General features: G+C 52.4%; 129 protein-coding genes, 3 tRNA genes, 1 pseudogene and 1 other annotated feature (2 of these 134 only partly in view). Of the genes and pseudogenes, 101 read left to right on the top strand and 32 right to left on the bottom strand.

What is annotated here, in order from left to right; translation table 11 throughout:
* The 6 genes from GWK77_02155 to nusG form a co-directional block, all read left to right on the top strand.
* Positions 1-1,469, top strand: the 3' portion of a protein-coding gene (locus tag GWK77_02155; protein QHU92974.1) for a DUF11 domain-containing protein. Its footprint begins 67 nt before the window's first position; only the last 1,469 of its 1,536 coding nucleotides appear in the window; the start codon falls outside the window, past its left edge; it ends in the stop codon at positions 1,467-1,469.
* Between the two features lie 95 nt (positions 1,470-1,564).
* Entirely contained in the window at positions 1,565-2,158 is a 594-nt protein-coding gene (locus tag GWK77_02150; GenBank protein QHU92973.1) for an AAA family ATPase, read from the top strand.
* Between the two features lie 9 nt (positions 2,159-2,167).
* Positions 2,168-2,866, top strand: coding sequence for a DUF45 domain-containing protein (locus GWK77_02145; protein QHU92972.1), 699 nt, complete (start codon positions 2,168-2,170; stop codon positions 2,864-2,866).
* A gap of 21 nt (positions 2,867-2,887) precedes the next feature.
* A complete protein-coding gene (locus GWK77_02140) occupies positions 2,888-4,018 on the top strand; it encodes a hypothetical protein (GenBank protein ID QHU92971.1) in 1,131 nt (376 codons plus the stop codon).
* 84 nt (positions 4,019-4,102) lie between these two features.
* Positions 4,103-4,489: a preprotein translocase subunit SecE gene (gene secE, locus GWK77_02135; GenBank protein ID QHU92970.1), complete on the top strand. Its 387-nt coding sequence runs from the start codon at positions 4,103-4,105 to the stop codon at positions 4,487-4,489.
* A gap of 12 nt (positions 4,490-4,501) precedes the next feature.
* The gene (gene nusG / locus GWK77_02130) at positions 4,502-5,047 is read left to right on the top strand and encodes a transcription termination/antitermination protein NusG (protein ID QHU92969.1); all 546 of its coding nucleotides are present in this window, start codon (positions 4,502-4,504) and stop codon (positions 5,045-5,047) included.
* Between the two features lie 39 nt (positions 5,048-5,086).
* Here the strand turns inward: nusG and GWK77_02125 are convergent, their stop codons facing one another.
* On the bottom strand, positions 5,087-5,656 hold the full coding sequence (locus GWK77_02125; protein ID QHU92968.1) for a hypothetical protein: 570 nt from the start codon (positions 5,654-5,656) through the stop codon (positions 5,087-5,089).
* Positions 5,657-5,722: 66 nt separating this feature from the next.
* Between GWK77_02125 and rplK the strand changes: the two genes are divergently transcribed.
* Both rplK and GWK77_02115 read left to right on the top strand, forming a co-directional pair.
* Positions 5,723-6,148 (top strand): 50S ribosomal protein L11, encoded by a 426-nt coding sequence (rplK, locus tag GWK77_02120; GenBank protein ID QHU92967.1) that lies wholly within the window; start codon positions 5,723-5,725, stop codon positions 6,146-6,148.
* Between the two features lie 66 nt (positions 6,149-6,214).
* Complete coding sequence (locus GWK77_02115) at positions 6,215-6,775, top strand: hypothetical protein (GenBank protein QHU92966.1); 561 nt, start codon at positions 6,215-6,217, stop codon at positions 6,773-6,775.
* Positions 6,776-6,826: 51 nt separating this feature from the next.
* On the opposite strand, the gene GWK77_02110 is transcribed toward GWK77_02115, so the two are convergent.
* On the bottom strand, positions 6,827-8,116 hold the full coding sequence (locus GWK77_02110; protein ID QHU92965.1) for a phosphopyruvate hydratase: 1,290 nt from the start codon (positions 8,114-8,116) through the stop codon (positions 6,827-6,829).
* Positions 8,117-8,678: 562 nt separating this feature from the next.
* Here GWK77_02110 and GWK77_02105 point away from each other — a divergent pair.
* Positions 8,679-9,527: a hypothetical protein gene (locus GWK77_02105; protein QHU92964.1), complete on the top strand. Its 849-nt coding sequence runs from the start codon at positions 8,679-8,681 to the stop codon at positions 9,525-9,527.
* A gap of 449 nt (positions 9,528-9,976) precedes the next feature.
* Positions 9,977-10,663 carry a 50S ribosomal protein L1 gene (gene rplA, locus GWK77_02100; protein QHU93416.1) on the top strand — a complete coding sequence of 229 codons (687 nt, stop codon included), beginning with the start codon at positions 9,977-9,979 and terminating at the stop codon, positions 10,661-10,663.
* A gap of 100 nt (positions 10,664-10,763) precedes the next feature.
* On the opposite strand, the gene GWK77_02095 is transcribed toward rplA, so the two are convergent.
* Positions 10,764-11,192 (bottom strand): hypothetical protein, encoded by a 429-nt coding sequence (locus tag GWK77_02095; GenBank protein QHU92963.1) that lies wholly within the window; start codon positions 11,190-11,192, stop codon positions 10,764-10,766.
* Between the two features lie 504 nt (positions 11,193-11,696).
* Positions 11,697-11,833: a sequence feature (ribosomal protein L10 leader region), on the top strand.
* A 96-nt stretch (positions 11,834-11,929) separates the two neighbouring features.
* Here GWK77_02095 and rplJ point away from each other — a divergent pair.
* From rplJ to GWK77_01940, 31 genes are all read left to right on the top strand, one after another.
* Positions 11,930-12,454 (top strand): 50S ribosomal protein L10, encoded by a 525-nt coding sequence (gene rplJ / locus GWK77_02090; protein QHU92962.1) that lies wholly within the window; start codon positions 11,930-11,932, stop codon positions 12,452-12,454.
* A 157-nt stretch (positions 12,455-12,611) separates the two neighbouring features.
* On the top strand, positions 12,612-12,989 hold the full coding sequence (gene rplL / locus GWK77_02085) for a 50S ribosomal protein L7/L12 (GenBank protein QHU92961.1): 378 nt from the start codon (positions 12,612-12,614) through the stop codon (positions 12,987-12,989).
* Positions 12,990-13,226: 237 nt separating this feature from the next.
* Positions 13,227-13,742, top strand: coding sequence for a hypothetical protein (locus tag GWK77_02080; protein QHU92960.1), 516 nt, complete (start codon positions 13,227-13,229; stop codon positions 13,740-13,742).
* 2 nt (positions 13,743-13,744) lie between these two features.
* Positions 13,745-13,903, top strand: coding sequence for a hypothetical protein (locus GWK77_02075; protein ID QHU92959.1), 159 nt, complete (start codon positions 13,745-13,747; stop codon positions 13,901-13,903).
* On the top strand, positions 13,900-14,616 hold the full coding sequence (locus GWK77_02070) for a DUF2797 domain-containing protein (GenBank protein ID QHU92958.1): 717 nt from the start codon (positions 13,900-13,902) through the stop codon (positions 14,614-14,616). Before GWK77_02075 ends, GWK77_02070 begins: the two co-directional genes overlap by 4 nt.
* A gap of 82 nt (positions 14,617-14,698) precedes the next feature.
* The gene (gene dnaX / locus GWK77_02065) at positions 14,699-16,234 is read left to right on the top strand and encodes a DNA polymerase III subunit gamma/tau (protein QHU92957.1); all 1,536 of its coding nucleotides are present in this window, start codon (positions 14,699-14,701) and stop codon (positions 16,232-16,234) included.
* Positions 16,231-17,589 carry a replicative DNA helicase gene (gene dnaB / locus GWK77_02060; GenBank protein ID QHU92956.1) on the top strand — a complete coding sequence of 453 codons (1,359 nt, stop codon included), beginning with the start codon at positions 16,231-16,233 and terminating at the stop codon, positions 17,587-17,589. The genes dnaX and dnaB overlap by 4 nt, the downstream gene beginning before the upstream one ends.
* A gap of 22 nt (positions 17,590-17,611) precedes the next feature.
* Positions 17,612-19,072, top strand: coding sequence for a hypothetical protein (locus GWK77_02055; GenBank protein QHU92955.1), 1,461 nt, complete (start codon positions 17,612-17,614; stop codon positions 19,070-19,072).
* 40 nt (positions 19,073-19,112) lie between these two features.
* Positions 19,113-19,403, top strand: a complete 291-nt coding sequence (locus GWK77_02050) for a YbaB/EbfC family nucleoid-associated protein (GenBank protein QHU92954.1) — start codon at positions 19,113-19,115, stop codon at positions 19,401-19,403.
* Entirely contained in the window at positions 19,403-20,020 is a 618-nt protein-coding gene (recR, locus tag GWK77_02045) for a recombination protein RecR (GenBank protein QHU92953.1), read from the top strand. Before GWK77_02050 ends, recR begins: the two co-directional genes overlap by 1 nt.
* A 74-nt stretch (positions 20,021-20,094) precedes the next feature.
* Positions 20,095-21,081 carry a hypothetical protein gene (locus GWK77_02040; protein ID QHU92952.1) on the top strand — a complete coding sequence of 329 codons (987 nt, stop codon included), beginning with the start codon at positions 20,095-20,097 and terminating at the stop codon, positions 21,079-21,081.
* 61 nt (positions 21,082-21,142) lie between these two features.
* Entirely contained in the window at positions 21,143-21,526 is a 384-nt protein-coding gene (locus GWK77_02035; protein QHU92951.1) for a hypothetical protein, read from the top strand.
* 461 nt (positions 21,527-21,987) lie between these two features.
* The gene (locus GWK77_02030; GenBank protein QHU92950.1) at positions 21,988-22,197 is read left to right on the top strand and encodes a hypothetical protein; all 210 of its coding nucleotides are present in this window, start codon (positions 21,988-21,990) and stop codon (positions 22,195-22,197) included.
* Positions 22,194-22,394: a hypothetical protein gene (locus GWK77_02025; GenBank protein QHU92949.1), complete on the top strand. Its 201-nt coding sequence runs from the start codon at positions 22,194-22,196 to the stop codon at positions 22,392-22,394. The genes GWK77_02030 and GWK77_02025 overlap by 4 nt, the downstream gene beginning before the upstream one ends.
* Positions 22,395-22,464: 70 nt before the next feature.
* Positions 22,465-23,232, top strand: a complete 768-nt coding sequence (locus tag GWK77_02020) for a hypothetical protein (protein ID QHU92948.1) — start codon at positions 22,465-22,467, stop codon at positions 23,230-23,232.
* A 13-nt stretch (positions 23,233-23,245) separates the two neighbouring features.
* Positions 23,246-24,073, top strand: a complete 828-nt coding sequence (locus GWK77_02015) for an AAA family ATPase (GenBank protein ID QHU92947.1) — start codon at positions 23,246-23,248, stop codon at positions 24,071-24,073.
* 9 nt (positions 24,074-24,082) lie between these two features.
* A complete protein-coding gene (locus GWK77_02010; protein ID QHU92946.1) occupies positions 24,083-24,889 on the top strand; it encodes a hypothetical protein in 807 nt (268 codons plus the stop codon).
* Between the two features lie 2 nt (positions 24,890-24,891).
* Positions 24,892-25,347: a single-stranded DNA-binding protein gene (ssb, locus tag GWK77_02005; protein QHU92945.1), complete on the top strand. Its 456-nt coding sequence runs from the start codon at positions 24,892-24,894 to the stop codon at positions 25,345-25,347.
* 13 nt (positions 25,348-25,360) lie between these two features.
* Positions 25,361-25,687, top strand: a complete 327-nt coding sequence (locus GWK77_02000; protein ID QHU92944.1) for a hypothetical protein — start codon at positions 25,361-25,363, stop codon at positions 25,685-25,687.
* A gap of 3 nt (positions 25,688-25,690) precedes the next feature.
* Complete coding sequence (locus GWK77_01995; protein QHU92943.1) at positions 25,691-25,936, top strand: hypothetical protein; 246 nt, start codon at positions 25,691-25,693, stop codon at positions 25,934-25,936.
* A 54-nt stretch (positions 25,937-25,990) separates the two neighbouring features.
* Positions 25,991-26,227 carry a hypothetical protein gene (locus GWK77_01990; GenBank protein ID QHU92942.1) on the top strand — a complete coding sequence of 79 codons (237 nt, stop codon included), beginning with the start codon at positions 25,991-25,993 and terminating at the stop codon, positions 26,225-26,227.
* On the top strand, positions 26,215-26,868 hold the full coding sequence (locus GWK77_01985) for a hypothetical protein (protein QHU92941.1): 654 nt from the start codon (positions 26,215-26,217) through the stop codon (positions 26,866-26,868). The genes GWK77_01990 and GWK77_01985 overlap by 13 nt, the downstream gene beginning before the upstream one ends.
* 80 nt (positions 26,869-26,948) lie before the next feature.
* Positions 26,949-27,197: a hypothetical protein gene (locus GWK77_01980; GenBank protein QHU92940.1), complete on the top strand. Its 249-nt coding sequence runs from the start codon at positions 26,949-26,951 to the stop codon at positions 27,195-27,197.
* A 198-nt stretch (positions 27,198-27,395) separates the two neighbouring features.
* Positions 27,396-27,716 carry a hypothetical protein gene (locus GWK77_01975; protein QHU92939.1) on the top strand — a complete coding sequence of 107 codons (321 nt, stop codon included), beginning with the start codon at positions 27,396-27,398 and terminating at the stop codon, positions 27,714-27,716.
* 10 nt (positions 27,717-27,726) lie between these two features.
* Entirely contained in the window at positions 27,727-28,272 is a 546-nt protein-coding gene (locus GWK77_01970) for a hypothetical protein (protein QHU92938.1), read from the top strand.
* Between the two features lie 3 nt (positions 28,273-28,275).
* On the top strand, positions 28,276-29,673 hold the full coding sequence (locus GWK77_01965) for a hypothetical protein (GenBank protein ID QHU92937.1): 1,398 nt from the start codon (positions 28,276-28,278) through the stop codon (positions 29,671-29,673).
* Between the two features lie 27 nt (positions 29,674-29,700).
* Positions 29,701-29,904, top strand: a complete 204-nt coding sequence (locus GWK77_01960; GenBank protein ID QHU92936.1) for a hypothetical protein — start codon at positions 29,701-29,703, stop codon at positions 29,902-29,904.
* Positions 29,905-29,983: 79 nt separating this feature from the next.
* Positions 29,984-30,739 (top strand): phage portal protein, encoded by a 756-nt coding sequence (locus GWK77_01955; GenBank protein QHU92935.1) that lies wholly within the window; start codon positions 29,984-29,986, stop codon positions 30,737-30,739.
* Positions 30,682-31,278: a hypothetical protein gene (locus GWK77_01950; protein ID QHU92934.1), complete on the top strand. Its 597-nt coding sequence runs from the start codon at positions 30,682-30,684 to the stop codon at positions 31,276-31,278. The genes GWK77_01955 and GWK77_01950 overlap by 58 nt, the downstream gene beginning before the upstream one ends.
* A gap of 23 nt (positions 31,279-31,301) precedes the next feature.
* Positions 31,302-31,469 (top strand): hypothetical protein, encoded by a 168-nt coding sequence (locus tag GWK77_01945; GenBank protein ID QHU92933.1) that lies wholly within the window; start codon positions 31,302-31,304, stop codon positions 31,467-31,469.
* An 86-nt stretch (positions 31,470-31,555) separates the two neighbouring features.
* On the top strand, positions 31,556-31,837 hold the full coding sequence (locus tag GWK77_01940; protein QHU92932.1) for a hypothetical protein: 282 nt from the start codon (positions 31,556-31,558) through the stop codon (positions 31,835-31,837).
* Positions 31,838-32,406: 569 nt separating this feature from the next.
* Here GWK77_01940 and GWK77_01935 read toward each other — a convergent pair.
* From GWK77_01935 to GWK77_01925, 3 genes and pseudogenes are all read right to left on the bottom strand, one after another.
* Positions 32,407-33,549, bottom strand: a pseudogene (locus tag GWK77_01935) (HAD-IC family P-type ATPase).
* Positions 33,549-34,172 (bottom strand): hypothetical protein, encoded by a 624-nt coding sequence (locus GWK77_01930; protein ID QHU92931.1) that lies wholly within the window; start codon positions 34,170-34,172, stop codon positions 33,549-33,551. Before GWK77_01930 ends, GWK77_01935 begins: the two are co-directional and overlap by 1 nt.
* Positions 34,172-34,648 carry a hypothetical protein gene (locus tag GWK77_01925; protein ID QHU92930.1) on the bottom strand — a complete coding sequence of 159 codons (477 nt, stop codon included), beginning with the start codon at positions 34,646-34,648 and terminating at the stop codon, positions 34,172-34,174. Before GWK77_01925 ends, GWK77_01930 begins: the two co-directional genes overlap by 1 nt.
* A gap of 54 nt (positions 34,649-34,702) precedes the next feature.
* Between GWK77_01925 and GWK77_01920 the strand changes: the two genes are divergently transcribed.
* The 5 genes from GWK77_01920 (at position 34,703) to GWK77_01900 (ending at position 41,281) form a co-directional block, all read left to right on the top strand.
* Entirely contained in the window at positions 34,703-35,152 is a 450-nt protein-coding gene (locus GWK77_01920; GenBank protein QHU92929.1) for a UvrD-helicase domain-containing protein, read from the top strand.
* Positions 35,153-35,405: 253 nt separating this feature from the next.
* Positions 35,406-38,282, top strand: a complete 2,877-nt coding sequence (locus GWK77_01915; GenBank protein QHU92928.1) for a UvrD-helicase domain-containing protein — start codon at positions 35,406-35,408, stop codon at positions 38,280-38,282.
* Positions 38,283-38,484: 202 nt separating this feature from the next.
* Positions 38,485-38,661 (top strand): hypothetical protein, encoded by a 177-nt coding sequence (locus GWK77_01910; protein QHU92927.1) that lies wholly within the window; start codon positions 38,485-38,487, stop codon positions 38,659-38,661.
* A gap of 645 nt (positions 38,662-39,306) precedes the next feature.
* On the top strand, positions 39,307-40,218 hold the full coding sequence (locus tag GWK77_01905; protein ID QHU92926.1) for a hypothetical protein: 912 nt from the start codon (positions 39,307-39,309) through the stop codon (positions 40,216-40,218).
* Between the two features lie 4 nt (positions 40,219-40,222).
* Positions 40,223-41,281: a tRNA-dihydrouridine synthase gene (locus GWK77_01900; protein QHU92925.1), complete on the top strand. Its 1,059-nt coding sequence runs from the start codon at positions 40,223-40,225 to the stop codon at positions 41,279-41,281.
* A gap of 74 nt (positions 41,282-41,355) precedes the next feature.
* On the opposite strand, the gene atpC is transcribed toward GWK77_01900, so the two are convergent.
* The 12 genes from atpC to GWK77_01840 all read right to left on the bottom strand — a co-directional run bounded on the left by atpC (position 41,356) and on the right by GWK77_01840 (position 49,327).
* Complete coding sequence (gene atpC / locus GWK77_01895; GenBank protein ID QHU92924.1) at positions 41,356-41,781, bottom strand: ATP synthase F1 subunit epsilon; 426 nt, start codon at positions 41,779-41,781, stop codon at positions 41,356-41,358.
* A gap of 4 nt (positions 41,782-41,785) precedes the next feature.
* Positions 41,786-43,204: a F0F1 ATP synthase subunit beta gene (gene atpD / locus GWK77_01890; GenBank protein ID QHU92923.1), complete on the bottom strand. Its 1,419-nt coding sequence runs from the start codon at positions 43,202-43,204 to the stop codon at positions 41,786-41,788.
* A 51-nt stretch (positions 43,205-43,255) separates the two neighbouring features.
* Complete coding sequence (locus tag GWK77_01885; protein ID QHU92922.1) at positions 43,256-43,702, bottom strand: NUDIX domain-containing protein; 447 nt, start codon at positions 43,700-43,702, stop codon at positions 43,256-43,258.
* The gene (locus GWK77_01880; GenBank protein QHU92921.1) at positions 43,695-44,252 is read right to left on the bottom strand and encodes a hypothetical protein; all 558 of its coding nucleotides are present in this window, start codon (positions 44,250-44,252) and stop codon (positions 43,695-43,697) included. The genes GWK77_01885 and GWK77_01880 overlap by 8 nt, the downstream gene beginning before the upstream one ends.
* Complete coding sequence (atpG, locus tag GWK77_01875) at positions 44,249-45,130, bottom strand: ATP synthase F1 subunit gamma (protein ID QHU92920.1); 882 nt, start codon at positions 45,128-45,130, stop codon at positions 44,249-44,251. The genes GWK77_01880 and atpG overlap by 4 nt, the downstream gene beginning before the upstream one ends.
* Complete coding sequence (locus GWK77_01870) at positions 45,123-45,332, bottom strand: hypothetical protein (GenBank protein QHU92919.1); 210 nt, start codon at positions 45,330-45,332, stop codon at positions 45,123-45,125. Before GWK77_01870 ends, atpG begins: the two co-directional genes overlap by 8 nt.
* Complete coding sequence (locus GWK77_01865; protein QHU92918.1) at positions 45,329-46,855, bottom strand: F0F1 ATP synthase subunit alpha; 1,527 nt, start codon at positions 46,853-46,855, stop codon at positions 45,329-45,331. The genes GWK77_01870 and GWK77_01865 overlap by 4 nt, the downstream gene beginning before the upstream one ends.
* An 8-nt stretch (positions 46,856-46,863) precedes the next feature.
* Positions 46,864-47,400, bottom strand: coding sequence for a hypothetical protein (locus GWK77_01860; GenBank protein ID QHU92917.1), 537 nt, complete (start codon positions 47,398-47,400; stop codon positions 46,864-46,866).
* Between the two features lie 2 nt (positions 47,401-47,402).
* Positions 47,403-47,951: a F0F1 ATP synthase subunit B gene (gene atpF, locus GWK77_01855; protein ID QHU92916.1), complete on the bottom strand. Its 549-nt coding sequence runs from the start codon at positions 47,949-47,951 to the stop codon at positions 47,403-47,405.
* Positions 47,952-47,966: 15 nt separating this feature from the next.
* Positions 47,967-48,179 (bottom strand): H(+)-transporting ATPase, encoded by a 213-nt coding sequence (locus GWK77_01850; protein QHU92915.1) that lies wholly within the window; start codon positions 48,177-48,179, stop codon positions 47,967-47,969.
* Positions 48,180-48,212: 33 nt separating this feature from the next.
* Complete coding sequence (locus tag GWK77_01845) at positions 48,213-48,992, bottom strand: F0F1 ATP synthase subunit A (GenBank protein QHU93415.1); 780 nt, start codon at positions 48,990-48,992, stop codon at positions 48,213-48,215.
* 62 nt (positions 48,993-49,054) lie between these two features.
* Positions 49,055-49,327 carry a hypothetical protein gene (locus GWK77_01840; protein QHU92914.1) on the bottom strand — a complete coding sequence of 91 codons (273 nt, stop codon included), beginning with the start codon at positions 49,325-49,327 and terminating at the stop codon, positions 49,055-49,057.
* Between the two features lie 39 nt (positions 49,328-49,366).
* Here GWK77_01840 and GWK77_01835 point away from each other — a divergent pair, with 39 nt between their 5' ends.
* Both GWK77_01835 and GWK77_01830 read left to right on the top strand, forming a co-directional pair.
* On the top strand, positions 49,367-49,603 hold the full coding sequence (locus tag GWK77_01835; protein QHU92913.1) for a hypothetical protein: 237 nt from the start codon (positions 49,367-49,369) through the stop codon (positions 49,601-49,603).
* Positions 49,604-49,665: 62 nt separating this feature from the next.
* Positions 49,666-49,953 carry an NrdH-redoxin gene (locus tag GWK77_01830; protein QHU92912.1) on the top strand — a complete coding sequence of 96 codons (288 nt, stop codon included), beginning with the start codon at positions 49,666-49,668 and terminating at the stop codon, positions 49,951-49,953.
* A gap of 75 nt (positions 49,954-50,028) precedes the next feature.
* Here the strand turns inward: GWK77_01830 and GWK77_01825 are convergent, their stop codons facing one another.
* Entirely contained in the window at positions 50,029-51,858 is a 1,830-nt protein-coding gene (locus GWK77_01825; protein ID QHU92911.1) for an ATP-binding cassette domain-containing protein, read from the bottom strand.
* Positions 51,859-51,929: 71 nt separating this feature from the next.
* Between GWK77_01825 and GWK77_01820 the strand changes: the two genes are divergently transcribed.
* From GWK77_01820 to smpB, 3 genes are all read left to right on the top strand, one after another.
* On the top strand, positions 51,930-52,505 hold the full coding sequence (locus tag GWK77_01820; protein QHU92910.1) for a hypothetical protein: 576 nt from the start codon (positions 51,930-51,932) through the stop codon (positions 52,503-52,505).
* Positions 52,506-52,562: 57 nt separating this feature from the next.
* Positions 52,563-53,450 carry a hypothetical protein gene (locus tag GWK77_01815; GenBank protein QHU92909.1) on the top strand — a complete coding sequence of 296 codons (888 nt, stop codon included), beginning with the start codon at positions 52,563-52,565 and terminating at the stop codon, positions 53,448-53,450.
* Positions 53,451-53,549: 99 nt separating this feature from the next.
* Entirely contained in the window at positions 53,550-54,029 is a 480-nt protein-coding gene (smpB, locus tag GWK77_01810) for an SsrA-binding protein SmpB (GenBank protein QHU92908.1), read from the top strand.
* On the opposite strand, the gene GWK77_01805 is transcribed toward smpB, so the two are convergent.
* Positions 53,977-55,299 carry a glycosyltransferase gene (locus GWK77_01805; protein QHU92907.1) on the bottom strand — a complete coding sequence of 441 codons (1,323 nt, stop codon included), beginning with the start codon at positions 55,297-55,299 and terminating at the stop codon, positions 53,977-53,979. The two genes, smpB and GWK77_01805, sit on opposite strands and share 53 nt — an antisense overlap.
* Before the next feature lie 44 nt (positions 55,300-55,343).
* Here GWK77_01805 and GWK77_01800 point away from each other — a divergent pair, with 44 nt between their 5' ends.
* From GWK77_01800 to GWK77_01770, 7 genes are all read left to right on the top strand, one after another.
* Positions 55,344-56,597, top strand: a complete 1,254-nt coding sequence (locus tag GWK77_01800; protein QHU92906.1) for a glycosyltransferase — start codon at positions 55,344-55,346, stop codon at positions 56,595-56,597.
* Between the two features lie 7 nt (positions 56,598-56,604).
* Positions 56,605-57,405: an exodeoxyribonuclease III gene (gene xth / locus GWK77_01795; protein QHU92905.1), complete on the top strand. Its 801-nt coding sequence runs from the start codon at positions 56,605-56,607 to the stop codon at positions 57,403-57,405.
* A 50-nt stretch (positions 57,406-57,455) separates the two neighbouring features.
* Positions 57,456-58,283 carry a D-alanyl-D-alanine carboxypeptidase family protein gene (locus GWK77_01790; protein QHU93414.1) on the top strand — a complete coding sequence of 276 codons (828 nt, stop codon included), beginning with the start codon at positions 57,456-57,458 and terminating at the stop codon, positions 58,281-58,283.
* A complete protein-coding gene (locus GWK77_01785; protein ID QHU92904.1) occupies positions 58,284-59,102 on the top strand; it encodes a hypothetical protein in 819 nt (272 codons plus the stop codon).
* Between the two features lie 47 nt (positions 59,103-59,149).
* Positions 59,150-59,884 carry an HAD-IB family hydrolase gene (locus GWK77_01780; GenBank protein QHU92903.1) on the top strand — a complete coding sequence of 245 codons (735 nt, stop codon included), beginning with the start codon at positions 59,150-59,152 and terminating at the stop codon, positions 59,882-59,884.
* Positions 59,850-60,641: a hypothetical protein gene (locus GWK77_01775; protein ID QHU92902.1), complete on the top strand. Its 792-nt coding sequence runs from the start codon at positions 59,850-59,852 to the stop codon at positions 60,639-60,641. The genes GWK77_01780 and GWK77_01775 overlap by 35 nt, the downstream gene beginning before the upstream one ends.
* Before the next feature lie 62 nt (positions 60,642-60,703).
* Complete coding sequence (locus GWK77_01770; protein ID QHU92901.1) at positions 60,704-61,363, top strand: hypothetical protein; 660 nt, start codon at positions 60,704-60,706, stop codon at positions 61,361-61,363.
* Positions 61,364-61,447: 84 nt separating this feature from the next.
* On the opposite strand, the gene GWK77_01765 is transcribed toward GWK77_01770, so the two are convergent.
* A tRNA-Leu gene (locus tag GWK77_01765) sits at positions 61,448-61,534 on the bottom strand.
* 110 nt (positions 61,535-61,644) lie between these two features.
* Between GWK77_01765 and GWK77_01760 the strand changes: the two genes are divergently transcribed.
* A complete protein-coding gene (locus GWK77_01760) occupies positions 61,645-63,081 on the top strand; it encodes a sortase (GenBank protein QHU92900.1) in 1,437 nt (478 codons plus the stop codon).
* 41 nt (positions 63,082-63,122) lie between these two features.
* On the opposite strand, the gene GWK77_01755 is transcribed toward GWK77_01760, so the two are convergent.
* Positions 63,123-64,610 carry a PEGA domain-containing protein gene (locus GWK77_01755; protein ID QHU92899.1) on the bottom strand — a complete coding sequence of 496 codons (1,488 nt, stop codon included), beginning with the start codon at positions 64,608-64,610 and terminating at the stop codon, positions 63,123-63,125.
* 88 nt (positions 64,611-64,698) lie between these two features.
* Between GWK77_01755 and GWK77_01750 the strand changes: the two genes are divergently transcribed.
* The 7 genes from GWK77_01750 (at position 64,699) to GWK77_01720 (ending at position 71,305) form a co-directional block, all read left to right on the top strand.
* Positions 64,699-65,643: a DUF4367 domain-containing protein gene (locus tag GWK77_01750; GenBank protein ID QHU92898.1), complete on the top strand. Its 945-nt coding sequence runs from the start codon at positions 64,699-64,701 to the stop codon at positions 65,641-65,643.
* Positions 65,644-65,712: 69 nt separating this feature from the next.
* Positions 65,713-67,146: a glutamate--tRNA ligase gene (locus tag GWK77_01745; GenBank protein QHU92897.1), complete on the top strand. Its 1,434-nt coding sequence runs from the start codon at positions 65,713-65,715 to the stop codon at positions 67,144-67,146.
* Positions 67,147-67,233: 87 nt separating this feature from the next.
* Positions 67,234-68,373, top strand: coding sequence for a DUF3048 domain-containing protein (locus GWK77_01740; GenBank protein ID QHU92896.1), 1,140 nt, complete (start codon positions 67,234-67,236; stop codon positions 68,371-68,373).
* A complete protein-coding gene (locus GWK77_01735; GenBank protein ID QHU92895.1) occupies positions 68,325-69,881 on the top strand; it encodes a hypothetical protein in 1,557 nt (518 codons plus the stop codon). Before GWK77_01740 ends, GWK77_01735 begins: the two co-directional genes overlap by 49 nt.
* A 12-nt stretch (positions 69,882-69,893) precedes the next feature.
* Positions 69,894-70,268 carry a response regulator gene (locus GWK77_01730; protein ID QHU92894.1) on the top strand — a complete coding sequence of 125 codons (375 nt, stop codon included), beginning with the start codon at positions 69,894-69,896 and terminating at the stop codon, positions 70,266-70,268.
* A gap of 45 nt (positions 70,269-70,313) precedes the next feature.
* Positions 70,314-70,388: transfer RNA gene (locus GWK77_01725), tRNA-Glu, on the top strand.
* Between the two features lie 230 nt (positions 70,389-70,618).
* Positions 70,619-71,305 carry a hypothetical protein gene (locus GWK77_01720; GenBank protein ID QHU92893.1) on the top strand — a complete coding sequence of 229 codons (687 nt, stop codon included), beginning with the start codon at positions 70,619-70,621 and terminating at the stop codon, positions 71,303-71,305.
* Between the two features lie 31 nt (positions 71,306-71,336).
* Here the strand turns inward: GWK77_01720 and GWK77_01715 are convergent, their stop codons facing one another.
* Positions 71,337-71,504 (bottom strand): hypothetical protein, encoded by a 168-nt coding sequence (locus GWK77_01715; protein QHU92892.1) that lies wholly within the window; start codon positions 71,502-71,504, stop codon positions 71,337-71,339.
* Positions 71,505-71,642: 138 nt separating this feature from the next.
* Positions 71,643-73,772 carry a hypothetical protein gene (locus GWK77_01710; GenBank protein ID QHU92891.1) on the bottom strand — a complete coding sequence of 710 codons (2,130 nt, stop codon included), beginning with the start codon at positions 73,770-73,772 and terminating at the stop codon, positions 71,643-71,645.
* A 208-nt stretch (positions 73,773-73,980) separates the two neighbouring features.
* Between GWK77_01710 and GWK77_01705 the strand changes: the two genes are divergently transcribed.
* From GWK77_01705 to der, 10 genes are all read left to right on the top strand, one after another.
* The gene (locus GWK77_01705; GenBank protein QHU92890.1) at positions 73,981-74,193 is read left to right on the top strand and encodes a helix-turn-helix domain-containing protein; all 213 of its coding nucleotides are present in this window, start codon (positions 73,981-73,983) and stop codon (positions 74,191-74,193) included.
* A 118-nt stretch (positions 74,194-74,311) separates the two neighbouring features.
* Positions 74,312-74,815, top strand: coding sequence for a GNAT family N-acetyltransferase (locus GWK77_01700; protein ID QHU92889.1), 504 nt, complete (start codon positions 74,312-74,314; stop codon positions 74,813-74,815).
* Positions 74,816-74,869: 54 nt separating this feature from the next.
* Positions 74,870-75,592, top strand: a complete 723-nt coding sequence (locus GWK77_01695; protein QHU92888.1) for an ATP-binding cassette domain-containing protein — start codon at positions 74,870-74,872, stop codon at positions 75,590-75,592.
* The gene (locus GWK77_01690; protein QHU92887.1) at positions 75,589-76,848 is read left to right on the top strand and encodes an FtsX-like permease family protein; all 1,260 of its coding nucleotides are present in this window, start codon (positions 75,589-75,591) and stop codon (positions 76,846-76,848) included. Before GWK77_01695 ends, GWK77_01690 begins: the two co-directional genes overlap by 4 nt.
* Positions 76,849-76,950: 102 nt before the next feature.
* A complete protein-coding gene (locus tag GWK77_01685) occupies positions 76,951-78,924 on the top strand; it encodes a PAS domain-containing protein (protein ID QHU92886.1) in 1,974 nt (657 codons plus the stop codon).
* Between the two features lie 45 nt (positions 78,925-78,969).
* Positions 78,970-80,292 (top strand): response regulator, encoded by a 1,323-nt coding sequence (locus GWK77_01680; protein ID QHU92885.1) that lies wholly within the window; start codon positions 78,970-78,972, stop codon positions 80,290-80,292.
* A 1-nt stretch (position 80,293) separates the two neighbouring features.
* Positions 80,294-81,013 (top strand): pseudouridine synthase, encoded by a 720-nt coding sequence (locus GWK77_01675; protein ID QHU92884.1) that lies wholly within the window; start codon positions 80,294-80,296, stop codon positions 81,011-81,013.
* 169 nt (positions 81,014-81,182) lie between these two features.
* The gene (locus GWK77_01670) at positions 81,183-81,473 is read left to right on the top strand and encodes a hypothetical protein (protein QHU92883.1); all 291 of its coding nucleotides are present in this window, start codon (positions 81,183-81,185) and stop codon (positions 81,471-81,473) included.
* 158 nt (positions 81,474-81,631) lie between these two features.
* Positions 81,632-82,066 (top strand): hypothetical protein, encoded by a 435-nt coding sequence (locus GWK77_01665; GenBank protein QHU92882.1) that lies wholly within the window; start codon positions 81,632-81,634, stop codon positions 82,064-82,066.
* A gap of 48 nt (positions 82,067-82,114) precedes the next feature.
* Complete coding sequence (gene der, locus GWK77_01660; GenBank protein ID QHU92881.1) at positions 82,115-83,548, top strand: ribosome biogenesis GTPase Der; 1,434 nt, start codon at positions 82,115-82,117, stop codon at positions 83,546-83,548.
* A gap of 70 nt (positions 83,549-83,618) precedes the next feature.
* On the opposite strand, the gene GWK77_01655 is transcribed toward der, so the two are convergent.
* Together GWK77_01655 and GWK77_01650 are read right to left on the bottom strand one after the other, a co-directional pair.
* Complete coding sequence (locus GWK77_01655; protein ID QHU92880.1) at positions 83,619-83,777, bottom strand: hypothetical protein; 159 nt, start codon at positions 83,775-83,777, stop codon at positions 83,619-83,621.
* Between the two features lie 468 nt (positions 83,778-84,245).
* The gene (locus GWK77_01650) at positions 84,246-84,704 is read right to left on the bottom strand and encodes an NUDIX domain-containing protein (GenBank protein QHU92879.1); all 459 of its coding nucleotides are present in this window, start codon (positions 84,702-84,704) and stop codon (positions 84,246-84,248) included.
* Positions 84,705-84,864: 160 nt separating this feature from the next.
* Here GWK77_01650 and GWK77_01645 point away from each other — a divergent pair, with 160 nt between their 5' ends.
* Positions 84,865-86,295: a cysteine--tRNA ligase gene (locus GWK77_01645; protein QHU92878.1), complete on the top strand. Its 1,431-nt coding sequence runs from the start codon at positions 84,865-84,867 to the stop codon at positions 86,293-86,295.
* A gap of 12 nt (positions 86,296-86,307) precedes the next feature.
* On the opposite strand, the gene GWK77_01640 is transcribed toward GWK77_01645, so the two are convergent.
* From GWK77_01640 to GWK77_01630, 3 genes are read right to left on the bottom strand one after another with little or no spacing between them, the layout of a single operon-like run.
* Complete coding sequence (locus tag GWK77_01640; GenBank protein ID QHU92877.1) at positions 86,308-87,453, bottom strand: AI-2E family transporter; 1,146 nt, start codon at positions 87,451-87,453, stop codon at positions 86,308-86,310.
* 3 nt (positions 87,454-87,456) lie between these two features.
* Positions 87,457-88,689 carry an ABC transporter permease gene (locus tag GWK77_01635; GenBank protein ID QHU92876.1) on the bottom strand — a complete coding sequence of 411 codons (1,233 nt, stop codon included), beginning with the start codon at positions 88,687-88,689 and terminating at the stop codon, positions 87,457-87,459.
* Entirely contained in the window at positions 88,682-89,389 is a 708-nt protein-coding gene (locus GWK77_01630; GenBank protein QHU93413.1) for an ATP-binding cassette domain-containing protein, read from the bottom strand. Before GWK77_01630 ends, GWK77_01635 begins: the two co-directional genes overlap by 8 nt.
* A 111-nt stretch (positions 89,390-89,500) precedes the next feature.
* Here GWK77_01630 and GWK77_01625 point away from each other — a divergent pair, with 111 nt between their 5' ends.
* The 10 genes from GWK77_01625 (at position 89,501) to GWK77_01580 (ending at position 95,701) form a co-directional block, all read left to right on the top strand.
* On the top strand, positions 89,501-90,175 hold the full coding sequence (locus GWK77_01625) for a response regulator (protein QHU92875.1): 675 nt from the start codon (positions 89,501-89,503) through the stop codon (positions 90,173-90,175).
* Complete coding sequence (locus tag GWK77_01620; protein ID QHU92874.1) at positions 90,172-91,131, top strand: hypothetical protein; 960 nt, start codon at positions 90,172-90,174, stop codon at positions 91,129-91,131. The genes GWK77_01625 and GWK77_01620 overlap by 4 nt, the downstream gene beginning before the upstream one ends.
* Positions 91,132-91,244: 113 nt before the next feature.
* Positions 91,245-91,706 (top strand): hypothetical protein, encoded by a 462-nt coding sequence (locus GWK77_01615; GenBank protein QHU92873.1) that lies wholly within the window; start codon positions 91,245-91,247, stop codon positions 91,704-91,706.
* A gap of 86 nt (positions 91,707-91,792) precedes the next feature.
* On the top strand, positions 91,793-92,449 hold the full coding sequence (locus GWK77_01610; protein QHU92872.1) for a response regulator: 657 nt from the start codon (positions 91,793-91,795) through the stop codon (positions 92,447-92,449).
* On the top strand, positions 92,436-93,821 hold the full coding sequence (locus GWK77_01605) for a HAMP domain-containing protein (protein QHU92871.1): 1,386 nt from the start codon (positions 92,436-92,438) through the stop codon (positions 93,819-93,821). Before GWK77_01610 ends, GWK77_01605 begins: the two co-directional genes overlap by 14 nt.
* 9 nt (positions 93,822-93,830) lie before the next feature.
* Positions 93,831-94,406 carry a GrpB family protein gene (locus tag GWK77_01600; protein ID QHU92870.1) on the top strand — a complete coding sequence of 192 codons (576 nt, stop codon included), beginning with the start codon at positions 93,831-93,833 and terminating at the stop codon, positions 94,404-94,406.
* Positions 94,407-94,515: 109 nt separating this feature from the next.
* Positions 94,516-94,857, top strand: coding sequence for a hypothetical protein (locus tag GWK77_01595; protein QHU92869.1), 342 nt, complete (start codon positions 94,516-94,518; stop codon positions 94,855-94,857).
* Entirely contained in the window at positions 94,850-95,155 is a 306-nt protein-coding gene (locus GWK77_01590; protein QHU92868.1) for a hypothetical protein, read from the top strand. The genes GWK77_01595 and GWK77_01590 overlap by 8 nt, the downstream gene beginning before the upstream one ends.
* Positions 95,156-95,163: 8 nt before the next feature.
* Positions 95,164-95,436 carry a DUF3850 domain-containing protein gene (locus GWK77_01585; GenBank protein ID QHU92867.1) on the top strand — a complete coding sequence of 91 codons (273 nt, stop codon included), beginning with the start codon at positions 95,164-95,166 and terminating at the stop codon, positions 95,434-95,436.
* A gap of 37 nt (positions 95,437-95,473) precedes the next feature.
* Positions 95,474-95,701, top strand: coding sequence for a hypothetical protein (locus GWK77_01580; protein QHU92866.1), 228 nt, complete (start codon positions 95,474-95,476; stop codon positions 95,699-95,701).
* A gap of 231 nt (positions 95,702-95,932) precedes the next feature.
* Here the strand turns inward: GWK77_01580 and GWK77_01575 are convergent, their stop codons facing one another.
* The gene (locus GWK77_01575) at positions 95,933-96,391 is read right to left on the bottom strand and encodes an NUDIX domain-containing protein (GenBank protein ID QHU92865.1); all 459 of its coding nucleotides are present in this window, start codon (positions 96,389-96,391) and stop codon (positions 95,933-95,935) included.
* A 90-nt stretch (positions 96,392-96,481) separates the two neighbouring features.
* On the opposite strand from GWK77_01575, the gene folE reads away from it, so the two are divergent.
* From folE to GWK77_01515, 12 genes are all read left to right on the top strand, one after another.
* Entirely contained in the window at positions 96,482-97,048 is a 567-nt protein-coding gene (folE, locus tag GWK77_01570) for a GTP cyclohydrolase I FolE (GenBank protein ID QHU92864.1), read from the top strand.
* A complete protein-coding gene (locus tag GWK77_01565; protein ID QHU92863.1) occupies positions 97,041-97,781 on the top strand; it encodes a hypothetical protein in 741 nt (246 codons plus the stop codon). Before folE ends, GWK77_01565 begins: the two co-directional genes overlap by 8 nt.
* Complete coding sequence (locus GWK77_01560; GenBank protein ID QHU92862.1) at positions 97,768-98,697, top strand: DUF2797 domain-containing protein; 930 nt, start codon at positions 97,768-97,770, stop codon at positions 98,695-98,697. The genes GWK77_01565 and GWK77_01560 overlap by 14 nt, the downstream gene beginning before the upstream one ends.
* A complete protein-coding gene (locus tag GWK77_01555; protein ID QHU92861.1) occupies positions 98,697-99,299 on the top strand; it encodes a hypothetical protein in 603 nt (200 codons plus the stop codon). Before GWK77_01560 ends, GWK77_01555 begins: the two co-directional genes overlap by 1 nt.
* Complete coding sequence (locus tag GWK77_01550) at positions 99,274-100,539, top strand: glycosyltransferase (GenBank protein QHU92860.1); 1,266 nt, start codon at positions 99,274-99,276, stop codon at positions 100,537-100,539. The genes GWK77_01555 and GWK77_01550 overlap by 26 nt, the downstream gene beginning before the upstream one ends.
* 22 nt (positions 100,540-100,561) lie before the next feature.
* Positions 100,562-101,152, top strand: a complete 591-nt coding sequence (locus tag GWK77_01545; GenBank protein QHU92859.1) for a hypothetical protein — start codon at positions 100,562-100,564, stop codon at positions 101,150-101,152.
* A 184-nt stretch (positions 101,153-101,336) separates the two neighbouring features.
* The gene (locus GWK77_01540; GenBank protein QHU92858.1) at positions 101,337-102,680 is read left to right on the top strand and encodes a GNAT family N-acetyltransferase; all 1,344 of its coding nucleotides are present in this window, start codon (positions 101,337-101,339) and stop codon (positions 102,678-102,680) included.
* Positions 102,681-102,935: 255 nt separating this feature from the next.
* Positions 102,936-104,318 (top strand): FtsX-like permease family protein, encoded by a 1,383-nt coding sequence (locus GWK77_01535; protein ID QHU92857.1) that lies wholly within the window; start codon positions 102,936-102,938, stop codon positions 104,316-104,318.
* Between the two features lie 9 nt (positions 104,319-104,327).
* A complete protein-coding gene (locus tag GWK77_01530) occupies positions 104,328-105,566 on the top strand; it encodes an FtsX-like permease family protein (GenBank protein ID QHU92856.1) in 1,239 nt (412 codons plus the stop codon).
* Between the two features lie 8 nt (positions 105,567-105,574).
* A complete protein-coding gene (locus tag GWK77_01525) occupies positions 105,575-106,204 on the top strand; it encodes an ATP-binding cassette domain-containing protein (GenBank protein ID QHU92855.1) in 630 nt (209 codons plus the stop codon).
* Between the two features lie 262 nt (positions 106,205-106,466).
* On the top strand, positions 106,467-108,974 hold the full coding sequence (locus tag GWK77_01520) for an HAD-IC family P-type ATPase (GenBank protein ID QHU92854.1): 2,508 nt from the start codon (positions 106,467-106,469) through the stop codon (positions 108,972-108,974).
* Between the two features lie 18 nt (positions 108,975-108,992).
* Positions 108,993-109,973, top strand: a complete 981-nt coding sequence (locus tag GWK77_01515; GenBank protein QHU92853.1) for a DUF3644 domain-containing protein — start codon at positions 108,993-108,995, stop codon at positions 109,971-109,973.
* A gap of 165 nt (positions 109,974-110,138) precedes the next feature.
* On the opposite strand, the gene GWK77_01510 is transcribed toward GWK77_01515, so the two are convergent.
* Positions 110,139-110,213 (bottom strand) — tRNA-Gln (locus GWK77_01510).
* Positions 110,214-110,292: 79 nt separating this feature from the next.
* Here GWK77_01510 and GWK77_01505 point away from each other — a divergent pair.
* Positions 110,293-110,766: a hypothetical protein gene (locus tag GWK77_01505; GenBank protein ID QHU93412.1), complete on the top strand. Its 474-nt coding sequence runs from the start codon at positions 110,293-110,295 to the stop codon at positions 110,764-110,766.
* 19 nt (positions 110,767-110,785) lie between these two features.
* Positions 110,786-112,327 (top strand): TRAM domain-containing protein, encoded by a 1,542-nt coding sequence (locus GWK77_01500; GenBank protein ID QHU92852.1) that lies wholly within the window; start codon positions 110,786-110,788, stop codon positions 112,325-112,327.
* Between the two features lie 635 nt (positions 112,328-112,962).
* On the opposite strand, the gene GWK77_01495 is transcribed toward GWK77_01500, so the two are convergent.
* A protein-coding gene (locus GWK77_01495) for a hypothetical protein (protein ID QHU92851.1) crosses the window boundary here: on the bottom strand, positions 112,963-113,660 show its 3' portion. 271 nt of this gene lie beyond the right edge of the window; only the last 698 of its 969 coding nucleotides appear in the window; the start codon falls outside the window, past its right edge; the stop codon is at positions 112,963-112,965.

Genomic DNA, 113,660 nt, shown 5'->3' with positions numbered 1-113,660 from the left:
TTTACTACGCCAACGCAGAAACAATTGACAATACCCGCGACTGTGACAAGTACGCCGTGGTGTATTGTGGTACCATGTCGGTACAAGAGATGCGCGAACGATATTTCAACAAAGGCGTATCAACAATTTACGGTGCGTTCGGTATTTCCTACGAGATGCTGAGCGGCAACTACGTTAATGGTGCAGTCTACCGTAACGGCGAGGTTCGCCTCGATAACGGCACCGTTGTCGCCACCAATGCCCGGACAGCCATCCGTAATATTAGCGGTGGTACACCGATCTCAGGCACCAACGCCAAGGTCGTCCCAGCCAGCCGTATGGGTAGCGCACAGCGGGCGTTTATCCGGCTCGATGAGCAGGGCCGCTTTAAGTTCGCCATCATGACGCCATGTGGTAACCCAGTTGTCGCCACCAACGTTGTTGTACCACCAAAACCGAAACCACAGCCAGTGGCTACTTGTAAAGCACTTGACCAGCCAGTTATTAATCGCCAGACTAACACGGTCGCCCTAAAGGCACATGCAACAGTCGAGAACGGCGCAACTGTCAAGTCATACACCTTTAGCATCACCGATGCTTCAGGCAAGGAAGTCTTCTCACGCAGCAACACTACTTCAGCGCTGACCAGCGAGACCAGCGCTACCATCAAGGAAGCGGGCACTTACACCGCTCGCGTCAAGGTCACAACCAGCCTTGGTGATCGCACCAGCAACGACTGTGTCAAGCAGTTCACCATCCAGCCAGAAACGCCAAAGGCTAACCCTGGCATCAAAATTGAGAAAAAAGTTGATGGTGTCAAGCACAAGACCGTCCAAGTTGGCAACGAATTCCCATACCAGGTAACCGTCACCAACACCGGTAACGTTGACCTGAAGAACGCTGTTGTCACCGACGATGCTCCACAGGGTGTTACCTTCCTACGGGCATCTGAGGGCACCATCCAGAACAATACTTGGAAGACAACAATCCCTGAGCTCAAACGAGGCGCCTCAAAGACCTTTACCATCACGGCAACCATCAAAGAACAAGTTACCGGTAAAGTCGTCAACACCGCCTGCGTTGATACTCCAGAGATCCCTGGCGACAAAGACGGCTGTGACAACGCAACGGTCGATGTGCCAGAAAAAGTCGAGGCCTGCAACGTCCAGACTGGTGTCATCGAGAAAGTCGAAAAGGGCAAAGAGAACACGCCACCATACACCACTGATCTGAGTAAATGTGAAAAGATCAAGGTCTGTGACGTCACTACCAAGACAATCCGCGAAGTTACCAAGAAAGAAGCCGAAGACACTAAGCGGTTCGTCGGTATCGACAGCGAAGAGTGTAATCCAAAGCCAACCACCCCAACCCCACCAACACCAACCGCATTGCCACGAACTGGTATGACCGATATGGTACTCGGTGGTCTGGGCCTGGGCGCACTGGTTACCTCAGCCCTAGCATACGTCGCCAGCCGACGCCACCTGTAAGAGACTGACCGCTCCGAGAATCTTATTCTGAAGCGCGAGGTTTCAGGCGAGAATCCCCCTTGGATAAGGGGGATTTTTTGTGTATACTAACATATATGAAACCTTTGCAACTTTCTTCTCCTCACATCATTGCCATGGTGGGCGTGCCGGGGGCGGGCAAGTCGCAATTCGCGGCTGAGTTTTCTGAGATGTTTCATGCGCCGCATTTGGACTCTGGTATCTTAGCGGCATTATCTGATGATGAGGCGGCCGTTAATTATGCGAGCGGTGCACTACTCAAAGAACTGATGAAGACCCATCAAACCATCGTGTTTGAAGGAGCAACGGAGAAGCGAGCCTGGCGGGTTGAGCTCGCCAAGACGGCCCGCGCTGCTGGTTATAAGATTCTCTTTGTCTGGGTACAGACCGACCTAGCGACCGCCAAGATGCGCTGGCTCAAGGCCAACGATAACGACGAGGCAACATTCGACGCTAAGATCAAACAATTCTCATCGCCGCACCCCAGCGAGCCATGCGTCGTCATCAGTGGTCGTCACACTTATAACACCCAAGCGCGCACCTTGCTCAAGCGCCTGGCCGACGTTCGCCCGAATACTACAGCCGCTCCGACTCAACCGCAGGCTGCCCAGGCTGATACTCCCAAACGCCGTCCGCAACGTCCAGTGTTCAGTCGTATTCGCGTTAGCTAGGAGCTATACATGCCAACGATTACTGACGCTGAATTTGGCGAAATCACGGTGAGGCGCTCGCACTTGGCGCGTCAGGTGTCACTGAAAGTCGCGCCAAACGGGCAGCTGCGGATCAGCTTGCCGACGTACGCACCGCTGCTCGCCGCAAAAATGCTTATCAAGTCATCCCGGCCGCGTATTCGCGAACTCCTGAGCGAGCATCAACAAGGTCACTACTACACGCACGATCAATCAATTGGTAAAAGTCATCACCTGATCATCGAAACCCAGCCCGCGCTCACCGAACCCATTATCAAGCGCTCCGGCACCCGCATCCTCGTCAAGCTACCGCCCGGCACCGACATTACTACTCCAGCCATCCAGCAGCGTATTCGTGAAGTCGTCATCACAGCACTACGCAAGGAAGCCAAAAGTTACCTGCCACGGCGGCTCAAGTTTCTGGCCGAGGAACACGACTTTTCCTATCAAACCGTCAAACTGACGCACGCCTCCAGCCGTTGGGGCAGCTGCTCGTCGCGCGGCACGATTAGCCTGAACATCGCACTGATGAACCTGCCGTTTGAGTTGCTTGATTATGTGCTGATTCACGAACTAGCTCACACCCGCCAGATGAATCACTCTGACGCGTTTTGGCGAGAGGTTGCGGCCATCGACCCAGCCTACAAAACGCACCGAGCGGCACTGAAAAACCATACACCGCACGTGTAGCATGTGCTATACTAAAATCATATGAGACAAGGGATGGGCAGATGGCGCATGGGGCGCAGTCAGCAGCGCGTACGCGACGAGGTGAAGGTCGCGCCAGAGCATAGCCAGATGATGACGTTGGTAAACAGCTTGACCGACGCGGTGCTAAGTACTGACGCTCACGGCGTCATTACGATTTATAATGCGGCAATGATTGGCCTGTTAGATACCAATGCCACACTCCACGGCCACCACATTAACGAGATATTTCAATTACAGACGCTTAGCGGTACACCGATCGACGTATTTGAGGAGCTTAGTAAATCACCGTCAATCCGCACTCGTGACGACCTGATCATGCCGCTCAGCGATGGCGATCATTTGCGGCTGGAGGCGACCTTTGCGCCGATTTTGGGCGGCAGCTCCAGCACTGACGGTTATGTGCTGATTCTGCGTGACGTCACCAAGATAAAAAGCCTCGAACAGGAGCGTGATGAGTTCATCAGCGTTGTTAGTCACGAACTGCGCACACCGGTGGCCATTGCCGAGGGAGCGCTTGACAATGCTCGACTGCTCGCCGAAAAAGGCTACACCCAAAAGGTGCATGAGGCGCTGGTGGCGGCGCACGATCAAGTGATGTTCCTCGCTAAAATGATCAATGACCTTGGCACCTTATCGCGCGCTGAACGTGGGGCGGCGGACGAGACGGAGACGATTAATCTGATGGAGCTGGCTAGCACGTTACACAGTGAGTTTGCGCCGCGAGCGGCCGAGAAGGGGTTGCGGTTTGACCTTGACGTGAGTGCGCAGATTGGCGTGATCAAGGTTTCGCGGCTGTACTTGACTGAGCTACTGCAAAACTTCATCATAAACGCCATTAAATACACGCCTCGTGGCGGGGTGACGCTGCGGATGCACCGGCGTAACGGTGCCGTACAATTTGCGGTAATCGATACCGGGATAGGCATCGGCAAGACTGACCAAAAAAAGATTTTCCAGCGATTTTACCGGGCCGAGGATTATCGCACCCGCGAGACCAGCGGCACCGGACTGGGACTGTACGTTGCGAGCAAATTGGCGCACAAACTCGGCTGCACCATCTCTGTCAAAAGCCGACTCAATCACGGCTCAACGTTTAGCTTTGAGCTGGCCGATCCGCCCACGTCCGCGTGAGACCGCCCTTGCAATCACGCTTCGAACACGTTACAATAGACTTGACAGTCTGCTAAGAAGCAGACTTTTAAATTGGGAGAAACTATGGCACAAAAAAACGCAGCAGAATCAAAGACGAAGGTTCGCCGCATCACCGCGAAGGATGACGAGACGAAGCAGCCGTCACCACATAAACCAAAATCAACCGCACCCACCAAAAAAACCACCAGTAAGACCACCAAAAAAACGGTGACAGCGACCAGCTCGTTGCCAAAGCAACCAAAAACCACGTCCAAAAAATCATTGAAAAAATCAGGCGACGTTGGTTATTTCAAGGGCGCGTGGCAGGAGCTCAAGCTGGTGCGCTGGCCGACTCGCTCAGCAACCTGGAGCATGACGGCGGCAGTGCTGGTGTTTACGTTGATCTTCGTGGTGCTGATCTTGCTGCTTGACGCTGGATTCAACTGGGGCTTTAATCAAATTTTGAAATAGGAAAGGGAATTTATGTCATCAAATCGCTACGATTCAACCCGCTCGTGGTACGCCATTCACACCTACTCGGGCTACGAGGAAAAGGTTGCTGAATCCATCCGCCAGCGCATCAACGGCGTCGACATGGCCGACAAAATCTTTGACGTCATGGTGCCGAAAGAAAAGCAAATTCAGATCAAAAACGGCAAACGCAAGGTTGTCGATGCCAAGATCTTTCAGGGCTATGTGCTGGTCGAGATGAAGCTGACCGACGAGACCTGGTACATCGTCCGCAACACACCGGGCGTGACTGGCTTCGTTGGTGCCGACACCACGCCAACACCGGTGTCCGACAAAGAAATTACCAAGATCAAAAAGCGTATGGGCGTCGAAGAGCCAAAGCATCAGATTGATTTCTCGGTCGGCGAAGTGGTCTCCATCATTGACGGGCCATTCAAGGGCTTTGATGGGTCGATCGCAGAAATTGACGCTATCAAGGGCAAGATCAAGGTCATGGTCAGTATGTTTGGCCGCGATACGCCGGTCGAGCTGGACGCACTGCAGGTCAAGAAAGTCTAGCCGCCTGATCATCTGGACGCGTAGCGACACACCGTCAGGCTACCAAACATCTTTGGCCTCAACTACCTCGCTACTTTTGGCGAGGTAGTGTTGCGTAGCAAAGAGGACTAGCGCCACCGTAATTACTCCCAGCAGCACCGCCGCGATCGGCCACTGCCTAGCATCATACATCGCCATGATCAGCACTGGCACCGTACCGATGCCGCACGCCAATATCTTGCCGAACAACAGGGTCGCCAGCGTCACTTGGCTGTGACATAATCGAATGCTGCGCTTCAATAGATACGAGCCGCAGCGCCCCAGCCAATACGGCAGCATCACCACCACACCCAAAACCGCCACCGTCATTACCGACATCAGTACCAGCTGCACCACCTGAAGGAGAAACGGTACCGCACGAGGCGTCGTATCGCTCGGCGTAGTGGGCGGGGCGGGCGCCGGCTGGACTGCCTCTGGCGATACACCGAGCTGCATGAGTAGGCCACTGCGCGCCAGCCACAACAACCCAGCACCGACGATAACCGCATACGTGAAGATCAACAGGCTGTAAGCGAGCGCCCCAAACATGTTGATCAGGCGACGAACTGGCTTGATGCTGCGAGCGTTCATGCTTGTATTCTAGCACAATTTTCGTTATAATACAGTGGTTACGCACAGAAAAAGTAAGAGGAAACTATGGCAAAGAAAGTTATCGGTAATCTAAAATTACGCATCCCTGCCGGACGAGCAACCGCCGGACCACCAGTCGGTTCAACCCTCGGTCAGTGGGGGCTGAATATGATGGATTTCATCAATCCGTTCAACGACGCCACCAAAGATATGATGGGCAAGGACGTTATTGTCCACATTCAGGTGTTCGAAGACCGCACCTTTACGTGGAAGAGTCTGGGGCAACCAGTCGATGACATGATCCGCGAAAAAGCCGGCATTCAAAAGGGTTCAGGCAAGCCGCACGCCGAGAAAGTTGGCACAATCACTCGCGCACAGCTTCAGGAAATTGCTGAAGCAAAAATGGATCAGCTAAACGCCATCGACATCGAAGGCGCGATGAAAGTCGTTGCTGGTTCCGCTCGCTCAATGGGCGTAGAAGTCGCCGCCTAATTTACACCTGTTCATCCAAAATTGCTCCCTGCCGTGGGAGCAATTTTATTGTGGTATAATCATTTGGTGATCATCAAAAACTTACTTGATACTGCCGTTATCGAGGCGCTGCGAGCCGATAAACTCGTCGTGGCGCCGACTGACACTATTTATGGCCTGCTCGCTCGGGCTGATACCCCGAGGGCAGTTGATGAGCTGTACCGCGTCCGCCAGCGTGACCGCACCAAATCCTGCATCATCCTGCTTAGTAGCGCCAACGATATCCCTGGCCTCACCACCAAGCAGCGGTATATCTATGACCAGCTGTACTGCGAACGGCCGACCACTATTGCTGCCAGGGTCAGCCCCGACTTTATGCCGCACCTAGTACGTACTGACGCGACCTTGGCATTTCGTGCCGTACCACCAGACACAGCATTGTCTGAGCTGATTCAGCTAGTCGGTCCACTGCTCGCACCAAGTGCTAACCCCGCGGGGCAGCCACCAGCCGCCACAATCAACGAGGCGATCGCGTATTTTGGCGATCAGGTGGCTGTCTACGTTGACAGCGGGGAAGTGACAGGGGTAATGCCTTCACGGATCATCAAATTTACTGACGACGGGCAGCTGGTTGCCTTGCGGCAATAACTTCCACTACAGCCAACCAGGCGCCCGACGTCTTGTCTCGTAACCTATGAACTACGACTGCTTGAACGGCCGCACCAGCTCTAGCTCTGGTCGCATCTCGGCGATGCGCATCAGCTCGTTGTATTTGGCGATACGCTCTGAACGCGACATCGAGCCGGTCTTGATCTGGCCGGTACCGAGCCCGACCGCCAGATGAGCAATTGTCACGTCCTCAGTCTCACCCGAGCGGTGGCTCATCACCGTATTCCAGCCGGCCTTTTTCGCCATCATCACCGCCTGAATGGTCTCGCTCAGCGTGCCGATTTGATTTGGCTTGATCAAAATCGCGTTGCCAGCCTTTTCAGCGATCGCCCGGTCCAGCCGCATTACATTCGTCACCAACAAATCATCACCAACCAGCTGCGTCGTCGAGCCAAGCTCTGTCGTCAGCGTCTGCCAGTCGTGCCAGGCTTCCTCGTCCAGTCCATCCTCGATCGACACCACCGGATACTCAGCCCGCAGCTGCTTGTACATCTTGATCATGCCATTCACGTCGAGCGTGCGATGCTCCGTCTCCAGCCGATACTGGCCATTGCCCTCATGGAATTCGCTCGAGGCCACGTCAAGAGCAAAGGCAAAGTCCTGCTCCAACTTGTAGCCAGCCTGCTGAATTGCCCGTGCCAGCAGCTTGACCGGCTCCATATTGCCGCCGCGCACATGCGGCGCGTAGCCGCCTTCGTCGCCAACGGTCGTCGGGTAGCCCTCGGCCTTGAGCACTTTCGCCAGCGCGTGAAACACCTCGGCGCTCATCCGCATCGCGTCCTCGAACGTCGATGCGCCGACTGGGATGATCATGTATTCCTGAATATCAGTAGCACCGAGCGCGTGCTGCCCGCCGTTCATCACATTGATCATCGGCATCGGCAGGCTCATCGTGCCAGCATTCGCCAGCTGATTGACATAGACAAAAAGCTCAATACCCTTAGACTCAGCCGCCGCCTTGGCAACTGCTAGGCTGACCGCTAGGATCGCGTTCGCTCCAAGCCGCCCCTTATTCAGCGTACCGTCCAGCTGCCGCATCCGCTCATCAACCCGATGTTGCGCAAATGGATCCATGCCACGCAGCGCCCGCGCAATCTCAGTGTTGACATGCTCGACCGCCTTGAGTACACCCTTGCCACCATACGCCAAGTCGCCGTCACGCAGCTCGACCGCCTCGTGCGAACCAGTGCTGGCGCCCGACGGCACCGCCGCCCGCCCGAATGAGCCATCGCTCAGCCGAACATCGGCCTCCACCGTCGGATTGCCCCGAGAATCTAAAATTTGTCGTGCGTGAATGTCTGTGATTGTGATATTGTTCATACTCGCTATTGTAGCAGAGATAAAAGAGCAGGGGCAAGCGGGTTACGACCTTCGCCTCACTCGTACAGGCTCTATGTTTCCCTCTCTGCTACTTTGCCGAGGTAGTGCAGGGCTATCACATACCGTCACTCGTACTAAACGACCCGTCTTTGTCGGAAATTGAGCTGTTGTCGGACCGGGACACTTCTCGGCAAACTGCAGTACATAATTTCTAGATTTATCAATCTCATCAAAACGGTCCGCTGCTTGATTACGTAGATCTTTATTAAGTTCTCCTAGGACCTCAGGATCCAGATCTGCAACATCAATCTGCACGCCATCATCTCGAAAAAGTTGAATATTTGGATTATTGCTCAGCCCCTTTAGAGCTAACTCTGCAGCCTCTTGGGCAGAGCCCGCCGTCTATTCTCCACGTTCTCGCAAGCCGGTCCAGCAATCGGACAGTCCTTGCACCTACCTAAAAATTCCGCCTTACTCATAGTTACATAATTGTACCGCTACATTGCAAGTATGTCAAATTACTTGCAGAATAACGTGCTACCATCTATACTTGTGGTTAATTATGGGAGAAAGACGTTATCATTCACCAATAGCCGATGGGCTGTCTATCCTGAGCAGTCCAAGCTTTCAGCGAGGAGTTGATGAGGCTAATCATGCACTCGCCACCAAAACAGAAGTGACGAAGAGAGGAGAGCACCTCCCACCGGATAGGGATCCCGAAAACATAATCAAGCGGCACATCATCCCACACTTTCCGGACGACTACATCGGCTCACCAGTGACTATCACGAATGTTACTGAAGGCAATAGACTAGCTGTTTGTCAACTGAGAGGAAAGCTCCTGCTACCAGAGGCTAAAACATTTACAGTCAATAAGCACCCACAAACACTGGCAGCGCTGGCTATTCGTTCCTGGGAAGGTACGCATCATTTTCCGCTCTCCCAAGAGACAGTCGGCAATATTCTCCAATTTGATGTTCATCTACCAGCTGATTTGCTAGCAAATTATTTTTCGGCTCAAGCCACAAATCCCGAGATACACGAGACAATACTCGACATAGAAAATGCCGCCAAATATGCCGGCTCACCCGCTGACCGTGCTGCGATAATCGCTCGGGGCGTACAAACATTGACTCAGCAATTGGGCGAAGATTTCTATAAGAGTGGGTCGTTTTCCGGTGAAGGGTCTACATTTACAAGTGAGGGGACTAGACTTCCGTATAGTAAATTTAACGACATGAGATCCACCGGCTTTAGTGTAATTACCGACCACACCAATGATGAGCCAGCTCCGCGGGTTGCCCTTTCGCTGGACGATGACGATAGCACTATTTATGTTATCCCAGACCGTCGTTTCCTCTCGAAGTTAATGCGCCATAACAGCGGCGACACAGATGCTCTCGCAGCATAAACCATAGTTGCTTTACTGCATTATTTCAGGTATAATTTCACTATTATCAAATCAATGCTGGGAGGCAGATTCGCCCGAGATCGCGAGTCGCCGCTTGTACCACAGAAAGGATTAGTATGGCCAAGAAAGCCGAGCTGCTGGAAAAAGCAGCAGAACTAAAATTAGCAGTCAGCGAAAAGAACACTATCGCTGAGATTGAGGCGGCAATTGCCGAAGCTGAAGCAGGCACGCCTGAGAGCAGTAAGCCGCACGATACCAAAGATAAAGACGTTATCGCCGAGCGCGAAGCTGTCGTCGCCAAGGCTGGCAAGCGCAGCCAAAAAGCCCTCGACGAAGCCGAAGCTAAGGCCGAAAAGGAAGCCCGCAAAGAAGCCGGCGACACCACGCCGCAGTCCGACGACGCCGAAGCGCATGTTAAGAAAGGCCCGAAGCCGATCACGCGTCCGCGCCTGGAGCGCCGCGGCAAGAAATACCAAGAGGCTGCGAAGAAGATTGAGAAAAATAAACTGTACAGTCTTGACGAAGCGCTAAAACTGGCGACTGAGACCAGCCCGGTCAAATTCGACGCCAGCGTTGAAATCCATGTTCGCCTGGGCGTCGATCCGCGCCAAGCCGACCAGAACGTCCGCTCGACCGTAGCACTGCCACACGGCACTGGTAAAGACGTTCGCGTGGCAGTTTTCGCGCCAGAAACCGAACATGCCGCTGCTAAAAAAGCCGGCGCTGACATCATCGGCGACGAGGAGTTCCTGAAGCAGCTGGATAAGGAAGAATTGAACTTTGATATCTTAGTCGCCACGCCGCAATATATGCCGAAACTTGGCAAGTACGCTCGGCTACTCGGCCCGCGTGGTTTGATGCCAAATCCAAAATCCGGCACCGTCGCCACCGACGTCGCTAAAGCGGTGTCCGAAGCCAAGGCCGGCAAGGTCGAGTACCGCGTCGATAAGCAGGCCATCGTCCACTTGGCAGTTGGTAAAGTGTCGTTTGGCGCCGACAAACTGGCGGAAAACACCCGCGCTTTCCTCGCCAGCCTGAACACCCAAAAGCCGTCCAGCCTTAAGGGCATTTACGTCAAATCTATCGCCGTCGCCACCACTATGGGGCCGAGTGTAAAGGTTGAAACTAGTTTGTAATATTGGTTTCGCGCGCGACGCACCCAAAATAGAATAACTCCGCCCAAGAAATCTAGCGGAGTTATTTTATGCCAATATTAACCTAAACTGCTCCGCGAGCCTACTTCACCATACTTTCCAAGCTATCTGCAGTAAAACTTCTGTCGTTATCTCCGTTACCAGCAATCGTTTCCTTGGTCAAACTGTACCGACCTTTGTCGTCACGCACAGCAATCGCCGTCCCGCCAGATAGCGGATAATATTTACCATCACGCCCATGCGAAGCAAATACCAGAATGCGGTCGCCTTTTTTTAAGGCTGGCACGCCCTCTATAACATAGTTAGTCTTGTCTTCGATACCACCCATAAGAGCAATAGTTGCCGACTTAACTCTAGCGTCCCCCTTGATAACTCTTGTCAGCTCAATGACATAGTCAGTGTGCACATCTGGTGGCACATTCTCATCAGCCACGTCGCGAACTGACCGTACCGTTCCGTTGTCCATAACCACCGCTTCTGCCACCAGCGAAGTCTCTTTTGCATTGATCATTGACTCCACAGACCCGTAGACAGGATGCATAGTAGACATCTGCACTGTCCGCATTGGCGTATTTTTGCGAGTATTAACCTGATAAAATGATATTAGACATAGGACAATAGTAACAGCCAATAATAACACTGCTATCATTAAGATAGACGCTTTTTTCTTGTTCACTAAACTATCTCCATGACGATTATTTTTATTCATATTACCCTCTTTTCTAGCGTACCAATTAATTATATAGATTATTTATCTGACCTCGGTCGTACGGCATCGGCGTATTGTACCAAGGATTCGCCCTCCTTTATGATAAAACTACCATCCCATGCCTCGAGTTTATTATAGCGCTTATAGTTTTCCAAGGTTAGCCAGTCAAGCCCGTATTAAGGTGCGTTCTTTATATTGCAACAGCTTGATTATGCAATTGATAACCACGAAGCATACGGTGTCTGGGGGTAAAAATCCATTAAAATAAAGCCAACATTGTCTTGCATCCCGTTGTCATTTCTGCTACAATTCTAAGGAACATTACCAAAGACAGCGGCGATTTGTATAAAAACAGATGTAAAAATGCCGCCGAGGGATGAAACAAAACTGTTTTAATCACGTCTTTGGTAGTGCGAGAATCAAAGACGTTTTTATTTGCCCAGTTAAAACTTGGGCAGACCAGAACCAGATTCTCCATTACCGCACGTTAACAAATCGGTCGAATCACACAAATTAGCTCAATCAAAGAAAGGATTTTTATGGCAATTTCACGCGATAAAAAACAAACTTTGGTTGCTGAACTAACCGAGCTTCTCAAAGACGCCAAAGGTACGGCATTTGCGCGGTACCAGGGTCTGAGCGTGGCTGAATTGCAAGAGCTGCGCAAGGCCGCTCGCGAAGCAAACGTCGTCATCAAGGTGGTCAAAAACCGCTTGGTACGCGTAGCATTGCAGGACATTGACACCTACAAAGAGACCGGCACTGACTTATTAGCAGGCCAATTGGTTTACGCCATTAGCGCCGAAGATGAGGTCATGCCAGCCAAGGTTCTGGACACGTTTGCAAAGACGCATCCAGCACTGCAGTTGGCCGGTGGCTTCTCAGGTGAAGGCCTGAGCATCAACGAAGCTGACATCAAAGCGCTGGCAGGCTTGCCAAGCAAAGACCAGCTCATCGCCGAAGTGGTGGCACAGCTGCTCTCACCAGTCCACGACACCGTGGGCGCACTTGGCGGCAATTTGCACGGCTTACTGGACGGCATCGAAGCCAAAGCTACGGCTTAAGTTTAGCAATCAATCATCTCGAGTTATTCGGTCTTCATAAGTCTCCAGTAAAGCGTTGCAGCCCGAGCGCCCCTGAAGGCGCCCGGCGCGAAAAGAGGAGGCGTTGAAGATTGGATAACTCGAGATGATCACTAATTAATAATCTAAGGAGAATACCATGGCTGATATTAAAAAATTGGCTGATGAACTGGTCAAATTGACAGTTCTGGAAGTTAACGAATTGAAAAACCACTTGAAAGAAGAATACGGCATCGAGCCAGCTGCTGCTGCAGTGGCTGTTGCTGGTCCAGCTGCTGGTGGCGAGGCTGCCGCAGAAGACGAGAAAACTGAGTTCACCGTCACCCTAAAGGACGCGGGTGCTCAAAAAGTCGCTGTCATTAAGGCAGTCAAGGAAATCACCGGCTTGGGCCTCGGCGAGTCAAAGGCCATCGTCGACGGCGCACCAGCACCAGTCAAGGAAAAGGTGTCAAAGGACGAAGCTGAAGCTGCCAAGAAGACGCTCGAGGATGCAGGCGCTAGCGTTGAGTTAAGCTAATTTTTGCGTGAAACAACCGATTGTTTTCGTAGAGAAATGCCGCCCGGAGCTTATATCACGGGCGGTGTTTTATTGGCAAGGGTAAAAATTACCACATTTTTACCTGACTATCTGTTGTCCTTGTGGAAAGACAAGCCGTTAGCTGATGCGAATAGGCCAGCGGGACTTGCACACTCACATAATTAGTGCTATATTACTCTCACGTACTATCAAAAATAGACAAGGAATGCGAGCCATATGTCTGATTTACCGGAAAAGCAAGTGAAGCGCCTCAGGACGCTCATCCAAGAAGCAGAAACCAACTTAGCGGCAGCCAAGGAGCTGCTGATTAGCATCGTTGGTGACGATGGGCAAGTCGTTACGCCGAAAACCTCGTCGGACGATGTCGCTGGCAAGGTGATTGAGGGCGTGTTTGATGGTCAAATGATGATGGGGCCTGATGGCAAGAATTATCCAATCCCCGCGAACTATGCCTCAAAGTCCAAGCTCGTCGAGGGCGACATCTTGAAATTAACCATCGCCGAAGACGGCAGCTTTATCTACAAGCAAATCGGCCCGGTCTCGCGCAAACAAGTCATCGGCACGCTCGTCCAGCACGACGGCGTTTACTACGTCGAGGCTAACGGCCGTGAATATCGCATCCTGCTCGCCAGCGTCACGTTTTTCCGCATCGAAGTCGGCGACCAAGTTACCATCATCATCCCTGATGACAATCCGGACGCCACATGGGCAGCTGTCGAAGCGCCGCTATAAACATGCCTGATAACTTTTTGCTCGTTTATGCTAGCTTTAACACTGATAACCAGCCGTTTATCGACTGTCAAATCGGCGATGAGATTAAGCGGCGGGAATTGTTTGGGCGAAAGTTGTCGCTCGAGTTTGATTTCTCGACCAAATATTGTACCGGCGGGTGAATTTTGAGAATCATTGCGGCCAAGCGTGCCCAGAGCAGGCAATAGCGGAGACAAAATATGAGAACTGCATCAAATGCCGTGACCGAAGAGGGTTTAATCCAGCATTTTATCATGCTAACTCGGTGTTAACCCGGCAGGAAAAAATCAATCAGCAGCCGCACTTCGTCTATCTGGCATATTTCGCGCCGGGAGCCATTAAAGTCGGTATCTCGCAGGAAAAGCGCGGTATTCGGCGACTGTTGGAACAGGGGGCACGGCTGGCGTTGAAACTAGAGACGTTTACTTCGGCGTTGATCGCCCGGCAATATGAGGCGAAAATTGCCAGTCTGAGTGGCATCATGGAAACAGTGGCCGCCAGCAAAAAACTGGGGCTGATCAAACACCCACTGGACACTGCGGCAGCAGAAAAAACCTTGGCTGATGCATTGGTGCGCATTCACCACCAATTGGGGCTGGATTTCCCAAACCGAGAATTCATCACATGTGAAGATTATTTTCACACGGATGGCCGCGATCTTAGTAGTGTGATTGACATGACAGGGAACAGTACCATGGCCGGCACAGTCGTCAGTATCATCGGCCCGATCCTCATCACCGACTACGACGGGCAGCTACTGGCATACAACGTGAAAAAGTTCATCGGCTACCAAGCCCAGGCAGTTGACGGCGCCATTGACATCGCAATACCCAGCACGCAGCTGGCGCTGTTTTAATGTGTGCTCGCGAGGCGAGTCGTCTTTAAATCAACTGCCAAACAGCTTACTAATCCCGCACTTTGCGCTATAATACATAAGTATGAGTCAAGCACTGTACCGCAAATATCGCAGTCGCAGCTTGGACGAGGTGTTGGGGCAAGATCACGTGACCAACATTTTGCGCCGAGCACTGGAGCAGGGGAAAATCGCCCATGCGTATTTGCTGACGGGTCCGCGCGGTGTGGGAAAAACATCGGTGGCGCGCATTTTGGCACATGAGATTAATCAGCTGCCGTATGATGAGGAAGCCTCACACCTAGATATTATTGAGATTGACGCCGCCAGCAATAACGGCGTTGACGATATCCGCGCCCTGCGCGAAAAAGCCCAAGTCGCACCCGTTTCCGCGCCGAAAAAAATCTACATCATCGACGAAGTTCACATGCTATCCAAGCCTGCCTTTAACGCACTGTTAAAAACCTTGGAGGAGCCGCCAGCGCACGTAGTATTCATCCTGGCGACCACTGACGCTGACAAGTTGCCCGCTACCATCCTCAGCCGCGTCCAGCAATTTTTCTTTCGCCCCATCTCAGTCGACATCATGGCGCGCCAGCTGATGACTATTGCCGAGAAAGAAGGATTTACTATTGAGGTGGAGGCTGCTCGGCTGATCGCTGAGCGTTCGCGCGGCGGGTTTCGCGACGGCATTAGTATGCTCGACCAATTATCAGCATTAGCCAGCGCTGATAAACCGCTAAGCGCGTCGGACGTTGCCCAGTACCTGGGGCTGAGCGCTACTGAGACGCTGGAGAGCCTGCTGGAATTGTATCAGCAGCACGACGCGCCTGAGGCGCTGAACCTGCTGGGCGAGCTAGAGAAGACTGGCACTGATCCGGTCGTTCTGTCGCACCAACTACTGTCGCTGCTGCGAGCGCGCTTACATCAGCGGCCAGAGTTAATTACATTGGTCAAGCAGCTAATTGAGGTTGATCGCCATCCACATCCGGATTTGAAATTATTGACGATATTTATGGATGGTGCTGGAGGTGTAGTTCATAAATCGTCCGAGGCCGCACCCACGTCGACCGCTAGCTTAAAAGCCGCGATCAAACCGCCAGTAGCCACTCCAGAAGCGCCAGCAGAAAAACCGGAGCCACCAGTAGCCACTCCAGAAGCGCCAGCCCCAGCCGCTCAGCCGCCAGAAGATTCACCAAAAACCATCCCGAAACAGGAGCAAACTAACGACTCTGCGGATAAAACGGCAGCAAACGCCACCCTGGCAGGCAATCAACCGGCATCAAACAACCCACCAAGTACCGCCACAGACATCGACTGGGATAAAATCATCGCCCTCGCCAAAGAGCAGTCGTTCGCTATTGCGACGTTGTTGCAACAGTGCAGTTGGCAGCGAGATGGCAACACCTTGACCCTGTACGCCGGCAATGCCTTTACCAAAAAGAAATTGGATGATGCGAAAAATCGCCCGCTTATTGCGACAATTGTGCAACAAGTCGCCGGCACTGAACTGGATATTGCGACAATCGGACAAAAAGCCCCGCCCAAAGACGCCGAGCTTGCGAAGATTGCCGAGCTGATGGGCGGCGGCGAAGAAGTTAACCTGGAGGAATTATCATGAGCGAAAAAACCCAAACCGAAACCATAGCGGGCAAACTACCGCCGCAAAATCTGGACGCCGAAAAAAGCCTGCTCGGCGCGGTTCTCATCGACGAGGAAGTCCTGGCGGACGCTTCAGAAATCGTCAAACCGAACGACTTTTATGATAAAAACCACGGGCTGATTTTCGCCGGTATGATGCGGCTATTTGAGAAGCACAAGCCGGTTGACCTCTTGACCTTGACTGATGAGCTGAAGCGCAAGGACGAGCTGGAACTCATCGGCGGCTCGGCGTATTTGACAGAACTCACCAACTACGTGCCGACAGCAGCGCACGCGGCGGCGTACGCCGAAATGGTGGCACAAACAGCGGTGCGGCGGCGCTTGATCAAGGCCAGCAGCGGCATCACCGAACTCGGCTATGACGAATCGACGACCACCCAGGAATTATTAGAAAAAGCCGAGGCCGAACTATTCAGCGTCTCCGACCAGTCATTGAAACAGGATTTGGTCAGTCTGGAAAGTATCTTGACCGATAGTTTTGACCGCATCGAGGAGCTTCACCGCAACAAGGGCAGTCTGCGCGGCATGCGGACTGGCTACCGCGATCTAGACACTATGACGGCGGGGCTGCAAAAGTCAGATTTGATTATCCTGGCGGCGCGGCCAGCTATGGGTAAGACGACGCTGGTGACTAACTTGGCGTACAATGTGGCGACGATCGAGAAAAAGCCGGTGCTGTTTTTCAGCCTGGAGATGAGTAAGGAACAGCTGACCGACCGCATGCTGGCGGATGCGGCCGGCGTTGATAGCTGGAATATTCGTACCGGTAATCTAAGCGGCGATGATTTTGAGAAATTATCCGAGGCCATGGGCGAGATGGCAGAAGCGCCGATTTACATCGATGACACGCCGGGCCTCAGCATTCTGGAGATGCGCACCAAGGCTCGCCGCCTAGCACATGAAGGCGAGATTGGCCTGATCATCGTCGACTACCTGCAGCTGATGCAGGCCACCAACAATCACAACGGCAACCGTGTCCAGGAAGTGTCGGAAATTTCCCGCGGCCTGAAGTTGATCGCCCGCGAGCTCAACGTGCCGCTAATCGCTCTGAGTCAGCTGAGCCGTTCGGTCGAGTCGCGGACGCCGCCAATTCCACAGCTAGCCGACCTGCGCGAGTCCGGTTCCATTGAGCAGGACGCCGACATCGTCAGCTTTATTTACCGCCCAGGTTACTACGAACCGGACAATCCGGAAGTCCAAAACATCACTGATCTGATCATCGCCAAGCACCGTAACGGCCCGGTCGGCAAGATTCAGCTGTACTTCCATCCAGAGCGCCTGCGTTTTATGAGCCTTGATCGCAAGCATGACTAGAATTGTGCTATAATCAATAGCAATGAAAAAGCACAAACTTGCCGACTCGGCTGTCTATCGCTGGCGCTATTGGCTAGGCTATATGGCGCTGGTTGTGCTATTTTGTGCGGCTATCACCGCCGCTAGCTTGTATGCTCCGGGCGGCGTAACTGAAGCAGAGATCGAGGCGCTTGGCACCACGAATGCTATCTCACCGAGTCACCTCGGCTCGCTCGCCCAAACTAACTTACCATTCCACCTCTTGCAGCGCGGTCTGTTCAGTTTATTTGGCGTCACCATCTACACTATCAAGCTGCCGTCGCTCATCCTGTCGTTCATCGCCGCCGTCGCTGTGTTTTTCCTGCTGCGGCGCTGGTTCAAGCCTAATGTCACCATCCTGTCGCTCGTCATCATGACGGTCACTGGCCAGCTGATCTTCTTTGCCCAAAGCTTCACGCCGCACATTCTCTACATCACCTACGCTGCGCTCATCCTCCTCTTTGCCAGCCTAATCGTTCAGCGGGCTAAGGGCTCGGCCTTGTGGCGGCTGCTACTAGCAGCCACGGTCGGTCTGAGCCTGTTTACGCCGTATTTTTGGTATATTCATCTGACGCTGCTTCTAGTAGCGCTGATCCACCCGCACACCCGCTACGCGCTACTCGCCAAGCGCAATCGCTTCAAGTGGCTGCCAGCGATCATCGTTCTCGCGCTCACGAGCGCGCCGGCAATTTTCCTCGCCGCGACGCATCACGATCTACTCAAGTCACTGATTGGTATTCACAGCCTCAGCTGGGCGCTGGTCGATAATTTGCGGTTGCTGCTGTATCATTATTTCTGGGTTAAGCCGACCGTTATCGGTGGTCAGATCGCACCAGTGCTCGACTTTTCGGCGCTGTTTCTGATCGTGCTTGGCATTTTCAAAACCATCCAGCACCACCACACCGCGCGTTCATACATGATCGGCGTCTGGCTGCTACTAAGTTTACCGCTGCTGGTGCTGCAGCCATCAATGACCAGCATTATTATCTTGCCACTATTTATCCTGCTGGCGGTTGGCGTCGAGGCGCTGCTCAATCAATGGTATTCGCTGTTCCCACGCAATCCTTATGCCCGCATCACTGGCTTATTGATGCTGATGGCGCTCATCGGTGTGATGGTGCTCTCGGGCCTCGACCGCTTTACCAATGGGTATCGCCATTTCTCGGGCGCGGTACATGAATTTAGCACCGACTTGCCACTGCTACAAAAAGCCATCGCCGGCAGGCAAAACGTTGTTCTCGTCGCTAACCCGCACGAGGCGCCGCTCTACGAAACCGTCGCTCGTTATAGCAAGCACAAACTCACCGTCAATCAACCAACCACGGAGGGCGCTACACTCGTCATCACCCGCGCTGAACAAATGGCGCACCCGAACACTGACGGCTGGACACTCGAGCGCATCGTCACCAATAGCCACGCCGAGCGGGCCGATCGCTTTTACCTCTACAAATTGGCGAAAAAATAGCGTATAATGAAAAGGTAAATTCAAGGAGGAATTAATAATTATGGCGTTTGACCAAGTCAAGATGTTGCAGCAACTGCGCAAGGCCCAAAAACAACTCGGTAAAGAAATCATTGAAGTAGAAGCCGGCGACGGTGCGGTGATTGTCCAGATCACCGGCGAGCTAAAAATTAAGTCGATCAAGATTAATCCAAAGATGGTTGACCTCGATAATATCGAGCAGCTGGAGCACTGGATTCAGATCGCAATTCGCGACGGTCTAGCCAAAGCACAGGAAGTTGCTGCCGAGACGATGAAACCGCTGATGGGCGGGCTAGGCAACTTGCCGTTCTAATGAAACCGACGATTTTGCCGGCGGCGCTGACGACGCTAATTGATGAATTTGGCGGGCTGCCCGGTGTCGGGCCGCGAACTGCTGAGCGCTATGCCTATGCCGTACTTCGGCGTGACGCCAGGCGAGCTGAGCAGCTAGCGCGGGCGCTGGATCGGCTGCATACACGCGTCAAAACCTGTCCGGTCACGTTCGCCTTGATTGATCATGATCAAGAGGTGTCGCCGCTATATCAAGACGAGTCGCGCAATCGACGCTTGATTTGCGTGGTTGAAGAGCCGCTGGACATCGTGGCGCTGGAGCGGACGGGGCAGTATAGCGGCACCTATCACGTGCTGGGCGGCGCGATTTCGCCAATTGATGGCATCGGCCCGGAGCAGCTGCACATCCCCGAGCTCATTGCGCGGATCAAGCACGATGACGCCGAAGAACTGATCATCGCCACCAACGCGTCGGTCGAGGGTGAGTCAACCGCGCTCTTTTTGCAGCGCTACCTCCAGGAGGCCGGCCTCACCATCACCATCTCGCGCCTCGCCCGCGGCATCCCCGTCGGCGTCGACCTCGAATACGCCGACCAAATCACGCTGACGCACGCGCTGGAGGGGCGGCGGAAGCTGTAGATTGCCCGAGCCTCACAAAAGACATGCGCGGTAAGTAGTACACTACTGAAACTCCCATCTGCTATAATAAGACTATGTTTGACACCGCCGAGCAACTCATCCAACCCGCCAACAATATCGTCATCATCCAAGCCGAGAATCCTGATGGCGATAGCCTGGGTTCTAGCTTGGCGCTGGAGGAGGTGCTGAGTGATTTGGATAAAACCGTGACGCTATATTGCCCAGTCGATATCCCCAAATATCTGCGCTACATCCGCGGCTGGGACCGGGTGGTTGGCGATTTTCCAGCCCACGCCGACCTAGCCATCATCGTTGATACCAGCGCTGACATTTTGCTCAGCAAGGTCCTGGAAACGCCGGGCGTACGACACTTTTTGGAAACACACCCAGTCTTGGTCGTCGATCACCACACCGCCGAGTCAACCCTGAGCTTTGAGCACACCATGCTCTCTGACACCGTGGTGGCAACCGGGGAATTGCTCTACCAATTGTTCACCCACGCTGGCTGGACTATCAACCAGCAAGCGGCGGAGAATTTGCTAATCGCCATCATGTCTGACAGCCTGGGTCTCACCACGCCAAATACCACCGCGTCAACCTTTCACGTGGCTGGTGAATTGACCAAACTCGGCGCTTCCAACGCCGAGATCGAAGAACGGCGGCGCGAATTTATGAAAAAATCGCCGGAGATTTTGGCATACAAAGGCAAGCTAATTAAGCGAATCGAATACTTGCTCGACGGGCAGTTGGCGCTGGTACACGTGCCATTTGAAGAAATTCAAGCCTACAGCGACGCCTATAACCCCGGCGCGCTGATCGGCGACGAACTGCGGTTGGTCGAGGGCGTAGCGCTTTCCTGCGTCATTAAAACCTACCCTGACGGCAAACTGACGGCCCGCCTGCGCGGCAACTTACCGATCGCCGACACCGTGGCTGGCTACTTCGGCGGCGGCGGTCATCCGTACGCGGCTGGTTTTCGCGTGTACGAGGAATATGACGAAGTCGTGCGGGAATTGGTGACGGCGGTGGATAAGGCTTTGCGAGAAGCGGAGCAAAACTAGTCATTCCTTATGAACATGCCACAAAACTATCCACTTTTCTTGCTATAATTACGGTTACCATATGAACAATTATTCAAATATCCTCTTCCCAGAAATAATCAACAAAGCATTCCCAATTCTCGACGGCGCATCATATATTCGCCAGCTGGCGTCGCTTGTGCCACTCTGTCCCGACACGGCGTTTCATTTGTTTGACGATAAAAATGGAGGCTTTTTCGCGCTAGTAATGACAGATTATCCTGATCCGTTTTATCAGAGCGAGGAGTTGAAGCAGATTTCTGGCGAATATGAGTTTGAGTTCGCTTACCTCATCAAGCCATACGCCAACAACCAGCATATTGAAATTCGTCCGAACGACGATATCGATAACAGCTTTTTCGTTTCAGGCCCGGAGAGCTATTATCGGTATTATCTGGCGGCGACCAAGCAAAAGCTGGATCAGTGATTTTCGCATACATAGCGCGGAAAGCGGCCACCGATAGCGAATGCGAGCCATCATTGCTACCCAAATTTATTTATAATCATAACAGAGGTGAGAGAAATATTACACCACATTTTTGACAAAATCCATTGACATTTTATTCTATTAGTGATATATATAAATCACGAAATAATCTTACATGATATAAACAGCGACTACCTCTGTTAGTTAAATCTATCAACCATGAATCGACTTCGCGTCGATTCTTTTTTATTTGACGTAAAAATGAGGCTAGAAATCCTGTACGTTCAGCGTTTGTAGCTTCATTGAAACGTCAGAGCGGGTTTTTAGAGATTTGAGTAACAGCTGGTCAGAAATTAGAGACAGCGGACTACAAACCGCTTAAAACACGACAGAGACGAGATATCTAACAGTACGAGAGTGACTGCGAGCACTCTTGTACGTAAAACGAAAGGAGCTGAAAAATGGCAGCGAAAAACAAACAGATCAAAAAAATCATTAGCTGGGTAGTTGGGTTACCGGCCGCAATAATCGCAATGAGCGAGCCAACAGACTTGCGCCTGTGGTGGGTGCAGTTCGCGGCAATCGCGGTACTGGCGGTCGTGCTGTTTCTCAACGGCGTGTTCAACGAAACTATCCAAGAATTAAAATCGCGAAAGGAGATTTGGCGATGAAGATACACGTAAACGTGATGCCGTCACCAGTTCAGCTGGTGACGGTACATAAGCGCGAGCCACTCGATAGAGTTATTGACAGACTGCGCGAGTTGGACGACCACGATTTTGACAAGTCGGTAAAAGTAGCGAAGTGGCTACGGATTTTTGATAAAGGTATGAAGTGGATTGAGGGAAAGTTTTATGGACGAAAATAGTTTGTTTGAGAAGTTAGAAAACCTAATCGATCCGACATTTCTCGACCGAGCTTTGGCGGGGGAGGCGTAAGTGGCAGACGCTTACTATAGCCGACCAGAGTGGTCATATTCGTCAATGAAGTTGATTCTCGACCACGGCATCGATTATGCAGTTGCCGCTAAACGTGGAGACCTGCCAGACCTAGACAGCAAAGCTATCGACTTAGGACAGCTAGTGCATATGCTGGTGCTCGGCGGTGAAGACCAATTCGCTATCAGCCCATTTGAAAACTTCTACTCGAAAGAATCCAAGGTGTGGCGTGATGAGCAGAAAGCTGCTGGTAAACACATCATCACTTTAGGCATGTTCAAGGCTGCTGATCAGATTTTGAAAAATATCGAGAATCACCTGTTGGCGAAGCAATACATTTTTGCCAAAGGCGCCACCTTTGAGCACGAAATGTACGCTCGCACCGCCGATGGCGTAGACATGAAAGGCAAGGCTGACGTACTGATTCGCACTAATGAATCGGCGATGATAACCGACCTGAAAACTACCGCAAAGTTCGACAAGTTTTTCAAAACTGCGCAGTCAATGCACTACGATTTGCAGTCAGCGGTTTACACGCTAGTGACGGCGTCAAGCTTAGAGCTAGACCCGGCGCTAGTCAAGTTTGCCTACTGCGTGGTTGAAACCGTCGCACCATACCGCGTGCAATTCATGATTGCCGGCATCGACTTTGTCGAAGCTGGTGAACGCAAGCTGCGTACATGTGTTGACGAGATCATAAAGTTTGGCGACAGCGAGCCGAATTTCCTCATCGAGGAGGTGAGGGAACTGGGCGACTGGAGCCTGTAAAAGAAAGGAGAATATGAAAGTCTTTAATAGTTTAGATCCGACCGAAAAACCATCAATTCTGATGGTTGTCTACGGCGAGGGCGGCGTTGGTAAAACAACGTTCGCAGCCACCGCACCGCGACCGATTATCGCTGACTGCGAGAACGGTAGCAAATACTTCGGACTTCGCGGCATCGCGGCCGACGTGGCGCTGATTGAAAAATGGGACGATATGCAGGAGTTCATGCAAATTGCACTCACTGAAGACTACGACACGGTAATCATCGACCCGATTGGCGAGCTGATGGAGAAGTTGATCGCCTACATGCGAAATAGAGCCGACAGCAAACTGGTCCAGCGTGACGGCAACCCGACCATGGCCGGCTGGGGCTGGCTGAAATCGACCATGCGGAACTTCCTGAAAACCATGCGCGACAGCGGCAAGCATATTGTCATCGTGGCTCACGTTCAAGAGAAAGACGATGATGGCCGAGTTATTAAACGTCCGATGGTCGCCACAAGGCTATCTGAGGAACTGGTCAACCTGGTGGATATCGTCGGTTACATGACGACGATAAATGACACCGAGACTGGCGACACTAAGCGCCTGATCATCGTTGATCCAGCCAGCGACAAGTACGTCGCCAAAGACCGCACTGGCCGGCTAGGACGCTACATCGAGCCAGACTTCACGAAAATCGTCGATGGAGTAAGAGGCGACGCTGAGTACGCGTGGATTGCACCGGCGCCGACATTGGCAAGCCGAGAGCAGATTGAAGCGGCTGCCAAACCAACCATTCCAAGCTCACGCGTCGAGATGACTGACGCTCGCCTTGGTAAATCTGAAGCAGACAGGAAGTAAAGGAGGAATATGTCACAACTACAAGAATACGTCGATTCGCAGGTTGCTACGATATCGCCGTTCAAAATCAAATCTCAAGAGCTTTTGGAGCAAGCCAAAGCCAAAGAAATCACTGATGACGCAACCGCTAAAGAAGCAGTGGCAATCCGCAAGCTGATCACCTCGCACCGCACCGAAGTCAAGAACGCACGGTTAGCGATCACTCGCAACTTTGACAGCGTCAAATCGCAATTTATCGACGCTGAAAAAGATGTACTCGCGCCAGCTGAAGAGGCGTTGGAGAACATCAGCCAAAAGATTCTAGCCTACCAGGAGGAACAGGAGCGGCTAGCAGAAGAGGAAGCGGCACGCGTTGACGCTATCTGTGCAAAATTTGACACCAATGCTAAATCATTACGTAGCCAAAAGGCTTGCGACGAAAAGGGTACTGAACTGAAGCAAATCTTTGCTGAGTTACCTGAAGCTGATCAGAACCATGCTGAAATCAAGCTGGCATTCACTAAATCCATCAACGAGTTGTTGACACGTAAAGACGAACTGACGACCGCTGAACGTGACGAAGCTGAAGCAGCCAAGCTGGCGGCACAGCGTAAACGCGAACAGGAGATTGCTGAGGCTGAAGCGGCCAAAGCTGCTAAAGCACAGCAGCCAGCCGTCAAATCTGGTATTAAAACCAAGACAGTATTCACGGTCACCAACCCTGAATTAGTGCCACGATACCTTTGCGAGCCGAGCGACAAGCTAATCCGCGAAGCTATCGCCAATGGATTACGTGAAATCCCAGGCGTGGAGATTCGCGAAGAAAAGAGTTTCTAAATATGGCAGCAATCAACACAGTAACTCTAATCGGCCGCGTCGTCCGAGACATTGAAATTAAAACGACGAACAGCGGCAAGTCCGTAGCCTCATTCGCACTAGCGGTTGACGGCTACGGCAAAGATGCTGACGCTAGCTTTATCGATTGCGTTGCCTGGAATAAAGCAGCCGAACTACTGGCAGAGTACGCGCCGAAAGGTAAGCAAATTGGCATAACTGGCAGATTACAAACCAGAATCTGGGAGAAAGATGATATCAAACGTAAAGCGGCTGAAGTCATCATCGATCAGTTCCAGCTTTTGAGCGACGCTAAAGGTGGTAGCAATACCGCACCAGCCACAGAACGATATGCCGAGGAGGACACTAAATCAGCAAATACAACAACTAAACAAGCGGCGAAAGCTACCGAGGACGTTGACCTCGACACGCCGATTGATTTAAGCGAAATACCATTTTAAGGAAAGGAGAATCATGGCAGGAACGGAAGCGGGCGGTAAGAAAGCCGCCGCGACAATTCTCGCGAAAAACCCAAACTTCTACCGTGAAATCGGCAGAAAGGGTGGATCGAGATCAAGAGGCAGCAAAACAGGCTTTGCACTCAATCGGGAAGCAGCTCGGATTTGCGGCCGAATCAGCAAACGCCGACCTAAGCAGGATGACGAGCTAGCTGAATTTGAAAAAACCGCACCGTACGGCAGATGTAGCATGTGCAATTTGGCACTCATTAAATCTGACGCTGAGCGAAAAGACTATCCAGACATGCACGAAAACTGCATGTATGAGAGGTTTGGAGATTAACAAATGGTAAGATCTACAATTCCACATACGGTCTGGATTGACAAGCAGGCGTATAGATTGGTCAATGCTGACATTGATGGTAGACGATTCAATCTTCGGTACGAGAGCATACCTGAACTAGGCAAAAGCGAGTTTGAATTTACTATTGGATTTGAAACATTTTATTCACCCAGCGACAAAGATGTTGAGGAAGAGTTTACCAAACGTCTTGAGTTGCTTGGCGGCACGATCGAGAGGCCAAATGACTAAAAAAGCACTTCGCAAAAAGCAGCGCCGTAAGCGCAAGAAACTGGAGGCTACGTAATGTCTCTGATGAATTGCGCATTCACGGTTCGCTGGAGCGACGACAAGAATAAGCCGCACGCGAAAACCTACGCTACCGAAGCCGACGCTAAGCGAGCCAAGAAATGGTTGCTGGAGCACGGCGTTCGGAGCGTAGACATTGCGGTCAAGATAAATAATAAGTCAGCCGGCAGCTTGAAAGACGATAAGCCATCTGAGACTGAGGCTGGGCAGAAAGGATTTTGGTGGGAGAAGTGAGCAGTATCGTTTCGCTAACCAAGCAGCAGATCGCTGTATATAAAATAGCACAGAAGCCAACGCCGCAGAATAAGGTTCTGGAGAATGTCAGACTGGAGGTTGTCGAGCAGGAGAAGGGTATATACAAAGCCACGCTCATCGCTACAGACGGCTATAAGCTGATCCGCCGCGAAGTTGACGCCGAGCCTGGTGCGAAAGCCTGCTCAATGAATATCCCGCAGAGCGTTCTCGTTGCCGCTGATAAAGTCATGAAGACTGACTTTGACCGAGCGTATGTTTACGACGGCAAAATTATTGTTCGCACAAATCCGTACGGCGAAATGGTGCCGATCGATGAGAGTTTTCCGATCAAGGCTGAGATTCCATTTCAAGAGCAAACCGAGCTGCGTTTCCCGGAGACACGCCCGTTCGTCGAGCAAAAAAGTTCAGAGGCGTTTCCGGTAAAGTCGGTTGTGGTAAATCCTAAATTGCTTATCGAGGCACTACGACAGTTCAAGCAGAGCGACGGCATGATGGGTGGCGTTACGATCCATGTTGGCAAGCGTGACGAGCCGATTTTGATAAAGTCCTCGCCAGATTATGCCTGGGATGGAAACGAGATTGTGGCTGGCGTTGCACCGATAAAATCTGACGATGCATAAAATGGGGGATAAATATGATACCTAAAATCGAATATTGAAAGTAAACCAAAATACACGATTTCGTGTAGATAAGGAAGATTATGGACAGCTTACCAACAGGTGACAAAATGGAGAACTTTATTATAGCCTTTGACGTTGATGGAACTTTGATTAGTAACATCAACGAAAACATCACACAGGAGCGGCGAGTGCATGGTCAGGCTTATCCATTTGATGCAGCAAATACTCAGGTAGTAGAGTTTCTTATTCTTTGTTCCCGTATATTCAAAAACGTAAAGGTGGTTGTCTGGAGCAGCTGTTGGATGTCAAGCATTCATCCTGCCGTTTGACAAGCTGATTGTTATTCCGCCAAAAACGCAAGAACAATCGAACGATTGAGAGGTTTATGACTGAAGTGGAACGCTTGACTGCTTGATAAAACAGTCAAAGCATTTTATAGCTAGGCGCTGGTGAGATTGAGCGGTTGGGAGGCCGCGATTGCCAGCGCCTAATCTGTATATTTCATAGGTAGAGGAGGGATAACAAACATGGTCAAATGGCTAAAAATTGACAGACAAGACAAGACAAGGCGACGCCGTCAAGAGATCGGGCAGGTCGCCATTTATTATATTTCAAAACAGGCAATTATTATTGGTGACGAGCGAAAATGCAAGCCGTTGTCGCACTACATTCTCTTGCAGTCTTGGCAAGACCGAAACAAGAAACCATACCAAAATATGCTGCGCAAGTTGATGAACACGAAAGATTTGACTTTCATGCAGGCACAGCTCATCGCAAATAGTTACGGCGTGCACATCTCGGCCGTTTCCGAACAGTCCATACCAAAAGAACTACGCGTCAATCTCTAGAATTATAATCATGAAAGACGACTTCAAATCATGTCCTAAATGCGGCCGAAAATATAAGCGGCAAGACAACTATGATATTCACGTAGCCAGTTGCAATCGTACGTCACCGTCAACTCACGGCGGTGCCAGGAAGGGCAGTGGCGGAGTCAAGGGCAAAAAGACTCAAAAGGTTCTTGACCGCATGAAAGAGAAGCAGCGGATTTTAGACCGAATCACCAGAAACGCTGACAAGCTGTATGAAGCACAGTTTCGGCTGGCGACAGGCGTGCAGCTGCTGTTCGTTATAAAGACCGACCGCAAGGGCAATCGGTTACCGGCAGAGCAAGTTACCGACCCTGAGACTATTGCGGCATTTCTCGATGGTGAGCTTGATGGAGTGGACGACGAGTATTATTTCATTGCTACGCAGAAGCCTGACAACAAAGCCATCAAGGATATGTTAGACCGAGCGTTTGGCAAGCCAGTTGACCATGTCGACCTGGATGTCAACGTTCGCGAGAAGCAACCGCCAAAGATAGTATCGACCATCAAGCCGCGTAAAACGAAAGGCGAGTAGTTCATGTCGCTAGAATTGAAGCCAAAGCAGCAGAGCGTTGTCGATATTATTAACGATTGCCCCGAAGTCGATACTATTTATCTGATTGGTGCGGTAGGTACTGGCAAGACAGACATTGCGGCGAGCGTCGGCATCGATATTTGCGACACATTCGAGAAGACGTATTGGACAGTGTTTCGTAAGAATATTAGCACTGCGAAGCGGTCGGTAATTCCGTCGTATCTGACAATGCTCGACCGCAAAAACTTCAAAGAGGGTGAGGACTACACATACAACGGCCAAGATTATGAAATTAAGTTCCCAAACGGCTCAAAGATTGGCTTTGTGGAGGCGGACGAGACGAAAGACAGGAATGGGCAGAAGATTAAAGGTATCAATGCCAGTGCTAGTCATATTGACGAGGCTGACGAATTGTCTCTGACGATGTTTACCACAGCTAGATCCCGTAAGGGCCGCCGCAACACCAACGGGCAGCCGAGCATCGCTATTATCACTCTAAATCCAAATGATGTTGAGCACATTAAAGAGGTGTACATGCGTTGGAAATACGGCGGGAATGGTAAATATGAGCCGCTACCGCCAAATATTCGTGTGGTCGAGTTTGATTTGTCGGATTCATGGCAGATGCAATCAGATATTGATGCTATGATGACCAACCCGACTTGGTGGGTTGAACGGTACCTGAAAAACAACTGGGAATACCAGGACGAGAGCAAGACGATATTCCGCTCGAGCATCTTTGCCAAGGCTATCGTTAAAAGTTACGAATCAGGCCGCAAGACAACCGGGTATGACGTGGCACGTGATGGAATTGATCGTAGCGTTGCGGTAGATTGGGAAAACCTAACGCTAATTGACGGCATTATCACCAAAGACTCGAACGAGCAGATAGAGACTGGCAAACAAGCTGAGTGGCTGATTGAACATTCAGATAATTTCGCTATCGGTTACGAGAATATTGCAGTTGACGGGGTGGGTGTTGGCGTTGGTGTTATCGATGGAGGCAAAGACCGGGGTGCTGAGTTTGCGGTGTTTAAGTCTGGCTTTTCGCCTGACCCATTCCTGACATTCGGCGACGAACCAAAGAGCCGAGAGGACGCCGAACATTCACAGGAGCTGATGGCGTTTAACAATTTACGGTCGCAGGTGGCATACATGCTGGCAATGGGACTAGACAGCGGCAAGGTGAAAATCCTCGAGAGCTTTCCATTCCTCAATGAGTTTATTAAAGAGGCACAGATGCACCACCATGAGTACAAAGACAAGGTGTTCGTGTTGGAATCCAAGGAATCAATCAAGAAGCGACTAGGCAAATCGCCTGACATATTCGATTCGGTATTGATGGGCTTTTGGCTGCAGTTGCGGCATGAAGTGGTGATGGAGTGGGCTGGGATTATGTAATCCGTATATTTACAGTTAGAGGACTATATGAAATTGAAAGACTTTTTGCGCAAATTAAAGTTTCAAAAGCCAGACAGGGATACTGTCATTGAGGCGTGGATAGGACTGCTGATGTTTGTCGGCGTGCCGTTTTGTATTTGGCTATATTATGGCGGCAAGGTCGCCACAGTGGTATTTGTCGGCGTACAGCTGATATTTTGGTCGGTTTATCTATACAGGAGTAATAAGTAGATGGGAATTATCAAGACAGCTATGGACTAAGGGTGAGCGACGCGTGAGTGGCGTTGACCCCGCTTTTCAGAGATTATCAATGTTCGATCATTACCGAGCCAGCAGTTACGCGACGGCTTATCCTAATATTCGCACGATTGCCAATAAATACATGACGGTGCGGCCGTTTGCTATCAATGGCAATGGAGAACAGATTGATCATTGTATTATTGACGCGCTATACCATCCGAACAAGTCCGACAGTTCCGTGGCGTTTGCTGAAAAGATAGCTGTCTCGACATTGTCCTTGCGGAAGACCTACATTTTGGTTTGGAGCAACTACGGTGGCGTGGCAAAGCCTGGCGGTGATTTTATGGGGCAGAGCGGTAGGAATATTGCCGGCTTTACGTTCCTGGAGTTTCCGCGAGTTGCGCGAGTTGGCGGCAAGACAACATACACAGTCGGCACGCAGACGTTTACTGAAGATGAGGTGCTGGTGTTGCCTGGCGGTGTTGATCCAAACGACCTGTACGCTGGGTATTCGCCATCTGAGGCCTCGCGCCGCTGGGCGACACTCGACGACTACATTGCCGACTTCCAGGCTGGCTTTTTCGAGAACGGGGCAGTACCGGCTGGGCAGTTTATCATTACTGCACCAACTCGGCAGGCGTTTCAAGAGAGCGTGCAATGTTGCAAGACGCTCATCGCGGAGCTGGTAGTAATAACAATGTCACCTACACACACCGACCGGTTGACTCCAAGACCGGCAAGCCGTCGACCACAGCGGCCGTTGAGTGGGTGCCGTTCTCGCAACCAAACAAAGATATTGACTTCGAGAACTTATTTAAGCAAGTAGACAGGCGTATTGATACGTCGTTCGGCGTGTCGGCAATCATGAAAGGCATTGACGACACAGCTACATATGCTAATGCACAGGTGTCCAAGCAGGTGTTTGCTGAGAATGTCGTTGATCCATTACTGTTACGCAACTACACACAGCTGACGCACGAGCTGAACCGAATCACCGGCGGCATGGGCGTGGCCATTACCTACGAGTTCGCTATTCCTCAGGTTGTCGACGAGGTCAAAGTGCAGGCTGAAGCTGACGATATTCGTATCAATAGCATTCTGAAGCTGGAGGCGGCAGGCTATAGCACCGAGAGCATCATTGACGCGCTAAAGCTACCTAATAATTTCAAGCTATTGCGTAAGGGCAACTACAAACCGCCAGAAATTGAGAATGATAAGCCAGATGTTGACGAGGGCGATGAAGTGGCGGACGCACCTGATCGCCGCAAGGTTGGCAATATGGGACTCGAGGAGAAGCGAACAGCACCAGCCCAAAAGCATCAGCCGACAAGCAGCCACAGACGCTCGATGATTTCGAGCAGCTGATTTATGATGCAACGACAGAGTTTATGCAGAAACAGGTTGATCGAGCTATCGCTGAGTCTCGTCAGGTGGCTGAAAACAGTACCGAGGAAGACGACGAGCAGAACGAGTTTGCCGAGGCACTGCTACTGATCATCGTGGCGTTGATGATAGTTCAAGGTGCGATTTACTTTGAGACGGCAAGCAACTATTGATAGATAACGGCGTATCCACTGCTGGATTAACTGGCTTTGTGGTAGCGGCATCGACACAGGAAGCCTACCGAGGCTATCTACTAAATGTGGCACGCTCATACGCTGATGACACAGCCGCCTCAATCCGCCGCGTGCTTGATCATGCGGCATCTCATGGCTGGGCACAGTCTGAACTGGAGGAGAAGCTGCGAGGCATTATGAAGACCGACGAGTGGCGAGTGCAGCGAATGGCTCGCACTGAGATATCACGAGCTGATGCATTGTCGAGTGTTGAGGCGATGAAGCAAGTGCAAAACCAAACGGGAACACTGATCGAGAAAGCGATGGAAAGTGAGACTGGTAAGCCGTGTGAGTTTTGTGCACGCTAATCGATAAATGGGTGGCAGTCGATGAGCCAATTTTGAATCTGAATGAAGCAATCATTGGCAGGGACGCGGCATATTCATCAACAACTTTGCGCAGAATGACGGCTACGACGTACATCCGAACGGCATTGCCACCCGAAATACCGCGTCGTCAAGGCATATCTCAACGCCGAGCGGCGAATCATCGATGACGAGATGGCTGATTTAGATTTGCGGTGCGAGGAGTGCGGCCGCTACCTAAATATCAAGGGCGTCACGCAGATGATTGCACAGGTGCGTTGTAGTAACGCGAAGTGTAAACACGTCAACAATATCAAGATTGTCAATGCTGCTCGACAGACGATCAGGTGCGTTATGAGTTCGATAAATCGTAATCTGTAGTCTTAGAAATAAGACGAGAGCAAAACGCTCAAATTGGACGGGCAAGCAGGAGTCGAAGCATTAACTTTAACAAGGAAAAAAGCATGAAGTTTTGGAAGTGGAGCAATTCCGTTTCATCGAATAATCAAGAGCTTATACTTGACGGGCCTATCGCGAGCGATACCTGGTGGGGCGACGAAGTCACACCCGACCTATTTCGCGAAAATCGGCAGAGAGGTGAATGAATTATTGAGTAAAATAATATCAGCCACCCGCCGCGACGCCGGAGCGCCCGCATACATCGCCACGCCGAGGTCGGATTTTTTCAGCGCCAGCGCATCGTTGACGCCGTCGCCGACCATGCCAGTGAACTTGCCGGACTGCTTGAAATGAGCGATCAGCCGCTCTTTTTGCTCTGGCAGCACGCGGGCAAAAATTGTATGTTCATCAGCGGCCTTATTGAAGGCTTTGTCGCTGAGACCGCTAGCGCCGAGCCGAGGATGGCCTTGTCTGGATTATCGATGCCCGCCTGGCGCGCGATGTGCTGCACGGTGCGCGGATTGTCGCCGGAAATCACCCGAATGACCACGCCTTGCTCCTGGAGGAACTTGACCGTATCAATCACGCCGTCGCGCAGGGAATTACGCAAAATCACCGCTCCAATCGCCCGCCCAGAACCATCTGGCAAATCCTTTAATTTCGTCGTTTCATCATCAAACTCCGCCAGCATCAGCACCCTGAGGCCGCTGTCCGCCCACTCGTCCAGCTGGCGCTGGAGCATGCGTCAACCGGCGCTAGCTTGGCCACAAACTCCGGCGCCCCCATCATCAATGTCCGCACCGCGCCGTCGACCTTCGCCCGGACGCCCGCCATCTTGCGCGCCGAGGAAAGGCCATCACCTCGATGATGTCTGCGTGCTTGGGCGGCGTGATTTCCGCTAGAATCGCTTGCCCGGTAATATTGCCGCCTGGTTTCATGGGCAATGAGGCCGCCAGCTCGGCAACGTCCGAAGCAGCTTCAGATAGTTTTATCTCCGAAAATCTACGCGCTGGGCTGCCCGCGGCCGCTTGGGCTGCGGATTTTTCCGAAGTATCCGTGATCGAATTTGCCGATATCATCTCATCAAACGCCACCACCCGCTCCAGCGTCACCTCGTCGCTGGTCAGCGTGCCAGTCTTGTCCACCGCCAACAGATTGAGCAGCGCCATCGCCTCAATCGCCGCCAATTTCTGCGGCAACACCTTGGCCTGCGCCAGCCGCAGCGAGCCGAACGCCAGCAGCAGGGAACTAGCCAGCAGCAGCCCTCCGGCACACGTTACCGCCGCGAGGTAATCGTCTTGAGGATAATCACACATTATCGCCCGACAAATAATACACGGTAAAGATCAGCGCCGCCAACACAATCGCGCCGTATGTCAAGAAAGTGATCGCCGCAAATCGCCACCTGCAGCGGTGTCAATTCCGGTTTGTAGCGCTTGAGAACTTGGCTGATGGTGCCAGCTTTCGTCTGGTCGCCGACCGCCGTGACCCGCGCCGTACCTTCGCCCGCCAGCACCGTGGTTGCCGCCAGCACCGTATCACCAGCCGCTTTCTCGACCGCCGCCGACTCGCCAGTCAGCATGCTTTCATTGAGTTCCAAACCCTTCGACACCGTCACCTCTGCGTCCGCCGGCAGCTCATCACCGGCCCTGAGAATAATCTCATCGCCCACCACCAGCGAATCATACGGCACCTCCACCGCCTGGCCATCACGCAGCACCCGCGCCCTGGGCGCACTCATCAGCTCCAGCCGGTGCAGCACCCGCTTGGCACGAATTTCCTGAACGATGCCGATCAGCGAATTGACCACGATCACCACCGAAATAAACCAAGCATCGCGATACTCGCGCACATAAATCAGCGCCCCGGCCAGCAGGAAAATCGCCAGCACAATTGGCGACAGTAAATTTCTCTTGATAATATCCAGATAATCTCGCATTATATTGTTTCGCTCCTTTTGTAATGTAATCGCGCACCGACACGATAGCCGCCACGGGCGTCCGGGTCAAATTGGTATATTTCACCGCGCTTAACTTCTGATATGACGACCAGGGCTGGATTATACGGCACCAGCGTTCGATAATATATCAAGTCATCCGGCGAAGTGACATTCATCCCCGGAAAGACCGCCTGGAACTTCTCGGTCGCCACGTCGTCAAAGTAGTTCGGCTGGTGCTTTGGCGGCACGAACCGCTCTGGCCGCAAGCCCATTCGCCGCACCAACCGCTTGACATCGCCCAGCGTCATGATGGCCCGCGCTGTGATGTAAGCCAACAATTCGCCCGTCGCGTCAAGCACCACCGTCGCCTGCGCCGTGCGGCTGACATCGCTCATCGGTAGCACAACCGACTGGATTTTGACCGTCAGTCCAAACTGATTATCAATCAGCGCCGCGAGTGCCCGTTCATCGTGCATACCTACTATTTACCATTGTTACCAGCGCCTCCGCCAGCGTGCTACAATTAACTCATGGACTTTGACACGCGCTACGCCACGCTGAACGCCAATCAGCGCCAGGCGGTCGATTATATTCACGGCTCGCTCCTGGTGATCGCCGGGCCGGGCACGGGCAAGACCGAGCTGCTGAGCATGCGCACCGCCCAGATTTTGCGCCAGACCGACACGCTGCCGGACAGTATTTTGTGCCTGACATTTACCGAGAGCGGCGCCGCCAACATGCGCCAGCGCCTGCGCCAGATCATCGGCGAGGATGCGTATAAAATCGCCATTCACACCTTTCACAGCTTCGGCACGGAGATTATCAATCAGCACCGGGAATATTTTTTTCACGGCGCTGACGCTCAGCCAGCGGATGAATTGACGCAGCACCAAATCGTGACGGGGATTCTGGAGGGGCTTGATTGGCGTAATCCGCTGAGCGTTAAAAATAACAGCGAATTCGTCTACACAACGAGCTAATCCGAGTCATTTCCGAGTTCAAGCAGAGCGGCCTCACGCCGGCGGAGCTGCGGGCGATTACGGCGGATAATCAGCGGGTGATCGCCGACATTACCGCTGACATCCAGCAGGTATTTGCGAGTAAGATTTCTAAAAAACCATCGAATTATTTGCGCCGCTGGCGGAGAATATTGCCGAGAGAATTGGCGAGGGAAATTCCGACAAATCCGGCAGGGGAGACGCCGCAAAACCTTCTGAAAATGCCGCCAGCCCGGTGCCAGATAACTCTGCGACCACCGCCCAAAACTCTGCCAATCTGCCATCCTCCATCACCCCGTACGCTCAGGTCCTGGCGCTCAGTATCGCCCATACGGCCCAAGAGGCCATCGACGCCAACTCCACCAAACCACTAACTGCCTGGAAAAACAAGTGGTGCGAAAAGAACGCTGCCGGCGAGTTCGTCCTGAAGGATTTTGCCGCCAGCGAGAAATTATCCGCCGCCATTGACGTCTACGAAGCATATGGCGACGTGCTGGCCGAGCGCTCACTGTTTGACTACGACGACATGATTTTGTCGGTCATTCAAGCCTGCGAGTCCCACCCGGAACTACGCGCCAACCTCCAAGAGCAATTTCAGTTCATCATGGTCGACGAATTTCAGGACACCAATCTGGCGCAGCTGCGGCTGCTGTTCGACCTGGCTGGCGACGAGGACAATCCCAACATCATGGCGGTCGGCGACGACGACCAGGCGATTTTCAGTTTTCAGGGCGCGGATGTTGGCAATATCCAGCGCTTCCGCCAGCACTATCACGACCCGAAAATCATCGTACTGACGGACAATTACCGCTCGGCAGCTGACATCCTGACGGCGGCGCGCAGGGTGATTACCCAAGGGACGGACCGCTTAGAAAACACCATTGACGGCTTGTCAAAACAATTGACCGCGCATGCGTCTGGTAGCGGCACCCAGGTTCAGATGCAGGAATTTACCTCGGCGAGCGAGGAGCGGGCAGGGGTGGCCCGGCAAATTGCCGAGATGATCAAACGCGGCGAAGACCCAGCGCACATCACCGTCATCGCCCGCCATCACAAGGAACTGATCGAGCTGCTGCCATACCTGTACCGCCAGAACCTGATGGTCAATTACGAGCGTCACGACGATATTTTAGAGCAGGACATCATTCAGGCGCTGGACAAGCTAGCGCGGGTCGTCATGGCGATTCATCAGAATAACCTGGATACCGCTAACAGCCTACTACCAGAGGTCATCGCCCATCCGGCGTTCGGCTTTTCGGCGCTGGATATCTGGCGATTAAGCCTCCACGCTTATAAAAATCGGCAGCTGTGGCTGGAGAGCATGCTGGCGAACAGCACCTTTCAGCCGTTTGGCGAGTGGCTACTAGAGCGGGCGAAGGACGTACCGAATCTGCCGCTGGAGGAGCAGCTGGATAAGTTGCTAGGGCTAGAGATGGGTGCTGGAATTACTCCAATCGACTCAGTGCAGCGAACATCGCCTGAGCGTCCTCAGACGCCTGGCGCGAAAAGAGGAGTCGATAGGGATAGTTCCGGCGCTCACTCTGGCAGGGAACTCTTGCAATCAACCGGCGAGGAGCTTTCCTCAGAACGCCGTATAGCGACCATCGCCCGAGCGTCCTCAGACGCCTGGCGCGAAAAGAGGAGTCCTAGTGAAGGCTCTTCGCTTAATTCTCTCGCCGCCCACTACTTCTCGCCCGACAACCTCGCTCAAAATCCCGACGCCTACCTGACCACGCTCGAGAGCCTGCGCACGCTGCGCCAAAAATTACGCGACCGCACTACCGACGCGACCCCGACACTGGCGGACTTCCTGGAATTCATCGACCTGCACCGCTCGACCAAAACCCGCCTGACACACATCCGCCCCCAGGCCAGCGCCCTCGGCGGCGCCATCAACCTGATGACCGCCCACAAATCCAAAGGCCTAGAATTCCCGCACGTTTTCGTCATCGGGGCAATCGACAGCGCGTGGGGCGAGAAAGTCCGCTCGCGCTCGCGGCTGATTCGCTATCCCGCCAACCTCAAACTCCAGCCCGCCGGCACTAGCTACGACGAGCGGCTGCGGCTATTCTTCGTGGCGATGACCCGCGCCAAAACCACCCTGACCATGACCTATTCCCAGACCAACGACGCCGGCAGCGACACCATGATCGCCAGCTTCCTGACCGACCACACGCCGACGATTATCCCCGCTGCCGACACGCCCGCAGCGCAAATTACCGTGGCGCAAACCGACTGGAGCGCGCGGCTGAGCGCGCCGATTACCGCGGAGCTCAAGGATGTACTGGCGCCGACCTTAGAAACCTACAAACTTTCCATCACGCATCTCAATAATTTCCTCGACGTCTCGCGCGGCGGCCCGCAGAACTTTTTGTTGAATAATCTGCTGCGTTTTCCGTCCGCCAAAAGCCCCGCCGCCAGTTACGGCACCGCCATTCACGCTAGTCTCCAGCAGCTGCACAACCTGCTAGGCGCCGACCACCACCTGCCGACCACCGAGCGCATCCTCAACTATTTCCGCACATCGCTCGAGGCCCAGCACCTACCACCCGACGATTTCACGCTATATCTGGACAAAGGCACGGCGGCATTGACGGCGTTTCTGGACGCCAAATCGTCCGATTTTCATGACACCGAGCTGGCGGAACTCGATTTCGCTCATCAAGGCATCATCGTTGGCGGCGCGCGCCTGACCGGCAAGCTGGACGTCGCCGATATTGATAAGCATAATAAGACCATCTTTGTGACCGATTACAAGACCGGCAAGCCGTCGCACTCCTGGAAGGGCGCGTCAGATTACGAAAAAATCAAGCTCCACAAATACCGCCAGCAGCTGATGTTTTATCAACTCTTGGTGGAGTCCTCACGCGATTATAGCAATTTCAGCTTCACCGGTGCCCGCCTGCAGTTCGTCGAGCCGGATATGAAAACTGGCGATATCCTCAGCCTGGAAGACACATTCTCTGAGGAAGAATTGGCTGAATTCGCCCGGCTCATCGGCATCGTCTGGCGGAAAATCACTACCCTGGACCTACCAGATATCTCTGGGTATTCAGCAGATTATAAGGGGATGGTGCAGTTTGAGGATGATTTGTTAACAGAGGCGGCGTAGGCAATTATGCCAAGATGTATTGACATTTCTTTATTTTATTGATATAAATATACTTGCTTTTGTTCGACGGAGCTAACTTCCGGTGAGGTGTCGCGAATGACACCAAGCCCTGACCATGCTTCGCACAAAAGCATGGTTCGACAGGGGAGTTAGCTCTTTTCTACGCGCCGCAACTGCGGCAGGAAGGGGGTGAAAAACTCTCATGGCTACGTGGAATCCTGCCGACCGGAAGGCCGCCTTGGACAAGGCGGCTGCCGGGGAAAGGCTTTCGGACTTTGAAGTCCGAAAGCTCCAGGAGGCTGGTCGCCAGATCGGCTCCTGGGGAACGGCCGCCAAAAAGGCGGTCGCTAAGGACGAGAAGCAATTTGGCAAGCGCTGATCGTTTTTAGCGGTTCTCTTGGCGGTCGGGGTTTGTGCGACCCCGAAACCCGCTGGCCTCCCCGGCCAGCAACAGGGCGTCCGTCCGCCCTCGGCCTGATTCGCCGACCGGTAGTCCGGAAAAGAATCAAGGGTGTGCTGGGTCAGGAGGCTAGGTCTTAAAAACCGCCGAGCCTCGCGGGTTCGACTCCCGCCACATCCACTGAGGGGACATGCGTCGCAATAGCACGGCGGCGTATGGCAGACAAGCTAGGGCCCCAACGGGCCGGTCTGCAGCGAAAACAACGTTGTTTTCCACCCTCACTCTTCCCGGAAGGTCCCCGGGAAGAGTCCCTGGAGGCTATCTGTATAGATAACCTCCACCCCGCCACCAGGTGTATCCGGATGCATCTGGTCGGCGGGGCCCCAAGCCCAGGACTCGCGAGTTCACTCGTAGCAGCAGCCCTCCGGGCAGCTCCGAGCAGAACCGCTTGAGTCCACCACCCCGCGTCAACGATGACGCGGGGATTTCACCTTTTTGGGGGAGTGATTGTCAGACAGGGGTAGCCACTTGTACATCCCAAAGACCCTCGCCACCATACCATCAGACTACGAGAAAACATCGTGCTATTTGACAAACATCATGATGTTTTGGTAATATCACGACATGAACGCAGCGCAATTACTCCAAGAAATTCTGATGCGGACAGGCCTTACCCAAGAACAACTGGCACGTCGCTTAGATGTGCCGGTGCGTACACTCAACGCCTGGGTACACCAACACATGTCGCCGCGCGCCAAAAACCTGGCGAATATTCAGCTATTACATCAAGAGATGCTCGGGCGGGACACCATCGACGAGGCGAAGCACCTCGCTACTGAACGTGCCGCCCAGGCCAGCCGCATGACGATCCGAACACTCCTGGCGAATCAAGAATTACTTGACATCCTGACGCTCCACTTGACCTACCACACGAACACGATCGAGGGTAGCACAATGACCCTAGCAGACGTCGCAGAGGTGCTGAACGATGATAATCGCGTTCTCGCCAACAAGACAGCGCGCGAACAGATAGAGGCCCGTAACCACCGCACTGCGCTCTACTTTCTGCTGGATGCCTTACACAAAGAAGGGACGCATTTTACGTGGAGCGAAGAGCTGATCTCGCAAACGCACGTCCGGCTGATGAATACGCTGGTGTCCGACGCCGGACTCTACCGCCGGCACGGTGTGCGCATCACGGGTAGTCGTGTCACAACAGTAAACCATCTGCGGGTTGCTGAAGCGATGTCCGAGTGTATTGATGAAATGAACAAATCGCCCAAAACAGAGTCGATTGAATGGCTAGCCCGTACTCATGCGACATTTGAAAAAATCCATCCATTTAGCGATGGCAACGGTCGCACCGGGCGACTCTTGCTCTTTGTCCAGGCCCTGCAACTGGGGTTGGTGCCACCCTCGTTGCCAAAGAGCGCAAGCGAGCGTACTATACCTATCTGGAGCGAGCACAGGTTCGCGGCGAGCTGGAGGCGCTACGTCTATTTATCGCGGAAAGTATATTGTTTAGCAAAGGACTAACAACATGAACATGACATGTTGGGACAATCTGCCGCAGCCATTTTTTATCTTGGCGCCGATGGAAGCCGTCACTGACGTGGTGTTTCGCCATGTCGTGAAAAGGGCAGGCGCACCCGACGTGTTTTTCACCGAGTTTGCCAATGCCACCGGCTGGGTGCATGCTGGCGACAAAGCTATCGCCGGGCGGCTCGTCAAGACCGACGACGAGCATCCGCTGGTCGCCCAAATCTGGGGCGGCGAGCCGGGCGATATGGAGCAATTTGCTGCCCATTGCGCCAAGCTCGGCTTTGACGGTATCGACATCAATATGGGCTGCCCCGCCAAATCCGCCATCAAAAGCGGGGGAGCAGCGCTCATCCGCCGACCCGACGTGGCGGTCGCCGCCATCGCCGCCGCCAAAACTGCAGGACTGCCAGTCAGCGTCAAAACACGGCTCGGCTATTCACGCGTTGACGAGTGGAAAGAATGGCTGGGCACGCTACTGGCACAGGACCTCGCCAACCTAACCATCCACCTCCGTACCAAAAAAGAAATGAGTAAAGTCCCAGCCCATTACGAGCTCATCGACGACATCATCAAGCTACGCGACGAAATCGCCCCGCAGACGCTACTAACCATCAATGGCGACATCCGCAACCGCGCTCACGGCGAAGAGCTCGCCCGCCAGCACCCCGGCGTCAATGGCCTGATGATCGGGCGGGGAGTTTTTAGCGATCCGTTTTGCTTTAGGAGGGCAGCTAACCTATCCTCTGTCTCGGAGTACTCTTTACGGGTGGCTTCGCCAGCCCGTGGCGTTCGGCTGACGGGGCTTGACGCGCCCATCACAGCCTCCTCGACCGAGGATAGGTTAGCTGCCCATCACAAATCTGAACTAATCGCCTTATTACATTACCACCTCGACCTCTTCGACCACTACCAGCCAACCCTCGGACGCCCCTACGAAACCTTAAAACGCTTCTTCAAAATCTACATCCGCGACTTCGACGGCGCCAAGGAGCTGCGCGAGCAGTTGATGCACACCACCAGCACCGACGACGTCCGCCAATTACTGGATAATCGATAAACTGGGTGTCCGTAACCGACCGCAAGGCACATCGTAATCAAACGTGCGCCTAAAATGACACCGTAAACAATCTACTACCGCCGTCGCTTGCGCCGATGAAGATCTGCTACCTTTAGCCGTACCATGTGCCGGTCGATGAGCTGTTTGGCTTTCTCGCGTTCGACTTGGTCGCCGGCCTCGTCGCGGGCTTTGATGGCACGCTCCAGGGCCGCCTGAGTCTCCGCCTCGATGATGTCGTCGCCATGATCAGCCTCGTCCACCAGGATTTGCACCGATGAATAATCAATTTTCACCACGCCGCCGGAAATTGCGAAATACTCCAACTGATTATCAGAATCTTCTTGACGCCAGCGCACGGTGATCACGCCGTCCTTGGCCACCGTCACCAGCGGCTCGTGGCTCGGTAGCACCGAAATCTCGCCGTCAATCGTCGGAATAGTTACCGAGTAGACCGTTTCATCCAGCTTGACACCACCGAGCGTTACCAGCTTCAAATTCATCAGGCTAGTCCTTCTTTACCTCTGGTTGCTTTGCACGTTCGGCATCGCGAGCTACCTGGTCAGCCAAGGTGCCTTGTACCATGTAGAACCAGCTTTCTGGCTTGTCGTCGTATTTACCGGCCAAGATGTCGGCAGCGTCGCGGATAGTATCCTCTAACTTAACGTACACGCCTGGATTGCCAGTAAACTTCTCAGCCACGTGGAATGGCTGCGCCAGGAAGCGCTGGATACGACGAGCCCGAGCAACGATTTGTTTCTGGTCGTCTGACAATTCTTCCATACCGAGGATGGCGATGATGTCCTGTAGTTCCTTGTACTGCTGCAGCACTCGCTGAACTTCGCGCGCCACGCGGTAGTGTTCCTCACCAACGATTTCTGGATCCAACGAATTAGAGCTAGAATCCAACACATCGACAGCTGGGTAGATACCAATTTCCGTCAAGGCACGGTTCATCACGATGGTCGCATCCAGGTGGGCGAAGGTGGTCGCTGGCGCTGGGTCGGTCAAGTCGTCAGCCGGCACATACACCGCCTGAACAGAGGTGATCGAACCCTTTTTCGTTGAAGTAATACGCTCCTGCAGGGCACCCATTTCTTGCTGCAAGTTTGGCTGATAGCCCACGGCGCTTGGCAAACGACCGAGCAATGCCGACACCTCAGCACCAGCCTGGGTGTAGCGGTAAATATTGTCGATAAACAGCAGCACGTCTTTGCCTTCGTCACGAAAGGCTTCGGCCATCGCTAGACCCGAGAGCGCTACGCGCAAACGTGCTCCAGGTGGCTCGTTCATCTGACCAAACACCAGCGAAGTCTTGTCCAGCACGCCGGCTTCTTCCATTTCGTAGTACAAGTCATTTCCTTCGCGAGTACGCTCACCAACGCCGGCAAAGACCGAGTTACCAGAGTGGAACTTAGCGATGTTGTTGATCAGCTCGGTGATTAGGACGGTTTTACCGACACCAGCACCGGCGAACAGACCAGCTTTACCACCTTTGGCCAGCGGTGCGATGAGGTCGACAACCTTAATTCCAGTTTCCAAAATCTCCGTCTTGTTCGACTGCTCAGACAGATCCGGAGCAGGGCGGTGAATTGGCGCGGTTTTGCCCTTTGGCTGCGGCTTTTCATCAATCGCTTCACCGACCACATTGAACATACGCCCCTGAGTCTCGGCGCCCACTGGCACAGAAATCGGCGCACCAGTCGCCACCACGTCCGCACCACGAGCCAACCCGTCAGTCGACGACAGCGCGATCGTCCGCACGGTGTGCTCGTCCAGGTGCTGCGCTACCTCCAACACCAGCGTCTCTTTGCCATTCTTGACATGCAACGCATCATAAATTGCCGGTAATTTAACGTCGCGCGGAAACTCCACATCGACCACCACGCCAACAATTTGAATAATTTTTCCTAGTGTTTTACTCATCAATTCTTCCTCCGCACTTCCTTTTTATTAATCTCACTTTTCATATCGCGTCTATACTTCCTGATAATCCATAATTATATCCAAAGAATAACTCTTATCCGACAATGCTCGACGAGCTGGTTCTATCATATCATCAGGAAAGCGTAAGTTCAGTTTCTCTAAAGCCTCTAACGTCACGAAGTCAACCTGCTGGATTCCTTCTTCGCGCGCGACAAGAAAATCATCGGCAATGTGTCCCAGAAAAAACACAACCAGCGACATACAGGAATCGACATTCTTCAGCAGCACCGACAGAACACCGTCAATTGCAACTGTATAGCCAGATTCTTCCTTCGCTTCGCGCACCGCCGCCTCCACCAAACCTTCGCCCGGCTCGACATGTCCCGCCGGAAAATTCCACGTGCCTAATTGCCCGTAGTTATCTTTGCCCTCCTGAACAACCAATAGCTTGCCGTCTTTTACGACAACAGTACTGACGAATAGGGTTGTGTTATTCATTTGATTCTCCTTGTTTTGCAATCTCAACAATTTCACCATTACCAAGCCCCGGCATCTCGACAAACTTTTCCGGCGAAACATTATGTATATACGTTTGCAGCGCTCGGTATACGCCATTATGCGAGACGACTAACACATCCTCTGAAAGACCCGCCAACTCGTCATAAGCCTCGGCTACACGCTCACAAAAAGCCTGCCGTGTTTCGACGCCCGCCGCCGGGTCGTCCTCGAGGTGATACCACGTGCCGTGCTTCATTCCGGCAGCTTTGCCAATCCCGCGCTCGCGCCAGCGTTGATCAATCTCAACTGGCAATTCGCCAAGAGCCTCGTGGCTAATAATCTCTGCAGTCTTCTGCGCTCGCTGCAGCGGGGAACTGACAATTTTATTAATATGCAGCTCGCCAGCTGTAATGCGCTTCGTGATTTCTCGCGCCACCGCCTGCGCATCGCGTAAGCCTTTCTCGGTCAACGGAGAATCGTCTTCTGCACCAGCCGCTGTGCCATTGACATTAGCCAAGCTCTCGCCGTGCCATACAAAGTACACGCTCATTGTTCCATCGCCTCCACGCCGCCAGAAATTTCGGCCAACTCTTGGGTGATTGCACCTTGACGGGCTTTGTTCATCGCTAGCGTCAAGTCATCCACCAGATCAGACGCATTGTCGGTGGCATTCTTCATGGCCATCATCCGCATGGAGTGCTCACTAGCGCGGGCATCCAGCAGCGCCTGGAGTAGCCGCGCACCCGTCAAACGATTCGCCACGGCGTCCAGCACTTCCGGAATGCTCGGCTCGTACTTGGCATCAGAAACTGTGTTCGAGACCTCGCTCGGATCAATTAAGGCTTTAGTGCCCGCCGGCAGCAAGCGCGACAGCTCCGCCGTCTGCACCATACTATTGACAAACCGCGTGTACACCAGCGTCACCGCGTCAACCTCGCCATTCTCAAACATACTAATGGCAGTGTTCAAAATCGTATGAAAGGTCAGTCCCGACGGCTGATCTGGCAAGTCCTCGTACGTACCGATAATCTTCGTATCCTTCAGGCGCGAGGCAAACTGCGACGCCCGACGCCCAATTGTCAAGGTTAGATTCTCAATGCCGCGCTCATCGTCGCGCTTCAGCAGCTCCAGATATTTCTTCAAGACATTGGTGTTATATGCGCCAGCCAGACCCTTGTCGCTGGCGATGACGACGATCAAGCGCTTGGTAATTTTGCGGCGCCTAAACAGCGGGTGATTGTCGGTCGCACCTTGGCTGGCTAGGTAACTCAGCAATTCCTCAGCCGCCATGGTGTAGGGAGCTGATGCCTTGTCCGCCTCTTGGGCGCGGCGCATTTTGCTGGCCGCCACCAATTGCATCGCCTTGGTGATTTGCTTGGTCGAATCCACCGAGCGAATGCGATTTTTCAATGCGCGGGTATTAGGCATGCTTTTCTCCTCTGCGTTTCTTTTGCCTTCTCAGAGCCTTTAGAACATGGCGAGATACCGATTTCCACATCACCCAATAATCTTGCTCTCTAGGAATCTTTGGACGATGCGTTTCCAATTGAAAATCATGCGCGCTAACTATAGCTTCACCGTAAGAATCAGCAGCTTGCTTAAATTCAGCCGAATCTCGTCTTAATTTCACGCGCCAAATCCTTTCGCCGCTACCTGCGTTGCCTCATCAATCAGTTTCAGCTGCTCGTCAGTCGGCTTGGCGCCCTTATTCAGTTCGCGCATGGCGTCTTTGCTATTCTTCCAAAGCTGCGTCAGCAGGGCAGCTTGTGCTTCCTTGATCTTGGCGACTGGCACATTATCAAACGCACCGCTAGTCACTGCATGGATGCTGACAAATTGCTCCCAGACGCTCATCGGCTGATACTGCGGCTGCTTCAAAAGTTCAGTCAAACGTTGACCACGGTCGATTTGCGCCTTGGTCGCGTCATCCAGATCCGAGCCAAATTGAGCAAATGACGCCAATTCACGGAACTGACTCAGGCCTAGTTTCAAATTGCCGCCGACCGACTTAACCGCTTTGGTCTGGGCAGCACCGCCGACGCGGGAAACTGATAGACCAGCGGAGATAGCTGGACGAATACCTTGGTAGAACAGATCGGTCTCCAGGAAAATCTGACCGTCAGTGATGGAAATCACGTTGGTTGGAATGTACGCCGAGATGTCGCCAGCCTGCGTCTCGATGATCGGCAGGGCAGTCAGTGAACCAGCACCCAATTCGTCTGACAACTTGGCTGAACGCTCCAACAGGCGAGAGTGTAGATAGAAGACATCACCAGGATAGGCCTCACGTCCTGGTGGACGACGGAGCAACAGCGACATCTGGCGGTAGGCCACGGCGTGCTTGGTTAAATCGTCATAAATCATCAGCGCGTGGCCGCCATTGTCACGGAAATATTCACCCATGGCCGTACCAGCATATGGCGCCAGGTATAGCAGGGAGGCCGCGTCTGACGGACTGGTCGCCACCACGATGGTTTGCTCCATCACGCCTTCTTCTTTCAGGCGATCAACCAACCGGGCAATCTTTGACAATTTCTGTCCAATCGCCACGTAAACGTTGACCACGCCGGTCTTTTGCCGTGCCTGGTTGATCATGGTGTCGATGGCAATAGCCGTCTTACCAGTCTGGCGGTCGCCGATGATCAGCTCGCGCTGCCCGCGACCGATTGGGAACATGGCGTCAATTGACATGATACCGGTCATCAGCGGCTCATGCACCGACTTACGGCCCATCACGCCAACAGCTGGTCGCTCAATTAGTCCGCGCTGCTTGGTCTTGATAGCTGGTCCGCCATCTAGCGGCCGACCGAGCGGGTCAACCACGCGGCCGAGCAGCTCCTCGCCAACTGGCACATCCAGCACCGCACCCTTGCGGCGGACGCTGGCGCCAGCCTTGACTTTTTCTTCGCCGCCGAGGATCACCGCACCGATTTCATCTTCCATCAAGTTCAAGGCAAACGCCTCCACCGTGCCGCCATCAGTCTCAATTTCTAGCACTTCGCTGTAGCCAGCTTTACTGAGGCCGTGCACCCACGCCACGCCGTCACCAACGCGGATGACCACGCCAGCGTCCTCTAGTCCTTCCGTCGCCTCCAGCTGCGCGATTTTTTCCCGCAGGCTTTTGGCTAGTTCTGTCACATCAATCTTGCTCATTTTTCCTCCTAGATTTTCTTCGCCCGCAAGTCGTTTAATTTCTTGGCAATTGTCACGTCCATCATTTGAGTCGGCGTGGTAATCTTCACCCCGCCGATCAACTCGGAACGGATGATTTCGCGCAGGCGCACCTGAGCGATGCGGTCGCTCGGGACTTCCGTATCAGGAAGTTCGACATGCTGAGCGGCGTGGTCGCTACCATTTGTTTCGGGTGCGCGGGCTTCGCTCCGGGCATCCTTTCTGGACGCTCGGGCTGCAGAGCGACCCTCCACAGATGTCAGCGACTCCATACCCGAGTTAGATGATAGTATCCGTTTAATTGCATCCTTCGTCGCTGCGTCCAGCGCCCGCGCGCTTTCCACCGTCGCCACAATCGTCCCCTGCGCCGCGAGTTCTGCCTCAATATCCTGCACCAATAAATCAATCTCTCGCTCGCGCCGCTCGGCTATGATCAGCGCCGCTAGTTCATCGATCACTGCTGCATCGCCCGCCAGCAGCCGCTCGGCCGCATGCTGCGCCAACTTTCGCCGAAGCGTCCGCGCCATGACTAGGCAACCTCCTTGACCGCAGTCGCAATCAGCTTGGCGTCTGCCTTAGCATCAACCTTTTCGTGCAAAACCTTGCCAGTTGCCTCAGCCACTAACTCCAGCGTTTCGTTATGTATCGCTTTCTTGGCCTGCTCAACTTCCTTAGCAATTTCCGCCTGCGCCGCGCTGACGATAGTCTCGGACTTGGCAGTCGCCTTGGCCGCGGCCTGCTCGACGACCGAGGCCGCCTCCTCACGCGCTGCTGCCACGATATCACTGGCCTCCGCCCGAGCTTTTCGCATTAACTCGTTGGTCATTTTTTCGGCTTTATCAGCGTTGTCGCGCGCCGACTGCGCCGCCTTTTCGGCTGTGCGCATGTCTTTTTCGCGCTTGTCGAGCATCGCTGCCAGTGGCGGATACACCCACTTGCGGAGAATCACCAGCAAGATCAAGAACGCCACCGTCTGCAAGATCAGCAGCTTCCAATCAATACCGAGCGAACTGAACAGATCAGCCTTTTCGGCCGCGTGCGCTTCGGCACTCGCAAATTGTGTCAATATAGTCTCCACAATTTACCCCTCAAATTACATAACTTTGCCGACGATAGCCGCCACGAAACCGATGATCGCTAGGGCGTCGATGAACGAAATACCGAGGATCATCATGGTGCGTAGATCGTTAATTTTCTCTGGATTGCGGCCAGCCGCGTTCATCGCTGCCGCGCCGACGATACCAGCGCCGATCGCTGCCAGCGCAGCCGGAATGGCGTAGGTGAGTGCAAATGCTAATTCTTTCATATAATTTCTCCTTTATTTATAATTATTACTTACCTAGTGTCGCTCACTCTCTTGCACCAGTTTAGGACTATGGACAGGGGAGTGAACAGATTCATCATGCGACTCAGCATGGTCGCCATGTGGTACGAGACCCAGGGAAATAAAGACGGTCGAAAGCATAAAGAAAATGTACGCCTGAATACCACCGATGAACAGCTCAAACAGATAAAATGGCTGGAGCGCCGCCGGGGAAATAAACTGCGTCAAAAAGGCGATCATGATCAGCAGCACTTCGCCGGCCAACACGTTGCCAAACAAACGGAAGCTCAGCCCAAGCAGGCGCGAGAACTCCGCCACCAGCTCCAGAATGCCGACAAACGCCATAATCGGATCGCGCAGTGGATTAACAAAGTAGCGGCCCATATTACCCCTAAAGCCAAGGTATTTGAAGGCGTACACTTGTGCGGCGACAATGGTCACGATAGCCAGGCCAAACGTCATATTCAGGTCGGCCACACCACCGCGAAACAGCGGTGTACCGTGACTTCCCACGGTGATCGGCCCGACGATCGGTAGCAGCCCCAGCCAATACTGCGCCACCACGAAAAAGAATATAGTGATGCACAGCGGCGCTACTCGACGCGCCCACGTCTGGTCCGGGATGACTTGGCGAACCGTGTTATACAGCCCATCAAATGTCCAATGTACCAGCCGCGTCGCAAAATTATGCTTTTTCTTGCCCAGCACTGCCGCCCGCGTCCGAAACATCAGCCACACCAAAACGATCAGCCCCAGCGCGCCAAGCATGTGCGAATTAGTAATTGACACGCCCATAACATTCGCTACTTCATCAGCCTTGACTGAAATGTGCGGACCGGCACTGGCAAATAATTGCATCATATATTTTTACGCTCCTTTTTTCGTTTCACGCGTCCCAGCTGCTTATTTACTAGTAGATACGCGCCCAAAAAACCAACTACCACGCCAGCAAACATCAGCCACGGCTTCAAGCCAAACACACTATCCAGCCACACACCCAGCAGCGTACAGCCGATGCTCGGCACAAACATTCGCCACGTTGTGTCGCCGATCGTCCCGAGAATAACCCGAGCCGCCGCCACTTCCGTTGCTGCCGTTACGCCATTCTCAATATCTGGTCTCTCAGCCATTACTCTGTCACTATAGCAACATGCTATACTCTTGACAAGATGCCACGGCGAAATTATCCCAAAAACCAACCAAAATCGGCCCGAATGCTCGTCAAGCCGACGCTGACAACTACCGATCACGACGCCTGCCGGCGCAAGCGTCGCTTCGCCACCGAGCAGATCGCCAGGCGAGCGGCTGATACGCAGGAGCTGATGTCACCAAAACTGGAATTAGACGTGTACTATTGCCGAGGGTGTGACGGCTGGCACTTAACGAGTCGGGCGTCCCGAGACTAGATGGCATTGCCGAGATACCAATGCTTATGCTACAATAGAGAAAAGCCATAAGGAGGGAAGTTATGAGCGAAGATAACACGGCCAATCACCAAGACGCTAAAGTCACTGTCTACAGCACCAGTTGGTGCGCATTCTGCCACACCGAGATGGAGTGGTTGAAAAAACTCGGCATCGATTTTGTCGCCAAGGACATCGAGGCTGATCCAAGCGCCAAGGAAGAATTGCTCAGTAAAAACGGCGGCAATTTCCAGGGCGTGCCAGTGACCGATGTTTGCGGCGAGGTCATCCTGGGATTCGACCGGCCGAAACTACAGGATGCGCTGAAGAAGAATGGTTTGATGAGCGAGTAGAGATATCTAATTTGCGTATCAAAAACCTGCTGCCTGGAGGCTTACCGGCAGCAGGTTTTTTATTAGCATATCTCCTTATGCTGCGCCAATCTGCACGACCTCGCCGCCAATTGCTTGACGGAAATAATTGTCGTGGCTAACGTAAAGGATGGCGCCGGAATATTTCGCCAGTGCCATCTCCAGTTCCTCGATACTCGGCAGGTCAAGGTGGTTAGTCGGCTCGTCTAAAATCAGCAGCTGCGGGTCATTCGCCAGCATGGCAATGATCTGAAAGCGGGCTTTTTGGCCACCCGACAAGCGCGCCAGTGGCGTCATCCGGTCCGCTTCGGTGAACAGATAATCGGCTAGCAATTGGCGGATTTTGGTATCAGAAATCGGCAGGTCACGGCTAAGGTATAATTTCTCAATCGCCGCCTCCAAAGGATCTGCCAAATACCGCTCATCAATTTCTTGCTCGTACACACCCACCCACACCTGCGGATCGAGGAAGAGATTACCGGAGTAGAGGATAGGCGAGTGGATAGATTTATCTGGTGCGTATGACAACTCAGATTTATTCTGAGTGTATTCAAGCTGGCTCGTCAAACTCTTTTTCTGAAGGCTTTGCCTTTCCGGCAAAGGCGCGCCAAGAGCGCCAGCTGAATCAATTGGCGGCGCGCCGGCCTGAGGAAAAAGATGTTTGCGAGACGGGCGAGCCACACCACCGCTTGCCAACAGCATCCGAATCAGCGTCGTCTTGCCAGCGCCATTACGGCCGCGCAGCTCCACCGCCTCGCCCTCGCGCAGATCAATATTCACGCCCTCAAACAATATCCGCTCGCCAACCCCAACTGCTGCATCCTCAACTCGCACCAGCACATGCTGGCTACGACTAGCCGTGTCCTTCATCGATAGCCGAATATTGCGTGCCTTGAACTTGCCGTAGCGCTCAGCCGACTTATAATCAAGCCGCCCAGCCGACTGCTTATCAATCCAAAACGTCGGCTTATCCATCTCTGATAACTCCGCCAGCTCGGCCCGCGCTTCATTTTCCAGCCGCTTAAACTTTTGGATAGTGCCGGGGTTGCGCGACTTTTCTTTCAGCCGCTGATAATCCAGCACCTTTTGCCGAAGGTTGGTCATCCGCTTCTCAACTTGCTCAAAATTATTCATGCCCGCTGCCGTCGCCTGAGCATTCTGCTTGAGGTAAGCATCATAATTACCGCGGTAGCTGACCGCTTGGCCGTCTTTAAGCTCAATAATCCGATCCACCCGACCCAGCACATCGCGGTCGTGCGTGATGATCAGCATGGCCTGGCGCGGCTGCGAGCTCATCCAGTCGATGAATTGCTGCTTGGCCACATAATCCATGTGGTTGGTCGGCTCGTCAATCAGCGCCAAATGCGCCCCCGAGTGCATAATCTTCACGATCTCCACCAACCGCTTCTGACCGCCAGACAGAGAACCAAGCGGCCGCTCGCCGCACCCGCTCAGCTGAAAATTATCGAGCTCCCGCCCAATCTTCTCCTCAATCTGGTAAAACCCTTTCTGGTCAAATCGCTCCAGCGCCTGGGTGTACTCCTCAATTTTGCGCATATTATCACCCATGGTTTCAGGATATTCATCAATAATTTTCTTTAAGCTCGCATATTCCGGTAGCCCCGCTAGGATGTAGCTCGGCACCGTCTGATCGCCCAAACCATGATGCTCCTGCGCTGTACTAGCCACCGTGATGCCGCGGCGAAAAATTACCTCGCCGGTATAATCAGTGTCTGTGCCCGCCAAGATGCTAAACAGCGTCGACTTGCCAACGCCATTGCGGCCGACCACGCCAACCTTCTCGCCATCATCCACGCTAAACTTGACGTCGCGCATCAACGTCTTGTCGCCAAAACTTTTCTCGGTGATGTGAATGTCAGCTATCATGCTTGGGATATTGTAGCATATCGCGATGTGAATCATTGACTTTTCTGTAATTACATCGTATTATTTAACACATGCCAAGAACAGAAGCAGACCACGGCAAGGCCAGAATTATACCATTCAAGACCATTGCCGGAGATCGCGCTATACCACCAGTATCAGACACGGAAGTACCACCAAGTCACAATGAAGCTAATGTAGCTGCCACCGAAGACGTAATCATATCACTGACAGAAGCCTACATCCAACGATCAGAAAGTAGCAGCCTCCTTAGTTACCAGCGCCTCAACGAAAAGTTCCGCGCCGCCACCAACCAGCTCGAAAACTTCGACGAGACTGTTAATATTTGTGATATTCTCGAGAATATTGCGAATATAGCACACTTACTCGAGAAACACCCAGAGTTTAAGCCAGACCTTTCTGTATTACGACTCGTTAATACAATCGAGAGGTCTGCTAACCAATCAGTTATTATGAATCACATCGACAATTACCCCTCATTAGTACGGCTACTTGGCTGGGCTATCAGAGGCAAATGCCACCATCCAGCAGTCGGAGAACTCGGCCATAATGTCCTGGCTCTCGTATGCCAGTGTCAGCATAATGCCAAATGGGATTTCACAACCGGTGAAGCACACGAGCTCGAATGAGACAAAGTAATGGCCAAGCATTGCATTTATACTTAAACAATGTTATAGTATAAAACTATGAATAGAGAGACGACACCACAAGAAAAGCAGACACATAAAGTAGATAAAAGATACTATACAGCCAGCGGCGAGGATATTACCCATATCGCTGCACCGGCTGAAAAGTTTGTTAAAAAGTTCTGTCCAGCCGAATCGGAGACTAACAATAATGAGTTGCCCCTTTCGCCGCACACCCAAGCAGCCATACTATACACAATCAGAACGGCACTGTATGACAATAATATGCGTGGGTATAATTTCCCATGGAACACTTCAGATGGCGATATTCACGACGATCACAGCACAGCTGAAAAGATGGTAAATGAGCGCAAAAACTACCAAGAGGCCATCAAAGATATACCAGAGGAAGAACTGCAAGCGCTTAAAGAGCTTCAGGAGATGCTTGGTACAATTCTCAGTGATGGACTCGCACCAAACGCAGCGAAATACCACGTCTTAGCCGGGCTAGAAGACAAAGTGAAGACAATGGATACATTGGATGCATCAGATAAGCTCAATTGGATTAGCCAGAAAATTTTAGCCTCCGAAAAGGAAATTCCACGTCCCGTTGACGCAGAGACCGTCATTGAAATTACCCAAAAAATCCTCAACAGCAAGCTAGCTGAGCTGCGGGGTGATACAAAAGAGAGGTGTCGCTTGGAGGAAGAAGCGTCAGTAGACATGGCAGGGATTCAAACTCTCTTTGGCTTAGACAAGTCAAGGCTGCTTGATCAACTATACAAGGAGATCTTAACCCGTATTGATAGCATATATAGTGATGACGAACTAGGGGTGTCGCAAAAGCAAGTATCCCTAGAGGAGCTCGCAACCGTCATAGACGAAATGCGAGAGGATATGATGAATGCAGATGAAGAAGGAATTGCTACGCTAGCGAGGCTTGATTAGACAGGTATCCCGCTTCGGTACGTTCCAGATAAAGAGTACGACCCAGACAGATCAATCCTCTTCTAGCTAAGGCTCCATCCTACATGCTACAATAATCAAGTGACCAAGCCCACCAAGACCAAAAAACTATTCACTCACGCCGTCGTAAATCGCCAAGCGCGATTTGACTATGAGTTGGGCGAGGAGGTTGTGGCCGGGCTGGTGCTGACGGGCATGGAAGTGCGCGCTGCCAGGGAAGGGCACGTGCAGCTAAAGGGGGCGTTTGTTAGCATGCGAAATGGTGAATTGTGGCTGAATAATGCTAGTTTTTCGCTGCGGCTGAACGTTCGCGGCCAAGCCAACGCCCGCAGCATTGATACCTCGGCGCGGAAATTATTAGTCAGCAAACGCCAATTAGCACGCTTTTCTGAGGCAAAAAAGCAGGGCATGACCATCGTGCCGACCAAATTATTAACCAGCGGCAAATTTATCAAGGTGGTCATCGCCCTCGCCAAGGGCAAAAAAACCTACGACAAGCGCGAAACCATCAAGCGGCGCGATCAAGATCGCGAGACGCGGCGGCAGCTTTCTGGGCGATAACCCGGCGATATAATTTCTCTAATTTGCGGACCTGGCGGCGCTCGGTGAACGTGGCCGCTAATTTTTTGCTCTCAGCGCCAAACCTCGCTCGGCGAGCCGGCGAACGGAGCAGTGTGATGATAGCATCCGCCATACTCTTGGGCCGATTTTTCACGAATATACCGTTCACGCCGTCACGCACCACCTCGGATACTTGCGTGTCAATGATGATAATTGGTTTGCGAGCATGCGCTGCTTCGTGTAGTACCCAGCCCTGCGTATCCTTGAGTGACGGGAAGCAAAACACATCCAGCGCCTGATACGCTACGCCCAATTCCTCGCGCGGCAAAGCACCGGTAAAGATGATCCGATCAGCGTACTTGCTCTCGGCCGCCATCTCCTCGAGTTTTTTGCGGTACTCGAAATCACCAACGAACAGCAATTTGGACTTGGGGCGAGCCTTGGCGACGTACTTGTCAAAAGCCTGGATCAGAATCGGTAAGTTTTTCTCTTCGCCCAGCCGCCCGATGAAACCAAACACTTCATCAGACGCTCTGAGGCCCCATTGCGCCCGAAAGGCCTTGAGCTGAGCCGCCGACGGCCGCGGCAGGGCATTGACACCATTTGGTAGCAATGTCAAATCATACAGATGATCATCGTCCTGCCAGCCGCTGAGCTGGGCGACGCTTTTGCGACTGAGGGCGATGACAGCGTCAGCTTTGCTGTAGAGAATGCTGATGGTGCGCTCGATGATGGTCTGATTCCATTTGGTGATACTGCGCGGCCGGTATAGCTTGACCAGCTCAAATAAATCACGCCCCCTCAGTTTAATCGACAACGGCAACACCACGCCAGCCAGCGTCAAAATCCCCGGCAGTACCGCCGGATAATGCTCGGCAAATTCGTACATGTCGGTGCAGTGCTGGATAACGAGGGGGATCTGCTGCTTGTGCGCCGCACTGACGCCAACCAGCCCAATTTGTGACGGCGTAAAGATGTGCACGATGTCCAGCTCCAGCTCTTTGATGCGGCGCTGCACCACCGGCGGGAAGAACACCGACGTATCGTAATCATCAAAAAACGCACCCTTGATCGACGGAAAGCGGACGATGTGCGAATCCGGGTCTTCGTTAAGCAGCTCAGCCTGCTTGGCCGGATTTATCGACTTAGCTGGGCAGAACACATAGACATCGTGGCCCAGCGCCTCGAGCTCGCGCTTGAGCGATTCGACCACAAAAACGATGCCGTTAATCGACGGCCGATAGGTATCGGTGAATAAACCTACACGCATACAATTCTGTTATTATACCACGAAATGGTATAATGGGGTAAGTTATGAGGAGACAGCAGCGACTGCGGATCGCATTGGTGACTGACGATTTTTATCCAGCATCCGGCGGTATCGGACGATCAATCCAGACGCAAATTAGCGAATTGATCAGCCTAGGGTACGAGGTGACGCTGCTCGCGCCGCGGCATTTTTTGGAGCGACCAACTGGCTGCAAAACCGTGGTTGTACCCTCATTCTACATCCCCGGCACGCCCTCGCACATGTGCGTTCTCAAGTGCGGCCGGCGTAGCGCACGGCGTATCTGCCGCCAGCACCGCTTTGATATCATCCATAGCCAGACAGAGCGGGGCGGCCTGATGTTGGCAGCGCGCATCGCCAAAGAGCAGGGCATCCCTCACATTCACACCTTTCACGCCAATCTCGCCGGCACCCACACGTCGCAGCCGTTCGGTGCATTTTGGGGGTCAATGGCCTATCTGTTTTTGATCAATCCAATGATTTCGATGATCGCCGACAAACGGCTTGACCAGCCAGTATTCTTTGCGCCAAAAAGCCCCGACGCACCGGGAATCTTGGCACGATTTGACTGGCACACCATGGCGACCGTCGCTTCGCGCGTCGATGCCTTTACCGCACCGGCTGACTTTATGACCCAGCGAATCAGCGACTGCGCATCGTGGCTGGACGAGCGCTCACACATTGTACCGACTGGTGTTAACCCCAAGCTCAGCCACGCCATCGCCCATGCTAAGCGCCACCGCACCGACCGCACCATCCGCTTTTTGAGCGTCTGCCGCCTGGCGCCCGAAAAGCGCGTTGACGCCATCATCCGCGCCTTTATCCAGGCTGACCTGCCAAACGCCGAGCTCCACATCATCGGTGACGGCAAGCAGCTCAAGCTCCGACTGCTCGCCGAAAAGCACCAGGGCATTATCTTTCACGGGCATGTCTCGTGCGTCAAGCAGATGGCCGAGGCATTCGTCAACGCCGACGTCTTTGTCCTAGCGTCGCACGGCTTTGACACCCAAGCCATGACCATCGGCGAGGCAGTGACTGCAGGACTGCCGATTATCTACTGCGACCCGCGGCTGACCGTCGGCACGACAAAGGATAACAGCATCCTGGCGCGGGACCCGTCAGTTGAGCAGCTGGCGGCCGCGATGCGTCAGATGGCCAACGATACACGACGACGCCAGATGGCCCGCGCCTCGTCTCGCCTAGCACCCGAGCTTAGCCCAGAACACATGGCTCACAAATATCTAACAATTTACCGCGACTTGATAAAGCATACGGTATAATGGGTTTATGCGATTATTTTCTTGGAATGTTAATGGTATCCGCGCCGTCATCAACAAGGGTGAGTTTGCCCGTTTCCTGCAAACCTACGATCCAGACATTATATGCTTGCAGGAAACCAAGGCCGCCCGCGACCAGGTGGAAATTGATCTGCCGGAGTATCACGAGCATTTCTATTCAGCCGCCAAAAAGGGCTATTCCGGCACGGCGATTTTGTCGAAAATCCGGCCGCTGCACTGGCGCGACGGGCTGCCGCCGGCTATCATCGAGCGGTTCAATTTGACCGGCGATCAATACGGCAATCCGGCGGACGAAGGGCGCATCATCACCGCCGAATTCGACGATTTTTGGGTGGTGACGTGTTATACGCCAAATTCGAAAGGGGATTTAAGTCGGCTGAATTTACGCCATGATCAGTGGGATCCGGCCGTGCTGGCCTATCTGGAGGAGTTGGAGCGAGTGAAACCGGTTCTATACTGCGGCGACATGAACGTGGCGCATACAGAAATTGACCTGGCAAATCCAAAGCCTAATGTCGGCAAGCACGGTTTCACTAACGAGGAGCGAGAAGGCTTTCAGAATTACCTAGACGCTGGATTTGTCGATACCTTCCGGGCGGCTTTCCCTGACAAGACCGGGGCGTATACCTGGTGGACGCACTGGGCCAACGCCCGGGCACGCAATGTCGGCTGGCGGATCGACTATTGGCTGGCGTCGCGCGAAATCGCTGAGCGTGTCAAAAATCCTGAGATCCACGCCGAACAAATGGGCAGCGACCACTGCCCGGTAAGCATTGAGGTTGAGGTATGAAAATCACCAAACGCTCGAGTGAACGCAAGCTACTCATCAGCCTTGGGGCTATGTTGGTTGTCGCCAGTAGCGCCGTAGTGACTTATTTCACCCTCCGTCATTTCAACCCGCCGCACGTCACCACCCAGCAGCCAATTAGCAAGGAGCAACCCGCGCCAGCACCCAAAGAAAAAACTCCCGACAGCCAGAAACCTCCAGCGCCAGCTGCGCCGGGCCTTGCTCTGCCAAACGCTACGCCGATCCCCGCTCGCATTGTCAACAGTGCCGATGACGCCGATCTCTGGAAAATTGCTAACAAATCCCGAGCCTTCGCCAATCCTCGCTATCAGCCCAGCGACCTCCGCATCGTCAGTGTGCCGACATTACCCGGCCGCGGCCAGGACGAGCGTTCACTCCGCGCCGTTCTCATGCCTGAGCTCGAGAAATTAGTCGCTGCTGCCCGCGCCGCTGGCGTCACCCTTCGCGTCGGCTCAGGCTACCGCAGTTACGCCACCCAAGCCTCGCTCTTCGCTAGCTACGTCCGCCGGCACGGTGAGGCCGCAGCCAGCCGCTTTAGCTCCCGCCCCGGACACAGCGAGCACCAATCAGGCCTAGCCGTTGACTTCGCTGGCGCCGACCAAACCTGTTGGGTAGATGATTGTTTCGAGCGAACCGCCGCCGGCAAATGGCTAGCCGCTCATGCCCACGAATACGGTTTTATTCTGCGCTACCCGAAGGGTAAGGAATCGATCACCGGCTATCAATACGAGCCATGGCATTTTCGCTACGTTGGACGGGAACTCGCGGGCGCTCTATATCAGTCGGGCTTGACGATGGAGGAGGCTTGGTCGTATATTGAAAAGGCAATGATTGAACTCAAACAGCGAGGAACACAATAAATGAAGCACGGGGTGGGACGCGCAGTTGTGGCCATGGTTTTGGCAGCCTGGACGACACTGACACTACTGATGATCAATGGCGGCACGCAGCTCGTCAACCAAACGTCGGCGTCAGTCGCTAATTCGCCGCTGTATAATTTTCAGCCAGTCACCATCCGTCTTGACCGGACCAATCGCGACTTGACCTTTCCGTCGTGGAAGTATTTACAAACCGGGAAAATCTGGTCTTATGTGTCAGGCAAGCAGGGCATCGACCCAGCCTTTGAGCCGCCGCTGACTGATATTACTGATGGTACGCCGAGCTGGATAGAGGATAAGCGCGTGCAACCGATGGTTAAAGAGCCACTGGAGCAACTGCGTCAGGCTGCAACCAAAGCCAAGCTACCGGTCCTCGTCTCTAGCGCCTACCGCTCCGGCACCGCCCAAGCCAAAATCCGCACTGAAACCACCGCCAAAAACGGCGCCGCCCACACCGACGAGTATGTCGCCAAGCCTGGCCACAGCGAGCATCAGCTGGGCCTAGCGGTTGACTTAACCAGCTTTTCCGAGAAATGCAAGGCCCGCTTTAGCGACTGCGCGCTTGATCCAAAAACCGCCGGCTGGCTAGCCGCCCACGCTCACGAATACGGTTTTATTCTGCGCTATCCGAAGGGCAAGGAAAAAATCACCGGTATCGCCAGCGAAGCTTGGCACTTTCGCTATGTCGGTAAAGACCTGGCCGCGCTCATCCACGAATCAGGGCTGACCTTTGATGAAGTGTACCAAAACATGGTTAAATTACGCGACAATGCATCAGTTGCCAAGTCGTCTACCTCATGATGCAGTAAGCTATTGCGAGAAAGCCAAAAATACGAGATAATCAAGCGATGAAGCAGCAGAAATTCGCAGTTTTTGATATCGATGGTACGCTCATTCGTGGCGGGCTGTACCGGCAGCTAGTGCTCGGGCTGATTGATGCTGGCGCCATCCCCGAAGTCCACGCGTCGATCATCCAGCAGAAATTACTCAGCTGGAAGCGGCGAGAGTCAAAAGATGCCTACGACGAGTACGAACTGAGTTTGGTCAATGCCATCTCTCGTTCGCTGGCTGACATCCCGACCGCGGTGTATGACGAGGTTGCGAATAGCATCGTCACGGAAGAGCTTGACCACGTTTACACCTACACGCGGCATCGCCTGCGTGAGCTAAAGCAGGCGGGCTATTTTCTGATCGCTATCTCTGGTTCGCAGCAAGAGTTAGTCGAGCCATTTGCTAAAAAATACGGCTTTGACGCCTGGGCGTCTCAGGTGTATGAACGACAGGGCGACACGTTTACTGGCACAATTATCGCCAAAACGTATACCAACAAAGACAAAATTCTCCAAGGAATTATCGATAAATACGGATTGACCCTGACTGACAGTTATGCCTTTGGCGACAGCGAGGGCGATCGACACCTCCTGGCGATGGTTGAACATCCCGTCGTCTTTAATCCGACGGAAAAGCTGCTTGAAATTGCCAAAACCAACGGCTGGCCAATTGTCCTGGAGCGTAAAAGCGTGGTGTTTGAACTCGAGAAAGGCGAACGTGGATACCTTTTGGCGCAAGCAGGAAAAATCTAAGCCGCTGTTTCCCGACGTTGAATGGAATCGGCCAGAGCGCCGCGATCAGGCCGGGCGGCTGGGGATCGTTGGCGGTAACAAGCTCGGCTTTGCGGCGGTGGCAACCAGCTACCAGGCAGCACGTGACGCCGGGGCAGGCGAAGTACGAGTCTTGCTACCCGACACACTGCGCCGCACTGTGCCAGCGGCGATGACCGACGTCCTGTTTGCGCCGACCAATCCGTCCGGCGGCCTCAGCGGCGCAGCAGCAGGCGAATTAGCCGCACTCGGCGAGTGGGCTCATGTCATACTGCTGATCGGCGACGCCGGCAAAAATAGCGAAACGGCCGCGCTGTACGAGCAGTTTGTGCGCCAGTACCACCGGCCGATCGTACTGAGCCGCGACGCCATCGACTTGGTGCAAAACAGCTTTCCCGCCATCCTCGACAATCCCCACGTCGTCTTTGTCGCCTCATTTGCCCAAGTGCAAAAACTCTTTCGCAGCGTCTACTATCCAAAAATCCTGACATTCAGCATGCAGCTAGCGCAATTTGTCGATACCTTGCACAAATTCACCATCACCTATCCGGTCACATTAGTAGTTTTTCATGCTGATCAATTAGTCATCGCACGGGGCGGGGAAGTCATCACCCAAGCCTGGACCGAGCCAATGCAGCTTTGGCGCGGACAAACCGCCGCGCGCGCCGCCAGCTACCTCTTGTGGTCACCGGAGGCACCGTTGGCAGCCATCAGCACCAGCATTGCCACTAGCGTATAAACCGGGGCGGTTCCCACCAGCTCTTGACGATTTATAGACTACGCGGTATAACAAGGATAGTTATGTCACGAAAATGTCTCATTTACCGTCCTGTGGCTGAATTCCCCCTATCAGATCCAGATTTTTCCCAAGAAATACAGGAACGTTTTACCAGACCGAATAGCAACCCCATACAACCGACGCAGCCCGAGGAGCGTCATCTCACTATCTTAGGCGCACGAGAATACCCAAAGGTCCTACATCCATCTAGACTGCGCATTCATCTACCAGAGCAATCACAAAAGAACCTTGAGCTCAACGTAGTTGGTGCTCGTATGTTAGGAGAGTGTGCACTCACTCTGGTATTCAACGACCTCAGCCAAACTTTACCGCGGGAAGAAAGACGACGTATCAAGCAAGCATTTATAGAAGCAGGGGCTACCACTCCTCACCATAAAAAATTCAAGCCACACGTCACCATTGCCAAGATTCCCAGGGGGATTAGTAGACGACATGTGATTCGCTGGACAGAAAATATGCTACCGACAGACCCAACCGTCATCGTTGGCGGTATCACGCAGAACAATCTCTCGGGGAGAGAATTTAACGAACAGTCCCTCATCGAGTTTGATTTTAGTAATGAGGGTCATTTTCTCGATCTACAGGTTGCTGACTGTATGCTTCTGCCGCCACTAAAACAAAAGCCAGAGAAGAAAGGGTGCGGACATCATTCTCATTCTTAACATTAGCTTCTCGTAAGGTATTGCCATCAATAAAATTCCCGCTACAAAAACGGGAATAAAAATTAAACAAACTGAGGCGACCTCTGGTACCGCGGGCCGGACTTGAACCGGCACGAGCGATTGCTCACCAGATTTTGAGTCTAGCGCGTCTACCAATTCCGCCACCGCGGCACGAGAGAACGCCCCAAGTCATCCGAGGGTAATTATACCACGGCCGCTACCACATCAGCAAGAGCCCGGATACTTTATCTTTCCGGCGTTTTCCCGTATAATAAGAGGTGATGAATCCACATGACGATCAGTTTGGCAGGCGAGTGGGAGCGCCAATCTCGAGTCAACCTCGTCCACTGACGCCGCCACCACGTGATTATTCCGGCTCGCAAGCTGCTGCCGCCAATGTTATTCGTGATCAAATCAATGCTATTTACGGCGGTCGCGGCACCGAATCAACGCCACACACCACACCGGTGGTTCAGCCGCGGCCCACGGAGCAGCCACATCCAGAACCGACCGAACGTACCACTGTTACGCCGCCACCACGCACGCCAAGCCCGCACGCCCTGAACACCGCGCCACCGGCAGCACAACCGACCCAGCCGATTGCAGCGCCATCTCCCGCTCATCCCGCTCACATCACCGAGTCACCCCAGCCCCAACCAGCGAACAAATCAACGGACAAGCCCACCGTCGCGCCACCAACCACACAGCCACAGCCGGCCGCCCCGGCAAAAACTCCCACTCATCAGCCGCAAATCACCGCCGATCAGTGGAAGCAGTATCACAGCTCGTGGCAAAAATATTACCAGATGTACTACGAGCGCTATTATGCCTCGCACCTTGATCAAAAGCAACAGGAGTTTAACCGGCTGGTCCAGTCTGCTCGCAACGCTAACACCGCCGCCGCGCCGGCCATGACCGATATGCTGTCCGCCCAAAGCCCCATCAAGCGCCTCCGTGCCCAGATCCAGCAGACCGTCCGCGACAAGGCCAAAAAAGTCACCAAGTCACGCCACTTCATCCCGGCACTAGCGGGTGTATTGGTGCTGCTAGCGTTCGTCTTTTTGCAGTACAACCGCGTTCTGTTTGGCATCGCCGCTGCCTACACCACCCCGGGCAATGTTGATCCACAAAACATCATCGTCAATCCAGCAAGCAGCGCGGCTGTTGGCCCCGACCCACGGCTGATCATCCCCAAGCTCAACGTTGATGTACCAGTCATTTATGGCGTTAACGCGGCCGACCATAACGCTCAAATGAAAGCAATGGAGAAGGGCGCTGCTCACTTCGCGATCGCTGGCGCTAACGCCGTGCCTGGCCAAGTTGGTAATGCCGTCTTCTCAGCACACTCTTCTAACGATGCCTTCGCACCCGGTGACCACAAGTTTGTCTTTGCTCAAAACGAAAAGCTCGTCAAAGACGACATCATCTATATGCACTACCAGGGCAAGCGCTACACCTACGCCGTCACCAAGAAAGAAGTCGTCCTGCCGAACGAGGTCAGCCGCATCCAGATCCAGACCGACAAGCCGATCCTCACTCTGATCAGCTGCGTACCGCTCGGCACCGCTGAAAAACGCCTCTTGGTCTTTGCCGAGCAAATCAGCCCCGACCCATCTGGCGCTACCAAATCAACCGAGCCAGTCACCACGCAGTCCGGCGCTATCCCGGGTAAGCCATCGCCAACACTACTCGAGCGATTATTCGGCGCCAAAGAGTAAACGCCAAAGCATAAAGAACAATAGATTGCGATAGTTTCAAGTTAGCGCTTGATCGTCATGCGCAGCCGCGACATCGTCACCGTGCCGTTATCGGCTCGGCGGAAAGCATACAACCAGTCGCCGTCGTGCGACAGTGACGCGTCAAACCCTTCGCTGGCCTCCAGCATTGTCGACTGATTAGCGCCGTCGAACTCGCGCATCACCACCTTGCCACCCTCAACACTCCACACGTGATAATCATCCAGCCAGTCAAGCACCGTTCCTGTTGGCAGCGCCGTATCGTGCGACACCGATTGCCGCTCAATGTCATAGCTCATAAAGCCAGCCCCCGTTCGCATCAAGACGAACCGCCCGGTACCGCTCAGATCTAGTTCAGTCAGTTGCTCGCCGACGGTGATCGACTTGACGCGGCTCAGTAGCTTTGACGCCGACGAGCTCGACCCGTCCAGCGCCGCGCCCATATGCAACGTCACTGCCGAGCCAACGCCGACCACCAGCACGTCTTTATTATCATAGCGCGAGAACTTAATCATCAACGGCGTCGAAGCCTCCGCCTCAGTCTGTCGCCGCACGACCACTGGTTCAGTCCAGTCCTTGCGCCAAATGCCCGCCAGCTGCAGCTTGCTCGTACCATTTGTCCCGACGTAGGTGATATAATCCGTGCCGTACACTGAGAACGACTGCACATGACTGATCAGCGGCGCAGAAATCGTCGCCGCGTTGAGGTCCGCTCGCCGCAGTTCGCCGCTCGACTGCAGTACATATAGTTCGTTGCCACTCTCACCGAGGAAGCGCACGTCTTTTAGCTCGAGCCCGATTACTTTCGCGATGTCAACTACTGTTTTGTTCTCGCGGTCGACCTTCAGCCACTGAACTTTTTCGCCTTGGCCTTCGACCACGTAGGTGTGTTTGAGAATGGCGTAGCGATTGCCCGAATCCCACTCAACAATCTTGAATGCATGCGCCGTCGACTGACCGCCATAGCCTGCCACCACCGACGTATCCAGCGTCACCTCATTAAACTTTGGCTTATCCGAATCGCGCAAATCGCCCCAAACGATCTTTGGCGCATCGGTCGCTTGCATCACACCCAGCATGAACCGCCAATTTGGCGAAAATCGCACCGAGGCCAGCGACGAAAATTCCTTGACCGAACTCACCACCCGTTCACTCGGCACCAGCCGCGCATACGATAACCAGGTCAGCGTTCCGGCCTTGACCTCGACAACTTTGCGCCACTCGTCATAACCATCCAGCCGCATGGAAAATTGATGCTGCCCCTCAGGAAGCATGCCCTTGATATGCGTCTTGCCGAGCTCCATGCCATCGACGGACACCCGTGCGCCTTGCGGCCGCGAATCATACTGCACCAGCGCCCGCTGCTCAACCGTCTGCGTCTTGAGATCCAGCTGATAGCCAAGCGTATGAAAAATCAAAATAAACGCCAACGTACACACCGCCAGTACCATAACTGTGTAAATCAGTGTCCTGCGGGCGAGCTCTAAACTGCGCTTTTGTTTTCGATACATGATTAGAGATTATACCACATTTCGCCCCTTGCAAAAAGCATGTCCTCTTTGTACAATAAAATATAAGCATTAGGAATACGAGGGGTTCATGAACAAACAAATCATCCATAAAACCGTCCATAAAACTGCCGGCCAAAAATCAACGACGCTCAGTCGCCGTCACGTCGCCGCACCATCGCACGCCAAGCGTCGCTTGGCCAGCCGCCCCGACATTACGCGCGACACCTCCGTCCCGATAAGTGTCCATGTCAATAAATTTGCGTCGGCCGCACCAGTCGTCCTGCCGCAGCCAACCAAGCGTGACCGTCCTGCCGAACCACACCCGACCGTCGTGCGCGCTCAAGCTCGTGCTGCCCAACAGCCTCATCAGACCACCCGAACTGCAACTCGCCGCAGTCCAGCCACATCACACCATTACTCGACTCGTATCGTTAAACCAAATCAAACTCCAGCCAAACAGAATCCTGCGACCCTCGCACCCAAGCCAGCCGCCGTTCTCAAAAACGAGGCCATCACCGAAGCACTGCAGCGCGCCACTACTCCAGAAAAAGCGCCGCGCCGCAGCAAAAAACCAAAGAACCGCATCGGTCGCTGGCTGCAAATCGCCTCTGTCGGCTTGGCCATCATGCTGATCGGCGGCTACTTTACCTACCTCGGCATGCCTAACATCTCCACCCGTATCGCCGCCATCCAATCTGGTGTTAACGCCAAATACCCCGGCTATCGACCGACCGGCTATGCCCTCAGCGGCCCGATTACCTTCAAGAGCGGGGAAGTCCGCATGAAATTTGCCTACACTGACGGCGGCCAATCTTACACCATCACCCAGCAAAAAAGCTCACTCAATTCCGCCGCCCTCAAAGAGACTCTGACCGCTGACGGCGGCGAAGTCCAAACTACCACCGCCGGCGGTCTGACTATTTACAGCACCGACCGGACGGCCAGCTGGATCAATGGCGGCGTCCTCTACCAGATCACCCTCAGCGGGGCATTGTCAAGTGAGCAAGTCACCAAAATTGCCACTAGTTTATAATCAGCCCCGTAAGCACCGCAGGCACCCCTCACGTTTACCAGCGCTGCGGCCTCATGCTATAATCACCTCATGACTACACGCACTCGTTTCGCACCCTCGCCAACAGGGTTTTTACATGTTGGCGGCATTCGCACGGCATTGTTTGCTTTTCTCGTCGCCCGGCAGGCCGGCGGGCAATTTATCCTGCGCCTCGAAGACACTGACAAGGTCCGCGAAGTTGCCGGCAGCCGCGAGCATCTCATCGCCAGCCTCAAGGCGCTGCACCTCGACTACGACGAAGGTCCGGACATCGGCGGGCCACACGGGCCGTACATCCAAAGCCAGCGGCTCGAGCATTACCGCCAGTGGGCACAAACATTAATCGACGCCGGCCGCGCCTACGCTGATCCCTACACTCCTGAGCAAATCCAAGCGTTTCGCGACGCCGCCCAGGCCGAGAAGCGCGCCTTTCGCTACCGCGACCATCGCCCCGATAGTCCACCTGCCTGGGACGGTACCATGCCGCTGCGCTTCAAGGCTGAGCCCAAAAGCTACACCTATCACGACGAGGTCATGGGCGATATTACCACCAGCCCCGAGGTCGTTGACGACTTCGTCCTCATCAAGTCCGACGGCTACCCGACCTACAATTTTGCCCACATCATCGACGACACCGAGATGAATATCACCCACGTCATTCGCGGCCAGGAGTTCATCTCCAGCATGCCAAATTATCTGGCACTCTACGAAGCACTGGGCTTGCCGCGGCCCATATTCGCCCATCTGCCACACATCATGAACGAGCAGGGTAACAAGAAATTAGGCAAGCGCGACGGCGCCAAAGACGTGCTGGATTATATCCGTGATGGCTATCTGCCAGAGGCGCTGGATAGCTTCATCGCCACCATGGGCTGGAACGACGGCACCGAGCAAGAGACCTTTACTATGGATGAGCTAATTACCAAGTTCAGCCTCGACCGCGTGCAGCGCTCGGGCGCTCGCTTTGACGAAAAGCGGCTGCTGTGGACGAATGGGCAGTTTATCCGGTCGCTGACGCTGGATGACCTAGCTGGGCGAGTCAATGATTTTTGGCCGGACAGTGCCGCCGAGGCGGACGAGGGGTATCGCCGGCGCGTCCTAGCGCTGGCGCAAGACCGCTTAAAAACCCTGCGTGATCTCGGCGGATTTGGCTATTTTTTCACGGAGCCTGAGATCAACATGGAGCTCATCGACAGCAACAAACAACTCAAGAAATTGTCTGAGTATGAGCGGCGCGAATTACTAGAAACCGCCCGCCACAAACTCGCCACGCTCACCGACTGGACACCAGACGCAATTCAAGTCCGGCTGAACGAACTGCTAGAAATCACCGGCCAAAAGCCCGGCATTCTCTTTAGCCTCATCCGTATCGCCATCACCTGGGCACCGTTCAGCCCGCAGCTGAGTGACACACTAGCGCTGATTGGCCGCGAGCGCACGTTGGCGCGGCTTGAGCGGGGAATTACCGCGTTCTCGGCGGCGTAATTCGGGGCAGGTTGTATACCGAAATACGCCGATCAGTCACTGCATTGTTCCGTTTACCGGATATGTCGCTTATGCTATACTAAACCCATGCACATCAAGAATCCTCGCCCAGCCACCGCGGCCCAAAAACCGACGGTAACATCAGCTAAACTTGAGCCGGCATCACCAAACGCCCCGGCCAAAAAACGCTCGTTTGCCCAGTGGTGCAAAAAGCACTTATGGGCGATTGTCCTCATCACCGCTTCGCTGGTTATCGCTGGTATTTTCATCGTCGCTATCAATTCTGTCCAGCACGACGGTGGTCTGCCGTTTTTCGCCGCTAAGAAAAAGCCAACCAAATTCTACTCACCACTCACTGGCCTCGAGGTTGCTGATGAAGCAGCCACCAAGCAGCCCGTCACCGCCGTCATGATCGAAAACAGCCCTGATGCCCGGCCACAGTCCGGCTTATCAAGAGCTGGCATCGTCTACGAGGCGGTTGCCGAGGGCGGCATCACCCGCTTCCTCGCCGTTTATCAAGGCGCCAAGCCAGCCCTCATCGGCCCAGTTCGTAGCCTCCGCCTTTACTATCTCAGCTGGGGCGCGCAGTACCAAGCCTCTATCGCCCACGTCGGCGGCAGCCCGAACGCTCTCGACACCGTCCGCAGCGACAGCTACCGCGACATCGACCAGTTCTTTAACGGCGGCAGTTACTGGCGGGCCAGCGACCGCCGTGCCCCACACAATGTCTACACATCCGGTGAGAAACTTGATGCCCTCAACGCCGCCAAAGGCTTCAAAGAGTCATCATTTACCGGCTTCAAGCGTGGCGATGGCAAACCGGCCGAAGCGCCAAATGCCACCACCATCCAGCTCAATTTTAGCAGCGGCACCTACAACACCGCTTACGCCTATGACAAAGCGACCAACACCTACAAACGCTCGCTAGCTGGCGCACCGCACGCCGACCGGGAAGGCGGCCAGATCGCCCCACGCGTCGTCATCGCCCTCGAAGCACCGCTCGAGCGACGCGTCGGGCCAGATGGCTACGAGGACACCGTCACCATTGGCTCGGGCAAGGCGACCGTCTTCCAAAACGGTACCGCTACGGCTGCCACCTGGAAGAAAGACAGCCTCACCGCACCGCTCAAACTGCTTGACGAAAATGGTAAAGACTTTACCCTGAATCGCGGCCAAACATGGATCGGCGTGTTTACGCCCGGGCGGGGATCCGTCACGTGGCGATGACAGCTGGCGGCACGTCAATTTGCAGCTTTCGACGATACCACCGGCGCATGTTGTTCGCTTGCGCACTGGCCGGGCAGATGGCGGTGGCGCTCATCGGCGGTGTCGTCCTTAGTATCACTGGTACTACTTCATGGAATCACCCAGCGTTCTGGTTAATTACTGGTACGATTTTCATCGTCGGCAGTCTTTTTTCGACCATGTTGATCATCATTGCCGGTCGGCCGCTGGATAATATCTTGACCGCCCTGATCCATAAACGCGGCGAGCGCACCACCACGCCGCTACCAAATCCAAACGCCGAGCAGCACGCCAAGACCGGCTTCAAGACCGTCCTTGAACTCATCTATGATGAGCCGGCTCAACCCGCACCGCCGCCAAGTCCCGACGCGCTACTGACCCAAGCGCTCAATCACACCAGCTGCGGCATCGTCGTCCTCGATCCCACCAAACGCATCATCTCCGCCAACAAGGCTGCACCAATTGCCACTGACGCCGACGGCCAGCCGTATCTGGCGCTGGATTTTCTCAACGAGCAGTCGCTCGACGCCTGGCTCAGTGACGCCGACGCCCGCCAGCTCTCCGCCGAGCGTACCTGGCGCCACGTTGCCACTACCAACGGTGCCTTCAAAAAAACTCGCTTCTTTGACATCATCGCCTCCTACCAAAAAGACGCACCCGGCGAAACCGTCATCATCCTCATCGACCGCTCGGCCCAGTACCTGCCCGAGGAAGAAGACCTCAATTTCATCTCCTTCGCTGCCCACGAACTCCGCGGCCCGATCACCATCATCCGCGGCTATCTCGACGTCCTCGCCGAGGAGCTGGCCGGCCGCCTGAAAGGCGATGAACCGCAGCTGCTGGCGCGGCTGACCGTTTCCGCCAACCGCCTGTCTGGCTATATCAATAACATTCTCAACGTCGCCAAGTTCGACCGCCACCATCTCAGTATCCACCTCGCCGAGGACTCGCTGTCTGACATCTACGGTTCGATCGCCGACGACATGCAGCTGCGCGCATCGACGCAGCACCGCTTGCTCAACATCAGCATCCCCTCTGACTTGCCGACCATCGCCGCCGACCGCTCCAGCATCAGCGAAGTCATCTCCAACCTCATCGATAACGCCATCAAATACAGCTTTGAGGGCGGCACCGTCTCGGTCAGCGCCGAACAAAAAGGCGATGTTATCGAAGTCTCCGTCACCGACAACGGCGTCGGCATGCCACCGAGCGTCGTCAAAAATCTATTTCACAAATTCTACCGCTCGCACCGCAGCCGCGAAACCGTCTCTGGCACCGGCATCGGCCTCTACATCTGCAAGGCCTTTATCGAGAGCCATGGCGGCCACATCACCGCGCGCTCCAAAGAAAACGAAGGTTCAGTCTTTTCGTTTACCGTGCCGGTGTACGCCGCCGTCAAGGACAAGCTACTCGAGGACGGACAGCTCAATCGCAATCTGATCCGCCAGGGCGGCGGCTGGATAAAAAATCACGCTATGTATCGAGGATAAGAGGAGGGAAGTATGGCGATCAAAACAATCTTGTGCGTTGAGGACGACCGCTTTATCGGCGAGATGTATGTGCGCAGCCTGCAAAAAGCCGGCTACGACGTGACCTGGGTGGTCGATGGTAATGACGGGCTAGTCATGGCCCGGAGTCAGCCGTTTGACTTGATTATCCTTGACTTGATGCTGCCCGAACAGCGCGGCGACCAAATTTTGGACGCTCTGCGCTCTGATGATACCGACCTGATTCCCAACAGTAAAATCCTCATCATGACTAACTTTGAGCAAGACGACGCCGCAAAGTCCGCCATCATAAACCGCGTCGACGGCTATCTCATCAAGGCCGACATCACACCCCGCAAGCTGATCGACGTCGTCAACAAGATGGGCTAGACGCCCCCAGCTAACCATGCTATAATGGCCCGGTAGCTTTGACGCGGCCCTATCGTCTAGCGGTTAGGACACTGGGTTCTCATCCCAGCAACCCGGGTTCGATTCCCGGTAGGGTCACCATACAGGGATGTATGTTCCGTTCGGATTTGAAACAGCTCGCTTACCTCTGGTGGCGAGCTATTTTTGTGGAGTCTGAGCTACAAAGACCCCCACACTCCTCATCAAAAATCCCGCTGGCAACGTTCTATTTCCGCGGCAATGAAAGAAACATGTTGTAGGACTGTTTCACCATACTACGCCTCAAATCTCTGAAACTGGTCATATTCACACTTTTTTTCTATAATATGCCCATGGGCAAAATTTATCTTCACATCGCCAATGCTAATCATATTTTTAACGACACCGACTGTTTCATATTTCGCCAGGCAACTAAAAAAGCCGAGGTATTTATCTCAGAAATGTTTCAACAATTCAATTATAACGTCGATATGGTCGTGATTACTCCGTCTTTCTTATTACCAACCATCACCGAGGACGGAATTGCAGGTAGAACACATAACTCGCGTCTCATTATGCTGTCTGTTAATAAACATCAGCACCAAATTAACGAAGATTTTGTTTTTGAGACAATATGCCACGAGTTGGCACATTCTTTGCGCTGGGAGAAAGTTCCAGAATATGCCGAGACAATGTTTGATGGTATGATATTGGAGGGATTGGCGGTTGTACTTGAAGAGGAAGCGATGAATAGGTTTAAGCAGTACAATAAACAGTTCTTCCTGCGTAAAATACAAAATACCAAACAAAAAGAAGTTAACGCTATGGTAGCGACACTAAAAAACAACTTTAACAACACGGCTTATGACTATAATACAATATTTTATACTGGCAATGATAATTTACCACGCTGGACAGGCTATAAACTAGGTTATTACTTCGTGAAACAATATTTACTAAAAACCAATCAAACGATTGCACAAGCAACTTTTGCTAGCTATAGAGATTTCACTCCGGATATTGAAAAGTCCCCATCGTGATATGCGTAACGACGGGGACGGGGGCGTAGTTTTAGCTACGTCTTATCTTCGTTGTAGTATCGGCATCACTTGCCGCAGCCACTGCCACAGCTGCTGCCGCCTCCGCACCCGGAGCCACAGCTACCGCCAGCACAACCGCTACCACCACCGTTACCACAGTTTCCACCGCCGGAACCGCCGCCACAGTGACTTCCGCCACCACTGGCCATGATTCGCGACAGTGGAGACACAGCCACTGTAATGGTCGAGAGAGTTTCGGTGTACATGTAAATCACCTCCTTTCTGTTTGGATTCGCGAATCCATCAAAACACAATCGCATATCAGTGTAAAATAGACTCAAGCAAAGTAGTGTGGCATAAGACTGTCGCCTCGTGCCACCCCAGTCAGAGAATGATGAGAATAGTGTCCAGTGCCAAATCCAAAGCTAATTGGTATCAGCTTGCAACTCAACACCTTAGCTACTTTCAGTATCGAGTGTTTCTCAGAGACATCCACCGCAACAATCTCCAGCTCCTTTTTCAAGGTATCAATTGATGCTGTTGGTACAGGAACTCTGTCCAAAGTTTTACCTCCGAACAGAAACCTCACATACTCATGGTATTGCTTTGATTGAGCGTAAAGCATCTCATGATCAAGAACACTATGAACATGACGTGGAATCAGTCTTCGTGGCTTCTGAGCGTTTAACCCATAGATCAAACGAGACTCAGCCTCCTGAAAAGCCTTGATAGTGGCTTCCTCAAACGTATCAAGCGAGCTGGATGCGCCACTTACGAAACAGGGGTACGAATCAGAAATTATTACCACCTCAATGATAATAACCCCTTTCTGGCTCAGATCAAGTACAACTATGTTGTACCCTCGGTCTTTCCAGTATTCCATTCTGTTTCGCAAATGAGTTGGCAAAACCGCAGGATCCAACTTATGCGGACTGCGCTTTTCGTACCAGCTTCGCATCAAACCGTCACGCTCAATGAGCTCTAGGAGACCTCGATTAACAGCCTCTTCGAAATTAGTATAGGCGGCGAACCCCGAAGAGCAGGTATCCACTACCAACTTTCTACCAAGGTTTTCCATGGAATAAAACACCAAGTCGATCGGTACGAATACCGCCTCTCCTTTGTGATTTACTCCTCTGATCCACTCAATTTCCAGATCCTCATTGAACTTTTGCAAATGCGGAAGCCGGATATACTGCGCATCAGTGAGAGGCGCAGCAACTCGAGGATCAAGCCACGGACCTGGAAGGTTTTGAGCCGATGAATAGACATCGTAGAATACGTCTGTTGAACGCTGTCTCTCATAACCTTCGGCTATGGCCTTAAGCCTCGCATCAGACCACGATGTCGATATCCCACTTGCGATTTGACCATTCTGTGCAACGGACAAAAACTGGAAATATGACTTACCGTAGTCATTGGATAGTGTGTTGTCGGTAAGCCAGACGCGACGAACTGGCTTTACATCTCCGACAACTTCATCCTCTAGCCGAGAGAGCAAAGATCGTTCTGTTCTTACTTCTGCACCAGCAGATTTACCAAGCGCAATTGCAAGGAATAAGAGACAGCCCTCAAGTTGCAGCTCATCAGAGACTTCTTTTTCTCTCATGCCCCCGAGAAGACAGGTATCCATGCCAGATTCTATCGCCCCAAGGGCAATATTCTGAGCAATTTCACCCGCTTCAATAGCCATAAAGCGATACCCCAAGTTTGAGTACTTGTACGGCTGGCGATTTGCATCGGCAGCAATCACAAGCATCACGCTCGCGCCAAAGGGCAACCCTACGGCATTAAATGCATGAGAAATCCGCTGAAAATCAGGAGTTCCGTTAAATAGTATAAGACGATCACATTCACTATCGTACTCATAATATCCAGCCGGAAAATCCTTTTGATCTTCTAGGGCAATGACAAATATCTTCATCGGATAAAGATTGCCCGCGGAAGGGACTGCATGCCTCTCAAAAGAGTAGCCAACATTCAGCAAGACGCCAACCTCTTCAATAGATAGAGGCTCGCCGGTGAAGTTTCTACAGCTAGAGCGAAGCCTCTGAAGCTCCGTGAGCTTAGAGAGGTTATCTTCAGCGGTGAATGAGAATTCGACACCCTCCTTGATTTTCATACGCGGAGACTTGACATGACTCATAACTTCTTTATCCGTAATATCAGAAGGATAGGTCATGGGGTTTGCACTGATTGCGTGAAAGTGTTTGTATACCTCACAACTATCAATGACAATACCGAGCGAATTCAAGTCATTCAAGAATCCTATCGTGAAATTTTCATCAATGCTTGAGAGCTGTTCGGCAATTGCATGAATGGGGTTCATTCCATTGCACAATTCCAGAATACTCCAAGCAATCGGTGCTATTTCAGATCCCAAGAAGATCTCTCGGTCGGACATAATGAACTTAATGCCATCATCTTTCGGGATACCCGGAACCGCGAGAAGCGGCCTCTTGAGCATTTACAAATACCTCCTTACTTTGGATAGTACAACGATGTGAAAGAACGGAGCCAGTAGACACTCTGCGTGCGCAGAGAACAGCCTACGACCCCTATGTAGGAATATAACATAAATGCTATTTATTGTCATCATTTCATCTGTAAAAATATAAATCTGCTAGTTATTGTGTGTGGAACTATTATTTTTACTAACATATGCTTAGTAGCAAATGGCGGTCCCTAGGGTCAGACGATTATTCGGAAAACGTGTTCGTGAGCTTCGCAAGAAGAGCGGTTTTTCGCAGGAACAACTAGCAGATAAAGCCGGGCTTCATCGAACGTATATAGGAGCAATAGAACGTGGCGAACAAAATATTTCAGTCGATAATATTGACAGGATAGCCAAAGCGCTAAAAGTCTCCATTCCCACCTTATTTACATAATATACTTTTCTGCTCCTAAGCACTAAAGACCTGCCGACCAACCGCGGAATCTATGGCTATTTTGTGTTATAACTAAAATAGTAACTTTACGGCAGACTATCTTATACAGAACATAATTATGACAATCCGCCCCTTCCACCCCGAAGACCGCGCCGCAATCGACAAGCTAGCGATTAAACTACACGCGCATTTTGCGCAGGTTGACGACGCGGCGGAGTCGCTGTCGTTCGCTAACCTGCGAGACGCGCACGGCTATATGCAGCGGATGATTGACGATAGTGAGGATATGGACGGCGCGATGTATGTTGCCGAGGAGAACGGCCAGGTGGTCGGCTTTATTCAGGGCGTGATTATCGATCATCAACCTGGTCAGGACGCCGTGTTCGATGCGGTGCATGCACCGCGAAAAGATGGCTGGATCGGACTGCTCTATGTCGAGCCAGAGCAGCGCGGCAGCGGTATCGGGCGAGCCTTGCTGGATGAAATGAAGCATTATTTCCAGAGTAAAAATTGCGATACCTTACGGTTAAAAGTGCTGAGCGGTAACCAGCGCGCCATAGCGTTCTATGAAAAATATGGCCTTACGGCCCGCGAAGTAGAAATGATAACAAAACTACGGTAGGTTTTTCGGGATCTCGGCTTGAAGCGGCGCCCCACCGCGCGCTATACTGATACTATGGCCCGCGAAATTCTTACCATTGAGCACCTTAGCAAGACGTACGGCTCGGGTGATAGCGCCACGCGTGCGCTCAAGGACGTCAGTTTTTCGATTCGTCACGGCGATTTTCTGATGATCACAGGGCGCAACGGTTCGGGCAAATCAACCTTTATGCATCAGGTGGCGATGTTGGATCGCCCTGATAGCGGCACGATTTGGTTTGATAGTAGGGGCGACGAGACACCAGCGATAGAGATCACTCAGCTGCCAGAAAAACAGCGAATTGAACTGCGCCTGCGCCAAGTTGGCTATATTTTTCAAGAGTACGCCCTGATCCGCGAGCTCACCGCCCTAGAAAACGTCATGTTGCCGCGGCTAATGTGGTGCTCGGCGAAGATTGCCCGACAAAAAGCCTTGCACGAGCTGGATCGTGTTGGTCTGAAGGACAGAGCGCGCCACCTGCCATCGCAATTATCTGGCGGCGAACAGCAGCGCGTGGCAATTGCCCGAGCGCTGGTCAATGAGCCGCACATTATCTTTGCCGACGAGCCGACGGCTAACCTAGATACGGTTGCTTCAAAAAATGTCATGGAAACGTTGAAAGAAATTAACGCCAGCGGCATAACCTTGGTGATGATCTCGCATGAAGCTGATGAATTAGCTTACGCCAAACGGCAAATCGTGTTTGAAAACGGCAAACTAAAAGGCGAGCGTCGGCCTGCAGCCGGGAGGCTACTATGAGCCAGTCTCACAAAACGCAGGAAACGCAAACGCCGCGCCAGCCCAAGAACAATCTGTGGCGCGAGTTCTTGCTGGGCTGGCGATTGATGCGGCAGTACATCGTGCACGGCCGCAAGTGGACGCTGGGCCTGACGACGCTGCTGGTGGCGGTGGCATTTATCAATCTGGCGTTCATATCGTCGCTGCTAGCTGGCGTCACCTCGGCGATTGAATCGCAGATCAAGAATCTGATGGTCGGCGAGGCCTATATTGATGTCAAAAAGCCCGGTGAGTACATCACCAATGTCGATGATAAGTTGGCCGAGATCAAACGCATCGACGGCGTGACGGCGGCTGACAAAATCCTGGCTGTGCCGGCGGTATTAGGATATAACGATGACAAGCAAGTACAGGCTCGGATCAATGTCGTTAATCCGCGAGACTTTCGCCAAACCCTGGAGGTCGCTAACCGCGTGTCGGATGGAACGTTTTTGGCGAGCGATGACGAAATCGTGCTGGGTAGCCGGCTGCTCGAGAGAGGTTCGCTTGAGGGGGTTAAAGTTGGCGATCGGGTAACGATAAATATTAACGGTAAAAAGGTCAACGTTAAGGTCGGCGGTATTACCTCGACGAAGTTCTATAATGCAGATATTCAAGCGTACATCTCGCGCGGTTTATGGCGCAAGCTCACCAGCGGTATACCGAGCCATTTGACGGCTGGCGAGAACGATGCCAGCATGATCGTCGTGCGCACCAGCCGCGACAAGGAAGCGTCGGTGCAACGAGCGCTTACTGACCTGAACTATCCGGGCCTGCGCGTTCACGATTGGCGTGACGGAGCGACGGTTATGGATACGATTACCGGTAGCTTTCAGTCGCTCAACGCCATTATGCTGATAGTCGGCATTATCATTGCGGCGGTGACGATCTTCATCGTGATTTATGTTGACATCATCAACAAGCGGCGGCAAATCGGCATTCAGCGGGCAATTGGCGTCAAGCCGCGAGTGATCGTCTTTAGCTATGTCCTACTAGCGCTATTTTATGCGGTGTGCGGTATAGCGGTCGGCTTGGCAATTTTCCTCGGCGGGCTGGTGCCATATGTGGTGGCACATCCGTTTAGTCTGCCAATTGCTGACGTGACACTCGACATCTCGTGGTGGGAATTGCTATTCCGTGCCGAGGTTGTGCTAGTGGTCGCCATCATCAGCGGCGCCATCCCTGCCATCATGGCCTCGCGAATGAAAATGCTCGAGGCGATTTTAGGGAAGGGCTAAGCACGCCCCTCAGGGCAGCTGAATACGCGTACCATTCTTGACTTGCCGTGACGTGGCTCAATGTGGGTATCATTTTTGCTCGTCTCGGTCTATAATACAAGCATGAAGTGGGCGGGGGATGTTTCGCAAGTCGGTGAATTGTCGCGATTTTGGCTACGGCGCCTATGCGAGGCGGCCTTGTTCGTCGGACTGGTCATCGTCCTCCTCTACTCCTGGGCGCGTTTTATCCCGACCGGCTACCGGCTACCCATCGGCGAAGCCATCACCGACCTCGCCGCCGCCATCAGCGCCCTCGTCAGCCTCGCCGCCCTCATCCTCTGTCTGTGGCTACCGCGCCGAGCCATCACCGCCGCATCCATCGCCGTCTACGGCCTAATCATCCTCGCTGTCGGCTCACTCGTTGCCACCAGCGGCTTTCTGGCCTCGCCATTCGCCGCTGCCTGGCTCAGCGCTGCGGTATTCGCTGGTTTCTTTGGCTGGCCCGTCGTCCTCGGCATCAGCCTCCTCGTCGTCACCGCCATCACCACTGCCGCGTTCACCCAGCACGCCAGCCTCATCGCCACGATTGGCGCCCTATTTTTTGGCCTGGCGCCACTAGCTCTTGGCTTTATCATCTGGCGCCATCAGCCGCGCGTCAGCAAACTCGGCGACATCTCTGAACTCCGCACCAAGCTATCCACCGCCGAGGGCACCTCTGATATTGTCATCAATACTATCGACGACGGCGTGCTGGCCATCTCGCGCGAGGGCAATATCGAGCTAATCAACCCCTCGGCTCAGCGGATCATCGGCTGGAACCAAGGTGACGCCCTCGGCCTCAAATGGCAAAGCGTCATCCAACTCGTCACCGCCGACGGCAAAGACGTCACCGTCACCGAAAACCCGGTCATGCAATCATTGATCAATAATCGGCCGGCACACTCCGACAAATTACTCCTTCGCACCGCCTCTGACAAGCAAATCCTCGTCTCCATCGTCGCCTCACCGGTCGGTAAAGACAACGAAGGCATCATCGTCGTCTTTCGCGACATCACCAAAGAAAAAGCCGAGGAGCGCCAGCAAGCCGAATTCATTTCTACCGCCAGCCACGAAATGCGCACTCCCGTCGCCTCCATTGAAGGCTATCTCGGCCTAGCGCTCAACCCAGCCACCGCCCACATCGACGACAAGGCGCGCGATTTCATCACCAAGGCCCACGCCTCGGCCCAGCACCTCGGTCGACTGTTCCAGGATCTGCTCGACATCAGCCGCGCCGAAGACGGCCGCCTCAAGAATGAGCCGCAGATTATCAATATCACCACTTTTGTTGGCGAGATTTTTGAGGGCCTGGCGCCACGCGCCGCCGAAAAGGGCCTCGTCTGCACCTTCCGCCCGGACACCGCTGCCACCATCCAGCCAGCCTACTACGCCAACGTCGACGCCGATCACCTCCGCGAAGTTGTTTCTAACTTGATCGAAAACGCCATCAAGTACACGCCCGATGGGGAAGTGGTCGTAGACATCACCGGCGATGACAAAACGATCACCATCAGCGTCCAAGACAGTGGCATCGGCATCCCCGCCGAAGATGTGCCACACCTCTTTCAAAAGTTCTACCGCGTCGACAATTCCGACACTCGCGAGATCGGTGGCACCGGCCTCGGCCTGTATCTCAGCCGCCGCTTGACCGAGGCAATGTCCGGCCGCCTATTCGTCATCAGCGAATACCGCAAGGGCAGTACCTTCTTTCTCGAGATTCCTCGCACCCGAACCGACGAGGCCATGCGCCAATTACCAGCTGCACCCGTACCCGTTATTCCACCGCTTGCGACCGAGCCACCAGTCGCCGTCGCCGTCCAGCCAACCGTCCCGATCAACGCCACGCAGCCGGACGCTGCTAACACCGTCCTAACCAAGCCTGCCGCGCCAGCCGTACCGCCGCCCAACTTCAGCCCGCTGCCGCTAATGCCCGCACCACCAACTGAACCAATCATCCCCGCGCCCGCCATACCCGCACCGCCTGAACCAACCGCTACGCCCACGCTATCAACACCACTCGCTACCCCAGAGCCAGCTGCTGCCCAACAAAAACCATAACCACTATAGTATTTTGGTGCAAACTTCGGTATAGTAGAGGTAGTTATGACAAAGATTTTACTAGTAGAAGACGACAAAAGCCTGCGCGAGATTTACGGCGTCAGGTTACTAGCTGAGGGCTACGACATCGTTTCGGCGGGCGACGGTGAAGAGGCCTTGGCTATGGCTATCAAAGAACGCCCGGCCTTGATCGTCAGTGACGTGATGATGCCCAAGATCTCTGGCTTTGACATGCTGGATATCTTGCGCTCGACCACCGAGACACGCGACGTCAAAGTCATCATGATGACCGCATTGTCATCCGAAGACCAACGGCAACGCGGTGAAGCCCTCGGCGCTGATCGCTACCTCGTCAAGTCACAAGTCGGCATCGAAGACGTGGTGCGCACCGTCCACGAAGTACTCGGCGACGCGCCAGAACCGACTCCCGTCGCGCCCGAGCCGGCCGCAGAGCCTGTAGCAGCTGACGCGCCGTTGGCGGCACCGGCCACCCAGCAAGACGCTCCGGCAGTCACCTTGCCATCACCGGCAGAGATAGCAGCCGCAACCCACGTTGTCACTCCGGCACCGACCGCACCAATAACTCCGACGGCCCACGATGATTCAGCCATCGCACCTACTCAAGCTAACCCAGACAATTCAACCCCGCCAGCAACCGACCCAGCACCGTTCGTCCTGCCGAGCGCCCCATTGGCACCGACGGCTCCGTCCGCATCGACTGAGCAAACCGCCGCGCCGGCCGCCAGCGAACCAGCGCCAACTCCAGCCCCCGAGGTAGAGCAAACTCCGGTCTCTGAGCCAGCGCCGACCCCATCCTCTGAAGCAGCACCGACCACCTCGGCCGACGCCTTGCCACAGCCAACAGCGCCGGCCTCATCACCATCGCCGCAGCCGACCGGCCTCGGTGGCGAGCGGGTGATCCAACCGCTGAGCCAAGAGCCACAGCCAGACATGTCCAAGATGATGGAGCAGGAGCTCAGCGACCAACTCGAGTCTATGCAAACCTCGCCGCAGCCAACGCCAGATTCAGACAATTTCACGCTGCCGACGCCTGATGCTATGGCCGAGCCGCACGGCAACCTGACACTGGACGCACTCGAGCCGCTACCGACGCCAGCCGATGACCAGCCGCTCGATACTGGTACCGCGATCAATGCCGAGCTGGCCAACGCGGCATCATCACAACCACAGGACGATGACACACCGTTCGTCCTGCCCACCCCGGCACCGATGCCGACCGACCCAGCTCCAGCGTCCGAGTCAGAGCAGACCTCAACCCCTGAAAAAGAGCCATCGCCCGCAGCACAGCCAGCAACACCCCAGCCACCGACCAACGCCTTTCCGCCGCAGCCACCAGCAGCCTCCTAGTATGACGACACCAACGCAAGCATCTAATTCTACCGATTCATCCGCCCAGCGCCTCAACAAATTCGTGGCGCTGGCGCTTGGTGTGTCGCGCCGCCAGGCTGACGAGCTGATCGAGCAGGGCAAGATCACAGTGAATGACCAGCCCGCCAAGCTGGGTCAACGCATCACCACGACCGACATTATTCGCCACGGCAACAAACCACTCACCGCCCAAGCCCACCAGCTCATCCTTCTCCACAAACCCGTCGGTTATCTCTGTTCGCGCGCCTCTCAGGGCGGTGTACCGACCATTTACGAATTATTACCAACCAACCTCCACCACCTAAAGCCCGTCGGCCGCCTCGACAAAGACAGCTCCGGACTGATTCTCCTCACTAACGACGGCGACTTCGCCCACCAGATGACACATCCGTCGTTTTATAAAATGAAGCGCTATCTGGTGACGCTTGACCAGCCACTTCAGCCACTTCACCGACAAATGATCAATGACTTTGGTGTGCAGCTACCTGACGGTCCCAGCCGCTTGACACTTGAGCGCCAGCACGACGGCGACGACCGCCGCTGGATCGTCCAGATGAGCGAAGGCCGCAACCGCCAAATCCGCCGCACCTTTGCCGCTCTCGGCTACACTGTCACCAAACTCCACCGGACAGATTTTGGTAATTACAGCCTCGGCAGTATCAAGCGCGGGGAATTTAGTGAAGGGCCACTGACTCACTAGACCTCCCCAGGCGCCAAAAATGCATATAATACCACATTTTTGACAAAATCCATTGACATTTTATTCTATTAGTGATATATATATATCAGCTTTCAGCTCAAAGTTTTCGATAAAGAGCGGGAAGTCGCCCTTTAGCTTTGAGCTTTTTCTTCTACCGAAAGGAAAGATTGTGAATCAGTTTGCGCCGATGATCATTATGATCGCGATCCTCCTTGTGGGGGCGACCATCGCGGCAACGGCCGCGGTCTGCACCGTCACCGACGAATTGAGATTCCGGGGAGCGGGGATCCTCTTTTGGTTCGCGGCCACACTATTCCCGCTACTCCTCGCCACCTGGGCAAGAGGGTGGGGGTTCGTCATTGCGATGACGATCTACATCGTCATCGTGATCGCCCCTGCGGGGGTGATCACGATGCTGAGTCTCTTCGACATCAAGAGAAAGGAGGCTTCAAAGAGATAGGGCTAACGCCCACCGAAAATAGCTCACCGACTGGGCTCAAACTGGTTGAGATGCATCACTTGCATTTCCTGGGTTGAGACATATCCAGTTCTGGTTTGAGCTCGTTCGGTGGGCTATTTTCATTGCCTCCCACCAAAATCCCGTGCTATACTACCACCATGTGTATGCCCGCTGTTAATCCATTTTCACCCGGTGTTCCGTATCACTGGAAGGAAAGCTACGTAGATTTCAATCACCCGTTCGCTCATCCACAGGATTTCGTGATGTTCATCATCACGCCGGTTCGCGAGCGTGACATCTGTCTGCTTGACAAAACACAAGCCTACATCGCTGAGCCGCACGTCATCCCGCTGGGGCAGGAGCCAAAGTTCGGGCTGAATTTGTATGCGTTAGGCATTGAAGTCGTCATCTTGGCTGGACTCATACTATTCGCCATCATCGCCCGGCGTCAGGCAAAACGCACCGAGAAATCATCGACCAAGCACGCCTGGCGCGGCAGCAGCTACCTGGCATTTTTCCTGGCGGCCCTCTTCGTCGGCTGCATCGTCTATTATTCGCTATATCGCCTCGGTCTGGTCGGACCCAGCATATAATGCTTATCCTCGCCAAATCCTCACGCCTCTGGTATAATAGGCGTAGTTATGTCTCATAAATTACCTACCGTCGCCATCATCGGCCAAGCTAACGTTGGCAAAAGTTCATTGTTCAACCGCTTGACGCGCGCCCGCACCGCCATCGTCGCCCGCGAAGCCGGCACCACCCGCGATAATGTTGTTGGCAAAGTATCATACAAACGCCGCGCCTCATCTCCTGACGAGGCAAGCCAGGCTGAATTCTGGCTCATCGACACCGCCGGACTCAAGCCCGCCGAAGACGAATTCGAAGCCACCATCCAAGACCAAATCGCCGACGCCTCCGCCGCGGCCGACGTCATTCTCGTCATGGTCGATTCCACCGTCTACCCATCAGACGCCGACCGCCAACTCGCCAAAAAAGCCTTAAAGAGTGGTAAACCCGTCCTTCTCATCGCCAATAAAGCCGACCTCAAAGGCTCACTTCCCACCGACGAATTCAAACGCCTCGGCATCAAAACCATCATCAAAACCTCCGCCGAGCACAACATCGGTATCTCCGAGCTGCTCGACAATATCGCCAAACTTATCCCGCCAGCTACCGACGCCACGCCTGATGACATCATCCGCGTCGCCTTGATTGGCCGGCCAAATGTCGGCAAAAGCAACCTGTTTAACACCCTAGCGGGCAAGCAGCAGGCCATCGTCGCCAACGTTGCCGGCACCACCCGCGACGTCAACCGCGTCCAAGTCCGCTACCACGGCCAGACCATCGAGCTACTCGACACCGCCGGCATCCGCCGCCAAGGCAAGCAAGAGACCGGCATCGAAAAGTTCTCGGTTCTGCGCACCATGCAGGCCATCAACGAAGCCGACATCTGCTTCCTGCTGATGGACGTCAATGAATTAAACGTTGGGTTAGACCAGCGCCTGGCAGGCATCATCGACGAAGCAGGCAAGGGGCTCGTGCTGGTGGTCAGCAAATGGGACTCCGTCGAAGGCAAAGACGCCTACACCCGCGACGAGCTGGCACCGCAAATTAGTTATCATTTCAAATTCACGCCCTACGCGCCGCTAATCTTCACCTCATCAGTTACCGGTCAAAACGTCGCCAAATTGTTCGACCTAGCCCTCGATATCCACACCCGCCGCCGCCAAGAGTGCAAAACCCGCGTCCTCAACGACCTCTTGCAAAAAGCCGTCGCCGCTCATCCGCCAGCCGGCCTAAAGAACTCGCATCCAAAACTCCGCTACATCGTCCAGACCGACACGGCCCCACCGTGGTTCGTCATCTACGGCAGCAACCTGAAATTCGTCCACTGGAGCTACAAACGCTACCTTGAGCGCACCCTGCGCGAAGCTTTCAACTTCGCTGGCACGCCCATCAAACTATCTTTCCGCGACGAAAAACAACTCAAAGCCAACCGCGAACGCATCGCCCGTGGCCTAGAACCGGTCACCAAAGCCTACAAACAGGCTAAAAACGCCGAAAAAGACATATAATACCACATTTTTGACAAAATCCATTGACATTTTATTCTATTAGTGATATATAACAGGCATGGAGCAAATTTCACGCAAGGCTATTGAGGACTACCGCGATGACCAAGAAGAACTTAAGGCTTGGCGCATCGCCGAACGGCGCAGACAGGAGGAAGCTTTCCTGCAGCGTGTCAGAGGTGAGGCCGCCGAGCTCGGACGCCAACTGGAGCCGACCCCTAAGTGGATGCAAGCAATCGCGCAGCTCCGCCGCCGGGTGATACAAACCCTTGCTGAGGGAGGCTCCAAAGAAGAGACAACTATATCTGCATCAATCTCCCTGTCCGACATGCCATGGCGGTGGCGGCGAAAGTGGAGCCGTCTTGCAGACGGATGCGGATTATACCAGGAACCGGTCGACACCCCCTTAGAATTAGCAAGAGGTCTCTTGGAGGGAGGCCTAAGACATTGTCTGGAAACTATCCTGCCCGTAGCGCATGCAAACTGCTACAAGGCAAAGGACACAGGATGGGTACTCATTGTAACCTTTTGGCCCCCGAAAGACTAGCCTCCCGCGAACCTCTGTCAGCTCTGCTTGTCATGTTCGCTCCATAGATGCGTGTCTATGCTGATGAGTCGGAAACGACGAAAGCGAACTTGATACAGAAAATACCGTAAATCTAGGCCGGCATTTAAGCGAGCAGGGGCGGCCAATACGTGTCTATATCTCTCGATAATCCGCCTCGGTAGCAACTCGCATAATCTTTTGGACAGCCTCAATCATAGGGGCAACTGTCTCAATCTTTGGTTCAAACTGATCTAACTCACGTAGGTTCACCCACCGATACTCAGAATACTCATCATTGAGCATAATTTCACCGCCAATAAACCGGGCATAATAATGTGGCAGCACCATGGCCTGCCCATTGGTTTTGACAAAATATTCATTAACACTGATGCTCGTTACCACCGCAATTTTAGCGGCCGAGCCAATTTCCTCGTTCTTCTCCCGCCGAAGACCATTCACCAAGCCACCATCCGTCGACTCCAACTTACCGCCAATAAACGAGAACACGCCATCATAATCAGCCTCCCCGCGGCGCCTAGCGAGCAGCACAGCAGAGCCGTCTTGACTGAATAGCACTATTTTTTGACAGTACTGAAATAATGTTGTATCCATATATCACCTTTCTCGCCTTACACTTCCTAGGATCATCATACCATAGGCACGGGTAGATCCTACAACCGCCTAGATAACGACTGGGATACGGGGGTAACGTTCAGTTGCGATAGGGCAGGGCCGCTCGCCAATCTCTGCTTTTTCCTGTAAAATAAAAGCAATGAAGCTCTATAACACCCTCACTCGCCGTAAAGATGAACTCCAGCCGCTCGACGGGCAGACGGTTCGTATGTACACCTGCGGGCTGACGGTGTATTCGCAGCCGCACATTGGCAATTGGGTTGGCTATATTTATTGGGATGTGTTGGTGCGGTTGCTGCGCTGGCAGGACATTCCAGTGATTCGCACGCAAAATATCACCGACGTTGGGCATTTGACCAGCGATGATGATGGTGGCGAGGACAAGATGGAGAAGGGAGCGCGCCGCGAGGGTAAAACCGCCTGGGATGTGGCCGAGCAGTATATCGCCATTGCCGAGCACGAAGCCTACGAGGTACTAAAGCTGGTGCGGCCCGACCATTTGGTGCGAGCAACGGACTACATCCAGCAGCAGATCGACTTCGCCCGCGGGCTAGACGAGAAGGGATTGTTATACAAGATTGACGGCGACGGCATGTATTTTGATACATCGCGGCTAGCAGATTATGGCAAATTAGCGCGGCTGGACGTGGCGGGCCTAGAAGCGGGCGCGCGAGTCAGCGTGGCAGGTAAGCGCAACATCACCGACTTCGCCGTCTGGAAATTTTCACCGACCAACACCAAGCGCGACATGGAGTGGGACAGCCCATGGGGCGTCGGCTTTCCGGGCTGGCATCTGGAATGCTCGACCATCGCTCGGGAGACACTGGGCGATACAATCGACATTCACACCGGTGGCATCGACCACATTCCGGTGCATCACGTGAACGAAATCGCTCAGAGCGAGAGTCTGACTGGGCAGCAATTTGCTCAACTTTGGCTGCACAATAACCACATCAAAGTCGACGGCCGCAAGATGAGTAAATCCCTGGGCAACATCATCACCCTCAGTGACATCACGGCGCGCGGCTTCAGTCCGATGGCCTTTAAGCTGGCAATCCTCAGCAAGCATTACCAAACCGAGGGCAATTTCACCTGGGATATTTTGGAGGCAGCCCAGGCGCGGCTGGATCATTGGCGCGGCTATGCGGCGCTCAGGCACCAGACGCACGACACGCTGGATGATGACGACGACAAAGACGAGCAGGAGGGCACGGTGTCACTATTAGCAGCGCGACAGGCGCTCGTCGAAAAGCTAAATGATGATTTGGATACGCCAGGGGCGTTGGCGCTGATCGACGAGGCGTTTTCACGGCTGGATCATGCGCCGTTAGAAAAAATCCATCGCGGTGGCTTGCTGCAATTGATCGAAATTATTGACGAGGTTTTAGGCCTAGAGCTAATGGAAACCACACCAGATATTGATGATGAAGCCAAGCGGCTCATCCTCGAGCGTCAGCAAGCTCGCCGCGCCAAAAACTGGCAGACTGCCGACGATATTCGCGCTCAACTCGACGAAAAGGGCATCGCCCTACGCGACACCCCATCTGGTCAAGTTTGGTCGTACCGATAATCCCTCGGCCGCTTACTCAGCTGGCTTCGTCTCAGCAACTTTTTTGAGCGCCTTTTTTAGCGGCGAGCGGCGAGGCGGCGCCTGCGGCTCGCGATTATGCGCCAGATAATCATCCATCAGCACCTTGAGCGATCCAGCGATCGGAATGGCCACCACACCACCGACCAAGCCGCCAACATACAGCCCCACCGTCACCGCCACCAAGATCGCCAGCGCCGACAGCTCGACTTTCTTACCCTGAATGACTGGCGCGATAAAATTATTCTCAATCTGCTGGTAGATCACAAAATAGATGAGATAGATGACGCCCGCCGACACGCTATTGAGCATCAGCATCAGCCCCACCACCACACCGGCGATCGTCGCCCCAAACATCGGGATCAGGCTGAGTAGGAACACCAGCAGAATCGTCGGCATTGCCAAGTTGGCTGCGATCTCCGGAATGAACCAGCTCATACCAAACACAAACGCCCCGGCGCACAACGAACCAATCCCCGACACCGTCAGCTGCCCGACGATGTAGCCAGTCACCACGTTATAAATCTTGCCAACCAGCACCTTGTGATGGTCGCGCCGCTGTTCATCCCGATACAGCCGCCACAGCCGCTCCATCCATTCCTGGCCCTCGAGCAACATCAAGAATGTCAGCACCAGCACCAAAAAGGCCGACGCTAAAAATGACGCCAGCGAGCCAATACTACCGAGAATATTCGCACCAAAACTCGCCGCCCAGCTAGACGCCTGCTCACGGATATTATTCATCAGTGAATCAATTTGCGGCTGCAGACCATTCTGCTCGACAAAGCCCTTCAGCCCGTGCCACTGCTCGTTAACACCATTAACCAGGCCAGGCAGCGTCTCGGCAAACTTAGCCGATTGCTGCACCAGCGGTGGCACCACGAACCAAATCACACTAGTCAAGATGATGATCAGCAGCATAAAAGCCAACGCCGTCCCGCCCAGCCGACTCTTGCCGGGTAGCCACGACGCCAACTTACGCACCGGCGCGTTCAGTGCCAACGCCAGAAACAACGCCGTCCCGAGCACCATCAGCGCATCCCGCGCCGAATAAATCATCAGCCCCGCCAGCCCAAAGCCAATCACCACCAGCCAAAACCGCACAAATGTTTTGGTGTCTATTTCAATGCGTACTTTCATACCCTAAACTTTACCAGTTTTTCGCTTCATCCGCAACGCCGACAGAGATAGCTTGCTGTCATATGACATCGCGCCGTAACGGAAAACTCGCACCGCCAGCATCATGATCAGCACCGCAGACACTACCAAGACCGCCACGCCAATCAAGGCCTCAATGAGCGACAGATTGCCGACCGCGTTCCTGAGCATCAGGGGGATCGGCGCCGTAAGCGGGAAATACGACATAGCCATCGAGAATGTTGACTCCGGATACGAGATGAAAACTGATCCGCCATACAGTGGGCCAAACAGCAGTATCATCACCAGACCAACCCACGAGCTAGCCTCCTTGGCGGTCGGCATCATCGCGCCCACCGTCACCAACAGCCCAGTCAACATCATAAAGCTTGCGCCGAATAATGCAATCGCCACCACGATTCTCGTCGGGTCAAAGACAATCTGCGACAGATCGAAATTAGGTAAATGTAATTGGTGTCCGAACAGCAAATAACCGATAAACACTGGCGCAACGATGACCATACCCTGAATTAGCGACAGCGTGATCAGCGCCCAGATCTTACCAACGATCAGTGTCTTGGCTCGCACTGTTGTCAGCAGCATCTCGACCGTACGGTTTTCTTTCTCCTCGATAGTGCTGGTAAGCATTTGGTTACCAAAGAAAGCGATCAACAGGTAAAACAGCGCTAGGAAAAATCCTGGTACGATTACCTCTTTTATGCCGCCGCTCTCCTTGCCGTTTTTGTACGTTGTCAGCGATGAGGTGATTTTTTGCTTGATAACCACTGCCTCCGATCCGGTCACCTTGCTATCAACCGACCGACTGAGCAGGGTACGGACCACTGCCTCGTACTTGTTATTTTCAAAGAGCCCCGTGTCTTGACCATATATCCTGACACTATCTTTTTCAAGGTTCTTTGGTATATAAAAGTACGCATCAGTCTGATGATGTTTGACCTTTTCAACGCCCTCGGCCTCGGAATTAACTCGCTGGACTTTCATCGCCGCAGCTATCTCTGGCTTGACCAATCCCGAATCGTCCGTCATCGTGATACTGAAATTCTGCTCCTGGAGCTTCTCAGCTGCCTCCTGAGTCGCCCGGTTCGACCAGAAAATGACCCCAAACATCAGCCCGATCATAACCGGAAAGCCAATCGCCACCAGCCAAAAGATCGGCTTTTTGAGTGTTCGAAGTACCTCGAACTTGAACACCATTCCCAAATTATGCATCTTACTCATGACGTACCTCCTGCTTTTCGCCACCGTAAACCTTCACAAAAATATCATCCATTGATGCGCCGCCGAACTGCTTTTTCACCTCTGCTAGCGTACCGTACGCCGCTGCTCGACCATCTTTTAATAGAATCAGCCGGTCGCATAGTCGCTCGACCTCTTCCATCTGGTGCGTCACGTAAATAATCGTCGCGCCAGCCTTGCGTCGCTCTTCAATGATGTTCATTAGTAGTCGGCGATTGACTGGGTCAAAGCCCTTGGTCGGCTCGTCTAAAATGAGCAGCTCTGGGTCGCCCATGATGGTCACGCCCAGCTGAATTTTTTGCTGCTGACCACCTGATAATTTATCCAGCCGGGTTTTTGCCTTGTCGCTCAAGTCAACTCGCTCCAGATAATTCATGGAGAAATTACGAGCTTCTTCTTTGCTGAGACCTTTCAGCCGGCCAAAGTACATCATGGTGTCGATGACTGTTTCCTTTTTATACAGGCCGCGTTCCTCTGGGAGATAGCCCAACTTGACACCATCTTCGACAGCAAACTGTTTGCCGTCAACCAGTAGCTCGCCAGCCGTCGGCTCGTATAGCCCTAACAGCGCCCTGAGTGTCGTCGTCTTTCCTGAGCCGTTGCTACCTAAGAATCCAAACACCTCGCCGCGCCGCACCTCAAAACTGAGGTCTTGAATGACCACCTTATCGCCAAACGCCATCTGAAAATGACGAATCTCGACAATCGGTCGCTGCTGTTTTGCTGTGTCTCGTCCCATATATCTCCCTTTCTTTCTGCTTATTATACTACCACAACTTGATATAATATACTCATGCGCCTCCTTATCATCGAAGACGAACGAAAGATTGCCCGGATCATTGCTGAGGCGCTGCGGCGTGAGCATCATGCCGTGGACGTGACACATGACGGAGATGAGGGGCTGAATATGGCGACGAGCGAGCCGTACGATCTATTGGTCGTTGATCGGATGTTGCCGGGGCGGAGTGGCACTGATATTGTGCGAGCGTTACGCGAGCAGGGTAAGGATATGCCGATTCTGCTGTTGACAGCACTGGGGACGACTGAAGATAAGACTTTCGGCCTGGACAGCGGCGCTGATGATTATCTCGTCAAGCCCTTCGCCATCGCCGAACTCACCGCCCGCGTGCGAGCGCTCCTTCGCCGCCCGCCAATTCAGCAACCGGACACGCTCCAGATCGCTGATCTCGTGATTGACCAGACAACGCAATCCGTCACTCGCGCCGGCACCGCGATCGACCTGACCAGCAAGGAGTACGCGCTCCTCGAATACCTAGCGCGCCACCCCGGCCAGACGCTCAGCAAAGACACATTGATCGCCCATGTGTGGGATTTTGATGCCGATATTTTGCCCAACAACGTCGAGGCTTACATCAAGCAGCTGCGCAAGAAAATCGACAAGCCATTTCGTCGGCCGCTGATTCACACCGTGCGCGGCTTTGGGTATAAATTGGAGGCTGGCGAGTGAAATTATTTTTCTCAGCAACGCTCAAGCTGGCCGGCTGGTACTTGCTCATTCTGATGACCGTCAGCTTACTATTTAGCGGCATCATCTTTCAGGTCGCCAGCTCCGAGCTTGACGTCCAGCTGAATAACTGGAGTAAGCATCACAAAACTGATGGTAACACCGAAACGACCATCATCCGCGACCATCCATCAATCTCGACCACCAACCTGCTGATCAGCCTCGGCTATCTCAACCTCATCGTACTGCTCGGCGGCGGTGTGTGTGCCTATATACTGGCCCGGCGGACGCTTGAGCCGATTGAGGCAGCACATGACGCCCAGTCGCGCTTTACCGCCAACGCCAGCCATCAGCTGCGCACGCCACTAGCTGTCATCAAGGCTGAGGCCGAACTGGCATTATCCGACCGGCGCGCCAGCAAAGCATCACTTCGCCAGACGCTCCAGAGTACGCTCGAAGAGACCGACCGCCTGACGCAACTGACCGAGACGCTGCTCAAATTGTCGTCTGCCAATCGACAGTTAGAAACCACCACCGAGACCTTTGACATCACCGACCTCACCAAAAAGCTGATCACTGAACGCAAAGCCGAGGCGCGCACCGTACTGATCACCGACGAGGCCATCACCCTGACCAGCCATCGCCTCATCGTCCGCGAACTCATCGCTATCATCCTCGACAACGCCCTGCGTCACAGCCCGCGTAAATCTCGCGTCCAGGTTGACATCAAGGCTGCCCATCACCGCATCACCGTCTGCCTGACGAACGATGGCCAAATCGCGGCGCGCGACTTACCGCATATTTTTGAGCGATTTTTCTCTGGCGATCAGCGAACTGGTGGCTACGGCCTTGGCCTCAGCCTCGCCAAGCAACTAGCCGGCGCCCTCGGCGGCCAACTCACCGCCGCCAGCCGCAAAGGCACGACAACGTTCACCATTTCGCTACCGAAAACCCTGTAATCTACCCCTGGTGGCGTGACTTTTTTTGACATTTTTACAATTTTTCAGCTAATTTTCAGAATGCCATGGTGTAATAAGTTACGGTGAGGTGAGCCTCACCAGAAAGGGTAAGGATGAATACGACAACATATCTCAGTAAAAAAGGCTTCAAAGAATTACACAAGCAAATCAACGAACTCGAAATCCGCGAAAAAGCACTCTCAGCTGAACTACGCGACATCGGCCGTGCTAAGTCTCGCGACGACAAACTCCGCCGCAGTGAGATTATCATGAATCTCGAAAACGTCCATGGCAAGCTCGCCGAGAAACGCACTGCGCTCAAGACCGCCAAACCACTACCGCGTAAGCGCGATCGGCTACGCATCGCCATCGGTTCGGTGGTTGATCTCATTGATCAGCAGGGTCAGCTCTTTCGCTACACCCTCGTTGACAGCCTCGAGGCTGATCCGTCTGACGGCCGCATCTCGGTCGATAGCCCTCTCGGACAAAGCCTCCTCAACCGCCACGCCACCGAAACCATCTCTCTCGGTCTCGGTCGCACCACCCGGCGCCTGCAAGTGGTCGGCGTCCGCTAATACGACCCAAGCGTCCCAATTTGACGCTGACCACGCGCCCCATGCCGCTCGTTTACCACGGGCGGCATTTTCGGTATACTACTTATATGACATCAACGGTTCTTATTGTTGAAGACGAACCTACTCTGCGCATTGGCACCGAGCAATTCCTCCGCCAGCGCGGCTTTACGGTACTAACGGCAACCAGCGGCGAGGAGGCCCTGGAGAAGTATGCCGAAGCAGATGTCATCATCCTCGATATCATGCTGCCAAAGATGAGTGGCATCGAAGTGCTGCGCCAGATTCGCCAGACCAGCGACGTGCCGGTGCTGATGTTGACGGCGCTGCATGATGAGCCGACGCAAGTTGCGAGTTTTGACGAGCTGGCGGATGATTATATGAGTAAGCCATTTTCGCTGGTGCTTTTGGAAAAGCGAATTAAGGCGCTACTTCGCCGCCAACAGTCTGTCAAAAAAACCTTGTGGCGCCGCGGCTTGGCCTCGGTGGATTTCGCGGCCTATCAGGGATTTTATGATGATACTGACGCGCATCTCAAGCCCAAGGAAGTGCAACTCCTCAAGCTGCTCGTCGATAATCCAAACATGGTCTGGAGTCGGCAGGCTATCATTGACAAGTTGTGGCGTGATGACGAGGTGCCGTTCGACCGAGTGATTGACGTCTATATCAAAAACTTGCGCAAGAAATTGCACCTAGACTGCATCATCACGGTGAAGGGAGTGGGCTATCGCTATGAAGCGGCTTAAATTATTTCCCAAAACATTTTTGGTATCAATCGGCCTGTTTGCGGCGTTGATCATCCTGGTGCATGCGTTGGTTTACACCTTGATGCCGCAATTTTATTTGCAGCAAAAAGAGCGTGAGGCGGCGGATAACCTGATAACGCTAACCACTGAGCTACGCGGCAAATCGGCCGAGGAAATGCGCCGTCTCAGCCAGGAATTTGCGAGCATGAAAAACGTCAATATCACGCTAACGATTGACGGGCGTGATCAGTATTTTCAAGGCTTTCAATCCGTCAATATCGTGACAGACAGTGGTAAACCGGTCGATACCAGCGTGGTGAAAATCGCTGATGGGCAGACTGTCGATCCGCGTTCGGTGATTTTGCGGCAGGGTAGTGTGACGGATAAACAGGGGCGAGCGATTACGGTCAAACTGCTCGCCGACGTAGCGCCCGTCACCCAGGCCAAACTCGCTACCCTGCACGTATTGCCATATACTATGCTCGGATCGCTGTTAGTGGCACTGCTATTCTCGTACATCTACAGCCGTTTTGTGACACGGCCGATTCGCCAGATGGCTGCGGTGACCACGACGATGCAGCAGCTGGAAAAGGGTGCGCACTACCCAGTGAATAGCCGTGATGAAATCGGCGTGCTGGGGCGAAATATTAACGAGCTCTATCAAAACCTGTGGCAAACGATTCGCTCGCTGGAGCATGAGAATAAGCGGATAACCCAGCTTGAAAAAGAGAAAATTGCCTTCCTCCGCGCGGCCTCGCACGAGCTGAAAACGCCGCTAGCAGCCCTTCGGATCATGCTTGAAAACATGCAACTCAACATCGGCGAATATAAAAATCGCGATCAGTACCTGGCGGAATCGGTAGCGCAGGTTGACCGCTTGGCGGCGATGGTGAATGACGTTTTGCGCTCTGGCAGCGTCGCCGAGCAGGCTCTGCGTCAGGAGAAACGACTGAGGATTGACAAGCTAATCGCCGAGGTGGTTGCTGACTATACACTGCTGGCAAAAACGCGCGGCATGACTTTCGCGGTTGACGCACACCCAACGACCGTGCGTGCTAACCGCGACATGATGCGCCACGTCATCTCGAATTTGGTATCAAATGCAGTGCGCCACGGCGATGCCAGGAGCGTGATAAAAATTACTTGTGACCAGCGTGAACTAGCCATCGAAAACGCCTGCAAACCACTCACTAAACAACAGCTCCAGCACGTCTTCGACCCGTTTTATCGCAGTTCTGACGGCACGAAGCAACATACCGACAGCAGTGGCATCGGCCTCTACACCGTGAAAATGCTGCTCGACGCCAAAGGCCTGGACTATGAGTTCGTGCCGCACGGGCAGGGTATGCGGTTTGTGGTGAGGTTTGAGTAGGAGAATGTAATGGACAGAGAGTTAGAGAGAATGAGTTTGAAAGAGTTGTGGCAATTATTCCCCATATTTCTTGTAGAACACAATAGAGAATGGGCACGCTGGTATGATGAGGAAGTGAAAGCCATCTTCTCATTGGTACCAAAAAAATACATAACACGAATATCTCACATTGGCAGCACGGCCATTCCAAATATACAGGCAAAGAATATAGTAGATATATTGCTTGAAGTCCCGTCGGAAAAAGAATTAGAGCCTGTAAAAAATATTCTTGTTGAAAATAATTGGTTGTGCATGAGTCAGAAAGCAAAACGAATCTCATTGAATAAGGGATATACCAAACAGGGCTTCGCGGATAAGGTATTTCATCTCCACATTAGGGTTGTGGGGGATAATGATGAGATCTACTTTAGGGATTATCTAATTGAGAATGGAGACATTGCCAAACAGTACGAGAAATTGAAACTAAAGCTTTGGAAGGAATTTGAGCATGATAGGGATGGGTATACTGATGCAAAAAGCGATTTTATCAGAAAGTATACTAAAATAGCTAGAGAAAAATACGGGTCCAAGAATAGGTCTTCCTAAATTGTGCATATTAAAGTCGTCAAACAGACTCTCAACTCCTGCTTTACATAAAGATTCCGCCGTCAGCATATCATGCTGAAGCGCTGGCTGTCTGTGCTACAATTAAACCATGAAGATTATTGATACCATAACCCTCGCCGAGCTTCGCCCGATGGCCGAGAGAATGTACGGGACGATGGTCAAGGCGGATGTCGATGTTGCGAAGAAAATTGTGGTGATCGACATGGATATGCATGCTGATGGTGAAGCGTATTTGTTAGAACGTGGATCGCAACAAGCAGATCTATGGGGGATCAACCTACATCCAGATAAGTTTGGCACTGATGACTTTATCGAGTTTGATAGCATGATAAACATCCGTCCGCGGCAAAACAATCCGTCGCGCGATGTGCTCGACCCAGCGGTACGCCAGCAAATCATCGATATCATCGCCGGAGTCGTCCGTGAGTGAACATGTCTTTGACCGAGAGAAGTGGCAAAGCTTGACGATTTTCGAGCAAATGGGCAACATCGGCTCGGAGGTTGGGCGAGCGTTTGCCGCCCGGCGCCGCGGCGACACGGCTGCAATGACTGGCGCCTGGCAGCGCGGCTTGGACTTATTGGACGCCACCGCCGAGCAACTCGCCCGCCAAAAATCACCAAAACTCCGCGAAGTCCTGCGCGCCCGCGAACTATTCGCTGGCATGGAAGACGAATCGTTGGAGGATTACTTTATGTGGTTTGCACTGGCGGCGCGAAGGGGGAGATAATAAAACGTATGAAAATCATCACCAAAAAATCCTACCCTGATTTATTCGAAAAAGTCCTAGCGGGCGAGAAAACATTTGATATGAGGGTAGCCGATTTTGACATCCAACCCGGCGACATTCTGGAACAGATTGAGGTAAATTATGACGGAACACCAACTGGCCGCAAAGTTCGTCATGTAGTCGGCGAAGTTTTACGCACGAAAGAAATCGATTTTTGGAAGCAAGAAGATATTGATCAATACGGCTATCAAGTGATGTCGCTTGCCAAGCGGGTTGATTAGTACAAATTTTAGAAAGTTACTGCAATAAGGAGCAAAGATGACCAAATCCATCATCTGCAAAGACGTCTTCGGCAATCAATACACCGTTCCCGTTGACGAGCTGAATATTCGCGTCGGCGTGTACGCAGTAATTATTAAGGATAATAAGATGCCAGAAAAATCATTCACCAGGCAACTACTTTCTTCAAGCACAACACTGAAGCGCAAGCTAACCAGTCGATTCAGCTGTACTTCACGCACGAGCAAATCAATAACGACAACATGACCGACAGTGAGAAGACCTACACCAATGGCACACCGGAGTGGGTTGATCTTGACAAAATTGACGACATAAACTTCCAGCATAGCGTGAGTTTGAGGGAGATTTTAGGGGCGTATCACAGAGCAAATGAATAGTAGTGTTTTGCGATAAATTCATTACCGCCACGCTGGATTAGGGTATTAATCAAGCTACTATAACTTGGTTGTGGGCTACTTATCAAGAGAGCTACTAGCATCAAAACTCATCATAAAAGTCTACACCACATAGTTCAAAATTATTCTCAGTAAGAATATTTTTATCTGCACTAGACACCCATTTTGGAATTATAGATTCATTTTCTCGCGAAATAAATTTAAATTCTGCGATTTCCGCCACGCCATGTGATGTTTTAACTAAATCTATGTCTATGAAATCTGCGTAGTTAGTGATTAAAAACAAGAAAGCAACTACATTCGTACCATTTTTACTATCAAAAAACTGATTGATACAAACTAATCTGCCAACCTGCGCTTCAATTCCGCACTCTTCAAATATCTCTCTTTTTAATGCCGAAGTAAGAGATTCTTTATCTTCAACTTTTCCGCCTGGTAAATACCAATTATTATTACCTTGTAATTTCTTCAATTTCTGAACAAACACACTATCAGTTTGCGGATTATAAATTATACCTCGCACAGTAAGTCTAGTTGTCATACATTTATGATACACGATTTATAAATTTATTGCATGGTGATATGATAGTAGTATTCAATTTTAATTAAGAAAGGTACGGTACATTCCATAATGGCCAATAATAAAGAAATAGAAAGTATTATAGAGAAGCTTTTGAAAGAGTTGGTAGAAGACTGCAATAGGGCGGGGCTTAAAGAAACCCCAATGCGCGTAGCTAAATCTTGGAGTAGATTACTTGAAGGATATGAGCGTAAATTTGAAGACGAGGCAAAAACCTTTGACAATACACACAACTATTCCGATATAGTTTTATCGGGTAAAATAAACTTCACCTCTGTTTGTGAGCATCATTTACTACCATTTTGGGGCGAAGCTTATATTGCATATATACCTAAAGATCGTATTATAGGTTTAAGCAAATTAGCGCGAGCGGTTGATATTTATTCTCGTAGATTACAAGATCAAGAACGTATTACACAGCAAGTCGCTCAAGCCATTAACGGTTACCTTGAACCTCGCGGAGTTGCAGTTCTTTTGAAAGCTCAGCATTTTTGTAATATAGCTCGCGGGGTTGAAAAAATCCAATCAAATATGGTGACATCTGCCTTTAGTGGTGAGTTTACTAATGATAATACGAGGAAACAATTTTACGAAATGGTTGCATTTGCAAATGACTAACGAGAGATTTAGACAGAGTCTAGGCTTAAAGCAGTACGTAGAAACAATAGCTGAGAGCATTTGGGTCGGCGAGTCTATAGATACCTATAGACTACAATCAATAGACAACCCTTGGGCTCTTTATGAAATAGCAAATAAAACACGATTCACCAATAAAGAAAGAATTTTAAATGCACTAAGCAGTAGCGATAGGTGCTTAACATGCACTAAGTGTTGTGAGCATCTTATACAAGACGAAAGTCGAATGCCCTATGATATATTTGCAAGCGATGAATGCTGCCTATTAAAATGGAAGCAGGAAATGCGAAGCAATCATAATTTTTATCAGCTTCCACGCCATCAGCTAGACGTGACGATTTCCATTCTTAAACCAAAAAGAGATGTTTATACTGAGCAACTTTTGATAGATAAAACTGGCGAAGAGGCTATTATTTCTTCAAGGGAAATATTTCTAGATAAAGAAGACATAGCCTATATCTACACGACAGCTTACGGTAAAGAGTTTATTGGACGTTTGGTTGACTATATGACATCAGATCCAGTTAAATTATTAATGATAAACAATGTAAATATAGGCGAATATCAAAACGAACTAAAGAAAGAAGTGCGAAACTCCCTATCTACTGCCAACACTTTAAGAAATAATATTCATTTTCCAGATTCTTTTTATGAGACTATGTCGCAACTAAGTTATTTTTTTCCGGAGGAATCTAGAAACTATGGCAGAATATGAAACCTTTACTGGTCTATATTGGCATAGTAGCGAGCCAACTATTACAAGTTTTGATGTAGGTGGTAGCGAGATAAAACGTTCTGTTATAGATAACTATTTTTCAATAGAGACTACCGGCAACAGGTTTTGCATAGGATACTTTGATTCAGATACAGAATCGAGAATACCGTGTCTCGATATGGCCCTTATACAGCAGCACGAAAGGCAAGGCTCACAATGCCCTGTCTGCACACAGAAAAGCAGAGGGTCGTTTGTAGCTAAGACTGGTAAAATAACCACAGAATACAATCGCAGTCTACTTAAATATAGACACATAGTTTATATCGCTTCTTTTGGCGATCAATCTAGTGTCAAAGTTGGAGTAGCGAGACAATCGAGATACTCAGACAGAATACATGAACAGGGAGCTACTGCAGCCGCAGTTATAGCGTACGCTGCAGAAGGAGTTGCAGCTCGCGGTATTGAAAAGGCGATATCAGAGCATTTAAATATAAAACAGTCTGTGCGGTATCAAGAAAAGATAAAGAATATTCTGAATAACGATACTAGAGAGGCTGCATATAGTCGATTGAAGCTGTGTCAAGAAAGAATAGAACAGACGCTTCTTGACCAAAATATCGTATATGATGATTTTATATTTGCAAGTCCCGACTACAGAATACAGGAGTCTGCTATTGGTGAAATTATCCATTTTATTGATAAACTTGACTCAATTTCCTATATTGGCGGTCGAGTTATAGGCATACTCGGTAAGATCGCGCTCTTCCATGTCGGTGGCGCTTGTTATGCAATTAATACAAAAATACTGGAGGGCAGAGAAATGAGAATTCAAACCCACACCGACACAACAGTAGGTAAAGTGTTCGGCATACACACTAAGAAAGTAGCCATAAACCGACAACAGGGATTATTTTGATGATGTACATTTCATTAGAAGGTATACCCGGAGGAGGGAAAACAAGTCTATTGAATGAACTGGACGCAGTTCTTGGAGACAAGGCATATTGCCTAGCAGAACACATTCTAAGAGAAGAAGATCTAAATCGCTATATTAAAGATGTTCCTGACAGCGAAGATGCATATAGATTAAATTGGTTAATCAAGAGTTCTATCGTAGATCTTTTTAGCTACAAAGACTACGTTATATCAGACAGGTGTTATATTACCGCTTTAGCTTATGCTTATTCATCCGACAAATATAAATACAACAAGCCTAGAACATTGTTTCCCAATACAATTCAGTGGTGCAGACATGAAATAAGAGCTGGTAGGTTACGAAAGCCGGACGATGTTTATATTCTAGACGTTAATCCTTATCAATCCAATCTGCGAAAGCATAGAGAAGAATCAGTTGATATGTTATGGTCAATCATATCCTGTATAGAATTTGCCAATGAATTCTATACCGAGATTCTTCCTTTGTATGATGAATTTTATAAAAATATTACGGTTATTAAAACTGATAATAGACCAAAGGATGAGATAGCAAAAGATGTTAGCAAGAGGATACTATCATAAGATATTCTTACTGATTCATGATGGCTTCTACTGTGCTCATACTGGAGCGGGCGTGCATAACTTTCGTGTAATTAAATTGCTAAGAAATTTATTTCCATTCTCAGATATTGAGATTTGTCCAATCTATACATCAAAGTTAAACAATGATTATCAGCCGCATTGGCACAGCAAAGTTCTCGATATTATTAATAAAGATAACCTGAGATTTTATCCTATAGATAATAATTCTAACGGCATGAATAGATATGGTGGGCTTACAGAGTGGTGTATAGAATCTCAAAGTGCAGCCCATCATATCCTAGATTATGTGAAAAATGATAAAAATATATTATGCATTAGCATAGACACTCCATTCATCCAGACCATTCCTGTTTTAGCAAATGCAAACAACGTGCACCACTTACATATACCTAAAAGTTCGGGCATTATTCATTCGCCAGAAAATCAAAGCAGAATCTTATTAGAGAGAAAAATCTATAATCATATTCCTGATAATACTCGAATAGGAGAAATTGGTAGATACATGAAAAAGCACTTAATCACTGATTATGGTCTAGATAAAGATAAGATAGTACCAGCACATAATGGATGTATAGTCGAAGACTATAGTTCGCTGGAAAAATCTCTGACAAAATATCTCGAAAAGAAATGGCATTTAGATACCGATGATAGAAAAGTCATTTGTGCATATGGTCGTTCAATAAAATATAAGGGATTCCATACCCTTGTTAACGCTATGTCAGCTCTCCCAAATAATCATTATAGATTACTACTGAATGCAAATACAGACTCAATTGAGTCAGAAAAATATAAAGCCAGTCTTGTAGAATTGGCAAAGAGAAAAAATGTTAGCCTTGAAATCCATACAGAGTTTGACCCATATTTCCCCAAATTTATTAGAAGACACAATAAAACTATTGCAATAGTAGTACCGTCTTTAAATGAGCCTTTTGGCTTAATTCCAAGCGAGACCTTTTTTGATCCAAAAGCTAAAGCTATAATCATATGTAGTAATGCTGGTGGCTTGCCGTATCAGGTATCTAACAGAATAACTGGTTTAATATTTGAAAGAAGTTCGTCTGAATCACTAATGTCAACTTTAGTTAATGTATGTAGTATGAGTCTAAATGACCGTAATCGTATGCTGACATCTGCACATAACTTTGCTTTGAAAAATTTTGACCTAGAAAATAACCTATTAAGGTGTTTTGATAAGTTCTTACAAAGTATAAATTCCTAAAATCTTATCGTATACTTATATCATGACAAATCCATCCCGTCCGATTCACTTCATCACCTCCAATCACCAAAAGTTCACTAGCCTCCAGAAACTCCTCCAACCGCTTGGCATTGACCTACAGCAACTTGACTATGATTTTGACGAGGGGCGGGGGTTAGATATTCAAACAATTGCCAAAAGTAAACTGGCACAAGCTAAAAAAGCTTTTCCAAGCAAGCGCCTGATCGTTGATGATCGCGGTTTTTTCATCCCGGCATTGAAGGGCTTTCCAGGGCCATTTGTTAAGTTGCTGCTGGACAGTTTTAGTTATCCCGGTATCATCAAATTAATGCAAGGCGAAACTGACCGCCGGGCTATCTTTTCTTTTGCGGTTGGTTATTTTGACGGTAAAGAAGACCACATCTTCGTGGCTGATGAAGAAGGGTTCATCATTAATGAGCCGCGCGGCGATAATCTCCATGGCTGGACGGAATTGTTATATATTTATGGGCATCCGAGATTTCCTGGCCGTAGTTTGGCAGAATTGAATGATGAGGAGTGGAAAGAGTACTTGGCGGCAATTGAGGCGGTTGATGGATTTGTGATGTTGAGAGGTTATTTAGCAAAAACATAAGACACCCCAGTGCCAAAAGCAGGAACATAAACCACCCAAAAGTAATGGGTGAGGCGGAATGTTTCGCGCCTTAGTAGTGGTTACGGTCTGTACTTGTACCAATTTGACTAGCTATAGCCATAAATTACGCATGTATAGCGATAGATAACTTGTATTATTGTATAGGGTATAAGACAATAAACTAATGCACCGATATAAGAAATCGTCAGTCACTGTAGCTATCCGTAAAGCTAAAACAGGCGATTTTGATTTCGTGTCTCGCCTAATGACAGAAGCGCTTAAATCATTTTACGATGGTGATCATCGAGCTCATGCACGGCGGATTTTTACCGCGCATATCAATGGCAACGTCGATTCTGTCGGGCAGTTTTCACTTCTGCAATACATATTTATTGCAGAAGTCAATCATCATCCCGGTGGAATGATTCATCTAGTTGTCAAGAAGCAGGGAACAGTTAAAATTAGTCCGCTCATCGTTGCGCCAGAATATCGCGGCCAATTTGGCATTGGCAGTAAGTTGCTTCGTCATGCTGAGGATTTCGCTTGCAAACACCACGCTCGGCAACTCTACTGTACAGTGGCCGCCCAAAACCAAGCCACGCTCAAGTTTCTATTGCGCAAAGGCTTTCATCTGGCTGGTAAGGCGCAAGATCATTATAAACCTGGTATCGACGAGCACATGCTATACAAGCCACTGGGTCAGGACCTAACTCCTGATTTGTCAGATATTTCAATTGTCCCGTTTGACGAGAAAAAGCACGCTGCAGCGGCGCGCCAACTGATCCTATCGCGAGTGGGCAGTGACTTTAATAGCGTAGATGATGCATGGGTGGATGCGCTATTTGCTAGCTACCAACGGCGTGAGAGCCGAGATGTCAACGCTAAGCATAAGCTCATTTTCATCGCCGAGCAGGATAGGAAGGTCGTTGGCGTTGTCGTTGCAACCCCAAAGAAAGGCCGGCCGATTAAAATCATGCCGTTGGTAGCAAAATCAGAGGCTGTTTTCGAAGTGCTGGTAGCTAACTTGCCGCGATTATTAGCCAGTTATGGTCGTAAGCTGTATGTCCATATCGTCCCCGAGCCGTGGCAGGTCGCCTGTCTCCAGCGCCATAGCTGGACAATTGAAGGCTTGTTTCCCGAAGGCTATGCGCCAGACGTCACTGTTCAGCAGTGGGGATTTAGTCTCAACAAGGAAGGAGTGTCTATGCGTAAGATGCGCATCAAGCGGCCGTACTACGACGCAATCATGTCAGGCCGCAAGACTTTAGAAGTCCGCATCGGCTACAACAGCATCAAGCGCCTTAAGGAGGGTCAGCCGTTGCAGCTGGAAAACGGACATGCGTCCGGTGTGGTGCGAATCAAGTCAATTCGAATCTACAGTAAATTCGCCGACATGCTGGCGGCTGAGTCATGGCAGCAGATCGTGCCGCAGGCGAAAAGCAAAGAGGAAGCGCTTCGCCTCCTTCACAAGATCTACCCGCCGCACAAGGAACGTCTCGGCGTTCACGTCATCGAGGTTCAAAAGTAGCACCATCTCTATGCATATTGCCGCAAAAGCTGAGCTTGAGAAGAAATAAGCAATCACAACTTAAAAATGTCATCATCCATTAAGACATTTTGTCCTGAAGTATAATGACAGACTAAGTAACTCTAAGGTGTTAAATTAATATTTTTGTCCTCATCTATTGATTAGTGAAAAATAATCCGTTGTGATTACATCGGCAATTTCACATTCCCTTCACACACCCCTGCTAAACTGACATAGAACCAAGAAAGGAGATCTATGTCATTTGTACAACGTGCCTGGTTGTATATCACCAGGAAAAAACTCAAAACGCTGATTTTGCTGGCGATTTTGCTGTGTATGTCGACGATTATGCTGAGTGGATTTGCCATCAAGCATTCGACCGATGCGGCAGCGCAGTCGCTGGACAAAACGCTCAAGGCCGGCTTCACGCTGGGCAATAATCCGCGCACCAATCCGGGAACAGCCCGCGGCTCAGGAACGGTATCAAACAAAGACATCGACGCGGTGAAGAACCTGGAGGGTGTGACGGACTATGTCAAGCGCCAGAACGCCACGGTCGATTTTATCAATACCAAACTGGTGCCACTACCAAGCGGCGGCAGCGGCTATGATGCCCAAAAAGACAAACAATTTGGCAACGCCGCCACCATCATCGGCGTCAATAAATCTGAGTCCGAGAAGAAGTTCCGGGCCGAGTCGCTCAAGCTCATCGCTGGCCGGCACATCACCGAGAACGATTCTCGCAAGATTTTGGTGCACGAAGACTTCGCCAAGGCCAACAACCTGAAACTTGGCAGTAAAATTAAGTTAAAGGCTAACCAGTATGACACCGACAACGAGCATCCATCCAAGGACGAGGTTGAAGTGGAAATCGTCGGTATATTTAACGGCAAGAACCCAAAGCAGGCGACGTATCAGGTGGAGCTGTTCGAGAATTTGTTCTTGACCGACCTCGCGACGACCCGCCAGTTGAATGCCTATACCGAGCAAAATGAGATTTACCAGGACGCTACGTTCTTTACCAAGGGCACCAAACAGTTGGATGAGGTGATGGCGCGGGCAAATAAATTGCCGGTCAATTGGCAAAAGTATCAATTGAATAAGAATAGTCAGGAACTGGCTGGCGTGACTGGTGCGGTGAACGGCGTGTACGGCCTGATCGACGGCATGTTGTGGGCGACGGCGCTGGTCAGTGTCGCAGTGATTGGCATGGTGCTGTATTTGTGGATGAACGAGCGCAAGCGCGAAGCGGGCGTACTCTTGGCGACGGGCGTGCCGCAGTCAAAGATTGTGCTGCAATATATTGCTGAGCTAGTGATGATCGCGGTGTTGAGCTTTGGTGCGTCGTACTTTACTGCAGGGCTGATTGCTCAACAAATGGGCGATCACGTGGTATCGCAGGCGGCGCAGAATGCCACGCGTCAAGCTGGCAGCTCCTTGAACGGTGCGTCGCTCGGTGCTGATGCTGATTCGGTGACGTCATCACGCACGCTCGACAAGGTGACGGTTGGCGTGCAACCGACGGATCTGCTGGCGGTGTGGGGCGCTGGACTGGCGGTGATTATCATTGCGGTGCTACTGGCTTCGCGGCCGATTACCCAATCAACGCCAAAAGAATTACTAACCGAAGTGGATTAGGGGCGAACGATGACGATTATCAAACGAGCCTGGACGGCTGTGGCGCGCAAACGGCGTCGCAGCCTGACCATCGCCCTGATCATGACGCTGATTTTCACGCTGCTGATCGGCACGCTGACGGTACAGCAGACGATGGCGCAGCTGAAGCGATCGGTCGAGCGTAATATCCGCGCTGGTTTTAGTATCGCTAGCAAGCAGCCGTCGGGCGAGGTGCCGATGGATATAGCGCAGCGGGTGCAGCGCCTGGACAAGGTCAAAGCGCACAATTTCCAGGCAGAAACCGCTGCAGGACTGCCGGGTAAACAATTGATTGACACGGCAGGCAGCGGCGTGCAGCTGGACGCTAACGTGGCTGGCGAGGCGAAGGTCACGGGCGCAACACAGAGCGATCTGCTCGGCGAGTTCACCGGTCGATTCTATCAACTAGAGCAGGGTAAGCACTTGACCGAGCACGATCAAAACGCGGTGCTGATTCACAAAACGTTCGCCGAAAAAAATAATATCAAGCCAGGCGACAAGCTGGACATCACCAAAGACGGCCGGCGGGTGACGGTGACTGTCGCAGGAATTTTCAGCGGCAAAGGCGAAAAGCCAGCGGTCTTACAGTCCGACATGGCGGAGAATCATCTCATTACTAATTTGGCCGCAGCGCAGCAGCTGACGGGTAGCCAGCAGCTAACGCGAGCGACGTATTTCGCCGAACATCCGCATCAACTGAAGTCACTAACGGACCGCGCCAAAAGCCTACCAAACGTCGATTGGCAGAAATTCAGCCTGACCGACAACGGGGCGGTATTCGCCGGCATTCTCCAAAACATCGCTGGCATTCAAAACATTTTGACAATTGCCACTATCGGTGCGGCCGGGGCAGGGTTGGCGGTGCTGTCGCTGGTGCTGGTGTTCTGGGTACGCGGTCGCTTGCATGAAATTGGCATCTTGCTGTCTATCGGCACGTCGAAGCGGCAGATCATCGGGCAGTTCTTGGCGGAACTCGCCATCATTGCCGCAGTCAGTTCGGTGTTTGCGCTCGCCATCGGTTCGGTCGCCTCGTCGCAGATTTCTACCGCCCTCACAGCGCAAACCGACCAAAGCCAGCGCATAGAAAAGGCTGCGGTGCAAGCCGCGCCAGTAGCGACCTACCTAGAGGCTTTCGCCTTCGGCTACATGGTCGTTCTGCTATCAGCCATCGCTGCCACCGCGCCAATCATGCGCCAATCACCAAAGCAAATTTTAGCAAAATTAAGTTAGGAGTTATTATGTCAATACTTACTTTACGCGATATCATTTACTCATACGCCGACGGCACCAGTAATGTGCTGAATGGGATCAATTATCAATTTGAAAAAGGCAAATTCTACGCCATCGTCGGTAGTTCTGGCGCTGGTAAATCGACGCTACTGGGGCTACTAGCGGGGCTAGACACGCCGACTGGCGGGCAGATTTTGTTCGACGACGAAGACATCGCAGAGCAGGGCTACTCGCATCATCGCAAGCACAATATCTCGCTGGTATTTCAGAACTATAACCTGATCGACTACTTGACGCCGCTAGAAAACTTGAAATTGGTTAATTCCAAGGCTACCAACGAAACGTTGCATGCCATGGGTCTGGACGACGATCACATTCACCGCAACGTCATGAAACTGTCTGGCGGTCAGCAACAGCGTGTGGCGATCGGACGAGCGTTGGTATCATCCGCACCGATCATCTTGGCAGACGAGCCAACTGGCAACCTGGACGAAACCACCGCCGCCGACATCATCGACATCCTACGCCAGGCCGCCCACGAAAATGACAAATGCGTCATCGTCGTCACTCACAGTAAACAGCTGGCTAAGCAGGCAGATGTGGTGTTGAAGCTGAAGGATAAGAAGCTACGGGCATAGCGTCAGGCCTGGTGCAGCCCACGTCACTTACGGTACGTGGAGCGACCGGGTCGACCGACGATGATAGAATCATAAAACCCCCATCTCAAGCAAGAGGTGCGCGAGGCAAAAGCCGGAGGCGCACCTTTTTGCCTGTAGTTAACTGTTGCAGAATAGCGACCTCAGCTATAACTAGGTACGATGATTACCCACCATTTCAAGCTATACCCCAAGCCGCTTGCTACCATTTCCCCCAAACAGCACTTCACGCTATAATAACCATATGCATTTTTATCAATCATCAAGCGACGAGGCGCTGCGGCGACTTAGTTCCTCGGATGGCGGCCTGAGCGCGGCCGAAGTCCAGCGCCGCCAAAAACGCTATGGCCTCAACATCATCAAAATCCAATCCGAACCGCTCTGGCGCATCATTCTCGAGCCATTCCTCGACATTTTTATGCTCGTCCTGCTCATCGCCGCCATCATCAGCCTCTGGCACGGCGAGGCCATTGACGCCATCATCATCTTTGTCATCGCCGCCATCTCGGCCGTTATTTTCTACATTCAGCGCTTCTCAACTGACCGTGTGCTACGCAGCCTGTCCCGTCACGACGCCCAAAAAGTCGACGTCCACCGCGTCAATCGCACCACGCGCATCGACGCCAGCCAGCTAGTTCCGGGCGACGTCGTCTCGCTGGCTGAGGGCGAGAAAGTTCCCGCCGACATCCGCCTCATTCGTAGCGCCAACTTGCGGGTGGACGAGGCGCAACTGACCGGCGAATCACTGCCAATCTCCAAACAAACCGACGCCCTCACCGGCACCAAAGAAATGTACGAGCAAACCAACATGCTGTTTCAGGGCTCATTCGTCGTCAGCGGCACCAGCACCGGCGTGGTCGTTGCCACCGGCAATCAGACAGAGTTTGGTAATCTCGCCATGCTTTCCAAGCGCGAATCGACCCAAAGCCCAGTCCAGCGAAAAATCGACACCCTGATCACCAAAGTCATCGCCGCTGTCTCGGCTATCGCCCTCGTCGCCTTTGGGCTGAGTTTGCTGCGCGGCATGGATGTACTAGAGAGTCTGCGTTTTGTCATGGCCCTAGCGGTAAGTGCCGTGCCGGAGAGCTTGCCGATTGCCATTTCCGTGGTGCTGGTCTTGGGGATGCGGCGGATGGCCGCCAAAAAGGCGCTGGTGCATCAAATGCGCGCCATCGAGACCATCGGCGTCATCACCACCATCGCCACCGACAAGACGGGCACGCTGACCAAGAACAAACTGACCGTTCAGCAAACGTGGACGCCGGACGAGGCGACAGAGGACATCGACCGCATCATCGGGCTGGTGGTCAACCGCGCTCACGCCAAGAGCCACGATCCGCTGGATATCGCCCTCAATGAGTACGCCCGCAAGCAGAGCGCCAGCCCGCGCCACGTACCAGTTCGTGACCTGCCATTCAGTCAAGCCCATGCCATGTCCGCCACCATCTGGCATCACGGCCGGCAGTTTCGCTTGTACGTTAAGGGTGCGCCCGAAGCCATGCTGGCAGCCTGTCGCGTGTCAGCCCGCACTAAAAAGCGCGCCGGGCAAATGCTTGATGAGATGACCGCCCGCGGCTACCGGGTGATTGGACTGGCGACGGGCGAGCTAGACGAGATAATTGATGGCTTTGATCAGCTCGGCAAGCAGCGCCTGACACTTGCTGGCTTCGTGGCCGTGGCCGACGTACTCCGGCCAGAGGCGCCGCGAGCCATCCGGGCCGCCCTGAAGGCGGGCGTGTCGGTGCGGATGATCACCGGCGATCATTTCGAGACGGCCTATCAGATTGGCCGGGAACTTGGCATGGTCGAGAACCGCAACGAGGTATTCGACTGCCGTGACATGGCCAAGTTGTCTGATGATCAGCTGGACGCCATCGTCACCAAAACCAAGGTCTTCTCCCGCGTCATCCCCGAGCAAAAATACCGCCTACTGACCATTCTCAAAAAGCACCACATCACCGCCATGACCGGCGACGGCGTCAATGACGTGCCGGCGCTGACCAACGCCCATGTCGGCGTGGCCATGGGGTCGGGCTCGCACATCGCCAAAGACGCTGGCGATATCATCCTGCTCAACGATAATTTCAAGACCATCATCGACGCCATGCGTGAGGGTCGCACCATCATCGCCAACATTCGCCGGATGCTGTTTTATCTACTATCGACTAATACCGGCGAGCTAATTACCATGCTCGGCGCGCTGCTCATCGGCATCAAGACGCCGCTGGAGCCAGTACAAATTCTGTGGGTTAATCTGGTGACCGACACCTCGATGGTCATTCCGCTTGGCCTGGAGCCAGGCGAAAAGCAGGCCATGAACCGCCCGCCAGAACGCCCCGACACACCGATTCTCAGCCGCCAAATGATCTGGCGGATGGTCATCGTCGCTGCCACCATGTCAGTCATCGCGCTGGCGGTCTACATCTTTTTCGAGAAGCATTACGGCCACGACTACGCGCAGACGCTGGCCTTTATCTCACTAGTGGTCAGCCAGTGGGCCAACGCCTTCAACGCCCGCTCCGACAGCGAGTCAATCTTCACTCGCCTCAAGGTCATGAACGCCAGTTTTTACGCCGGTATCAGCTTGTCGATCATGTTACAGCTACTCGTCTTCTTCGGCCCACTTGGCACGATCCTCCACATCACACCGATCAACTTCTGGCACGGCGCACTCATCGGCCTCGCCTCGTTTGTCATACCAATTCTCGTCTCTGATTGGTATAAGTATTTTGCAAGAAAGAGTAGGGTCTAGACTTGATATAATAAAAATATGAACAGGAGACTTCCACGGAACGTTAAAGAATTATTAGATAAGTCTATTGACTCTGCCACACAGGCAATATCGACATACAATGATCCCAGGAGCTCATTCAGGACTGGCAATTTTACAGTTCTAATGATTATCGCTTGGACTGCAATAACGCATGCCTATTTAGAGTACAAAAAAGTAAATTATTTTTACAAAGAAAAGAATGGTAGATACAAGAGGATTGACGGTGACAAAATGGCATGGGAATTATCAAGATCCGTGAAAGAGATTTTTGATACCGGCGATCCAATTCGAAAGAATATTGAACTTTTTATCAAGCTACGTAACAAAATTGAACATCGTAATTTACCAGCTCTCGATAAAGAACTAATAGGCGAAAGCCAGGCACTGGTTTTGAATTTTGAAGATTGGTTAATAGAGAAATTTGGCGAACAATATGCCCTAATTGACACACTCTTCGTGCCAATACAGCTTTCACGGTCATTAAAGCGAACCCTTCCTGTGAGTAAGGACGAGACGTCTGTGATAAACTTCGTCAAAGATTATCGCGGACTTCTTGAAGCAGAAGTAGAAAATTCACAACAGTATTCATTCAAGGCGTACTTAATTCCTAAAATTGGCAATCATCGCTCATCCTCAGATCTGGCTATAGAATTCGTTAAATATGACTCAGATAATCCACAAGAAATGGAAAAATACGATGAAGCAATCATTGCCATAAAAGAAAAACAAGTACCCGTAGCTAATATTAATTTTCTAAAGCCAAGTATGGTCTTAGAAAAACTGAAAGAAGAAGGCTACATTAAGACAATGAGTTGGCATACTGATATGTGGCACAAGTATAAGGTAAGGCCTACGAATGATACAAAAAATAGATCCAGCTGTAAATCAGAGTATTGCGTATACGATAAACCACATAATGATTATTTATACACAGACGCGTGGGTTCAATACTTGATTGAGAAAGAATTAAATAAATGAGTAATCCTAATCCTGTATTCTTGAGGCTTATCTTATTATTAGAAAGCTAAATTGAGGCGACTAAAGTAACTTAGGTCTGTAGGGCTTAGAGCATATTAGTAACAATGCTAATGTTACAAACAAACCGCCCAGCCACTCCGGACTAGACGGTTACTATATAAAACTTGGCTGGGCCGGAGGGATTCGAACCCCCGAATGCCAGGACCAAAACCTGGTGCCTTACCACTTGGCGACGGCCCAATACCAAGGATTAGTGTAGCATAATAATCACCTAATTACCAGCCTTGCGATTGGGCTCAAAACGCGCTACAATCGTCATATGCATAAGCAGTATGGCTTTACTATCGTCGAAATTATCATTATCATCGTGGTCATCGCGATCCTCGCTACCTTAGGCGGCCTCGTCTGGCGCAATGCCTACAACACCGCTCGCGACAACGAAACCAAGTCAAATATTTCAATGCTCAAGGAGGCGATCGAGAAATATCGTTCGGATAACGGCGAATATCCATGGCCGACGAGTGCCTGCACCATTTATAACACCGCTAATATGAAAATTTGTAATGGCGGCGAGCTCGGCGCACTCCTCATTCCACGCTACATCAAGCAGCTGCCGAAAGACCACGAAGGCCGCGACTATTGGTATCTCGCAGCCACTGACACGACCCACGCTTCCAGCGTCGTGCCGACCCGCTACGCCATAAAGGTGCCGCTCTCAGATGGCACCACCTGCCGCACTGGCCGCAATATGCAAAACGGCTGGTTTGGCGGCGTGCCAGAGTGTAATTTCTAATTTGTTATAATAACTCTTGATGAAACGACAGAGTTTCGAGACGCTGACACTGGAGAAAATCGTCGGCGGCGGGCAAGCACTGGGGACGCTGGCTGACGGGCGTAAATGTTTCGTATGGGGCGGGCTACCAGGCGAGACCGTCACCGTTCGCGTTACCAAAAAGAAATCGCACTTCGTCGAGGCAGTCGTCGAGGAAGTAATCTCGCCAAGCCCCGACCGCATCCAGCCGCGTGATCCGGATAGTTATCTATCGACCAGCCCGTGGCAGATTATGCCGCTCGAAGTTGAGCAGACGCATAAGGCACAGTTGATTAATGATGCGTTTACCCTGCATAATGTCACACTACCAGCGGCGATTGATATTTATTGCGACAATGTCGCATATGGTTATCGCAACAAAGTTGAATTTAGCTGGTACAGCGAATCGGTAGTATCCCGAGCGGTATCTCAGAAAGAACCTGGGGCTGTCTCGGGTCCCGGATTATTTTCTGATGATACCCGAGGAATAGACGCGGATGGCGACAGTGAAGAATCATCTGGCGATACGCTTGATTTAGCATTTTTTCGCCGCGGCAGCAAAGGCAAGATTGTCGTCGATGGCACAAGTTTGGCACACCCTGCAATCAACAACTTGGCGCGTACGATCCGCGATTTACTGCGCCATAAACACGTCTCGGCTCGCCAGCTCAAGACCCTACTCATCCGCTGCGATCAGTCGGGGAGTTGCGTGTGGCAGCTGTATATCAAGGATCGCTTGCCCGAAATCATTACCGCTGATGAAGTCGCCAAACTACCGGCTCAGGGCGGGGAAGTCATCTATTCCGACCCGCGCTCACCAGCCAGCCGCATCACCGAACGCCTGGCACGTTTCGGCAACACCACCCTGACCGACACCGTCCTTGGCGTGCCATTCCGCTACGCCTGCGAAGGCTTTTTCCAAGTCAACATCCCGGTTTACGAGCAGGCACTGCGCGATATGAAGGAGTGGGTGCCGTACAATAAGGCACACCAAGAGCGCCAGCTGGATCAGTTGGAGACACATGGCTACACCGATAATCAACAGCGAGCAATATCTCAGAAAAAATCTGGGCAACTTCACGTGGGTCCCGGATTATTTTCTGATGATATTCGAGCTGTCAGATTATCAACTCTCGACCTCTACGCTGGCGTCGGCACCATCGGCCTGACCATTGGCGGCGGCAACGTCACGCTGGTGGAAATCAACACCGATGCTGTCCGCGAAATGCAGCGCAACATCACCGAACTTGGTACCGACGCCCGCGCCGTCCTCGCTCCCAGCGAACAAGCCCTCGACCACATTACAGGCAAGGAAATCGTCATCGTCGATCCGCCGCGCGCCGGCTTGCATCCCGATGTTATTGCAACATTGTTGCAAAAACTACCGCCACGTATCATTTATCTCAGCTGCAATCCTGTCACCCAAGCCCGCGACGTCGCCTTACTCCAACAACACTACCGCATCGCTTGGCACCGTGGCTACAACTTTTTCCCACGCACGCCGCATATTGAACACTTAGTTATTATTGACAAAATTTCATAATCTTATTGTATTATTGACAAAAACCCTTGACGTTTTGTTCTCGTATTGATATATATATCAGCTTTTGTTGACGAGTTGAGTGAACCCTTGTCCGAAAGTGTAGTTTGACAAGCAGAGAAAGTTTTGATTTGAGATGGGATGTTGCGGTGCGTCACAAGAAGCACCAAAACACCCCATCTCGAGTCGACCCATTCGGGTGTCGACCAGTGTTTTTCACACGAGCATCCGCTCGGGTGGGGAGGAAGAGTATTATGCCCAACTATAAGGTTATTTCAATTAGTATAAAGTTCAATGATGGCACTAACCTGCTTAGCGCCATTATTGACGCGAAGATGCTTGCTCAATTGCACGACCGGGAGGGGCAGACTGTGGTTAGGTTCAAGTTCAATAAGCACACCATCCAAGTATGTTCCAATTCCGATCCAATCTCCATAACGAAGGCTCTCATGAAAGCAAAGCAAGGGGGGACCATTGGACCGTGACCTACCTGTACATGACTCAAAAGGAGGTGATTGATAGATATACACTAGTTACGAACTGGCGGGCAAAGTTAACTTTCCTCCACCTTCTGCTTGTCAGTTCGCTCCATAGATGCGTGTCTATGCTGATGAGTCGGAAACGACGAAAGCGAACTTTTATCCAAACATAACCAGTTGCGCCGCCAAAGCTTCACGGGTAATCTCATCCGCTCGCTCGCCGATGAATACGATTTTTGCCGCCTCCTCAGGCCTGGCATTAGTTAGCTGAATCTGCTGCTCGGTTGCCTCCACATGCTGGCGCGCGCCGTTGTCGTTGATGAAGCAGCCCTTCATTCGCCGCAGGCCATACGCCGCAAATAATTCCGGCCATATTTTTTCCAAAGTCGCTGCCGTAATTTTCATGCCTGAAACGTCCAGCACGGCGTACGTCGGATTATCCGGCACCGCCAGCTCGCCGTCGTACGTATCAAAAAATGCCAGTAGTCCCGACGGCGTGGTTAATTTACTGAGTTCAAACCGACCGTGCGGCGCACTGAACACCTTGGCGTAGGGCAGAGTGTGCAATTTTTCCTCGTACTCGGCGCGCTCATTTTCACTTAGCAAATCTTCCTTAGTCACTAAAATCACGTCTGCTGCCTGCAGTTCAACCTCGTGCGCCGGCTCGACACCATTAAGAATCTCGTGCGCATCGATCACGTAAAAACTCTGCATCACCTCATACTTATTGAAGATTTGTGCATTAATCAATTTCTCGACCAAGTTCATCGTTCGCGCCACGCCCGTCGCCTCAATAAACACTGGCGCCGGAGAATTCCGGCAAAAGTCCAGCAGCATCCGTGTCAGCGCGTGCTTCG

The sequence above is a fragment of the Candidatus Saccharibacteria bacterium oral taxon 488 genome, from assembly GCA_010202645.1.
GTDB lineage: Bacteria > Patescibacteriota > Saccharimonadia > Saccharimonadales > Saccharimonadaceae > Nanosynbacter.
Note: the sequence above shows the minus strand (reverse complement) of the source record. Positions and strands in the feature narration are given on the sequence as shown.

Excerpts from the sequence above, each read along its gene's own strand:
- GWK77_01560 (QHU92862.1), top strand. The coding sequence starts at position 97,768 with ATGGCAGAATATGAAACCTTTACTGGTCTATATTGGCATAGTAGCGAG.
- GWK77_01840 (QHU92914.1), bottom strand. The coding sequence starts at position 49,327 with ATGGCTGAGAGACCAGATATTGAGAATGGCGTAACGGCAGCAACGGAA.
- GWK77_02010 (QHU92946.1), top strand. The coding sequence starts at position 24,083 with ATGTCACAACTACAAGAATACGTCGATTCGCAGGTTGCTACGATATCG.
- GWK77_01645 (QHU92878.1), top strand. The coding sequence starts at position 84,865 with ATGAAGCTCTATAACACCCTCACTCGCCGTAAAGATGAACTCCAGCCG.
- GWK77_01905 (QHU92926.1), top strand. The coding sequence starts at position 39,307 with ATGAACGCAGCGCAATTACTCCAAGAAATTCTGATGCGGACAGGCCTT.
- GWK77_01930 (QHU92931.1), bottom strand. The coding sequence starts at position 34,172 with ATGCGAGATTATCTGGATATTATCAAGAGAAATTTACTGTCGCCAATT.
- GWK77_01610 (QHU92872.1), top strand. The coding sequence starts at position 91,793 with ATGACATCAACGGTTCTTATTGTTGAAGACGAACCTACTCTGCGCATT.
- GWK77_01505 (QHU93412.1), top strand. The coding sequence starts at position 110,293 with ATGCATAAGCAGTATGGCTTTACTATCGTCGAAATTATCATTATCATC.
- GWK77_01695 (QHU92888.1), top strand. The coding sequence starts at position 74,870 with ATGGCCCGCGAAATTCTTACCATTGAGCACCTTAGCAAGACGTACGGC.
- GWK77_01565 (QHU92863.1), top strand. The coding sequence starts at position 97,041 with ATGACTAACGAGAGATTTAGACAGAGTCTAGGCTTAAAGCAGTACGTA.
- GWK77_02095 (QHU92963.1), bottom strand. The coding sequence starts at position 11,192 with ATGATCAATGCAAAAGAGACTTCGCTGGTGGCAGAAGCGGTGGTTATG.
- GWK77_02035 (QHU92951.1), top strand. The coding sequence starts at position 21,143 with ATGAACAATTATTCAAATATCCTCTTCCCAGAAATAATCAACAAAGCA.
- folE (QHU92864.1), top strand. The coding sequence starts at position 96,482 with ATGGCCAATAATAAAGAAATAGAAAGTATTATAGAGAAGCTTTTGAAA.
- GWK77_01585 (QHU92867.1), top strand. The coding sequence starts at position 95,164 with ATGAAAATCATCACCAAAAAATCCTACCCTGATTTATTCGAAAAAGTC.
- GWK77_01605 (QHU92871.1), top strand. The coding sequence starts at position 92,436 with ATGAAGCGGCTTAAATTATTTCCCAAAACATTTTTGGTATCAATCGGC.
- GWK77_01545 (QHU92859.1), top strand. The coding sequence starts at position 100,562 with ATGACAAATCCATCCCGTCCGATTCACTTCATCACCTCCAATCACCAA.
- GWK77_02140 (QHU92971.1), top strand. The coding sequence starts at position 2,888 with ATGAGACAAGGGATGGGCAGATGGCGCATGGGGCGCAGTCAGCAGCGC.
- GWK77_01825 (QHU92911.1), bottom strand. The coding sequence starts at position 51,858 with ATGATAGCTGACATTCACATCACCGAGAAAAGTTTTGGCGACAAGACG.
- rplK (QHU92967.1), top strand. The coding sequence starts at position 5,723 with ATGGCAAAGAAAGTTATCGGTAATCTAAAATTACGCATCCCTGCCGGA.
- GWK77_01740 (QHU92896.1), top strand. The coding sequence starts at position 67,234 with ATGCACATCAAGAATCCTCGCCCAGCCACCGCGGCCCAAAAACCGACG.
- dnaB (QHU92956.1), top strand. The coding sequence starts at position 16,231 with ATGAGCGAAAAAACCCAAACCGAAACCATAGCGGGCAAACTACCGCCG.
- GWK77_01760 (QHU92900.1), top strand. The coding sequence starts at position 61,645 with ATGAATCCACATGACGATCAGTTTGGCAGGCGAGTGGGAGCGCCAATC.
- GWK77_01515 (QHU92853.1), top strand. The coding sequence starts at position 108,993 with ATGAACAGGAGACTTCCACGGAACGTTAAAGAATTATTAGATAAGTCT.
- GWK77_01665 (QHU92882.1), top strand. The coding sequence starts at position 81,632 with ATGTGTATGCCCGCTGTTAATCCATTTTCACCCGGTGTTCCGTATCAC.
- GWK77_01885 (QHU92922.1), bottom strand. The coding sequence starts at position 43,702 with ATGAATAACACAACCCTATTCGTCAGTACTGTTGTCGTAAAAGACGGC.
- GWK77_01700 (QHU92889.1), top strand. The coding sequence starts at position 74,312 with ATGACAATCCGCCCCTTCCACCCCGAAGACCGCGCCGCAATCGACAAG.
- GWK77_01790 (QHU93414.1), top strand. The coding sequence starts at position 57,456 with ATGTTGGTTGTCGCCAGTAGCGCCGTAGTGACTTATTTCACCCTCCGT.
- GWK77_01955 (QHU92935.1), top strand. The coding sequence starts at position 29,984 with ATGTTCGATCATTACCGAGCCAGCAGTTACGCGACGGCTTATCCTAAT.
- GWK77_01970 (QHU92938.1), top strand. The coding sequence starts at position 27,727 with ATGAAAGACGACTTCAAATCATGTCCTAAATGCGGCCGAAAATATAAG.
- GWK77_02000 (QHU92944.1), top strand. The coding sequence starts at position 25,361 with ATGGCAGGAACGGAAGCGGGCGGTAAGAAAGCCGCCGCGACAATTCTC.
- GWK77_01615 (QHU92873.1), top strand. The coding sequence starts at position 91,245 with ATGAATACGACAACATATCTCAGTAAAAAAGGCTTCAAAGAATTACAC.
- GWK77_01900 (QHU92925.1), top strand. The coding sequence starts at position 40,223 with ATGAACATGACATGTTGGGACAATCTGCCGCAGCCATTTTTTATCTTG.
- GWK77_01555 (QHU92861.1), top strand. The coding sequence starts at position 98,697 with ATGATGTACATTTCATTAGAAGGTATACCCGGAGGAGGGAAAACAAGT.
- GWK77_01850 (QHU92915.1), bottom strand. The coding sequence starts at position 48,179 with ATGAAAGAATTAGCATTTGCACTCACCTACGCCATTCCGGCTGCGCTG.
- GWK77_01530 (QHU92856.1), top strand. The coding sequence starts at position 104,328 with ATGACGATTATCAAACGAGCCTGGACGGCTGTGGCGCGCAAACGGCGT.
- GWK77_01945 (QHU92933.1), top strand. The coding sequence starts at position 31,302 with ATGCAGAAACAGGTTGATCGAGCTATCGCTGAGTCTCGTCAGGTGGCT.
- atpC (QHU92924.1), bottom strand. The coding sequence starts at position 41,781 with ATGAATTTGAAGCTGGTAACGCTCGGTGGTGTCAAGCTGGATGAAACG.
- GWK77_01865 (QHU92918.1), bottom strand. The coding sequence starts at position 46,855 with ATGAGCAAGATTGATGTGACAGAACTAGCCAAAAGCCTGCGGGAAAAA.
- GWK77_01815 (QHU92909.1), top strand. The coding sequence starts at position 52,563 with ATGAATAGAGAGACGACACCACAAGAAAAGCAGACACATAAAGTAGAT.
- xth (QHU92905.1), top strand. The coding sequence starts at position 56,605 with ATGCGATTATTTTCTTGGAATGTTAATGGTATCCGCGCCGTCATCAAC.
- GWK77_01800 (QHU92906.1), top strand. The coding sequence starts at position 55,344 with ATGAGGAGACAGCAGCGACTGCGGATCGCATTGGTGACTGACGATTTT.
- GWK77_01635 (QHU92876.1), bottom strand. The coding sequence starts at position 88,689 with ATGAGTAAGATGCATAATTTGGGAATGGTGTTCAAGTTCGAGGTACTT.
- GWK77_01910 (QHU92927.1), top strand. The coding sequence starts at position 38,485 with ATGGCTACGTGGAATCCTGCCGACCGGAAGGCCGCCTTGGACAAGGCG.
- GWK77_01995 (QHU92943.1), top strand. The coding sequence starts at position 25,691 with ATGGTAAGATCTACAATTCCACATACGGTCTGGATTGACAAGCAGGCG.
- GWK77_02105 (QHU92964.1), top strand. The coding sequence starts at position 8,679 with ATGGGAGAAAGACGTTATCATTCACCAATAGCCGATGGGCTGTCTATC.
- GWK77_01880 (QHU92921.1), bottom strand. The coding sequence starts at position 44,252 with ATGAGCGTGTACTTTGTATGGCACGGCGAGAGCTTGGCTAATGTCAAT.
- GWK77_01625 (QHU92875.1), top strand. The coding sequence starts at position 89,501 with ATGCGCCTCCTTATCATCGAAGACGAACGAAAGATTGCCCGGATCATT.
- GWK77_01920 (QHU92929.1), top strand. The coding sequence starts at position 34,703 with ATGGACTTTGACACGCGCTACGCCACGCTGAACGCCAATCAGCGCCAG.
- GWK77_01730 (QHU92894.1), top strand. The coding sequence starts at position 69,894 with ATGGCGATCAAAACAATCTTGTGCGTTGAGGACGACCGCTTTATCGGC.
- GWK77_01500 (QHU92852.1), top strand. The coding sequence starts at position 110,786 with ATGAAACGACAGAGTTTCGAGACGCTGACACTGGAGAAAATCGTCGGC.
- GWK77_01960 (QHU92936.1), top strand. The coding sequence starts at position 29,701 with ATGAAATTGAAAGACTTTTTGCGCAAATTAAAGTTTCAAAAGCCAGAC.
- GWK77_01525 (QHU92855.1), top strand. The coding sequence starts at position 105,575 with ATGTCAATACTTACTTTACGCGATATCATTTACTCATACGCCGACGGC.
- GWK77_01980 (QHU92940.1), top strand. The coding sequence starts at position 26,949 with ATGGACAGCTTACCAACAGGTGACAAAATGGAGAACTTTATTATAGCC.
- GWK77_01690 (QHU92887.1), top strand. The coding sequence starts at position 75,589 with ATGAGCCAGTCTCACAAAACGCAGGAAACGCAAACGCCGCGCCAGCCC.
- GWK77_02050 (QHU92954.1), top strand. The coding sequence starts at position 19,113 with ATGGCGTTTGACCAAGTCAAGATGTTGCAGCAACTGCGCAAGGCCCAA.
- GWK77_01845 (QHU93415.1), bottom strand. The coding sequence starts at position 48,992 with ATGGGCGTGTCAATTACTAATTCGCACATGCTTGGCGCGCTGGGGCTG.
- secE (QHU92970.1), top strand. The coding sequence starts at position 4,103 with ATGGCACAAAAAAACGCAGCAGAATCAAAGACGAAGGTTCGCCGCATC.
- GWK77_01770 (QHU92901.1), top strand. The coding sequence starts at position 60,704 with ATGTCACGAAAATGTCTCATTTACCGTCCTGTGGCTGAATTCCCCCTA.
- ssb (QHU92945.1), top strand. The coding sequence starts at position 24,892 with ATGGCAGCAATCAACACAGTAACTCTAATCGGCCGCGTCGTCCGAGAC.
- atpG (QHU92920.1), bottom strand. The coding sequence starts at position 45,130 with ATGCCTAATACCCGCGCATTGAAAAATCGCATTCGCTCGGTGGATTCG.
- GWK77_01735 (QHU92895.1), top strand. The coding sequence starts at position 68,325 with ATGGATCGGCGTGTTTACGCCCGGGCGGGGATCCGTCACGTGGCGATG.
- GWK77_02150 (QHU92973.1), top strand. The coding sequence starts at position 1,565 with ATGAAACCTTTGCAACTTTCTTCTCCTCACATCATTGCCATGGTGGGC.
- GWK77_02015 (QHU92947.1), top strand. The coding sequence starts at position 23,246 with ATGAAAGTCTTTAATAGTTTAGATCCGACCGAAAAACCATCAATTCTG.
- GWK77_02040 (QHU92952.1), top strand. The coding sequence starts at position 20,095 with ATGTTTGACACCGCCGAGCAACTCATCCAACCCGCCAACAATATCGTC.
- dnaX (QHU92957.1), top strand. The coding sequence starts at position 14,699 with ATGAGTCAAGCACTGTACCGCAAATATCGCAGTCGCAGCTTGGACGAG.
- GWK77_01990 (QHU92942.1), top strand. The coding sequence starts at position 25,991 with ATGTCTCTGATGAATTGCGCATTCACGGTTCGCTGGAGCGACGACAAG.
- GWK77_02055 (QHU92955.1), top strand. The coding sequence starts at position 17,612 with ATGAAAAAGCACAAACTTGCCGACTCGGCTGTCTATCGCTGGCGCTAT.
- GWK77_01745 (QHU92897.1), top strand. The coding sequence starts at position 65,713 with ATGACTACACGCACTCGTTTCGCACCCTCGCCAACAGGGTTTTTACAT.
- GWK77_01595 (QHU92869.1), top strand. The coding sequence starts at position 94,516 with ATGAAGATTATTGATACCATAACCCTCGCCGAGCTTCGCCCGATGGCC.
- GWK77_02075 (QHU92959.1), top strand. The coding sequence starts at position 13,745 with ATGCCTGATAACTTTTTGCTCGTTTATGCTAGCTTTAACACTGATAAC.
- GWK77_02145 (QHU92972.1), top strand. The coding sequence starts at position 2,168 with ATGCCAACGATTACTGACGCTGAATTTGGCGAAATCACGGTGAGGCGC.
- GWK77_01680 (QHU92885.1), top strand. The coding sequence starts at position 78,970 with ATGACAAAGATTTTACTAGTAGAAGACGACAAAAGCCTGCGCGAGATT.
- GWK77_01975 (QHU92939.1), top strand. The coding sequence starts at position 27,396 with ATGGTCAAATGGCTAAAAATTGACAGACAAGACAAGACAAGGCGACGC.
- GWK77_02025 (QHU92949.1), top strand. The coding sequence starts at position 22,194 with ATGAAGATACACGTAAACGTGATGCCGTCACCAGTTCAGCTGGTGACG.
- GWK77_02030 (QHU92950.1), top strand. The coding sequence starts at position 21,988 with ATGGCAGCGAAAAACAAACAGATCAAAAAAATCATTAGCTGGGTAGTT.
- GWK77_01520 (QHU92854.1), top strand. The coding sequence starts at position 106,467 with ATGCATTTTTATCAATCATCAAGCGACGAGGCGCTGCGGCGACTTAGT.
- GWK77_01785 (QHU92904.1), top strand. The coding sequence starts at position 58,284 with ATGAAGCACGGGGTGGGACGCGCAGTTGTGGCCATGGTTTTGGCAGCC.
- recR (QHU92953.1), top strand. The coding sequence starts at position 19,403 with ATGAAACCGACGATTTTGCCGGCGGCGCTGACGACGCTAATTGATGAA.
- GWK77_01720 (QHU92893.1), top strand. The coding sequence starts at position 70,619 with ATGGGCAAAATTTATCTTCACATCGCCAATGCTAATCATATTTTTAAC.
- GWK77_01540 (QHU92858.1), top strand. The coding sequence starts at position 101,337 with ATGCACCGATATAAGAAATCGTCAGTCACTGTAGCTATCCGTAAAGCT.
- atpD (QHU92923.1), bottom strand. The coding sequence starts at position 43,204 with ATGAGTAAAACACTAGGAAAAATTATTCAAATTGTTGGCGTGGTGGTC.
- der (QHU92881.1), top strand. The coding sequence starts at position 82,115 with ATGTCTCATAAATTACCTACCGTCGCCATCATCGGCCAAGCTAACGTT.
- GWK77_01755 (QHU92899.1), bottom strand. The coding sequence starts at position 64,610 with ATGTATCGAAAACAAAAGCGCAGTTTAGAGCTCGCCCGCAGGACACTG.
- GWK77_02110 (QHU92965.1), bottom strand. The coding sequence starts at position 8,116 with ATGAACAATATCACAATCACAGACATTCACGCACGACAAATTTTAGAT.
- GWK77_01630 (QHU93413.1), bottom strand. The coding sequence starts at position 89,389 with ATGGCGTTTGGCGATAAGGTGGTCATTCAAGACCTCAGTTTTGAGGTG.
- GWK77_01965 (QHU92937.1), top strand. The coding sequence starts at position 28,276 with ATGTCGCTAGAATTGAAGCCAAAGCAGCAGAGCGTTGTCGATATTATT.
- GWK77_01820 (QHU92910.1), top strand. The coding sequence starts at position 51,930 with ATGCCAAGAACAGAAGCAGACCACGGCAAGGCCAGAATTATACCATTC.
- GWK77_01580 (QHU92866.1), top strand. The coding sequence starts at position 95,474 with ATGACCAAATCCATCATCTGCAAAGACGTCTTCGGCAATCAATACACC.
- GWK77_01860 (QHU92917.1), bottom strand. The coding sequence starts at position 47,400 with ATGGCGCGGACGCTTCGGCGAAAGTTGGCGCAGCATGCGGCCGAGCGG.
- GWK77_01675 (QHU92884.1), top strand. The coding sequence starts at position 80,294 with ATGACGACACCAACGCAAGCATCTAATTCTACCGATTCATCCGCCCAG.
- GWK77_01780 (QHU92903.1), top strand. The coding sequence starts at position 59,150 with ATGAAGCAGCAGAAATTCGCAGTTTTTGATATCGATGGTACGCTCATT.
- GWK77_01710 (QHU92891.1), bottom strand. The coding sequence starts at position 73,772 with ATGCTCAAGAGGCCGCTTCTCGCGGTTCCGGGTATCCCGAAAGATGAT.
- GWK77_01685 (QHU92886.1), top strand. The coding sequence starts at position 76,951 with ATGAAGTGGGCGGGGGATGTTTCGCAAGTCGGTGAATTGTCGCGATTT.
- GWK77_01550 (QHU92860.1), top strand. The coding sequence starts at position 99,274 with ATGTTAGCAAGAGGATACTATCATAAGATATTCTTACTGATTCATGAT.
- GWK77_01750 (QHU92898.1), top strand. The coding sequence starts at position 64,699 with ATGAACAAACAAATCATCCATAAAACCGTCCATAAAACTGCCGGCCAA.
- GWK77_01705 (QHU92890.1), top strand. The coding sequence starts at position 73,981 with ATGGCGGTCCCTAGGGTCAGACGATTATTCGGAAAACGTGTTCGTGAG.
- GWK77_02125 (QHU92968.1), bottom strand. The coding sequence starts at position 5,656 with ATGAACGCTCGCAGCATCAAGCCAGTTCGTCGCCTGATCAACATGTTT.
- rplL (QHU92961.1), top strand. The coding sequence starts at position 12,612 with ATGGCTGATATTAAAAAATTGGCTGATGAACTGGTCAAATTGACAGTT.
- GWK77_01835 (QHU92913.1), top strand. The coding sequence starts at position 49,367 with ATGCCACGGCGAAATTATCCCAAAAACCAACCAAAATCGGCCCGAATG.
- GWK77_01805 (QHU92907.1), bottom strand. The coding sequence starts at position 55,299 with ATGCGTGTAGGTTTATTCACCGATACCTATCGGCCGTCGATTAACGGC.
- GWK77_02080 (QHU92960.1), top strand. The coding sequence starts at position 13,227 with ATGTCTGATTTACCGGAAAAGCAAGTGAAGCGCCTCAGGACGCTCATC.
- GWK77_01650 (QHU92879.1), bottom strand. The coding sequence starts at position 84,704 with ATGGATACAACATTATTTCAGTACTGTCAAAAAATAGTGCTATTCAGT.
- GWK77_01575 (QHU92865.1), bottom strand. The coding sequence starts at position 96,391 with ATGACAACTAGACTTACTGTGCGAGGTATAATTTATAATCCGCAAACT.
- GWK77_01600 (QHU92870.1), top strand. The coding sequence starts at position 93,831 with ATGGACAGAGAGTTAGAGAGAATGAGTTTGAAAGAGTTGTGGCAATTA.
- GWK77_01535 (QHU92857.1), top strand. The coding sequence starts at position 102,936 with ATGTCATTTGTACAACGTGCCTGGTTGTATATCACCAGGAAAAAACTC.
- nusG (QHU92969.1), top strand. The coding sequence starts at position 4,502 with ATGTCATCAAATCGCTACGATTCAACCCGCTCGTGGTACGCCATTCAC.
- GWK77_01640 (QHU92877.1), bottom strand. The coding sequence starts at position 87,453 with ATGAAAGTACGCATTGAAATAGACACCAAAACATTTGTGCGGTTTTGG.
- GWK77_01830 (QHU92912.1), top strand. The coding sequence starts at position 49,666 with ATGAGCGAAGATAACACGGCCAATCACCAAGACGCTAAAGTCACTGTC.
- GWK77_01925 (QHU92930.1), bottom strand. The coding sequence starts at position 34,648 with ATGCACGATGAACGGGCACTCGCGGCGCTGATTGATAATCAGTTTGGA.
- rplJ (QHU92962.1), top strand. The coding sequence starts at position 11,930 with ATGGCAATTTCACGCGATAAAAAACAAACTTTGGTTGCTGAACTAACC.